At 71.7% G+C, this 115343-nt stretch carries 103 protein-coding genes and 1 riboswitch (1 of these 104 running past the window's edge); of the genes, 58 read left to right on the top strand and 45 right to left on the bottom strand.

Annotated elements, in window-relative coordinates:
- Nucleotides 1-83 precede the first annotated feature (83 nt).
- Nucleotides 84-1304 carry an acetyl-CoA C-acetyltransferase gene (locus I4Q55_RS21295; protein WP_206790000.1) on the bottom strand — a complete coding sequence of 407 codons (1221 nt, stop codon included), beginning with the start codon at nt 1302-1304 and terminating at the stop codon, nt 84-86.
- Nucleotides 1305-1426: 122 nt separating this feature from the next.
- Nucleotides 1427-1711, bottom strand: a complete 285-nt coding sequence (locus tag I4Q55_RS21300) for a hypothetical protein (protein ID WP_206790001.1) — start codon at nt 1709-1711, stop codon at nt 1427-1429.
- Nucleotides 1712-1839: 128 nt separating this feature from the next.
- Between I4Q55_RS21300 and I4Q55_RS21305 the strand changes: the two genes are divergently transcribed.
- From I4Q55_RS21305 to I4Q55_RS21335, 7 genes are all read left to right on the top strand, one after another.
- A complete protein-coding gene (locus I4Q55_RS21305) occupies nt 1840-2787 on the top strand; it encodes a pentapeptide repeat-containing protein (RefSeq protein WP_206790002.1) in 948 nt (315 codons plus the stop codon).
- 53 nt (nt 2788-2840) lie between these two features.
- A complete protein-coding gene (locus I4Q55_RS21310; protein WP_206790003.1) occupies nt 2841-2999 on the top strand; it encodes a hypothetical protein in 159 nt (52 codons plus the stop codon).
- Between the two features lie 228 nt (nt 3000-3227).
- Nucleotides 3228-4598, top strand: coding sequence for a cystathionine beta-synthase (locus tag I4Q55_RS21315; RefSeq protein ID WP_206790005.1), 1371 nt, complete (start codon nt 3228-3230; stop codon nt 4596-4598).
- 127 nt (nt 4599-4725) lie between these two features.
- Nucleotides 4726-6345 (top strand): hypothetical protein, encoded by a 1620-nt coding sequence (locus tag I4Q55_RS21320; RefSeq protein WP_206790007.1) that lies wholly within the window; start codon nt 4726-4728, stop codon nt 6343-6345.
- 285 nt (nt 6346-6630) lie between these two features.
- The gene (locus tag I4Q55_RS21325; RefSeq protein ID WP_307793274.1) at nt 6631-7152 is read left to right on the top strand and encodes a hypothetical protein; all 522 of its coding nucleotides are present in this window, start codon (nt 6631-6633) and stop codon (nt 7150-7152) included.
- Entirely contained in the window at nt 7152-7583 is a 432-nt protein-coding gene (locus I4Q55_RS21330; RefSeq protein WP_206790009.1) for a hypothetical protein, read from the top strand. Before I4Q55_RS21325 ends, I4Q55_RS21330 begins: the two co-directional genes overlap by 1 nt.
- A gap of 50 nt (nt 7584-7633) precedes the next feature.
- Entirely contained in the window at nt 7634-8791 is a 1158-nt protein-coding gene (locus I4Q55_RS21335; protein WP_206790010.1) for a cystathionine gamma-synthase, read from the top strand.
- Nucleotides 8792-8888: 97 nt separating this feature from the next.
- Here I4Q55_RS21335 and I4Q55_RS21340 read toward each other — a convergent pair whose 3' ends face one another.
- The gene (locus tag I4Q55_RS21340; protein ID WP_206790011.1) at nt 8889-9362 is read right to left on the bottom strand and encodes a TIGR03618 family F420-dependent PPOX class oxidoreductase; all 474 of its coding nucleotides are present in this window, start codon (nt 9360-9362) and stop codon (nt 8889-8891) included.
- Nucleotides 9363-9443: 81 nt separating this feature from the next.
- Nucleotides 9444-9716, bottom strand: coding sequence for a hypothetical protein (locus tag I4Q55_RS21345; RefSeq protein WP_206790012.1), 273 nt, complete (start codon nt 9714-9716; stop codon nt 9444-9446).
- A gap of 96 nt (nt 9717-9812) precedes the next feature.
- Here I4Q55_RS21345 and ilvA point away from each other — a divergent pair, with 96 nt between their 5' ends.
- Nucleotides 9813-11015: a threonine ammonia-lyase gene (gene ilvA, locus I4Q55_RS21350; protein ID WP_206790013.1), complete on the top strand. Its 1203-nt coding sequence runs from the start codon at nt 9813-9815 to the stop codon at nt 11013-11015.
- Nucleotides 11016-11069: 54 nt separating this feature from the next.
- Here ilvA and I4Q55_RS21355 read toward each other — a convergent pair whose 3' ends face one another.
- The 6 genes from I4Q55_RS21355 to hppD form a co-directional block, all read right to left on the bottom strand.
- Nucleotides 11070-11888, bottom strand: coding sequence for a ferredoxin (locus tag I4Q55_RS21355; RefSeq protein ID WP_206790014.1), 819 nt, complete (start codon nt 11886-11888; stop codon nt 11070-11072).
- Entirely contained in the window at nt 11885-13453 is a 1569-nt protein-coding gene (locus tag I4Q55_RS21360) for a TNT domain-containing protein (protein ID WP_206790015.1), read from the bottom strand. The genes I4Q55_RS21355 and I4Q55_RS21360 overlap by 4 nt, the downstream gene beginning before the upstream one ends.
- A gap of 36 nt (nt 13454-13489) precedes the next feature.
- Entirely contained in the window at nt 13490-17977 is a 4488-nt protein-coding gene (locus I4Q55_RS50195) for a DNA/RNA non-specific endonuclease (RefSeq protein ID WP_206790016.1), read from the bottom strand.
- Nucleotides 17977-18285 carry a type VII secretion target gene (locus tag I4Q55_RS21370; protein ID WP_206790018.1) on the bottom strand — a complete coding sequence of 103 codons (309 nt, stop codon included), beginning with the start codon at nt 18283-18285 and terminating at the stop codon, nt 17977-17979. The genes I4Q55_RS50195 and I4Q55_RS21370 overlap by 1 nt, the downstream gene beginning before the upstream one ends.
- Before the next feature lie 10 nt (nt 18286-18295).
- Entirely contained in the window at nt 18296-18838 is a 543-nt protein-coding gene (locus I4Q55_RS21375) for a YbaB/EbfC family nucleoid-associated protein (protein WP_206790019.1), read from the bottom strand.
- 162 nt (nt 18839-19000) lie between these two features.
- Complete coding sequence (hppD, locus tag I4Q55_RS21380; protein ID WP_206790020.1) at nt 19001-20200, bottom strand: 4-hydroxyphenylpyruvate dioxygenase; 1200 nt, start codon at nt 20198-20200, stop codon at nt 19001-19003.
- A 121-nt stretch (nt 20201-20321) separates the two neighbouring features.
- On the opposite strand from hppD, the gene I4Q55_RS21385 reads away from it, so the two are divergent.
- Nucleotides 20322-20795, top strand: a complete 474-nt coding sequence (locus I4Q55_RS21385; RefSeq protein WP_206790021.1) for an Lrp/AsnC family transcriptional regulator — start codon at nt 20322-20324, stop codon at nt 20793-20795.
- A 4-nt stretch (nt 20796-20799) separates the two neighbouring features.
- Here the strand turns inward: I4Q55_RS21385 and I4Q55_RS21390 are convergent, their stop codons facing one another.
- The 3 genes from I4Q55_RS21390 to I4Q55_RS21400 form a co-directional block, all read right to left on the bottom strand.
- Nucleotides 20800-21612, bottom strand: a complete 813-nt coding sequence (locus I4Q55_RS21390; RefSeq protein WP_206790022.1) for an MBL fold metallo-hydrolase — start codon at nt 21610-21612, stop codon at nt 20800-20802.
- 48 nt (nt 21613-21660) lie between these two features.
- Entirely contained in the window at nt 21661-22164 is a 504-nt protein-coding gene (gene greA / locus I4Q55_RS21395) for a transcription elongation factor GreA (RefSeq protein WP_206790023.1), read from the bottom strand.
- 194 nt (nt 22165-22358) lie between these two features.
- Nucleotides 22359-22802 carry a DUF4307 domain-containing protein gene (locus I4Q55_RS21400; protein ID WP_206790024.1) on the bottom strand — a complete coding sequence of 148 codons (444 nt, stop codon included), beginning with the start codon at nt 22800-22802 and terminating at the stop codon, nt 22359-22361.
- Nucleotides 22803-22936: 134 nt separating this feature from the next.
- Here I4Q55_RS21400 and mca point away from each other — a divergent pair, with 134 nt between their 5' ends.
- A complete protein-coding gene (gene mca / locus I4Q55_RS21405; RefSeq protein ID WP_206790026.1) occupies nt 22937-23848 on the top strand; it encodes a mycothiol conjugate amidase Mca in 912 nt (303 codons plus the stop codon).
- On the top strand, nt 23845-24171 hold the full coding sequence (locus I4Q55_RS21410; protein ID WP_206790028.1) for a hypothetical protein: 327 nt from the start codon (nt 23845-23847) through the stop codon (nt 24169-24171). The genes mca and I4Q55_RS21410 overlap by 4 nt, the downstream gene beginning before the upstream one ends.
- A gap of 97 nt (nt 24172-24268) precedes the next feature.
- Here I4Q55_RS21410 and I4Q55_RS21415 read toward each other — a convergent pair whose 3' ends face one another.
- The 3 genes from I4Q55_RS21415 to I4Q55_RS21425 form a co-directional block, all read right to left on the bottom strand.
- Nucleotides 24269-26761 carry a polynucleotide kinase-phosphatase gene (locus tag I4Q55_RS21415; RefSeq protein ID WP_206790029.1) on the bottom strand — a complete coding sequence of 831 codons (2493 nt, stop codon included), beginning with the start codon at nt 26759-26761 and terminating at the stop codon, nt 24269-24271.
- Complete coding sequence (locus I4Q55_RS21420) at nt 26758-28125, bottom strand: 3' terminal RNA ribose 2'-O-methyltransferase Hen1 (RefSeq protein ID WP_206790030.1); 1368 nt, start codon at nt 28123-28125, stop codon at nt 26758-26760. Before I4Q55_RS21420 ends, I4Q55_RS21415 begins: the two co-directional genes overlap by 4 nt.
- 67 nt (nt 28126-28192) lie before the next feature.
- Entirely contained in the window at nt 28193-29998 is a 1806-nt protein-coding gene (locus tag I4Q55_RS21425) for an RICIN domain-containing protein (protein WP_242546439.1), read from the bottom strand.
- Between the two features lie 149 nt (nt 29999-30147).
- Between I4Q55_RS21425 and I4Q55_RS21430 the strand changes: the two genes are divergently transcribed.
- Together I4Q55_RS21430 and I4Q55_RS21435 are read left to right on the top strand one after the other, a co-directional pair.
- Complete coding sequence (locus I4Q55_RS21430) at nt 30148-32115, top strand: thioredoxin domain-containing protein (RefSeq protein ID WP_206790031.1); 1968 nt, start codon at nt 30148-30150, stop codon at nt 32113-32115.
- An 85-nt stretch (nt 32116-32200) separates the two neighbouring features.
- Nucleotides 32201-32758, top strand: a complete 558-nt coding sequence (locus tag I4Q55_RS21435; protein WP_206790032.1) for a hypothetical protein — start codon at nt 32201-32203, stop codon at nt 32756-32758.
- Nucleotides 32759-32893: 135 nt separating this feature from the next.
- Here I4Q55_RS21435 and I4Q55_RS21440 read toward each other — a convergent pair whose 3' ends face one another.
- From I4Q55_RS21440 to I4Q55_RS21450, 3 genes are all read right to left on the bottom strand, one after another.
- The gene (locus I4Q55_RS21440) at nt 32894-34486 is read right to left on the bottom strand and encodes a trypsin-like serine protease (RefSeq protein ID WP_206790033.1); all 1593 of its coding nucleotides are present in this window, start codon (nt 34484-34486) and stop codon (nt 32894-32896) included.
- A gap of 163 nt (nt 34487-34649) precedes the next feature.
- Nucleotides 34650-35072: a hypothetical protein gene (locus I4Q55_RS21445; RefSeq protein WP_206790034.1), complete on the bottom strand. Its 423-nt coding sequence runs from the start codon at nt 35070-35072 to the stop codon at nt 34650-34652.
- A 10-nt stretch (nt 35073-35082) separates the two neighbouring features.
- Complete coding sequence (locus tag I4Q55_RS21450) at nt 35083-36045, bottom strand: DUF6745 domain-containing protein (RefSeq protein ID WP_206790035.1); 963 nt, start codon at nt 36043-36045, stop codon at nt 35083-35085.
- Between the two features lie 202 nt (nt 36046-36247).
- Here I4Q55_RS21450 and I4Q55_RS21455 point away from each other — a divergent pair, with 202 nt between their 5' ends.
- Nucleotides 36248-37507, top strand: coding sequence for a glycoside hydrolase family 28 protein (locus I4Q55_RS21455; protein ID WP_242546440.1), 1260 nt, complete (start codon nt 36248-36250; stop codon nt 37505-37507).
- A gap of 80 nt (nt 37508-37587) precedes the next feature.
- The gene (locus I4Q55_RS21460) at nt 37588-39477 is read left to right on the top strand and encodes an acyl-CoA dehydrogenase (RefSeq protein ID WP_206790036.1); all 1890 of its coding nucleotides are present in this window, start codon (nt 37588-37590) and stop codon (nt 39475-39477) included.
- Between the two features lie 57 nt (nt 39478-39534).
- Here the strand turns inward: I4Q55_RS21460 and I4Q55_RS21465 are convergent, their stop codons facing one another.
- Nucleotides 39535-40266 (bottom strand): DUF2382 domain-containing protein, encoded by a 732-nt coding sequence (locus I4Q55_RS21465; RefSeq protein ID WP_206790037.1) that lies wholly within the window; start codon nt 40264-40266, stop codon nt 39535-39537.
- A gap of 299 nt (nt 40267-40565) precedes the next feature.
- Here I4Q55_RS21465 and I4Q55_RS21470 point away from each other — a divergent pair, with 299 nt between their 5' ends.
- Together I4Q55_RS21470 and I4Q55_RS21475 are read left to right on the top strand one after the other, a co-directional pair.
- The gene (locus I4Q55_RS21470; RefSeq protein WP_206790039.1) at nt 40566-41039 is read left to right on the top strand and encodes a carboxymuconolactone decarboxylase family protein; all 474 of its coding nucleotides are present in this window, start codon (nt 40566-40568) and stop codon (nt 41037-41039) included.
- A gap of 142 nt (nt 41040-41181) precedes the next feature.
- The gene (locus I4Q55_RS21475; protein WP_242546441.1) at nt 41182-41523 is read left to right on the top strand and encodes a hypothetical protein; all 342 of its coding nucleotides are present in this window, start codon (nt 41182-41184) and stop codon (nt 41521-41523) included.
- 124 nt (nt 41524-41647) lie between these two features.
- On the opposite strand, the gene I4Q55_RS21480 is transcribed toward I4Q55_RS21475, so the two are convergent.
- A complete protein-coding gene (locus tag I4Q55_RS21480; protein ID WP_206790230.1) occupies nt 41648-42289 on the bottom strand; it encodes a hemolysin III family protein in 642 nt (213 codons plus the stop codon).
- A gap of 115 nt (nt 42290-42404) precedes the next feature.
- Between I4Q55_RS21480 and I4Q55_RS21485 the strand changes: the two genes are divergently transcribed.
- From I4Q55_RS21485 to I4Q55_RS21495, 3 genes are all read left to right on the top strand, one after another.
- Nucleotides 42405-43181, top strand: a complete 777-nt coding sequence (locus I4Q55_RS21485) for an isoprenyl transferase (protein ID WP_206790042.1) — start codon at nt 42405-42407, stop codon at nt 43179-43181.
- Nucleotides 43182-43636: 455 nt separating this feature from the next.
- Nucleotides 43637-44929, top strand: coding sequence for a PhoH family protein (locus I4Q55_RS21490; protein WP_176174942.1), 1293 nt, complete (start codon nt 43637-43639; stop codon nt 44927-44929).
- A 120-nt stretch (nt 44930-45049) separates the two neighbouring features.
- Nucleotides 45050-48133: an amidohydrolase family protein gene (locus I4Q55_RS21495; RefSeq protein ID WP_242546442.1), complete on the top strand. Its 3084-nt coding sequence runs from the start codon at nt 45050-45052 to the stop codon at nt 48131-48133.
- An 18-nt stretch (nt 48134-48151) separates the two neighbouring features.
- On the opposite strand, the gene I4Q55_RS21500 is transcribed toward I4Q55_RS21495, so the two are convergent.
- On the bottom strand, nt 48152-49591 hold the full coding sequence (locus tag I4Q55_RS21500) for a GuaB1 family IMP dehydrogenase-related protein (RefSeq protein WP_206790043.1): 1440 nt from the start codon (nt 49589-49591) through the stop codon (nt 48152-48154).
- Between the two features lie 44 nt (nt 49592-49635).
- Between I4Q55_RS21500 and I4Q55_RS21505 the strand changes: the two genes are divergently transcribed.
- Nucleotides 49636-50103 carry a DUF309 domain-containing protein gene (locus I4Q55_RS21505; RefSeq protein ID WP_206790044.1) on the top strand — a complete coding sequence of 156 codons (468 nt, stop codon included), beginning with the start codon at nt 49636-49638 and terminating at the stop codon, nt 50101-50103.
- Complete coding sequence (locus tag I4Q55_RS21510; protein ID WP_206790045.1) at nt 50097-50591, top strand: hypothetical protein; 495 nt, start codon at nt 50097-50099, stop codon at nt 50589-50591. Before I4Q55_RS21505 ends, I4Q55_RS21510 begins: the two co-directional genes overlap by 7 nt.
- Here the strand turns inward: I4Q55_RS21510 and I4Q55_RS21515 are convergent.
- The 4 genes from I4Q55_RS21515 to I4Q55_RS21530 form a co-directional block, all read right to left on the bottom strand.
- On the bottom strand, nt 50588-51211 hold the full coding sequence (locus I4Q55_RS21515; RefSeq protein ID WP_206790046.1) for an MBL fold metallo-hydrolase: 624 nt from the start codon (nt 51209-51211) through the stop codon (nt 50588-50590). The two genes, I4Q55_RS21510 and I4Q55_RS21515, sit on opposite strands and share 4 nt — an antisense overlap.
- The gene (locus I4Q55_RS21520) at nt 51208-51825 is read right to left on the bottom strand and encodes a Pr6Pr family membrane protein (RefSeq protein ID WP_206790047.1); all 618 of its coding nucleotides are present in this window, start codon (nt 51823-51825) and stop codon (nt 51208-51210) included. The genes I4Q55_RS21515 and I4Q55_RS21520 overlap by 4 nt, the downstream gene beginning before the upstream one ends.
- 336 nt (nt 51826-52161) lie before the next feature.
- The gene (locus I4Q55_RS21525; protein WP_206790048.1) at nt 52162-53694 is read right to left on the bottom strand and encodes an ATP-dependent DNA ligase; all 1533 of its coding nucleotides are present in this window, start codon (nt 53692-53694) and stop codon (nt 52162-52164) included.
- A 57-nt stretch (nt 53695-53751) separates the two neighbouring features.
- Nucleotides 53752-55149, bottom strand: a complete 1398-nt coding sequence (locus tag I4Q55_RS21530; RefSeq protein ID WP_206790050.1) for a class II fumarate hydratase — start codon at nt 55147-55149, stop codon at nt 53752-53754.
- 122 nt (nt 55150-55271) lie between these two features.
- Between I4Q55_RS21530 and I4Q55_RS21535 the strand changes: the two genes are divergently transcribed.
- Complete coding sequence (locus I4Q55_RS21535) at nt 55272-56261, top strand: NAD(P)/FAD-dependent oxidoreductase (RefSeq protein ID WP_206790052.1); 990 nt, start codon at nt 55272-55274, stop codon at nt 56259-56261.
- A gap of 1 nt (nt 56262) precedes the next feature.
- Here I4Q55_RS21535 and I4Q55_RS21540 read toward each other — a convergent pair whose 3' ends face one another.
- The 6 genes from I4Q55_RS21540 to I4Q55_RS21565 all read right to left on the bottom strand — a co-directional run bounded on the left by I4Q55_RS21540 (nt 56263) and on the right by I4Q55_RS21565 (nt 60754).
- Nucleotides 56263-57012, bottom strand: a complete 750-nt coding sequence (locus I4Q55_RS21540) for a serine protease (protein ID WP_307793275.1) — start codon at nt 57010-57012, stop codon at nt 56263-56265.
- 9 nt (nt 57013-57021) lie between these two features.
- Nucleotides 57022-58074 (bottom strand): class II fructose-bisphosphatase, encoded by a 1053-nt coding sequence (gene glpX / locus I4Q55_RS21545; protein WP_206790053.1) that lies wholly within the window; start codon nt 58072-58074, stop codon nt 57022-57024.
- Between the two features lie 82 nt (nt 58075-58156).
- Entirely contained in the window at nt 58157-58384 is a 228-nt protein-coding gene (locus I4Q55_RS21550) for an exodeoxyribonuclease VII small subunit (protein WP_003080207.1), read from the bottom strand.
- Nucleotides 58381-58785: a hypothetical protein gene (locus tag I4Q55_RS21555; RefSeq protein WP_206790054.1), complete on the bottom strand. Its 405-nt coding sequence runs from the start codon at nt 58783-58785 to the stop codon at nt 58381-58383. Before I4Q55_RS21555 ends, I4Q55_RS21550 begins: the two co-directional genes overlap by 4 nt.
- A complete protein-coding gene (gene xseA / locus I4Q55_RS21560) occupies nt 58782-60020 on the bottom strand; it encodes an exodeoxyribonuclease VII large subunit (RefSeq protein ID WP_206790055.1) in 1239 nt (412 codons plus the stop codon). Before xseA ends, I4Q55_RS21555 begins: the two co-directional genes overlap by 4 nt.
- Nucleotides 60017-60754, bottom strand: coding sequence for a lipid droplet-associated protein (locus tag I4Q55_RS21565; RefSeq protein WP_206790056.1), 738 nt, complete (start codon nt 60752-60754; stop codon nt 60017-60019). Before I4Q55_RS21565 ends, xseA begins: the two co-directional genes overlap by 4 nt.
- A 141-nt stretch (nt 60755-60895) precedes the next feature.
- Here I4Q55_RS21565 and I4Q55_RS21570 point away from each other — a divergent pair, with 141 nt between their 5' ends.
- Nucleotides 60896-61891 carry a 4-hydroxy-3-methylbut-2-enyl diphosphate reductase gene (locus I4Q55_RS21570; RefSeq protein WP_206790057.1) on the top strand — a complete coding sequence of 332 codons (996 nt, stop codon included), beginning with the start codon at nt 60896-60898 and terminating at the stop codon, nt 61889-61891.
- Between the two features lie 106 nt (nt 61892-61997).
- Here I4Q55_RS21570 and I4Q55_RS21575 read toward each other — a convergent pair whose 3' ends face one another.
- Together I4Q55_RS21575 and I4Q55_RS21580 are read right to left on the bottom strand one after the other, a co-directional pair.
- Nucleotides 61998-62858: a DUF6542 domain-containing protein gene (locus tag I4Q55_RS21575; protein ID WP_206790058.1), complete on the bottom strand. Its 861-nt coding sequence runs from the start codon at nt 62856-62858 to the stop codon at nt 61998-62000.
- Nucleotides 62859-63395: 537 nt separating this feature from the next.
- Entirely contained in the window at nt 63396-64310 is a 915-nt protein-coding gene (locus tag I4Q55_RS21580; protein ID WP_206790059.1) for a DNA recombination protein RmuC, read from the bottom strand.
- A gap of 221 nt (nt 64311-64531) precedes the next feature.
- On the opposite strand from I4Q55_RS21580, the gene I4Q55_RS21585 reads away from it, so the two are divergent.
- Genes I4Q55_RS21585 through I4Q55_RS21595 form a run of 3 tightly spaced genes read left to right on the top strand, consistent with a single transcriptional unit; the run spans nt 64532 to nt 68859 of the window.
- Nucleotides 64532-65683 (top strand): exonuclease SbcCD subunit D, encoded by a 1152-nt coding sequence (locus I4Q55_RS21585; protein ID WP_206790060.1) that lies wholly within the window; start codon nt 64532-64534, stop codon nt 65681-65683.
- On the top strand, nt 65680-68631 hold the full coding sequence (locus tag I4Q55_RS21590) for an AAA family ATPase (RefSeq protein ID WP_206790061.1): 2952 nt from the start codon (nt 65680-65682) through the stop codon (nt 68629-68631). Before I4Q55_RS21585 ends, I4Q55_RS21590 begins: the two co-directional genes overlap by 4 nt.
- A gap of 21 nt (nt 68632-68652) precedes the next feature.
- On the top strand, nt 68653-68859 hold the full coding sequence (locus I4Q55_RS21595) for a DUF1737 domain-containing protein (protein WP_206790062.1): 207 nt from the start codon (nt 68653-68655) through the stop codon (nt 68857-68859).
- On the opposite strand, the gene I4Q55_RS21600 is transcribed toward I4Q55_RS21595, so the two are convergent.
- A complete protein-coding gene (locus I4Q55_RS21600; protein WP_374194480.1) occupies nt 68856-70256 on the bottom strand; it encodes a DNA-3-methyladenine glycosylase 2 family protein in 1401 nt (466 codons plus the stop codon). The two genes, I4Q55_RS21595 and I4Q55_RS21600, sit on opposite strands and share 4 nt — an antisense overlap.
- A gap of 90 nt (nt 70257-70346) precedes the next feature.
- On the opposite strand from I4Q55_RS21600, the gene ychF reads away from it, so the two are divergent.
- From ychF to I4Q55_RS21620, 4 genes are read left to right on the top strand one after another with little or no spacing between them, the layout of a single operon-like run.
- On the top strand, nt 70347-71429 hold the full coding sequence (gene ychF, locus I4Q55_RS21605) for a redox-regulated ATPase YchF (RefSeq protein WP_206790064.1): 1083 nt from the start codon (nt 70347-70349) through the stop codon (nt 71427-71429).
- Nucleotides 71430-71480: 51 nt separating this feature from the next.
- Nucleotides 71481-72071: an ArsR family transcriptional regulator gene (locus I4Q55_RS21610; RefSeq protein ID WP_206790065.1), complete on the top strand. Its 591-nt coding sequence runs from the start codon at nt 71481-71483 to the stop codon at nt 72069-72071.
- Nucleotides 72068-72535, top strand: coding sequence for a hypothetical protein (locus I4Q55_RS21615; RefSeq protein ID WP_206790066.1), 468 nt, complete (start codon nt 72068-72070; stop codon nt 72533-72535). The genes I4Q55_RS21610 and I4Q55_RS21615 overlap by 4 nt, the downstream gene beginning before the upstream one ends.
- 2 nt (nt 72536-72537) lie before the next feature.
- The gene (locus I4Q55_RS21620) at nt 72538-72870 is read left to right on the top strand and encodes a hypothetical protein (protein WP_307793276.1); all 333 of its coding nucleotides are present in this window, start codon (nt 72538-72540) and stop codon (nt 72868-72870) included.
- Between the two features lie 373 nt (nt 72871-73243).
- Here I4Q55_RS21620 and I4Q55_RS21625 read toward each other — a convergent pair whose 3' ends face one another.
- Nucleotides 73244-73528 (bottom strand): 4a-hydroxytetrahydrobiopterin dehydratase, encoded by a 285-nt coding sequence (locus I4Q55_RS21625; RefSeq protein ID WP_206790067.1) that lies wholly within the window; start codon nt 73526-73528, stop codon nt 73244-73246.
- Between the two features lie 32 nt (nt 73529-73560).
- Nucleotides 73561-73667: riboswitch (TPP riboswitch) on the top strand.
- A 20-nt stretch (nt 73668-73687) separates the two neighbouring features.
- Here I4Q55_RS21625 and I4Q55_RS21630 point away from each other — a divergent pair.
- The 3 genes from I4Q55_RS21630 (at nt 73688) to I4Q55_RS21640 (ending at nt 77402) form a co-directional block, all read left to right on the top strand.
- Nucleotides 73688-74731, top strand: a complete 1044-nt coding sequence (locus I4Q55_RS21630) for a thiamine ABC transporter substrate binding subunit (protein WP_206790069.1) — start codon at nt 73688-73690, stop codon at nt 74729-74731.
- Nucleotides 74732-74838: 107 nt separating this feature from the next.
- A complete protein-coding gene (locus I4Q55_RS21635) occupies nt 74839-76395 on the top strand; it encodes an iron ABC transporter permease (RefSeq protein WP_206790237.1) in 1557 nt (518 codons plus the stop codon).
- Nucleotides 76395-77402 carry an ABC transporter ATP-binding protein gene (locus I4Q55_RS21640; protein ID WP_206790071.1) on the top strand — a complete coding sequence of 336 codons (1008 nt, stop codon included), beginning with the start codon at nt 76395-76397 and terminating at the stop codon, nt 77400-77402. Before I4Q55_RS21635 ends, I4Q55_RS21640 begins: the two co-directional genes overlap by 1 nt.
- Before the next feature lie 18 nt (nt 77403-77420).
- On the opposite strand, the gene I4Q55_RS21645 is transcribed toward I4Q55_RS21640, so the two are convergent.
- From I4Q55_RS21645 to I4Q55_RS21655, 3 genes are read right to left on the bottom strand one after another with little or no spacing between them, the layout of a single operon-like run.
- Nucleotides 77421-78299: an ABC transporter permease gene (locus I4Q55_RS21645; RefSeq protein ID WP_206790073.1), complete on the bottom strand. Its 879-nt coding sequence runs from the start codon at nt 78297-78299 to the stop codon at nt 77421-77423.
- Entirely contained in the window at nt 78296-79270 is a 975-nt protein-coding gene (locus I4Q55_RS21650) for an ABC transporter ATP-binding protein (protein WP_206790075.1), read from the bottom strand. The genes I4Q55_RS21645 and I4Q55_RS21650 overlap by 4 nt, the downstream gene beginning before the upstream one ends.
- The gene (locus tag I4Q55_RS21655; protein ID WP_206790076.1) at nt 79267-80364 is read right to left on the bottom strand and encodes an outer membrane lipoprotein carrier protein LolA; all 1098 of its coding nucleotides are present in this window, start codon (nt 80362-80364) and stop codon (nt 79267-79269) included. Before I4Q55_RS21655 ends, I4Q55_RS21650 begins: the two co-directional genes overlap by 4 nt.
- A 148-nt stretch (nt 80365-80512) precedes the next feature.
- Here I4Q55_RS21655 and I4Q55_RS21660 point away from each other — a divergent pair, with 148 nt between their 5' ends.
- The 3 genes from I4Q55_RS21660 to I4Q55_RS21670 all read left to right on the top strand — a co-directional run bounded on the left by I4Q55_RS21660 (nt 80513) and on the right by I4Q55_RS21670 (nt 83091).
- Nucleotides 80513-81229: a response regulator transcription factor gene (locus tag I4Q55_RS21660; RefSeq protein WP_206790077.1), complete on the top strand. Its 717-nt coding sequence runs from the start codon at nt 80513-80515 to the stop codon at nt 81227-81229.
- Nucleotides 81226-82539 (top strand): HAMP domain-containing sensor histidine kinase, encoded by a 1314-nt coding sequence (locus I4Q55_RS21665; RefSeq protein ID WP_206790078.1) that lies wholly within the window; start codon nt 81226-81228, stop codon nt 82537-82539. Before I4Q55_RS21660 ends, I4Q55_RS21665 begins: the two co-directional genes overlap by 4 nt.
- A gap of 162 nt (nt 82540-82701) precedes the next feature.
- The gene (locus I4Q55_RS21670; RefSeq protein ID WP_206790079.1) at nt 82702-83091 is read left to right on the top strand and encodes a (deoxy)nucleoside triphosphate pyrophosphohydrolase; all 390 of its coding nucleotides are present in this window, start codon (nt 82702-82704) and stop codon (nt 83089-83091) included.
- Here I4Q55_RS21670 and trpS read toward each other — a convergent pair.
- On the bottom strand, nt 83084-84049 hold the full coding sequence (gene trpS / locus I4Q55_RS21675) for a tryptophan--tRNA ligase (protein ID WP_206790080.1): 966 nt from the start codon (nt 84047-84049) through the stop codon (nt 83084-83086). The genes I4Q55_RS21670 and trpS overlap by 8 nt on opposite strands.
- Before the next feature lie 218 nt (nt 84050-84267).
- On the opposite strand from trpS, the gene I4Q55_RS21680 reads away from it, so the two are divergent.
- Nucleotides 84268-84567, top strand: a complete 300-nt coding sequence (locus I4Q55_RS21680) for a YciI family protein (protein WP_206790081.1) — start codon at nt 84268-84270, stop codon at nt 84565-84567.
- Here I4Q55_RS21680 and I4Q55_RS21685 read toward each other — a convergent pair.
- A complete protein-coding gene (locus I4Q55_RS21685) occupies nt 84564-84713 on the bottom strand; it encodes a hypothetical protein (RefSeq protein ID WP_167455137.1) in 150 nt (49 codons plus the stop codon). The two genes, I4Q55_RS21680 and I4Q55_RS21685, sit on opposite strands and share 4 nt — an antisense overlap.
- A gap of 193 nt (nt 84714-84906) precedes the next feature.
- Here I4Q55_RS21685 and typA point away from each other — a divergent pair, with 193 nt between their 5' ends.
- From typA to I4Q55_RS21715, 6 genes are all read left to right on the top strand, one after another.
- Nucleotides 84907-86832, top strand: a complete 1926-nt coding sequence (gene typA / locus I4Q55_RS21690; RefSeq protein WP_206790082.1) for a translational GTPase TypA — start codon at nt 84907-84909, stop codon at nt 86830-86832.
- 378 nt (nt 86833-87210) lie between these two features.
- Entirely contained in the window at nt 87211-88947 is a 1737-nt protein-coding gene (locus tag I4Q55_RS21695) for an ABC transporter family substrate-binding protein (protein WP_206790238.1), read from the top strand.
- Nucleotides 88948-89237: 290 nt separating this feature from the next.
- On the top strand, nt 89238-91049 hold the full coding sequence (locus I4Q55_RS21700) for an ABC transporter family substrate-binding protein (protein ID WP_206790084.1): 1812 nt from the start codon (nt 89238-89240) through the stop codon (nt 91047-91049).
- Between the two features lie 186 nt (nt 91050-91235).
- Nucleotides 91236-92252 (top strand): ABC transporter permease, encoded by a 1017-nt coding sequence (locus I4Q55_RS21705; RefSeq protein WP_206790086.1) that lies wholly within the window; start codon nt 91236-91238, stop codon nt 92250-92252.
- Nucleotides 92245-93174, top strand: coding sequence for an ABC transporter permease (locus I4Q55_RS21710; RefSeq protein WP_206790088.1), 930 nt, complete (start codon nt 92245-92247; stop codon nt 93172-93174). Before I4Q55_RS21705 ends, I4Q55_RS21710 begins: the two co-directional genes overlap by 8 nt.
- 83 nt (nt 93175-93257) lie before the next feature.
- Nucleotides 93258-94274 (top strand): ABC transporter permease, encoded by a 1017-nt coding sequence (locus I4Q55_RS21715; protein ID WP_206790090.1) that lies wholly within the window; start codon nt 93258-93260, stop codon nt 94272-94274.
- 109 nt (nt 94275-94383) lie between these two features.
- On the opposite strand, the gene I4Q55_RS21720 is transcribed toward I4Q55_RS21715, so the two are convergent.
- Nucleotides 94384-96165: an ABC transporter ATP-binding protein gene (locus I4Q55_RS21720; RefSeq protein ID WP_206790092.1), complete on the bottom strand. Its 1782-nt coding sequence runs from the start codon at nt 96163-96165 to the stop codon at nt 94384-94386.
- A 112-nt stretch (nt 96166-96277) separates the two neighbouring features.
- Between I4Q55_RS21720 and mshB the strand changes: the two genes are divergently transcribed.
- The 3 genes from mshB to I4Q55_RS21735 are packed head-to-tail and all read left to right on the top strand — an operon-like array spanning nt 96278 to nt 98278.
- On the top strand, nt 96278-97120 hold the full coding sequence (mshB, locus tag I4Q55_RS21725) for an N-acetyl-1-D-myo-inositol-2-amino-2-deoxy-alpha-D-glucopyranoside deacetylase (RefSeq protein ID WP_206790094.1): 843 nt from the start codon (nt 96278-96280) through the stop codon (nt 97118-97120).
- The gene (locus I4Q55_RS21730) at nt 97117-97509 is read left to right on the top strand and encodes a hypothetical protein (protein ID WP_206790096.1); all 393 of its coding nucleotides are present in this window, start codon (nt 97117-97119) and stop codon (nt 97507-97509) included. The genes mshB and I4Q55_RS21730 overlap by 4 nt, the downstream gene beginning before the upstream one ends.
- Entirely contained in the window at nt 97502-98278 is a 777-nt protein-coding gene (locus I4Q55_RS21735) for a hypothetical protein (RefSeq protein ID WP_206790098.1), read from the top strand. The genes I4Q55_RS21730 and I4Q55_RS21735 overlap by 8 nt, the downstream gene beginning before the upstream one ends.
- A 28-nt stretch (nt 98279-98306) precedes the next feature.
- On the opposite strand, the gene I4Q55_RS21740 is transcribed toward I4Q55_RS21735, so the two are convergent.
- Nucleotides 98307-99068, bottom strand: coding sequence for a site-2 protease family protein (locus tag I4Q55_RS21740; protein WP_206790240.1), 762 nt, complete (start codon nt 99066-99068; stop codon nt 98307-98309).
- A gap of 264 nt (nt 99069-99332) precedes the next feature.
- Between I4Q55_RS21740 and I4Q55_RS21745 the strand changes: the two genes are divergently transcribed.
- Nucleotides 99333-99620 carry a WhiB family transcriptional regulator gene (locus I4Q55_RS21745; protein WP_167385067.1) on the top strand — a complete coding sequence of 96 codons (288 nt, stop codon included), beginning with the start codon at nt 99333-99335 and terminating at the stop codon, nt 99618-99620.
- Between the two features lie 129 nt (nt 99621-99749).
- Nucleotides 99750-103013 (top strand): glycosyltransferase family 2 protein, encoded by a 3264-nt coding sequence (locus tag I4Q55_RS21750; protein WP_206790099.1) that lies wholly within the window; start codon nt 99750-99752, stop codon nt 103011-103013.
- Between the two features lie 551 nt (nt 103014-103564).
- On the opposite strand, the gene I4Q55_RS21755 is transcribed toward I4Q55_RS21750, so the two are convergent.
- Complete coding sequence (locus tag I4Q55_RS21755) at nt 103565-104029, bottom strand: metallopeptidase family protein (RefSeq protein ID WP_167384899.1); 465 nt, start codon at nt 104027-104029, stop codon at nt 103565-103567.
- Between the two features lie 79 nt (nt 104030-104108).
- Between I4Q55_RS21755 and I4Q55_RS21760 the strand changes: the two genes are divergently transcribed.
- From I4Q55_RS21760 to manA, 5 genes are all read left to right on the top strand, one after another.
- Nucleotides 104109-104462, top strand: a complete 354-nt coding sequence (locus I4Q55_RS21760) for a DUF3499 domain-containing protein (protein WP_033261311.1) — start codon at nt 104109-104111, stop codon at nt 104460-104462.
- A gap of 81 nt (nt 104463-104543) precedes the next feature.
- Complete coding sequence (locus tag I4Q55_RS21765) at nt 104544-105899, top strand: phosphomannomutase/phosphoglucomutase (RefSeq protein ID WP_206790101.1); 1356 nt, start codon at nt 104544-104546, stop codon at nt 105897-105899.
- Nucleotides 105900-105982: 83 nt separating this feature from the next.
- Nucleotides 105983-106204 (top strand): Trm112 family protein, encoded by a 222-nt coding sequence (locus tag I4Q55_RS21770; protein ID WP_091317709.1) that lies wholly within the window; start codon nt 105983-105985, stop codon nt 106202-106204.
- Nucleotides 106188-107282, top strand: a complete 1095-nt coding sequence (locus I4Q55_RS21775; RefSeq protein ID WP_206790103.1) for a hypothetical protein — start codon at nt 106188-106190, stop codon at nt 107280-107282. Before I4Q55_RS21770 ends, I4Q55_RS21775 begins: the two co-directional genes overlap by 17 nt.
- Before the next feature lie 53 nt (nt 107283-107335).
- The gene (manA, locus tag I4Q55_RS21780) at nt 107336-108565 is read left to right on the top strand and encodes a mannose-6-phosphate isomerase, class I (protein WP_206790241.1); all 1230 of its coding nucleotides are present in this window, start codon (nt 107336-107338) and stop codon (nt 108563-108565) included.
- 677 nt (nt 108566-109242) lie between these two features.
- Here the strand turns inward: manA and I4Q55_RS21785 are convergent.
- Nucleotides 109243-112170, bottom strand: coding sequence for an AfsR/SARP family transcriptional regulator (locus I4Q55_RS21785; RefSeq protein WP_206790105.1), 2928 nt, complete (start codon nt 112168-112170; stop codon nt 109243-109245).
- A 143-nt stretch (nt 112171-112313) separates the two neighbouring features.
- On the opposite strand from I4Q55_RS21785, the gene I4Q55_RS21790 reads away from it, so the two are divergent.
- The 4 genes from I4Q55_RS21790 to I4Q55_RS21805 all read left to right on the top strand — a co-directional run.
- Entirely contained in the window at nt 112314-112676 is a 363-nt protein-coding gene (locus tag I4Q55_RS21790) for a type II toxin-antitoxin system RelE/ParE family toxin (protein WP_206790108.1), read from the top strand.
- On the top strand, nt 112673-112990 hold the full coding sequence (locus I4Q55_RS21795; RefSeq protein ID WP_206790110.1) for a helix-turn-helix domain-containing protein: 318 nt from the start codon (nt 112673-112675) through the stop codon (nt 112988-112990). Before I4Q55_RS21790 ends, I4Q55_RS21795 begins: the two co-directional genes overlap by 4 nt.
- Nucleotides 112991-113075: 85 nt before the next feature.
- Nucleotides 113076-113993, top strand: a complete 918-nt coding sequence (locus I4Q55_RS21800) for a cation diffusion facilitator family transporter (protein WP_206790112.1) — start codon at nt 113076-113078, stop codon at nt 113991-113993.
- A gap of 98 nt (nt 113994-114091) precedes the next feature.
- Nucleotides 114092-115343, top strand: partial view of an amino acid permease gene (locus I4Q55_RS21805; protein ID WP_206790113.1) — the 5' portion only. Its footprint extends 266 nt past the window's final position; 1252 of the gene's 1518 nt are visible here — the first part of the coding sequence; it begins with the start codon at nt 114092-114094; its stop codon lies beyond the right edge, outside the window.

Genomic DNA, 115343 nt, shown 5'->3' on the forward strand with positions numbered 1-115343 from the left:
GGGTGGTCGTGGGGTTTTTGTTGTTTTTTATATAGTCTACACAACCCCACAACCCCCCCCCACGACCGGGGCCGCTGGCAGCCTCAGGAAAGGCGCTCGATGATCAGCGCCATGCCCTGGCCGCCGCCGACGCACATCGTCTCGAGGCCGAACTGCTTGTCGTGGTGCTGCAGGGAATTGATCAGCGTCGACGTGATCCGGGCGCCCGTCATGCCGAACGGGTGGCCCACCGCGATCGCGCCGCCGTTGACGTTCAGCCGGTCCAGCTCGATGCCCAGGTCCTGGTAGGACGGAATGACCTGCGCCGCGAACGCCTCGTTGATCTCGACCAGGTCGATGTCGCCGATCGACAGCCCCGCGCGCGACAGCGCCTGCTTCGACGCCTCGACCGGGCCGTAGCCCATGATCTCCGGCGAAAGCCCGGTGACGCCGGTGGACACGATCCGCGCCAGCGGCGTCAGGCCCAGCTCGCGCGCCTTCGTGTCGGACATGATCACCAGTGCCGCCGCGCCGTCGTTGAGCGCGCAGCAGTTGCCCGCCGTGACGCGGCCGTCGGGGCGGAACACCGGCTTCAGGCCGGAGACGCCTTCCAGGGTGACACCGGCGCGGGGGCCGTCGTCCTTCGAGACGACCGTGCCGTCCGGCAGCGTCACCGGGGTGATGTCCTTGGCCCAGAAGCCGTCCGCGAGGGCCTTTTCGGCCAGGTTCTGCGAGCGCACGCCGAACTCGTCCATCTCCTCGCGCGTGACGCCCTTCAGCCGCGCCAGGTTCTCCGCGGTCTGGCCCATCGCGATGTAGACGTCCGGGACGTCACCGGTGGTGCGCGGGTCGGTCCACGAGTCGGCGCCGGACTCGGCGGTCGCCTTCGTGCGCGCCTCGGCGTCGGCGAACAGCGGGTTGTGCGTGTCGGGCCAGGAGTCCGAGCTGCCCTTGCCGAACCGCGAGACCGTCTCGACGCCGGCCGAGATGAAGACGTCGCCCTCGCCTGCCTTGATCGCGTGGAACGCCATCCGGGTGGTCTGCAGGCTGGAGGAGCAGTACCGGGTGATCGTGCAGCCGGGCAGGTGGTCGTAGCCCAGTTCGACGGCGACCGCGCGGCCCATGTTGAACCCGGACTCGCCGCCCGGCAGGCCGCAGCCGAGCATCAGGTCGTCGATGTCGGCCGGGTCGAGCTGCGGCACCTTGGCCAGCGCCGCCGCGACCATCTGCGCGGTCAGGTCGTCGGGCCGCATGCCGACCAGGGAACCCTTGTTGGCGCGCCCGATCGGGGAGCGCGCGGTGGAGACGATGACGGCTTCAGGCATGACGGGACACATCCTCGTATCGCGAGCTAAGCAGTTGCTCACCATACTGCCGGGTACGGCGGCCGGGAGAAAGCCGGAGCGGCTGTGAGGTTGTCCGGCACCCCGGACTCCGGATCTGCCGCCTAGTTGCTGTCGCACCGCCAGGTGACCTGCCAGTGGCCGGGGCCGCCTCCCCAGCCCACGGCCGTGACCCCCCGGGCCCGGAACCCGTACTTGTTCACGCACTTCGCGTCGGCGGCCGGCCGGGTGTCCGCCTCCAGTGCGGCGTGCGACGGCTGAGTGCTGCTGGTGATGCTGGACGGGATGTCGAAATTGGTGCTCTCGGCACTGGCCGGCGTCGTCCCGAGAGCGAGCAGGGCCAGCACGGCCCCGGTCATCCCGGTGATCCAGCGGGTTGCGGTGCGCATGGTCTACCTCCGGTGGGAGCGGCGGAATCGCAGGGACGACGCTCCCAGCGAGGCGCCTGCGCGGGCACCCGCACGAAGCCAGGATTTGTTGCGTGGATTCCGGGTTCCCCGACTGGCAGGATCACCCTGTGGGGAACCGGCTCGAGCGGGTGCTGCGGACCAGGACCATCGTGCTGTGGGGCGCCGGGCTGCTGGTGGTGGCCGGGGTCGCCGCGGCGGCGCTGCTGACGCTGCTGGGCGGCGGCCGCCCGGAGGACTCGGCCCGGCTCGACGCGCTGAGGACCGCGGCCAACATCGTCGTCGGCACCGGGGGTGCCGCCGCCCTGCTGCTCGCCGCGCGGCGGCAGCGGTCGGCCGAGCTGGACCTGGTGCAGAAGGACCACGACGCCACCGAACGCCGGGTCACCGAGATCTACGGCAAGGCCGCCGACCAGCTGGGCAGCGACAAGGCCCCGGTCCGCCTCGCCGGTCTCTACGCGCTGGAACGGCTGGCCGCCGGGTACGCCGAGCACCGGCAGACCATCGTCAACGTCCTCTGTGCCTACCTGCGGATGCCGTACAAGCACAGCGAGAAGAACGCCGAAGAGCTGCAGGTGCGCAAGACCGCGCAGCGGATCCTGCTGCTGCACCTGCGGCCTAGCTCCGCGGCGCAGCCGAACGAAGCCTTCTGGCCGGACATCGACCTCGACTTCTCGGGGGCGAGGCTGGTCGGGCTGACCCTGACGCACTGCTCGATCCGGTCGATCACCTGCTACGACGCGGAGTTTCTCGAACTGACGTCGTTTCGGGGCACCGAATTCCGCACCAAGGCCGACTTCAACAAGGCGGAATTCAAGGGCCGTGCCGATTTCCGCGGAACCGTTTTCGGCGGCGAACGCGAGAGCTTCAACGGCGCCGTTTTCGCTGGTCCCGCCGATTTTGGCACCAAGTCGGCGGCCCGGCTCGCCGGCGCGCGGGCCAAGCAGGGGTTTCCGCGGACCTGGCCGCCGGGCTGGGAAGAACGGCCGGGCCCCGACGAGGACGGCCTGCGGGAATTGACACGAAAGGATGAACCCGGGCAACCGGCGGGCCGATAGGATCGTCCCACCCGAGAAAGAAGTCGCCATTCCACGCAGGAGGTGAACTGGCGATGATGAAGGTCCAGAACGCTTACTGGACGTCCCTGTCCCTACGGACCGGCTGCACGGCCATCGACGCCGGGCGGAACCTCCGGGACGGGATGACGGCTCAGCGTGCAGCGGCCCTCGGGCCGGTACCGGTGCGGACGAGCGGCTTGGTGGCCGCCTGAGGTCCCCGCCGGGCGGCCCGGCCCCGCGCTCGCTGCCCGGCATCGCCGACGCGCACCCGGAGCTCGCCCGGTGTCAGGCCCTGCTGAGTAGACAACGCCACGGGGCCACCCGTTGCTGATCCGGCCAAAAGCAGGCCGCCCCCCAGGGCGGCACGTAACCGGTGCTCCACGGCCATTCGGCCGTGACTGTGGTCGGACCAGCGACGATCGGCACAGTAGGCTGGTGTCGTGGAGTACGCAGAGCACATCGCAGACCTCGTGGGCAACACCCCGCTGGTCAAGCTGAACTCGTTGGCCAAGGGGCTCAAGCCGCTCGTGCTGGCCAAGGTCGAGTACCTGAACCCGGGTGGCTCGGTCAAGGACCGGATCGCGCTGCGCATGATCGAGGCCGCCGAAGCTTCCGGCGAGCTGCGCCCGGGCGGCACGATCGTCGAGCCGACGTCCGGCAACACCGGCGTCGGGCTGGCCATGGTCGCCCAGCGCAAGGGCTACCAGTGCGTGTTCGTCTGCCCGGACAAGGTCAGCGAAGACAAGCGCAACGTGCTCAAGGCGTACGGCGCCCGCGTCGTGGTGTGCCCGACGGCGGTGCCGCCCGAGCACCCGGACTCCTACTACAACGTCTCCGACCGCCTGGTCCGCGAGATCGAGGGCGCCTGGAAGCCCAACCAGTACGCCAACCCGCAGAACCCGGAGAGCCACTACCACTCGACCGGCCCCGAGCTGTGGAAGCAGACGGACGGGAAGATCACGCACTTCGTCGCGGGCGTCGGCACCGGCGGCACGATCTCCGGCACCGGCAGGTACCTCAAGGAGGTCAGCGACGGCGCCGTGCAGGTCGTCGGCGCCGACCCGGAGGGCTCGGTCTACTCCGGCGGCAGCGGCCGCCCGTACCTGGTCGAAGGTGTCGGCGAGGACTTCTGGCCGGACACCTACGACCGCGGCATCGCCGACGAGATCATCCCGGTCTCCGACGCCGACTCCTTCCAGGTCACCCGCCGCCTCGCGCTGGAGGAGGGCCTGCTGGTCGGCGGCTCCTGCGGGATGGCCGTCGCCGCCGCGCTGAAGCTCGCCGAGCGGCTCACCGAGGACGACGTCGTGGTCGTGCTGCTGCCCGACGGCGGCCGCGGCTACCTCACGAAGGTGTTCAACGACACGTGGATGTCGTCCTACGGCTTCCTGCCGCCCGACTCCTCGGGCGCGACGGTCGCCGACGTGCTCACGAAGAAGAGCGGCTCGCTGCCCGATCTGGTGCACTCTCACCCGAACGAGACCGTCGCCGAGGCCATCGCGATCCTCTCCGAATTCGGCGTGAGCCAGATGCCCGTCGTCAGCGCGGAGCCACCGGTGATGGCGGCCGAGGTCGTCGGCGCCGTCAACGAGCGTGACCTGCTCGACGCCCTGTTCACCGGCAAGGCGCAGCTGGCCGACCGGCTCGAGCAGCACATGTCCCCGCCGCTGCCGACGATCGGCGGCAGCGAGCAGGTGGGCGCGGCGATGACCGCCCTCGAAGGGGCCGACGGCGCGCTCGTGCTGGTCGACGGCAAGCCGGCCGGCGTCGTCACCCGGCACGACCTCCTGGGCTTCCTGGCCGGTCGCTGACCGAGCCTCAAGAAGGACTTAATCGGCGGACCCGGCAGGGGCGTTACGAGCGCCCTGCCGGGCGATCCGATAGCGTGGGCGCGAGTAGAACACTTTCGCGTCCTCGTCAAGGGGGTTCAAGACCCACATGAGTGCACCGCAGCCACCGAACCAGCCGTGGGGTGGCGGCCAGCCACCTCAGGGCCCGCCGAGTGGCCCCCAGCCGCAGCAGGACCCGTTCGGCAGCCCGGAACCGACCCAGGTCGTCCAGCCCGCCCAGTCCCAGGGCGGTTCCCCGTTCGGGGAGACGCCGGAGCCGACCCAGGTCGTCCAGCCGGTCCAGCCGGGTGACGGCGGGGCGGGCGCGACCCAGGCCATGCCGCCGGTCGACGCGAACGCGACCCAGATGGTGAGCCCGGTCGGCGGCGGCGACGCCCCGGTCGCGGACTCGACGCAGCTGGTGCCCCCGGGCTCCCAGCCGCCGGCGATCCCGTACACCCCGCCGCCGAGCGCGGCCGACAACCCGGCCGCGGCCTTCGGCCAGCAGCCCGGTGGTTACGGCCAGCAGCCGGGCGGGTTCGGGCAGCAGCCGGGTGGTTATGGGCAGCAGCAGGGCTTCGGCCAGCCGGGGCAGCCGGGTCAGCCGCCGCAGGGCTTCGGCGCTCCCGGCTTCGGGCAGCAGCCCGGCTTCGGCGGCCAGCCGCCGCAGTTCGGCGGCTCGGCCGGGGGTGGCAACGCCCTGTTCGGCTACATCGCCGGTGGCGTGGTCGCCGTGCTGGGCCTGGTCGCGCTGATCTACTCGTTCAGCTACATGGGCGACGCGAGCGACTACTCGGCGATCTTCGACCGCGCTCCGGACCAGGCGGCGATCCAGCGGGTGCTCGACGCGGCCGGGCTCATCGGCCCGGGCCTGGTCTGGTTCTACGTGATCATGATCCTGCTGGGCTCGCTGATCGCGCTGGCCGGCGGTGTCGGGCTGGCGCTCGCCGGCAAGCTGGGTGGGCTCAAGAAGTTCGTCCCGATCGCGATCGTCGCGGGTGGCGCGCTGCTCACGATCTTCGCTCTGCTGCTGAAGATCGGCATGACGCCGAACGCCGAGACGCTCGCGCAGGCGTCCGCGTCCGAAAAGGACACTTTCGGCCTCGGGCTGCCGCCGCTGATCCTCGGCGTCCTCATCCTCATCGCCGGCGTCCTCGGACTGGTCCCGGCGACGCAGCAGTTCGTCGGCCTCGGCGACGGCGGTGCCGCGCCGGGCGGGCCGCAGGGCTTCGGCGGACCGCCGCAGGGCTTCGGTGGCCCTCCGGGCGGGTACGGCCAGCCGGGTGGGTTCGGCCAGCCGGGCCAGCCCGGTGGCTACGGCCAGCCGGGTCAGGGTTACGGCCAGCCGGGTCAGCCGGGCGGCTTCGGTCAGCCGGGCGGGCCCAACCCGTCCAGCGGCGGGTTCCCGCAGCCGGGCCAGCCGGGCGGGTACGGCCAGCCGGGTCAGCCCGGTGGGGCCAACCCGTCGAGCGGGGGTTTCCCGCAGCCGGGGCAGCCGGGTGGGTACGGCCAGCCGGGCGGCTTCGGTCAGCCGGGCCAGCCGGGCGAGTACGGCCAGCCGGGACAGCCGGGCGGGTACGGCCAGCCTGGTCAGCCGGGTCAGGGTTACGGCCAGCCGGGCCAGCCAGGCCAGCCGCCGCAGGGCTGGGGCCAGCCGCCGGGCCAGCAGGGCCCGCCGAGCGGTGGCTTCGGCCAGCCGGGGCAGCCCCCGCAGCAGCAGCAATGGTGAACTAGCGCACCTCTTCGTGCCCCGGAGCCGATTCGGCTCCGGGGCACGCTGCATTCATGGCGGGATTCGCAATTGTCCGAAGAGGACAATGGGGTGGATATCAGCACGGCCCGTGACCGCGTGACAGGATTTCTGCCGCTACCGTACAAAAATGATCTTGGGTTCCGCCGTCCGGCCGAATTCCGTTCTTTTTCGGGACCGCTTCCGGGAATTCCCACTAGGGTGAGCGCCGTCGTCCCGCGCTCGGCTGATGGGGGAGTTGTGACCGGTCCGCACGGATATCCGGTGTCGCGTTCGCATTCGTATTCATCGACTCGGCCATCCGGAGTAACGGCGGTCCTCGCCGCGCTGCTCGGATTTCCGGCCGCGGTCGCCGCCGGGTACGTGCCGGTCAAGATCTTCCTCGACATGCCCGCCGAATTCAGCCTCGGCGCGTTGCCCACCTGGGTGCTGGTGGACCTGGCCGGGTACGTCGTCGCGGGCCTCGTGCTGCTCCTCGGTTCCCTGGCGACGCTGTTCCGCGCGACGGCGGGCGCGGTCCTGCTCGGCCTCGGCGCGCTCCTGGCCATCGGCGCCCTGCTGACCGAGCCGATGTCGGTGGGTGTGCCCCCGGCCCGCTTCGTCGACGCGATGTTCACCCACGGCGGGTTCGCCATGGTCGACCGCGTCGGCCTCGCCGCGCTGGCGGTGCTGGTGCTGGTGCTGGCGTTCCTGCCGCCGACGTTCCGGTACCTGCGCTACCGCACGTCGGTGCTGCCGGTGCTGTCCGGCCAGGGTGCCTACTCGTCCTCGTCGCGGAGCTGGTGATGGACGTCGCAGCACCGCCGAAGCCCGGCGCGGCGACCGCGATCACGGCCGGGGTGCTCGCCGTGCTCGGCGGCCTGTGGTTCCTGACGGGCATCTTCTGGTGGAGCCTCGTCTACGGCTTCGGGCAGCAGGACCTGCTGGTCCCCGGCCAGATCACCGACGCGGTCATCGGCCTGCTCCTCCTGCTCGGCGGAACCTCGCTGCTCGCGCGCGTGGAGGCGGGCCGCGTGCTGTGCCTGGTGGCCGCGGTCCTCGGGCTGGTCGCGCCGATCGTCGGCCTCGCGCTCCGCCACCAGCGCATCCTCTTCATCGTGGGCGGGCCCACGGGCATCGATCCCGATGCGCCGCGCGCGATCGTCATCGCGGTGCCGTTTGTGGCCCTGCTGGTGCTGGCGGCCCTGCCGGCCACCCGCCGCTGGACCCGGCTCTGAGATCCATCCCACCTGACGGGAATGTCGGAGGCGGCCCGTACGCTGAACCAATGGTGGACGACTACTCCGTATTGGGCTTCGAGACGCGCGCGATCCACGCCGGTCAGCAGCCCGACCCCCGCACCGGCGCGGTGATCGTGCCGATCTACCAGACCTCGACCTACGCGCAGGACGGCGTGGGCGGGACCCGCGAGGGCGACTACGAGTACTCGCGCACCGCGAACCCGACCCGGTCGGCGCTGGAGGAGGCGCTGGCCTCGCTGGAAGGCGCCCGGCACGCGCTGGCCTTCGCCTCCGGCATGGCCGCCTCCGACGTGGTGCTGCGCAGTACCCTCCGCCCCGGTGACCACCTCGTGCTCGGCAACGACGCGTACGGCGGCACGTTCCGCCTGATCGACAAGGTGCTCAGCCTGTGGGGCGTCGAGCACACCGTCGCCGACCTGGCGAACCTCGACGAGGTGCGGGCCGCGATCCGGCCCGAGACCAAGCTGATCTGGTGCGAGTCGCCGACCAACCCGATGCTCGGCATCGCCGACATCGCCGCGCTGGCCGGGGTCGCGCACGACGCCGGCGCCCGCCTGGTGGTCGACAACACCTTCGCGACGCCGTACCTGCAGAACCCGCTGGCGCTGGGCGCCGACATCGTCCTGCACTCGACGACGAAGTACCTCGGCGGCCACTCCGACGTCGTCGGCGGCGCGATCATCACGAACGAAGACGAGCTGCGCGAGCAGTTCTTCTACCTGCGCAACGCCGCGGGCGCGGTGCCGGGGCCGTTCGACGCGTGGCTGACCCTGCGCGGCATCAAGACCCTCGCCCTGCGCATGGAGCGGCACAGCGACAACGCCGAGAAGATCGTCCAGGCGCTGGTCAACCACCCCAAGGTGGCCAAGGTCTACTACCCGGGCCTGCCGGAGCACCCGGGCCACGAGACGGCGGCGAAGCAGATGCGCCGCTTCGGCGGCATGGTGTCCTTCAGCCACGTCGACGGCGAAGCGGCGGCCCTGGAAGTGGCTTCGCGCACGAAGCTGTTCATCCTCGCCGAGTCGCTCGGCGGCATCGAGTCGCTGATCGAGCACCCGGGCAAGATGACCCACGCGAGCACGGCGGGGTCGACCCTCCAGGTCCCGGCCGACCTGCTGCGCCTCTCGGTCGGCATCGAGGACGGCCGCGACCTGGTGGCCGACCTGCTGGCCGCCCTGGGCTGAGCCCCAAGCGCCCCAATGTGGCCTTGGTTGCGCTCAACGCACCGAAGGCCACATTGGGTGCGTTGGACGCACCGAAGGCCACATTGGGGCGCTCTGGTCAGCGCACGTCGAGACCGCCGCCGTAGAGCCGTTCCACCCGGAGCGTGATCACCACGCGGCGGTCTTCGACCATGTTCCGCAGGAACGCGGCCTCGGCCCCGGGGTCGTCGAACGGCGCCTGCATCGCGAGCAGCGCCCGGCCGGTCTCGTCCCCGGGCACCGAGCTGACCGGCGACACCTCGGCCACGCCCTCCGCGACGGCGAAGGCCAGGTGGTCGTCGCTGCTGACGTACAGCGACGCGTGCGGGTCACGCGCCAGCTGGCGCACCTTCGCGCGTCCCGCCGTCGACCCGATCCGCACGACGCGCTCCGCCGGATCCCACGCGTAGGCGACAGTGGACAGGTGCGGGAAGCCACCTCGGTTGACCGTGGCCAGCGCGCCCAGGCTGTGGGCGCCCAGCAGCCGGCTCGACGCTTCTTCGGTGGGCTTGGCGGGGCCGGGACCGCGGCCCGGCTCGTAAACGGTGGTCACCCGGTGATCATCGACGACCCGCACGACCTGCGGAAGAAGGCACTTTCGTGTTCCCCGGGCACACGGGGGTAACCCACCAGGTCAGGGGTTGTAGTTGCCGTGCGCCGCACCGCCGGTCGCCGGCGTGCCGGTGGCCGGCAGCTTCGCGCCGTCGACGCAGCCGCCGACCAGCTCGACGTGGCTGTCGTGGCGGATGTACTGGGCGGGGGCGCCGCACGAGGCGCTGTCCACCGTGAAGTACGCGGCGCCGGTGAGCGCGGCGGCCGAGGCCAGCCCGACCACGAGCGGGAGCAGGCCGGCGGAGCGGGTGGCGCGAGCCCGTCGGGCGGCGTTCGCGTCGTTCCCGGATGCCATAGGTTGCTCCTTGTTTACCGCCTGTTGACGCGTCCCAGGGTACCCGGCCGATGGTCCGGTCAACCTGTGGAGTTCCTGAGTGGCATAGTCCGCCGCATGGAACTCGTCACCCTCGAGCGGATCCAGGCCGCCCGGGAGCTCCTCAAAGGAGTGACCCGGGTGACGCCGATGGAGCACGCGCGCGACCTGCGCCGGCTCCACGGCGGCCCAGTGCACCTGAAGTGCGAAAACCTGCAGCGGACGGGGTCGTTCAAGATCCGCGGCGCCTACACCCGCATCCACGGCCTGACCGAGGCCGAACGCGAACGCGGCGTCGTCGCGGCCAGCGCCGGCAACCACGCGCAGGGCGTCGCGCTGGCGTCGTCGCTGCTGGGCGCCAAGTCGACCGTCTTCATGCCGCTGCGGGCCCCGCTGCCGAAGCTCGCCGCCACCCGCGGCTACGGCGCCGACGTCCACCTCCACGGCGCCCTCCTGGAGGAGACGCTCCGGGCCGCCATCGAGTTCGGCGAGCGGACCGGCGCCGTGTTCATCCACCCCTTCGACCACCCGGACGTCATCGCCGGCCAGGGCACGGTCGGCCTCGAGATCCTCGAGCAGGTGCCGGGCGTCAAGACGATCCTGGTCGCGACCGGCGGCGGCGGGCTGGTCGGCGGCGTCGCGTCGGCGGTGAAGGCGCTGCGCCCGGACGTCCGCGTCGTCGGCGTCCAGGCCGAGGAGGCCGCCGCGTACCCGCCGTCGCTGGCGGCGGGCGCCCCGGTGCGGCTGAGCACGACCTCGACCATGGCCGACGGGATCGCGGTGGGCGAGCCCGGCTTGGTCAGCTTCGCCCACGTCGAGTCGCTGGTCGACGACGTCGTGACGGTGTCCGAGCAGTTCCTGTCCCGCGCGGTGCTGCTCTGCCTGGAGCGGCGCAAGCTGGTGGTCGAGCCGGCCGGCGCGGCGACGGTCGCGGCGCTGCTGCAGCACCCCGGCGTGTTCGAGCCCCCGGTGGTGGCCATCCTCTCGGGCGGCAACGTCGACCCGGTGCTCCTGCTGCAGATCATCCAGCACGGCATGACGGCGGGCGGCCGCTACCTGCGGCTGCGGCTGCGGGTCCCGGACCGCCCGGGGTCACTGGTCGGCGTGCTGTCGTGCGTCAGCGAGCTGGGCGCGAACGTGCTCGACGTCGAGCATTCGCGCATCTCGGGCAGCCTCGACCTCGGCGAGGCCGACGTCGTGCTCGCGCTGGAGACCCGCGGGCCCGAGCACTGCAAGGAGGTCGAGATCGCCCTGGCGGACGCCGGCTACAGCGTGGTCTGAGTTGTTCGGGGGTTCGGGTGGCGGAGCCCCCGACTCGGGGCGAAGCCCCGGATGTCACTGAGTGATGGCGGCCAGTGCCAGGTCCGTGGCGGCCTCGGACACCTCGTCCGGCGCGGTGTAGCGCCGGGCCCGGATGTGGGCGACCAGCTCCGGGTCCGGCGGCACGCCGTGCTCGCGCAGGTAGTACGCGACCGCGCCGGGCCAGGCCCAGACGCCGTCCGTGCGGAAGTTCAGCGGCACGGCGTCCGTGCGGTCCGGCGCGAACGCGTCGGGCCCGTTGCTGCGGGACGCCAGGATCACCGGTGCCGCGTCCAGGTAGGCGAGCAGCTGCCCGGCCTCGGCGGGGGCCACCGGCGGCCGCCGGACGAGCGGGCGGCCGGAGGCGTCCAGGCCGTCGTAGATCCGCGGCGTCCGGACGCCCTCCTCGCCGGACGGGCCGGCCGCGCGCCGCCGCAGCCAGTCCGGGACCTGCTGGTCGGCGCGCGGGAACAGCCGCAGCTCGTCCTGGAAGCCGATCGGCGGCGGGGTGCGCCGCCACCGCGGCTCCCGGTCGAAGCCGAAGTCGGCGCCGACGCCCTGCCCGGGGTCGACGGTCAGCACCGCGCCCAGCCAGGTGCCCGCCCCCGGCCGGTACATGCCCGCGCGCAGCGTGCCCAGGAGCTGGAGCAGTTCCGGCGGCGGCTGGACCGCGCGCGGCACGCCGTCCTGGCCGGTGACGACGACGTCGGCTTCGATGTGCCGTCCGGCCGCGCGGTACTCGGCCCGGACCTGCCGCCAGGTGCCCGGCGGGGCCAGCGACGCCAGCCCGTGCCCGATCCGGTTGACGAGCTGCTGTTGCTGCTCGGGGCCCAGCGGCACCGGCGGGGTGGTCATCGGTCCTCCGCCGCCGGCGGCCGGGTCGTCGCCTGCGGGACCTCCTCGACGGCCCCGTCGGCCAGGAGGTCGGCGACCGGCCGCGCCAGCACGTAGGCCGTGCCGCCGCCGGGCTGGTCGTACCAGGGGACGGCGGTGCCGGTGACGGCCCGCACGGGCCGGCGCAGGCGGTACACGTGGTAGGCCCAGCTTTGGACCTCCGCCGGCTCCGACCGGTGGGGCCACTCGGTCCGCGCGGCGTACAGCGTGTTGCCGTCCGGGTCGCCGTAGCGGTCCAGCTCGGTGCCCGGCGGCAGCGTGACCAGGCGTTTCCCGCCGTACATCTGCAACCCGGCGTCACCGCCGACGGGCTGGATGGGCCACTGGTCCGTGGGGCGCTTGGCGTCCGGCGGCAGTTCGTCGCGGAGCGCACTCCGGTCCAGGTAGAGGTGACCGGTGAAGTAGCGGGCCGCGCCCACGGCGGTGGGGAAGGTGGCGAGGTCCAGCCGCTGGTCGCCCCGGGCCCGGAAGACCGCCCACCCGTCGTCTTCGCGGACCAGGCACCAGGCGCCGTCGGCGACCTCGCCGATCCGGTAGCGGGCCGCGGGGATCTCGAGCTCGGCCGCGGCGTCTTCGGCCGCGCGCAGGGCTTCCTTGGCCGCCGCCTCCGGGTCGTCCGGGCTCGACGGCGTCATCGCGGCGCCTGTCGCCTCGGCCAGCCAGCCGGGCAGCGCGTTGCCGGTCCGCGGGAACCGCGCGAGCTCACGGGCGAACTCGGCCACCGGCCGCGGCCCGTCCCACGCCGGCTCGTCGTCCCACGTGTACGTGTACTCGATGGCGGAGTTGAGCGAGACGTGCGCGACGGCCTGGAACCAGGTGCCCCGGCCTTCGGCGTACATGGCGGCCCGCAGCTCGGCGAACAGCTCGGCGACCTCCCGCGGCGGCTCCCACGGGGCCAGGCCGCCGTCGGTGGCCCGGCGCACCAGCACCGGCAGTTCGGTGTACCCGCCGATCGCCCGGTAGGTGAGCATCACCTGCGTCCAGTCCGGCGGCACGGACAGCGCGACGATGTTCGCGATCTGGTCCCAGTACCAGTTCTGCTCCCGCGGGTTCAGCGGCGGCCGCGGCCGCGCGACCGGGACGTCTCCGGGTACCGGACGGCCCGCCTCGGCGAGCCGCGCGCGCAGCCACGGCTGGATGTTCTCCGGGTCGCGCGGGTAGGCGTCGAGGTCGCGCACCCACCCCGCCGGGTCGATCGAGGGCGCCCAGTGCGGGTCCCAGTCCAGGTTGAACAGCGTCTGGATGCGCCCGGGCGGGTTGATCATGTAGCGCATCGAGAACCACGTGCCCTCGCCCGGCACGTAGTACGCGTCGCGCATGCGGCGCACGGCGGGCACGACCCGGTCCGGCACCGGGACCGGAACCTGGCTCCCGTCGGCCAGCAGGACGGTGAGGACGAAGTCCTGGACGTCGACGTTGACCCGGCTCACCAGGTCGATCCGCCGCCATCCGGGGGGCGCGACGTCGACGAGGGCGTTGCCCACTTCGTGCGACTGCTCCCGCCACTGCGAGGCGTCACGAGGCATGAGTGCCGGTCCTTTCTGGTGCCGCGGCCGGTCGCATCAGGACGCTCCGGCCGGGGTGTTCGGGAAGCTGCGCATGTGGACGCTCCGGTTGCCGGCCGCGTCCACCTCGACCCACCGTACTTGGATGGTGTGCGGGACCAGATCGCCGTCGTGCCGCATCGGGAACACGTCGATGCCGTCGATCTTGCCGCCCTTCCGCAGGTGCTCGGCGAGGTCGGATTCGAAGGCGTACCAGTGGTCGGGCCCGGCCTGCTTCGGCCAGCCCTGGTTCTGCGGCCGCCACTGGGACATCATGTTGACCAGCTCGCCGGGCCCGCGGAACTGGTTGCCGGCGATGTGCCCGCCGTCGTAGAGCCCCATGCCCGCGCCCAGGCGGCCCGACTCGCCCTGCGACGTGCCGTCCCGCCGCAGGAGCTCTTCGCTCGGAGCGAGCTCGGGCTGGTGCGAGTGCCCGTGCACGGTCTGGGCCGGGCCGCCGTCGACCTCGGGCCCGGTCTGGTAGGTGAACCGGCCGCCGTCCACGTCGTAGACCATGTTCGGAGCGGGGTTGTTGAGGTCGGGGTGGTGCGGCCGGAAGGTCTCGACCACCGCGACGTTCCCGTGCTCGTCGGTCCAGTACACCGACCGCACCTGGTCGATCCTGCGGTTGCCTTCGCGGTAGTCGCTGTGCACGACGTACCTGGAGTTCGGCTCGAGGTCCGGGTGGGAGTCCAAAAAGGACTTGCCGCTGGGCAGCTTGACGTCGTGCTGCTGCGCGCCCCGGAACCGCTCCGGGTCCGCGACGCCGTGCGGCACCTCGGCGTCGGGGTCGATCCGCTGCCGCAGGTGGACTTCGGGGTTGCCCGGGAGGTTTTCGATGGCTCGCCAGTCCGGGTTCGTCCGCGCGATCCGGCCCGACTCGACCTCCGCCCAGCGGACGTGGCCGTCCGCGTCGGTGTGGAAGGTGCCGCGGTGGACGCCGTTGGAGTCGGTGACGTCGTACCGGCGGTGCGGCTCGTACGGGCCGCCCTCGGCGAAGGACTGCCGCGGGCCCGGCGCGTCCGGGTGGTCGCGGCCGATTTCGACGGTGGGACCTTCGAAGTCCGGCCGGTGGTACTGCACCGAGGGGTGCGGCACGCCGTCGGCGTCGGTGTGGAAGGTCTGGTGGTGCCCGTCGACCTCGACGCGGTAGGTGGTGTCCGGGTGCGGGTGGGTGACGTCCGGGTTCGGGCGGTAGTCCGGGTTCGGCTTGAACGCCGGATCCGCCTGCCCGGTGGGAATCCGCGGCGGCACGTTCGGGTGCGAAGCGTCGATGTGCGTGACGCGGCCGGTGCCATCGGTGTGGTAGGTGCCGCGCGGCGTCCCGTCGGCGTCGACGACCTGGTAGGACCGGTTCGGCTGAAGCGGCTGGTCGCCGGGAAAGCGTTCACCGGCCCGCGGCGGCCGCGGCGCGTCCGGGTGCGTGCTGCCCGGCCCGACGGGAACGGAGTCCCCGCCGGTCGGGGTGAAGTCCGTGCCGTGCTGCGGGTTCCGCCGCACCTCGGCCTGGTGCTGCGGATCGGTGAGTTCCCGTTCCTGTTGCCGCGAAAGGGGATTCCGGTCTTCGGGAACGGCATCGGGGTCCTGGCCGGCGCCGGGCTGCTGCCGCTGCCGGGTGTCGTCGTCACCGCGGTGCCGCGAGCTGCCGGCATCGACATCGCGCGGATCGTGGTGCCGGGTGTCCGGGGCGAAGCCGCCGTCACCGGCCGCGTGCGTGGAGCCGTCGGGACGGTGGACGCTCCACTCGCCATCGGGCGGAATGCGCGGCCGCAGCTTCCCGTCCGGGCCGATTTCGTAGCCGGAGGAGAAGACACGCCCGTGCGAGTCGGTCCAGGCGGGCTTGCTGGGCGCGAGCACCTCGGTGTCGAGTTCCCGCGAGAGCCGGTGCGCGAAGTCGTTCGAGCCGGCATCGCACCCGATGAGCCGGACGGGCCGGCCGTCGTAGTCCCCGTTCCGCCGCAGGACATCGGCGAATTCTTCGGGGGTGTAGAGCCGGTTCCCGATGCGGGCGTGGCCGTCCGGAGTGACGTGGACATCGACGGTGTAGCGGCCGTCGGGGTCGGGTTGGACGCGGTGGGGGAGGTCGCCCATGTCGGGATCGCCGGCGTGGTAGGAGCTGCCGGCGGGGGTGGATTCGGCGTGCCGGGCGTTGACCTCGTCGGGGGCGAGGGGGTCGGTGTGGTGGGGGAGGTCGGGGTCGTGCGGGCCGGGGCCGTTGTTGTGGGGGTTGTTGTCGTGGGGGCCGGGGGTGCCGTTGTCCGGGCTGTGCGGGCCGCCGGGCCGGGTGTCGGTGCCGTGCGGACCGGGGTGGCTGGGGGCGCCGTTGTCGGGGCCGCCCGGCCGGGTGTCGGTGCGGACAGGAGTGCTGTTGTCCGGGCCGTGGGGGCCGCCGGGCCGGGCGTCCGGGCCGTGCGGGCTGGGGCGGGCGGGTGTGGGGCCGCCGGGGCGAGTGTCGGGGCCGTGGGTGCCGGGGCCGAAGCCGCGGGCCGCGGGGGCGGGCTCGGGTGCGTCGGGCGTCCGGGGGCGTCCGGCGGGGAGGTCGCCGCCGGTGCGGGGCCGTCCGGGCGCGTCGACGTGCGCGCCGGGCGTGCCCGGGGTACCGGTCCAGCCGGCCCCGCCACCGGTGCGCGGCGAAGCGTTCCCGCCGAGACCACCCCCACCGAGCGCCCCACCACCGGGCGGCATGCCACCCATCGCCGGCTGGCCACCACCCTGCGGCGGAATCCCATCGCCCCCACCCCGAGGCGACGGCACGGCATCACCGGCCCCGGCACTGGTCCGCGGAGCGGCGGGCGCGGTCCCACTGGCCGAGGTCCCCTCGGCCCGCGGCGGCGCGGCACTGCTGGGCGTATCGGACCCATCCGTGCGCGCGGCAGGCGACGAGCCGGAGTGCGCGGGAGCCGGAGCCCCATCGCCCCCACGCGACGGCGAGCTGTCCCCGCCCCGAGCGGGCGAGGGAGTGGTGTCGCCGCCGTGCGGCGGCGTGCTGTCGGCACCCCGGGTGGGCGAAGGGCTGCCATCGCCGGCGTGCGACGGTGTGCTGTCCGCACCCCGGGTGGGTGAGGGCGTGCTGTCCGCACCCCGGGTGGGCGAAGGGCTGCCATCGCCGGCGTGCGACGGCGTGCTGTCCGCACCTCGGGCAGGTGAGGGGCTGGTGTCGCCGCCGTGCGGGGTGCTGTCCGCGCCCCGAACAGGTGAGCTGTCCCCACTTCGGCCAGGTGAGGGACCGGTGTGCGGCGTGCTGTCGGCACCCCGCGCGGGCGAGGGGCTGCCATCGCCGGCATGCGACGCGGTGCCGTCCCCACCACGAGCAGGCGAGGGAGTGCCGTCACCCCCACGCGACGGCGAACCATCCCCACCTCGGCCCGGCGAGCCATCCCCACCGCGGGAAGGCGAGCCGTCCCCCGAGCGCGCCGTCGACGGGCTCCCGTCCGGCGACCCGTCCCGCCCCGCCGACGAACTGTCACCCGCGTGCGACGGCGCACCGTCCTCACCGTGCGCCGACTCTCGGCCCGAGCTCCGGCGCGAGCCGGGGTCGGAACTCGGCGAATCCCCGTCCGCGCGGCCGGGATCGCCCGAGTCGCCGGAAGAGCCATCCGGCGATTCCCCGTCCCCGTGGGCGCGCGCACGAACCCCGCCGCCCTCCTTCGGGATCTTCCGGACGAACCCGCCCTCCTTGACCTTCAGCCCGTCGAGCCCGCTGACCTTGCCCAGCACCTTCCCGAAGACCTTCGCGATCTTCTCGAACAGATCCACCAGCTTCGACAGCAGCGGCGACACTTGCCGGATCGTGTCGGTCAGCTTCTTGAGCAGCTCGCCGATCTTCTTGCCCCACTTGGCGATCGCCGCCGACGCCTGGGCCACCACCACCGGTGTGCCGAAGCCGAGGCTGAACACCGTCTCCATCACCCAGGCGATCAGCTTGCCGACCAGGTCCGCGATCAGCTGCCGCACCGTCTCGCGGACGAACGACACGACCTGGCCCATGATCATCGTGACCGTGCTGATCGCACCCGCCACCGTCGCCGCGCCCGACAGCGCGTCCGAGTGTTCCGCCGCGAACTTGCGGTACGCGTCCGCGCCCGCGCCGGTCCAGCCCGTCGTGCCGTTCTTGACCGCGTTGTCGAAGTCCGTCTTGCGCTCGCCCAGCGCCTTCGAGACGTTGCCCCAGGTGTCCGCATAGGACTGGATCACCGGCGGGTTGCCCGCCAGCGAATCCAGCATGTCCTTCAACGGCTGGATGTGCTCCATCAGGAACGACGCCACCGACGACATCAGGTACCCGAACGGGTCGATCGCCGCGCCGGCGACCTCGCCCGCCAGCGACAGCATCCCGAGGCCGCCGGAAACCCAGTCGCCGTCCTTGATGCCGTTGAACGCGTCCATCGACGACTCGGCGATGCCGATGCCGCCGGCCCAGCCGTAGTCGCCGTTGCCCGCCGTGAACGCGCCCGGCCCGTCCGGATCCTGCTTCGCCTGCGCGACGAGCGGGTTCCCCTCCGGCATCACGCGCCGCCCGCGGACTTGTTCAGGTCGTCGGCGACGCCCGTCTCGTACCGGCGGTAGGCCGCCGCGGCCTCGCGCACCTTGCCCGACACCGCCGTCATCGCCTGCACGGCGTCCTTGAGCGCGTCGATCCCGTACTGCTCCACCGGGTCCAGCAGCATCCGGAACGGCTGGCAGAGGATGCCGTACGCGTCGGTCGGCATGCTCACCTGGTTCGCCGCGTCGACGGCCTGCTGCAGCCCGTCACCGATGGCGTCGAGCCGCTTCGCGTGCGCCGTGAGGTCGGTGCTGAGTTCCACGTCTGCCACGGTTTCCCCCTCAGGACAGGATCGATCCGCCGAAGTCGTCGTCATCGTCGTCGGCCGGGCGGCGGCGACGCGGCTGTTGCTGAGCAGGCGGCGGGGTGCGCGGCGCAGCAGGCGGCTCCTCGGCGTCCTCCGGCAGGAACCGGCGGACGCGGTCGGGCTCCGGGAACGCCGGCTCGGCCTCGGGCGGCGGCGCCGGGAAGGTGCTCTGCGCCTCGCGGACGATCTCCGCCGCGGCCTGGTCGCCCGTGCCGGTGGTCTCGGCCATGGCCTGCTGCAGCAACTCCGGGATCCGCGCCTGCGCCCGCTGCACCAGGTGCATCACCTGCGCCGACACCTCGGCCATCCGCTTCCCGGCCGCGGTTTCGGCGATGACGAGGTCCTTCAGCAGCCCGCGCGAATCGATCGTCACCTGGACCGTGCCGTCCTTGGACCGCTCGGTGACCGTCTGGCCCTGCATGCGATCGGCCAGCGCCTGGTACCGGGCGGCGTTCTCCTCGAGCCGCTTGGTCCAGTTGTCGATCATCGCGTCGCTGGCGTCGATGCTGTCCGGCATCACGGCCCTCCTCTTGAGCTTCTCCACACTGACGGATCCGGGCCGCCCGCGGTTCCCGAAACACGCAGAAAGCCACCATAGGGGACCCGGAGGTCTCCTACGGTGGCTCTCCCGCGCTATCTGTCAGAGGTTGCCGCGGCTGTGTCTGATGGCGCCTCGGCGTTAAAGATTGCCTCGGCGCTCCTGTTCCCGCTCGATCGCCTCGAACAGCGCCTTGAAGTTGCCCTTCCCGAAGCCCAGCGAGCCGTGCCGCTCGATCAGCTCGTAGAACACGGTCGGCCGGTCGCCGATCGGCTTGGTGAAGATCTGCAGCAGGTAGCCGTCCTCGTCGCGGTCGACCAGGATGCTGTGCTCCTTGAGCACCTCGATCGGCACGCGGACGTTGCCGATCCGGGCACGCAGCTCCGGGTCGTCGTAGTAGGAGTCCGGCGTGTCGAGGAACTCGACGCCGGCGGCGCGCATCGCCGTCACCGTGGCGATGATGTCGTTGGTGGCCAGCGCGATGTGCTGGCAGCCGGCGCCGTCGTAGAACTCGAGGTACTCGTCGATCTGCGACTTCTTCTTCGCGACGGCGGGCTCGTTGAGCGGGAACTTGACGCGGTGGTTGCCGTTCGAGACGACCTTGCTCATCAGCGCCGAGTACTCGGTCGCGATGTCGTCGCCGACGAACTCCGCCATGTTCACGAAGCCCATGACGCGGTGGTACCAGTCGACCCAGTAGTCCATCTTGCCGAGCTCGACGTTGCCGACGCAGTGGTCGACGGCCTGGAACAGCCGCTTCGGCGCGCCTTCGGGCCGCTTGATCGCGCTCTCGCGCGGCTCGTAGCCGGGCAGGTACACGCCGGTGTAGCGCGACCGGTCGACCAGCGAGTGGCGGGTCTCGCCGTAGGTCGCGATGGCGGCGACGCGCACGGTGCCGTGCTCGTCGGAGACGTCGTGCGGCTCTTCGAGGATCGTCGCGCCCTGCGCGCGGGCGTGCTCGACGCACTTGTCGACGTCGGTGGTCTCGAGCGCCAGGTCGATGACGCCGTCGCCGTGCTTGCGGTGGTGGTCGAGCAGCGGCGAGTCCGGCTTGACGCCGCCGGTGATGACGAACCGGGCCGAGCCGGACTTCAGCACGTAGGACTTGCGGTCGTAGTTCCCGGTTTCGGGACCGGAGTACGCGACGAGCTGCATCCCGAACGCGATCTGGTAGTACCAGGCGGTCTGGGTGGCGTTGCCGGCGATGAACACCACCGCGTCCATGGCCTTGACCGGGAACGGGTCGGTCGAGGCGTCGTGGTCGACGAGCCCGACCAGCTGACGCAGCTGGTCATAGCTGACGTCGTCGAGGGCACCCTGGGGTTCGGCAGTCTGGGTCATACCCGAAGGATCTGCCCTGTCTGGCAAGATGTGCAATGGAGACAGTTTTTGCTGGACAATCTGCCTAGTGATCATCGGACAACGGCGGTCATCATGGACAACTTGCGCAGGGAAGAGAGCAATGCCGGAGAACCTCGACGCACTGGACGCGCGGCTGCTGCTGTTGCTCACCGACTCACCGCGCCTCGGGGTGCTGGAGTGCGCCCGCCGGCTCGGGGTGGCGCGCGGGACGGTCCAGGCCCGCCTGGACCGCCTGACCGAGCGCGGCATCCTCGGCGGCTTCCCGCCGGAGCTGGACCTGGCGGCGATGGGCTACGGCCTGACGGCGTTCGCGGTGCTGGAGATCGCGCAGGGCCGCCGCGCGGAGGTGGCGGAGGCCCTGGCGGCGATCGACGAGGTGTGCGAGGTCCACGCGACGACGGGCCAGGGCGACCTGTTCGTCCGCATGGTGGCCCGGGGCAACGACGACCTGCAGCGGGTGATCGACGAGGTCGTCGGCGTCCCGGACGTGCTGCGGACGTCGACGTCGATCGCGTTGTCGACGCCGGTGCCGCCGCGGGTCCGCCCCCTGCTGGAGCGGACCGCGCGGGGCTGAGGCCTCAGTCTTCGTCGACCACCTGGGCCAGGTACCGCTTGGCCGACCGCTGGACGACCTCGGACCCGTCGGAACGCACGATCGCGTCCCACCAAGCGCCGTAGACCGCCTCGAACCGGTAGCCGGCCAGCAGCTCCGCCGCGCGGCGGACGACGTGCGGGCGTTCCGGGATCAGGTTCGGGTAGCTGTACATGAAGCCCACGTGCGTCCGGTCCGGGATCACCTGCACGATGTCGCCCGACAGCAGGGCTCCGCGGCCCTCCTCGCCGTCCGGCCAGTGCAGCACCGTGCCGCCCGCGAAGTGCACTCCCAGGTTGATCAGCCGCAGGTCGTCGGCGACGTCCAGCGTCGTGCCGGACCACAGCTTCACCGCCGGGTCGGGACGGCCGATCCACTGCTGATCCGCTTCGTGGATGTACACCGGCACGTCGAACGCGCGCGCCCACTCCACCATCGTCGTGTAGTAGTGCGGGTGGCTGATCGCGATGCCGGTGATGCCGCCCAGGTCGCGGACCTGCGCCACCAGCGCGTCGTCCAGGTACGCCGCGCAGTCCCACAGGAAGTTCCCCGAGCGCGCCCGCACCAGCAGCGCGCGCTGGCCGATCGCGAACCCCGGGTTCGAGCCGATCCCGGTGATGCCGGGGCCCTGCTCCTCGATCCGCGGTGTGTAGGTCCCGCTCGAGCGGAGCGCGGAAAGGTTCGTCCACTGCTGCCCCGACCGCGGGACGTACTGGCGTTCGTCCTCGCAGATCGGGCAGTTCTCACGGGCCGCGGCGTACTGCATGCCGCAGGCCTGGCACATCGGTTCGGTGCTCACGGCGGTGTCCTCCCAGAATGTGGATCCTGGGAGGACACGCTAACCGGACTATTTGGCGTCGGTGTACGGAACCGCCTTGACGAGCGTCACCTTCTGGACCTTGCCGTTGGGCAGCTCGTACTCGCGGGACTCGCCCTCCTTGGCGCCGAGCAGGGCCTTGCCCAGCGGCGACTCCGGGGAGTACACGTCGAGTTCGCCCTCGGCGCCTTCTTCGCGGGTGGCGAGCAGGAACTTCTCGTCCTCGTCGTCACCCTCGTAGCGCACGGTGAGCACCTTGCCGGGGCCGGCGGTGCCGTCGTTCGCGGGCGCCTCGCCGACCTTGGCCGAGCGCAGCAGCTCCTGCAGGTGCCGGATGCGCGCTTCGGCCTGGCCCTGCTCCTCGCGAGCCGCGTGGTAACCCCCGTTTTCCTTGAGGTCACCCTCCTCGCGGCTGTCGTTGATGCGCGCGGCGATGACCGGCCGATTCTCGATCATTTCGTCGAGCTCGTGCTTGAGCCGGTCGTAGGCATCCTGGGTGAGCCAGGTCACCTTGGTGTCGCTCACGGTCACCATCTCCTCGTCGGGCCTGCCAGGCTTGCGTGTTCAAGCCGGCCCACGCGGGCGTCGGTCCCGCGTGGCTGAGATAAAGGAAAAACACGGCCCGTCGCGGGCCGTGCTGAGGGGTCAGAGTATCACGGCGCGAGAGGTCGACGCCCGTTATTTCCCCGCGCCCCGGGCGTTGGGCGCGCGGTTCACCCCGTTGGCCGCTATGGGGTTGACAGGTAGCGTGGTATGTCGTACGAGCAGCCGAAGACGTCGGCGGTCACCGGTTCGCCGATGCTCTTGATCGTCGTGGTCATCCTGCTGTACTTCACGCCGGCGGGGATCAGGAGCTCTTTGCGGCCGCTCTCGGCGCCGGTCCTGTCGCGGACGCGGACGACGCACACGCCCGGCCGATTGTCGTCGTCCCGCGTCACGTTGATGGTGATTTCCATCGCGTTGCCCGGCTTTTCGCTGAACGCGATCCGCTCGGCGTCGATCGGCGCCGAGCCGAGGTTGACGTAGGCGACCCACGCGATCAGGCCGCTGACCAGCAGGGCGACGGCCAGGAAGAGCCAGCGCCGCCAGCGCCGGGACGTCTTCGCGCGCCCAGTGCCGTACCGGCCTTCGGGCAGCACGGGGGCTGCCGTTTCCGCCGGTCCGCCTGCCAACCCGGGCCTCCTGCTCGTTCTTGTCGTACCCGTCTGGACAATGGTGACGCGGGTACGTCACGAGTATCCGCCCGCTGGGTGGGCGGCCCGCAGGTGGGTCGCGGAATAAGGGCAGAAGGGGAGTCGTTCGGAGCATGGTGGACGCCGACGAGCTGAGGAACACCGCCAACCCGCGCCTGCGCCTGATGGCGGTGCACGCGCACCCGGACGACGAGTCGAGCAAGGGTGCCGCCACGATGGCGCGCTACGCCGCCGAGGGGCACGAGGTGCTGGTCGTCACGTGCACCGGGGGCGAAGCCGGCAGCATCCTGAACCCGGCCATGGACCGGCCCGAGGTGCTGGCCAACATGACCGAGATCCGCCGCGAGGAGATGGCCCGGGCGGCCAAGATCCTCGGCGTGAGCCAGCGCTGGCTGGGCTTCGTCGACTCCGGCCTGCCGGAGGGCGACCCGCTGCCGCCGGTGCCCGAGGGGTCGTTCGCCGTCGTGCCGCTGGAGGAGTCCACCGAGGCGCTGGTGCGCGTGATCCGGGAGTTCCGCCCGCACGTGATCACCACCTACGACGAGAACGGCGGCTACCCGCACCCCGACCACATCCGCACCCACGAGGTGTCGATGGCGGCGTGGGACGCGGCGCCCGACCCGGAGCGCTTCCCCGACGCCGGCGAGCCGTGGCAGCCGCTGAAGCTGTACTACGTGCACGGCTTCTCGCGGGCCCGGATGCTCCTGTTCGACGAGGCGATGAAGTCGGCCGGCCTCGAGTCGCCGTACACCGAGTGGCTGGCCAGCTGGGACCCCGAGCGGGGCGATGTGATGGAGCGGGTGACGACCCGCGTCGAGTGCGGTGAATACTTCGAGGTGCGGGACGAGGCGCTGAAGGCGCACGCCACGCAGATCGACCCGACCAGCCGCTGGTTCGCCGTGCCGCGCGAGATGCAGCGCGAGGTCTGGCCGACCGAGGAGTACGAGCTGGTCAAGTCGCTGGTGGACAGCACGTTGCCGGAGGACGACCTGTTCGCGGGCATCGAGGAGAAGGTGAACACATGAGTTTGACGCTGCCGGCCGGCGTGGCGCTTCCGGTGACCGCGTCGGCCCTGGTGCTGACGCAGCAGCCGGGCAACGGCGACAACGGCGGGCAGGGGGAGGACTTCGGCAAGTCCTCCCCGGTCGGCTTCCTGGTGCTGATCCTGTTCCTCATCGCGGTGGCCTTCCTGGTCCGCTCGATGACCAAGCACCTGAAGCGCGTCCCGGCCAGCTTCGACGACCCGCCGGCCGAGGAGCCGAAGCCCGAGCCCCCGGCCGAAGCCGAGGCGCCGGCGGAGCCGGAGAAGAAGCAGCCGAACGGCGCCTCCTCGGCCAAGTCCGACTAGCCGGCCCCAAGCGCCCCAATGTGGCCTTCGGTGCGTTGAGCGCACCCAATGTGGCCTTCGGTGCGTTGAGCGCAACCAAGGCCACATTGGGGCGCTTTCACAGCCGCGGGTCCACCGGGTCCGACTCCAGCGCGAGCACCGCGAACACGCACTCGTGCACGCGCCACAGCGGCTCGCCCCGCGCCACCCGCTCCAACGCCTCCAGGCCCAGCGCGTATTCGCGCAGCGCGAGCATCCGCTTCCGGTTCAGCCCGCGCTTGCGCAGCCGCTCCAGGTTCTCCGGCAGCGTGTAGTCCGGGCCGTAGATGATCCGCAGGTACTCGCGGCCGCGCACCTTCACCCCGGGCTGGACCAGCCCGCGCGTTCCCCGGGTCAGGTTCGCCGCCGGCTTGACGACCATGCCCTCGCCGCCGGCCGCCGTCAGCTCCTCCCACCACGCGACGCCCCGGGCGATCGACGCGTCGTCCAGCAGGTCGACCTCGAGCGTCCGGGTGCGCTGGAAGCGCGGCCCGGCGAGACCGTCCAGCAAGGACAGGTGCCAGGCGTGCGGCCGGTCGTGGTACGCCCTGCCCTCGGACGCCAGCAGCTGGAACGGCGCCAGCCGCACGCCGTCCAGGCCCGACGTCGGCCAGCAGTAGCGCCGGTACGCCGTCCGGTAGGAGTCCACTGTGGACGCCCGCGACGCCGTCCGCGCCAGCAGCTCCGAGACGTCGATGCCCCGCGCGGCCGCCGTCGCCAACGCCGAGACCGCCGAAGGCAGCACCGCCTGGGCGGCCGCACCCACCGACGCGTACTGGTCGGCGATCAGCGAACCCGCCTTCGCGCTCCACGGCAGCAGCTCGGCGTCGAGCAGCAGCCACCCCGAGTCCAGCGAATCGAACAGCCCGGCCGCCGCCGTGCGCACGTCGGCCAGGAGCGCGTCGTTCTGCTCGGCCGAGAAGAACGGGCGCCCGGTCCGCGTGTACACCGCTCCGCCACCGTGGATCCCGAAGCGCCGGTACGCGACGTCGGAGTCCCGGCAGACCAGCACGACGGCCCGCGAGCCCATGTGCTTCTCCTCGCACAGCACCGACTGCACACCGGCCGCCCGGTACTCGGCGAACGCCTCCTCCGGGTGCTCCAGGTAGTCCGCACGGGCCGACGTCGAACACGGCGCCATCGTCGGCGGCAGGTACGCCAGCCACCGCGGGTCGACCGCGAACCGGCTCATCACCTCCAGTGCCGCCGCCGACTGCTCCGCCGAGACGCCGACGCGGCCGTGGTGCGCGGTCTGCACGATCCGCTTCCCGGTGACGTCGCCCAGCTCCAGCACCGCCGGCTCACGCCCGGCGAGCGGCCGTGCGGCGTCGAGCGGACGCACCGGCTCGTACCAGACCCGGTGGGCCTTCACCGAGACGACTTCGCGCTCCGGGTAGCGCAGCGCGGTCAGCTTCCCGCCGAACACGGCGCCGGTGTCGAGGCACATGGTGTTGTTGACCCACTCCGCCTCCAGCGTCGGCGTGTGCCCGTAGAGCACCATCGCCGACCCGCGGTAGTCACGTGCCCACGGCAGCCGCACCGGCAGGCCGTACTCGTCGGTCTCGCCGGTGGTGTCGCCGTAGAGCGCCATGCTGCGCACCCGCCCGGACGCGCGCCCGTGGTACCGCTCGGGCAGCCCGGCGTGCGCGACGACGAGCTTGCCGCCGTCGAGGACGTAGTGCGCGATCAGCCCGTCGCAGAACTCGTGGACCTCACGGCGGAACTCCTCGCTCTCCGCCCCGAGCTGCGCCAGCGACTCGGCGAGCCCGTGCGCGACGTTGACCTTCCGCCCGTGCAGGGCGCGCACCAGCTTCTGCTCGTGGTTCCCGCACACGACGAGCGCGTTGCCGGACGACGCCATCGCCATCACGCGCCGCAGCACACCGGGAGTGTCCGGGCCGCGGTCGACGAGGTCGCCGACGAACACCGCGGTCCGCCCGGCCGGGTGCACGCCGTCGACGTACCCCAGCTCGGCCAGCAGCTCCTCGAGCTCGGCCGCGCAGCCGTGGACGTCGCCGATCACGTCGAACGGCCCGGTCAGGTCGCGCTTGTCGTTGCGCAGCGGCTCGACGACGATCTCCGCCTCGGCCACCTCGGCTTCCGACCGCAGCACGTGCACGCGCCGGAAGCCCTCGCGCTCCAGCGACTTCAGCGACCGCTGCAGCTCGCCGCGCTGCCGCCGGATCACGTGGTCGCCGAAGTCGCGGTCCGGCCGCCCGGCGTTGCGCGCGGCACAGACGCCGAGCGGCAGGTCGAGCACGATCGCCGTCGGTAGCACGTCGTGCTCCTTCGCGAGCTTCACCAGGCTCGCCCGCGAAGCGCGCTGGACGTTCGTCGCGTCGATGACGGTCGTCCGCCCGGCCGCGAGCCGCTTGGCCGCGACGTAGTGGAGCGCGTCGAAGGCGTCGGCCGAGGCCGACTGGTCGTTCTCGTCGTCGGCGACGAGCCCGCGGAAGAAATCGCTGGAGAGCACCTGCGTCGGCGCGAAGTGCGTGCGCGCGAACGTCGACTTGCCGGAGCCGGAAGCGCCGACGAGCACGACGAGCGCCATGTCGGGGACGGTCAGCTTCACGCGGCCACCTCCTTTTGGGTGGTGAAGACCGCCATCTGGGTCGGCGGTCCCGATTCCTGGTCCTCCGGTCCGATCGGCACGTATCGGACGTCGTAGCCGCGCCGGGTCGCGACGCCGTCCGCCCAGGCGCGGAACTCGGCTCGCGTCCATTCGAACCGGTGGTCGGCGTGCCGGAAATGCCCCATCGGCAGGAACTCGAACAGCCGGTTGTACTCCGCGTTGGGGGTCGTGACGAGCACGGTGCGCGGCGCCGCGACGCCGAACACCGCGTGTTCCAGCGCCGGCAGCCGCTCGGCGTCGACGTGCTCGACGACCTCCATGAGCACGGCGGCGTCGAACCCGGCCAGCGCCGGGTCGGCGTAGGTGAGCGCGGACTGCCGCAGCGTGACGCGCGAATTGTCCTTCAGCCGCTTCTCCGCGATGGTCAAGGCACTGCTCGACACGTCGACGCCGACGATCTCGGTGAACGACCGTTCCTTCTCGAGGACACGCAGCAGCGCGCCGGAGCCGCAGCCGAGGTCGAGCACGCGCCGGGCGCCCGCGGCCCGCAGCGCGGCGAGCACGCTGCCGTGGCGCTGCGACGCGAGGCTCTCCGGCTTGTCGGGGACCTCGGTGACCAGCGCTTCGGCTTCCGCCGGGACGTCGTCGGCCTCGGCCAGCCGCGAAAGCGCGTACGCGACGACCGGGCGGCGCCGCTCCAGGTAGCGGTTCGTGATGAGCGTCCGCTCGGGGTGCGCGGCGAGCCAGCCGTCGCCGGCGCGCAGCAGCTTGTCGGCCTCGTCCTGGCCGACCCAGTAGTGCTTGTCGCCGTCGAGGGCGGGCAGCAGCACGTACAGGTGACGCAGCGCGTCGGCGACCCGCTGGACACCGGTGAGCCGCAGGTCGACATAGCGGCTGTCGCCCCACTGCGGGAACTGCGGGTCGAGCGCGATCGGCGTCGCCGAAACGCGCCAGCCGAGCGGCTCGAACAGCTTGTGCACGACCTCGGGCCCGCCGCGAGCGGACAGCGACGGCACGTGGATCTCCAGGTCGAAAGGCGCGTCGACCAGCTCGGGCCGCGCGGCGCACCGCCCGGCGAGCGCGGTGGTGAACGCGGCCCGCAGCGCGACGGCGAGGTACGAGCCCCCGGCGTACGGCCGGTCGTTGACGTACTGGGTCAGCGACGTCCCGCCCCTGCGGACGAGCTCGACGGGATCGATCTCGACGAACAAGGCGGCGGTGCAGCGATCCGCCGACGCCTCCGGGTAGAAGACGTGCGCGGTCCCGGCGGACAGCGCGACCGACTGCGCCTTCTCCGGATGCTTGTGCAGGAGAAAGCCCAGGTCGGTGGCGGGAGTCCGGGTCGTGGTGATGGTCAGCAGCACCGGCACAGTGTGGCGGAGCGGCCGGTGACCGCGCGCCCGGTTTTCCGGGTGCGCGGTCACCGGTCGGCTACTTGAGCGGTGTCCCGCCCGAGTTGCGGTAGGCGATCGTCTTCTTGATCAGGTTGCCGCCGTCGGTCTCGACCGTGGTCTGTTCCTGGTGTCCCGGGCCGAACAGGATGGCGGCGACGTGCGCGTCCACCACCTGGTCCAAGTGCGAGAAGAACCAGTCGACCTTGTCGTCCTGGTAGTGGTTCAGGGTGTTGTTCTGCGCCATGTTGCCCACCGGGACCTGCCACAGGACCACGGGCTTGCCCGCCGATTCGGCCATGGTCTTGTAGAACTTCAGCGTGGCAGTGGCCTGCTGGTCGGTCCAGAAGGTGTTGCGGCCGCCGTTCGCCGGCTTGGCGTACCAGCCGGCGTCGCGGTCCGACACGTCGGTGACCAGGAAGTCGGCGTTCTTCGCGCCGAGTTCCGCGTAGTCCTTCACGCACTTCTGGACGTTGGTCTCCCAGTCCCAGCAGGTGAGGTGGAGCCCCGCGCCCGCGTTCGGCGCGTACTTGTGCGTCATCGCCACCAGGCAGGCCGCCAGGCCGGCGGCGCTGTTCTCCTGCGAGCCGCAGTCCGTCGGGTTCGCGGCCTTGACCTGCGCGGGAACCTGGCGTGGGCTGCCGAGGGAACGGACGTAGCCCCAGAAGTCGGGCTCGATGTCGATCATGTCCTGCGACTTGCCGATCTTCTGGAGGAAGAAGCGGTAGTCGTTCAGGTAGCGGGTGAGCAGGTCGGTCCGGTTGATGGCGACGACCTCGCCGGGGCCGTCGCCCTGGCCCGCCGCGTCCCCGAGGTCGCGCAGCGAGTACCAGGTCCAGAGGTACTTCTGCGGGCGCGGCTTGCCCTGGTAGGTGGCCTGGGCCACCTGCTGGTCGCCCCGGGTCACGTAGAAGCCGGGCGCGGTGGTTTCGCCGGTCCAGCAGCCCCACCAGCTCGACCACTCGGGCTTGCAGCGTGCCGCCGTGTAGTACTCCGGCGAAGGCGCGGGCTGGCTGTGGACGTAGTTGTACCGGACGTCGAACGGCGCGGCCGTCGCCGAGGCTTCGTCCATCGAGCCGCCGATGAGCAGCGTGTTGCTGCCCATGAACCGGGTCGCCGAAGCGCGGCTGTCGGTGGTCGGTGCCGCCGACGTCGTCGACGGGCGGGTGCTGCTCGGGGTCTGGCTCGCCGGCGTCACGCTGGTGCGCGGGGTGGCGGCCGTGGTGGGCGTGGCGGTGCTGCCGACGCTCCCGGCCGGGACCAGCTGCCACTGCTGGTTGGCGCCGCCCCAGTCCCAGTACTGGGCGACCTTGGCCCCCGCGGTCCTGGAGCCGGCCTGGACCTCGACGGCCATGCCGCTGAAGCGGTTGATCAGGCGCACGTGGCCGTCCGGCGACTTCTCGAGGCGGAACTGCTGGTTGGCCCCGTTCAGGTCGTGCCACTGCACCATGGCGGAGCCGGCGGTCTTCGACCAGCGGTAGTCGTCCAGCACGTTGCCGGAGTTGCGGTTCTGCAGCCGGTAGTAGCCGTCACCGGCGTCGATGAACCGCCACTGCTGGTTGGCCCCGTCGTGCCGGTTCCACTGGACCACCGCCGCACCGTCGTCCTTGGCGTGGACGAAGTCGTCCAGCGCCTGGCCGCTGTTGCGGTTGACCAGGACGTACCAGGACTTCGGGTCCACGGTTCCCGCCGAGGCCGTGCTGACCACGACCACGGAGCCGGTCACGACGGACAGGACGACGGCCGCCCAGAAACCCCGGCGCTGGAACAGCCGGCGGCCGCGATGCCGTCCCTGGCGGCCACGGCCGGGGGACGCCGGCGACGGCGTGGGTGGGCGAGGGGACATGTCGGTGCTCTCTTTCGGTCGCTGCCTCTGACGCCGGCCGCGTGGCCGGACGACCCTGGGTTGCCACCGGCCGGGGAAAGGTTGCCGCGGCCCGCGAGATTTCTCACGGCCGCCGCGCGCCCGGTTTTCCCGGGTGCGACCCTGGACGCATGAACCGCCTCGGCAGCGCGACCAGCCCGTACCTGCTCCAGCACGCGGACAACCCGGTCGACTGGTGGCCGTGGGGGCCCGAGGCGCTCGCCGAGGCGAGTCGGCGGAACGTGCCCATCCTGCTTTCCGTCGGCTACGCCGCCTGCCACTGGTGCCACGTCATGGCGCACGAATCGTTCGAGGACCCCGGGACCGCGGCGCTGATGAACGCGAACTTCGTCAACATCAAGGTCGACCGCGAGGAACGCCCCGACATCGACGCGGTGTACATGGCCGCCACCCAGGCGATGACCGGGCAGGGCGGCTGGCCGATGACCTGCTTCCTGACGCCGGGCGGCGAGCCGTTCCACTGCGGCACCTACTACCCGCCGTCGCCGCGGCCGGGCATGCCGTCGTTCCGGCAGCTGCTGGCCGCCGTCACCGAGGCGTGGCAGGAGCGGCCGGACGAGCTGCTGGACGGCGCCAAGCAGATCGTCGCCCACCTCGCCGGGCAGACCGGGCCGCTCCAGGAGTCCGTTGTGGACGAAGCCGTGCTGGCCGGCGCGGTCGGGAAGCTTCAGCAGGAGGCCGACAGCGTCAACGGCGGGTTCGGCCGCGCGCCGAAGTTCCCGCCGTCGATGGTCCTGGAGTTCCTGCTGCGCCACCACGAACGCACGGGTTCCGCGGTCGCGCTGTCCCTTGTGGACAAGACGGCCGAGGCGATGGCCCGCGGCGGCCTGTACGACCAGCTGGCCGGCGGTTTCGCGCGCTACTCCGTCGACGCCGAGTGGATCGTGCCCCACTTCGAGAAGATGTTGTACGACAACGCGTTGCTCCTGCGCTTCTACGGGCACCTCTGGCGGCGCACCGGCTCGGCGACGGCGTTGCGCGTCGCCACCGGAACGGCGGAATTCCTCTTCGAGAGCCTTCGAACGCCCGAAGGTGGCTTCGCCTCTTCGCTGGACGCGGATACCGAGGGCGTCGAAGGCCTGACGTACGTCTGGACGCCGGCGCAGCTGCGCGAGGTGGTCGGTGACGACTCCGCCGCCGAGCTGTTCGGCGTCACGCCCGAAGGCACGTTCGAGGCGGGCGCGTCGACGTTGCGCCTGTTCGGCGACCTGCCGGAGCCGCTGCGCGGCAAGCTCCTGGAGGCGCGCGCGAAGCGGCCGCAGCCGGGCCGGGACGACAAGGTGATCGCGTCGTGGAACGGCCTGGCGATCACGGCGCTCGCCGAGGCGGGCGTGGCCCTGGATCGTCCACAGTGGATCGAGTGGGCGGTCGGCGCGGCCGAGTTGCTGCTGCGGGTGCACGTCGTCGACGGACGGCTGCGGCGCAGTTCGCGAGACGGCGTCGTCGGCGAATCCGCCGGGGTGCTGGAGGACTACGCCTGTGTCGCCGACGGCTTCCTGGCTCTGCACCAGGCGACCGGCGACGCGAAGTGGCTCACCGAAGCAACCCGGCTGCTCGACCTGGCCCTGGCGCACTTCGCGTCCCCGGACGTCCCCGGCGCGTACTTCGACACGGCCGACGACGCCGAGACGCTGGTGCAGCGCCCGGCCGACCCGGGCGACAACGCGAGCCCGTCGGGCGCGTCGGCGCTGGCCGGGGCGCTGCTGACGGCGTCCGCGCTGGCGGGGCACGCTTCGTCGGCCCGCTACCGGGACGCGGCGGAGCAGGCGTTGCGGCGAGCCGGGGTGCTGGCCGGGCGGGTGCCGCGGTTCGCCGGCCACTGGCTGTCGGTGGCCGAGGCACTGCAGGCCGGCCCGGTGCAGGTCGCGGTGGTGGGCGACGACCCGGAGTTGCTTCGCGCGGCCGCGCGGGGAGTGCACGGCGGCGGCATCGTGCTGGCCGGCGAGCCGGACGCGCCGGGCGTGCCGTTGCTGGCCGACCGCCCGCTGGTGGGCGGCGCCCCGGCGGCGTACGTGTGCCGTGGGTACGTCTGCGACCGGCCGGTCACGTCCGTCGAGGAGCTGGCCGCCCGCCTCTGATCGCCCTGGGTGAACGCAGTGTCGGAAGTGCTGTCTTCGGCGTAGCTTCGGTAGCGATGTAATCATGTAATCCCGGAGGTATGACATGGGACGCGGATGGCGCGGAGGCCGAGGCTGGCAGCAGGCCGAGGTCCCACCGGCGGACGACGCGGCGGCCTGGTTCGGCGGCCGCCTCCCCGACGGCTGGTTCACGGGCGCACCGGAGGTCACGGTCGACCGCGAAGAGATCATCGTGGTCGGCGAGCTCCCGGCGCTGACGGAGGAGTACCCGGACGACGCAGCCCGAGCGGCGGCCGAGGAGGGCCGGATCAGCCGGTACCGCGAAGAGACGCGCGACGAGCGCATCGAGATCGCGCGGCAGGCGGAGCACCGCTACCAGCGCAAGGTGGCCTGGGGAGCCCGCTTGGGCGGCACGAAGGCGCTGTTCACGACGCATTCGGCCCCGGTGATGACGCGCCTGCGCCAGCCGGAGCGCCTGGTGCTGGACACGCTGGTGGACGCGGGCGTGGCCCGATCGCGGTCGGACGCGCTGGCGTGGGCGGTGCGCTTGGTGGGCCAGCACGCGGACAGCTGGCTGGGAGAGCTGCGGGAAGCGATGAGCAAGGTCGACGACCTGCGCTCGAAGGGCCCGGACCTGGCTTGAGCCACGGGGTTGCCGCCCCTCGGCGGCAACCCCGTGCCCGAGCCCGCAGCCGACGGGATCATCGCCGGACGTCACGGCGCGGCGCGCGTCGGCGGCGGGATCGGCAGTGAGCCGCGCGCGGCGGCCCACCTCACCTCAGCCGAACACGGTGTGGCAGAGCGCGTTCGACCTGCCCGCGGCGAAGACGTCGACGCGATTGGGACCCCACGAGACCGCCGCGGGCGCCGAGGTCAGCCGCCCGGCGTTGTCCTGGAACTTGAACCACTGGCCTTCCCAGCCGTAATGCAGCAGCCGGGAATCCCGGTCCGCCGCGAAGACGTCGAGCCGGTTGGGTCCCCACGACGTCACGGTCGGCGCGCTGGTGAGGTAGCCGCCGTGGTATTCCCAGTCGAACCAGCGGTTGTCCCAGCCCATGTGATACAGCGCGTTGTCCGTGCCGCGGCCGAAGACATCGATCCGGTTCGGCCCCCACGACGCCGCGGCCGGGCTCGCGGTCAGCTTGCCGCCGTGGTACTCCCAATCGTGCCAAGTGCCGTCGAAAGCCTTGTGGTACAACGCACCGTCCTGATCGCCCACGGCGAAGACGTCCAACCGGCCGGGACCCCACGACGCGACCGTCGGCGCGTACTGGATACCGCCGCCGAGCGACTCCCACGGGTGCCAGCTGCCGTCGAACCACTTGTGCTGCAACGAATTGTCGTAGCCACGAGCGAACACGTCGAACCGGCCGGGCGCCCACGAGACCACCGACGGCTCCGACGCCATGCCATCACCGAGCGATTCGGCCGCGGACCAGGCGTTGTCCTGGTAAGTCCGGTGATGGAGGACGTTGTCCGCGCCCTTGGTGAACAGGTCGATCCGGCCGCTGCCCCAGGACGTCACCGCCGGTGCTCCGGACACCGGAATGTCCGGGGAATCCCAGCCATACCACCGAGGGACGCCCCCGGCGGGCGGGATCGGCATGCCATCGGACGGCCCGTCGGCCAGACACCCGAGCATCGGCCGCAGCCACGGTCCGAGGTCGTCCACCCGGGTCCCGGTGGTGCCCTGGCGGGTCTCCGTCACGTCGACGCAGCCGTGTTGCCACGACCTGCTGTTGATCGCCACCAGTTCCCGCGTCCCGTTGGCAGCACGGAGCTGCGGACCGCCGCCGTCACCCTTGCACGCGTCGACGCCGTCGGCACCGAGCAAGGAGATCTCGTTCGAGTTGGTCGCGGTCACCGAGAACGGGTGACTACGAGCGGGTGGGCCCATGACCGGCGACTGCCAGACCGGCGTACCCCACTCCGTGGCGCTACGGCCGAGCCCGGCGACACGCAGGACCTCACCCACCGCCGGAGCAGTGGTCGCCAGCTTGACCGGCTGAACCAGGGTGGCACTGCCGTTGAGCTGGGCCAGCATCAGGTTCCGGTCCGGCCGCCGCACCAGGTTCGTCACCTGGGCCGGCCCGGTTCCGGCGGGCCGGCCCGAGCCGGCGGAAACCGTCAGGCTTGCGCTGATCGGCTTGGCCGGCACACCACCCAGCGAGTTGTCCGGGAAGCAGTCGGCCGCGGTCACGACCCAGCGCGGGTCGATCAGCGTGCCGGAACAGCCGCGGCCGTCCATGCTCAACCAGACCGCGAACGGGTAGTCGCCCGACACCGTTCCGCCGGAAAGAGCCAGTGCCGGCGTCGCGGACGCGACCATGACCGCGGCCGCGAACACGGCCGATCTACGCGCGCGCCTCATCAGGAGCCCCCCAGTCAGCTGCAGCAAGCATGTGCGTAAGTGACCTTATCCGGTCACTGGGAGCCTCGACCAGACCGCGCATTCCGTGAAGAATCCGAAATTTCCGGCCCCGGCCGAGCCGCGCGGTGCCGCCCCCTCGGTGGCACCCCGCGGCCCGCCGCCGCTAGTCCGCGATCAGCACCGGCTTCCGGAACCCGGCGCCCAGCTCCCGCTGCCGCCGCACGAACCACGCTCCGGGCGCGATCCCGGTTGCCCCGTGCTCCGGATGGATCAGCCACACCGGCGCCGTGTTCTCGAACGCCGCGATCGCCAGGCGCTCGGGATCCTCCAGCCACGTCGTCATCCGGCACGTGCCGGCGTCCGCGACCAGCGTGTGCGGGTTGTTGCCCGCCTCGCCGCGCACCAGCTCCCGCCCCTCGGCGGGCAGCTCCCACCAGTCGCGGGGGTGGCGCACGAGCCACGCCAGCGGCAGCACGATCAGGTCACCCTGGGCCTGCGGCCCGTCGATCACCGGCACGGTCACCTGGCGATCCAGGTGTGCGAGGACCTCGAGTCCGGTCCGGTTCAGCAATTCCTCGAGAAACATCCTGGTCACCTCAGGTCCGGCGCCGCAGGCGCGCGTACTGGGCTCCGGTGAGCCCGTACGACCAGCCGGCCGCGTCAAGGGGATGGTCGAATTCCGCGGGCACGCGCAGCCCGTAGCGACGGCGGGTGCCGTCGCGCTCCACCGAGCCGTTCACCGCCAGCAGCAGCCGCGAAGGCGCGTGCCCCCGCTGCGGTGGCAGGTCGTAGAGCCGCAGTTCGCAGCCGGGGTTTCCGGGATCCGGCGCCCGGCCCAGTACCCGCAGCCCGGCCTGCTCGAGGTACGCCGCCCAGCCCAGGTGCTCGATCGCGCACCGCCGCACCTCGACGTTGAACGACCGGTTGATCCGGTCCGCCGTGGGGTTTTCGATCACCCACGACGGCACCCGCGTGCCGTGCCAGACGTGCACGCCCCAGCCGTCGGGGTAGACCACCGCGGGGCCGGACTCGCTGTGCAGCCGGGAGTCGTCCGTGCGGATCGCCAGCGGCCGCTCGGCGACGACGCAGACGCCGTCGCGTGGCCACCACCAGCCGCACGACCGCACCAGCACCGCCCACAGCTCCAGCTCCGGGTCGCCCGAATCCGGCTCCACCCAGTAGGCGTCCTGCTGGCCGTACCAGTGCAGGCCGAGCGGCTGCGGGATCGCGGCCCGGATCAACCCGGCGACGCCGTCGCGGATCCGCTGCCGCTCTTCGGGTGGGATCCCGCGCCGGCGCGCCCGCAGCTCGGCTGCCCGGGTCGCGATGCGGGCTTCCAGTGGCAGCGTGGAAAGCACTGGTGACGGCGGCAAGTGCGCCACGGCGGCGTGCGGGGAAGGCACCCACACGAACCGCGGCGGCGGCTCGCCGAGCAGCGCGTAGAGCCGGGCGATGGCGGCTTCGGCCGCGGGCCGATCAGCGGGGTCCGTGCGGAAGGCGTGGCTCAGCCACCGGGAAATATCAAAGGATCGGCGGTCCGGCCGCCGTGAGGCGCTCAACGCGCGAGGGCGCACACGCCCTTTCGAATCGACATGCGGCGATCATGACAGCCTTTCCGCCGATCGCGCAAGTGGCTTCTCCGGGATTCCGGATGGCACGGCCTGGACCTGAAGGCACTTCCACGCCTACAGTTCGTCATGCCCGCGGTCCGTGCCGCGGTTCCGCCGTCGCACCAGGACTTTCCGCGTGAAGGACGTGTCCATGGACGGCAGGTTCACCCGGCGGCAGCTGATCAAGGGCGGGCTCGCGGCGGCGGCGGTGCCGCTGCTTCCGGCCGTCGCCTCGGCGGCGCCCCGCATCGACATACCCGCGCTCCCGTGGCCGGCGGCGAACGACATCGTCGCGAACACGACGATTCCGGTGTTCCCCGACCGCGGTTTCCCGATCACCGGTTACGGCGCGAAGAGCGACGGCAAGACCGACAACACCGCGGCCATCGCGAAGGCGATCGACGCCTGCGCCGCGGCCGGCGGCGGCCACGTGATCGTGCCCGGCGGCGGCAGCTTCCTGACCGGTGCCATCCGGCTCAAGAGCAACGTCGATCTGCATCTGGAAAAGAGCGCGGTCCTGAAATTCAGCGGTGACGCGGCGAAGTTCCCGAACGTCCTGACGCGTTACGAAGGCATCGAGTGCGTCAACCGGTCCCCGATGGTCTACGCCTACGGGGAAAGGAACATCGGCCTCACCGGCGGCGGCACGCTCGACGCGGCGGCGACGTCGTCGTGGAACAAGGGCAGCGACCGCGCTTACCTGGAATCGCTGGTGGCCAAGGGAATCGCGCCGGAGAAGCGGGTGGTGCCGGGCTCGGGGCACACCATGCGCTCGACGTTCGTCGAGCCGTACCGCTGTGAAAACGTGCTGATCCAAGGCGTCACGCTGAAGAACCCCATGTTCTGGCAGCTGCACCCGACGCTGTGCCGCAACGTCACGGTCGACGGCGTCAGCACCGACCCGAGCACCGCGCGCAGCAACACCGACGGCTGCGACCCGGAATCGTGCGACCACGTCGTCGTCGCGAACTGCACGCTCGGCGCGCACGACGACAACATCGCCATCAAGGCCGGGCGCGACGCGGACGGGCGCCGCGTGAACATCCCGTGCCAGAACCTCGTCGTGGTGAACTGCGTGATGAACGGCAACTGGGGCGCGATCACGTGCGGCAGCGAGCAGACCGGCGGAATCCGCAACGTCTACGCGTACAAGCTCACCGTGCGGGGTGACACGAAGTTCGCGCTGTACGTGAAGTCCAACACGCTGCGTGGCGGGTTCTCCGAAAACATCAACCTCGACAGTGTTTCCGGCACCTTCGCGCGGAACTTCGCGTACGTGACGTCCACTTACAACAGCCAGACCGGCAGCTACGTCCCCTCGTTCGGGCCGTTCACGATCGCCGGCTGTTCGAGCACGAAGATCGCCGGCAAGCGTTTCACGAACGTGACGGTCAACGGCAGGCCGATCTGACCCTGCGGGATCGCGCACGCTGCGGCAGGCTTACTACCAACGAGTAGGAAGCCTGCCGTTCGTCCTTTCCGGAGGTTGCCGTGGACGTCCCCGAAGTGCCCTCGAAGGTGGATCCGGACGCGCTCACCGCCGTCCTCGACGGTCGGTGGGCCGAGCTGCGCCGCGCGGTCCGGGCGCAGCTGGCCGAGGCGGAATTCCGGGACCCGGTGGCCCTCGGTGTCGAGGCGCACCGCGCCCAGGTGCTCGACCAGCTGCGCGCGCTCGCCGCCACCGACCGGCCCGGCCTGGGCTTCGATCCGGCCTACGGCGGTGGTGGTGACGTCGGTGGCTCGGTGACGTCGTTCGAGCTGCTCGGCTACGGTGACCTGTCGCTGATGGTCAAGGCCGGCGTGCAGTGGGGCCTGTTCGGCGGTGCCGTGCAGCTGCTCGGCACCGAGCGCCACCACGAGCGGTACCTGCGCGCGATCAGGGACCTCGACGTCCTGGGCTGCTTCGCGATGACCGAGCACGGCCACGGCTCCGACGTCCAGCACCTGCGCACCACGGCGACCTTCGCCGACGGCGGGTTCGTCGTCAACACCCCGGATGCCATGGCCCGGAAGGAATACATCGGCAACGCGGCCCGCGACGGTCGGATGGCGGCGGTCTTCGCGCAGCTGATCACCGGCGGCGAGTCGCGGGGCGTGCACGCGTTCCTCGTCCCGATCCGCGACGACGACGGCAAGCCGATGCCCGGGGTGTCCATTGAGGACTGCGGGCCGAAGGCCGGTCTCAACGGTGTCGACAATGGACGGCTGGAGTTCGACAACGTCCGCGTGCCGCGTGAAGCCCTGCTGAACCGATTCGGTGACGTCGCCGAGGACGGGACGTACTCGAGCCCGATCGAAAGCGACAGCCGCCGGTTCTTCACGATGCTGGGCACGCTGATCCGCGGCCGGGTGAGCGTCGGCGGCAGCGCGGGGAGCGCGACCCAGCGCGCGCTCGCCCTGGCCGTCCGCTACGGCGAGCACCGGCGCCAGTTCACGAAGCCGGATGGCGACGAGGTCGTCATCCTCGACTACCTGGGGCACCAGCGGAAACTGCTGCCGGCGCTGGCGAAGACATACGCGCTGCACTTCGCCCAGGAAGAGCTGGTCTCGAAGCTGCACGACATCGACCCGGCGGCGCCGGAAGAAGAGCAGCGCGAGCTGGAGTCCCGCGCGGCCGGGCTAAAGGCCCTCAACACGTGGCACGCGACGGCGACGATCCAGGCCGCGCGCGAGGCGTGCGGCGGGGCGGGCTACCTGGCGGAGAACATCCTCCCGGGCCTGAAGGCCGACACCGACGTCTTCACGACGTTCGAGGGCGACAACACGGTGCTGCTGCAGCTGGTCGCGAAGGGCCTGCTGACCAGCTACAAGCAGGACTTCGAGGACCTCTCGCCGCTGGCGACGGCCCGGTTCTTCACCGACCAGGTCGTCAGCACGATCCTGGAGCGGACGTCGGTGCGCAAGGCGCTCGAATCGCTCACGGAAGGGTCCGACTCGGACGTCTTCTTCCGCCGCGAGTGGCAGCTGAAGTTGTTCGAGGATCGCGAGGAGCACGTCGTAGAAGGCGTGGCGAAGCGCCTGCGCAAGGCGGCGTCCGACCCGTTCGGCGTGTTCAATTCGGCGCAGGACCACGTGCTGCGCGCCGGCCGCGTCCACGTCGAGCGCCTGGTGCTGGAAGCCTTCGCGAGGGCTGTGGAGCGCTGCGCCGATCCGGACGCCCGCGCGCTGCTGGAACGCGTCTGCGACCTGTACGCGCTGTCGGCGATCGAAGAAGACCTGGCGTGGTTCCTGGGCCACGGCCGCCTGACGGCCTCGCGCGGGAAGGCCGTCACGTCGGCGGTGAACCGCTTGTGCTCGGAGCTGCGCCCGCACGCGCGGACGCTGGTGGACGCGTTCGCGATCCCGGAGCAGTTCCTCGCGGCGCCGATGCTGTCGTCCTGACGCGGGGGTGACCCGGGCGGGTGGCCGGTATCGGGGACCGGCCACCCGCCCGGGAGCCTACGGCCGGCGGTGCTCGCGGTCGTCGCCGGTGACCTCGAACTGCTCCTTGCGGACCTTGCCGGACACGGTCTGCTCGTCGCTGACCGTCTCCTTCCGCAGGCGCGCGCGTTCGACCGGCACGGTCTCCTTGCGCACCACGGGTTTCTCGGCGTGCAGCACCATGTCCTGCTCGGCCTCGCCGATCTCCGCCTGGCCGCCGCGACCGCCGGTGACCGGCTCGCGTTCGACGCGCACCTCTTCGTGCCGCACCGGCACGGTGACCTGCTGCTCTTCGGTGACGACGTACTTGCGCAGCCGCACGTGCCCGGTCTCGACCTGCTCGGTCCCGACGTCCAGCCGTTCCTCGGAGCGCGTCATGGCGCGGTCGTCGCGGGCCGCTTTGCCGCGGCCCATCCGCCCGTCGGGGGACGTGCGCGGCACCGGCAGGCCGTAGTGCTGGTAGAGCTGCGAGCTCTCTTCGGGCGAGAGGTGCCCGTCGGCGTCGATGCGGGGCGCGTCGGAGACGCGGTCCTTGCCGACCTGGACGTGGACGCCGTCGGAGTCCGTGTGCGCGCCGGAGAGCGGGACGAAGCTTTCCTTGGTGCCGAAGAGGCCGGTCTTGACGGTGATCCACTCGGGCTGGTGCGTCGCGTCGGCGAGGTAGACGTTGCCGACCTTCCCGAGCTTGTTGCCGTCCGGATCGACCACGGCGCTGTCGATGAGTTCCTCGGGCTGCATGGTCCTGGCCATCGCGGTCGTGCTCCTTCCACGCGTTGGGTCCTGGTGTGAGGCCCACCGTCGGCCGCGCCGCCGAGCACGGCAACCGTCGTGGTGTCCCGGTGAGGGACCCCCGAACGTGATCGTTTGAAGCGTCTTCCGCGGGCCAGGCCGGGCGAGCCGCACAGGTGGAGCGGGGTGCCCTCGGCGTGACCGGCGGCCGTCGCGGGGACGCGAAGGTGTGGACGTGATCGGCGTCACGTTCGGGGCTGTCACAACGCCGTCGCGCCCGTCGTCAAGGGGGTGAAGCAGACGAGAGAAGGGGAACGACGATGGAAACGCGGCTCAACATGTTCGAGAACGAGGTCACCGGCAAGTTCGTCAAGCGCCTGATCGCGGCGTCGCGCCCGGTCGAGGAGTCCTCGCTGCCGAAGGCGACCCAGGAGCTGGTGAAGATCCGCGCGAGCCAGATCAACGGCTGCGGCATGTGCCTGGACATGCACACGAAGGACGCGGCGGCGGCCGGCGAGACGGCGGTCCGCCTGGCGATGGTGGCGGCCTGGCGCGAAGCGGTGGTGTTCACCGAGGCGGAGCGCGCGGCCCTGGCGCTGACGGAGGAGGGCACCCGCCTGGCGGACGCGCACACCGGCGTCAGCGACGAGACTTGGGCGGCGGTGCGGAAGCACTTCGACGAGGAGCAGATCGGGGCGCTGGTGGCGTTGGTGGCCACGATCAACGCGTGGAACCGGCTGAACGTGATCGTCCAGAACCCGGCGGGCGAGTACCAGCCGGGGATGTTCGGCTGAACCCTGAAACCCCCGACCGTGGCACACCACTGTGGACACTGCGCGGCGTAAGGTGTTTGAGTGCCGAGACGGGTGATGTTGTCCAAACCATCGAGTGATGTCGATAAAGGATGACGGTGAAACGCCCGACAAAGTCAGCATGATGAAAAAGACGCTCTTCGCAGCCGCAGTCATCGGTGGCGCCATGCTCGCTGTTGCCGCGCCGGCTTCCGCCGGTGAGGGTCACCACCCGGGCGGCGGCATCAGCATCGGCGACAACCTCTGCGCGGCTCCGTGGCAGTGGAACGGTCCCTTCGAGGTGCTGCACGCGGGCCACGCGCCGGCGTACGCAGCCTGCAACAACAACTCGACCGGCGGCGGTGGCGGCATCAGCATCCTCAACAACGCGTGCCTGCTGCCCTGGCAGTGGAACGGTCCGGTCGAGCTGCTGACGGTCAACCACAACCCGTCGTACGTCGCCTGCAACGGCAACTCCGCGGGCTGACAAAAGTTCCAGCCGCCGGTGGTTGATTGAGTGTGCGTCAGCCAACTGCGGTCCGGACAAGCCGAAGCGCGGTCACCCACTCGAAGCCGAGTGGGTGACCGCGCTTTTGGCGTGGCAGGGCAAATCAGGCGTACATGGCCAGCCAGATCGCGATGTAGTGCGACACCGCGGCCAGCACCGTGCAGGCGTGGAAGTACTCGTGGTACCCGAAGGTGTCCGGCCAGTGGTTCGGCCACTTCACGGCGTAGAACACCGCCCCCAGCGTGTAGAACAGCCCGCCGACGCACAGCAGCACCAGCGCGGCGACTCCGGCGTGCGTGGCCAGCTCCGGGAACACGAAGACGGCGACCCACCCCAAGGCGATGTAGATCGGCACCCCGAGCCACCGCGGCGCATTCGGCCACAGCATCTTCAACGCCACACCGGCGATCGCGCCGCCCCAGACGATCGACAGGATCACGTACCCGGTCGGCTTCGACATGGCCAGCAAGGTGAACGGCGTATAGGTGCCGGCGATGAACAGGAAGATCATCGAGTGGTCGGCGCGCTTCATCCACTTGTACGCCCGCGGGCTCCAGAACCGCCGGTGGTACAGCGCGCTCACCCCGAACAGCCCCAGCACCGTCAGCCCGTAGACCGACGTGGCCAGCGCGGCGACCGGGGACACTGTGGACGCCGCCAGGCTGATCAGCGCCGCCGCCGCGGCCAGGGCGCCGAAGAACGTCCAGAAGTGGATGTGCCCGCGCAGCCGGGGGCGGAGGTCCACTACGGGCTCGGGTGGTTCCGTCGTCAGGCTCACGCACTCCAGGTTACGGGAGCGTAGGTTCTCCAGTAGTGCTCAAGTCACACGCCTCACACCGGGGTGCGTAGGCTGACTCGACGTGAGTGTTCGCTCGTTCTTGTCCGACGTCGTGTACAGCGCCTACGGCAGGCGCCTCATCCAGCAGGCCGCCGGCCGGCATCCGCGGCACATCGCCATCATGCTCGACGGCAACCGCCGCTGGGCCCGGGAAGCGGGCTTTACGGACGTTTCGGACGGGCACCGCGCCGGGGCGAAGAAGATCGCGGACTTCCTGAGCTGGTGCCAGGAGGCCGACGTCGAGGTCGTCACCATGTGGCTGCTGTCCACCGACAACCTCAACCGCGACCCGGACGAGCTCACGCCGCTGCTGAAGATCATCACCGACGTCACCGACGAGCTGGCCGCGCCCGGAACGCCGTGGCGGCTGCGGATCGTCGGCGCCCTCGACCTGCTCCCCGCCGATGTCGCAAAGCGACTCAGCGAGGCCGCCACCCGCACCGAAGGGCGGACCGGGATGGAGGTCAACATCGCGGTCGGCTACGGCGGCCGCCAGGAAATCGCCGACGCCGTGCGGAAGCTGCTGCGCCAGCACGCCGACGAGGGAACGTCCATTCACGAGCTGGCGAAGATCCTCGACGTCGACCACATCTCCGAGCACCTCTACACCTCGGGCCAGCCGGACCCGGACCTCATCATCCGCACGTCGGGCGAGCAGCGGCTCTCCGGCTTCCTGCTGTGGCAGTCCGCGCACTCGGAGTTCTGGTTCACCGAGGCGTACTGGCCCGCGTTCCGCCGGGTCGACTTCCTGCGTGCCATGCGTGACTACGCCTGGCGGCACCGCCGGTTCGGCTCCTAGGCGCCGCAAATCCGCTGGTCGCTCGCCCTGGAGCGCACTCAGAGTTGATTTCGGACGACCGACGGTGAGATGACGATCTGGCGAATCACCGTGTTGGCTCCCTGCGCGATCCCGCATTCGTGGGTACCTTCCGAAGTGAGGGCGCGCGTTCCGTGCGGGTCCTCGCGGGAGGCCCTGGTCGTGGCGGTGATCGAGGGGGCGGCTCAGCCGCCCACGAGACGCTCGAGGGGGCCGGCACCCGGCCCTCGTGGCCGCACCACCTGACACGGTCAGGAGGAGTGGTCCAGCCAGGGAGGTGCCCGGCCCAGCGAGTGCGGGCGTGAGGTGCACACGCCCTCGAGGGAGATGCCGTCGTGACTGCGCAGCGTTTGCCCCGTAAGGCCTCTGGCCACTCTTCGACCGGTGCCGTTTCCGGCCCGGGGAAAGCCTCGACCTCGCCCGAATCCCAGCAGCACATGTACGTGCTCGACACGTCGGTCCTCCTTTCGGACCCGTGGGCGGTCACTCGGTTCGCCGAGCACGCCGTCGTGCTTCCGCTGGTCGTCATCAGTGAACTGGAGGCGAAGCGCCACCACCCGGAGCTCGGCTGGTTCGCCCGGGAATCCCTGCGCATGCTCGACGACCTGCGCCGGCAGTACGGCAGGCTCGACGCGCCGCTCCCCATCGGGGACCACGGCGGCACGCTGCAGGTGGAGCTGAACCACTCGGACCCGTCGGTGCTCCCGTCCGGGTTCCGGACCGACTCCAACGACCACCGGATCCTCGCCTGCGCGCTCAACCTGGCGGCGGAGAACCAGGCGGTCACGCTGGTGACGAAGGACATCCCGCTGCGGGTCAAGGCCGGGGCCGTCGGTCTCGAGGCGGACGAGTACCGCGCGCAGGAAGTGACGCCGTCCGGCTGGACGGGCATGGCGGACGTCGACGTCCAGCAGGAAGTGCTGGACACGTTGTTCGGCGGCAGCACCGTCGATCCCGTCGAATGGGGCATGGACGAGCTCGCCGAGCTGCCCTGCCACACCGGGCTGCGGCTGCTCGCGGGCAGCTCCAGCGCGCTCGGGCGGATCACGGCGGACAAGCGCATCCGGCTGGTCCGGGGCGACCGCGAGGCGTTCGGCCTGCACGGCCGCAGCGCCGAGCAGCGCGTCGCGCTCGACCTGCTGCTCGACTCCGACGTCGGGATCGTGTCGCTGGGCGGCCGGGCCGGCACCGGCAAGTCGGCGCTCGCGCTGTGCGCCGGCCTCGAGGCGGTGATGGAACGCCGCCAGCACCGCAAGGTCGTGGTGTTCCGGCCGGTCTACGCGGTCGGCGGCCAGGACCTCGGCTACCTGCCCGGGTCCGAGAGCGAGAAGATGCAGCCGTGGGCGCAGGCGGTGTTCGACACCCTCGGCGCGCTGGTCAGCCAGGACGTCCTCGACGAGGTCTTCGACCGCGGCATGCTCGAGGTGCTCCCGCTGACGCACATCCGCGGCCGCTCGCTGCACGACACGTTCGTGATCGTCGACGAGGCGCAGTCGCTGGAGCGCAACGTCCTGCTCACGGTGCTTTCGCGGCTCGGCACGGCGTCGCGGGTGGTGCTCACGCACGACGTCGCCCAGCGTGACAACCTGCGTGTCGGACGCCACGACGGCGTCTCGGCGGTGATCGAGAAGCTCAAGGGCCACCCGCTGTTCGCGCACGTCACGCTGACGCGCTCGGAGCGGTCGCCGATCGCCGCCCTGGTCACGGAGATGCTGGAGGACCACGGCTGACGGACCCCGGGGGCGGCGTCCGCGCCGCCCCCGGCAGTCCTTTCCGCCGTTGCCGGACATCCGGTGAAAAACCCGCTCGGCCGCTATCCGGTCGATCCGGGGCTGGGCATAGTGGGCCGGATGGGGCCGGAAAACCTTTCTCGTCGTGAGCTTCTCGTCCGAAGTGGCGCAGCCGCCGCCGCACTGACCGTGGCCGGGGCGGGGGTCGCCGAGGCCGAGCCGGATGTCCAGCCGGACGCCGGGCCGGACGGCGTGGTGCTGCGGCAGGGTACGAACATGTCCGCCGCGCTGTCGCCGGACGGCCGGTGGATCGCGGTCGACCTGGTCACCGGGATCTGGGTGCTGCCCGCCGCCGGCGGCCGCGCCCGGCGGCTCACCGGCGACCTGCAGGACGCGACGCTCCCCAGCTGGTCGCCGGACGGCCGCCGGCTCGCGTTCCAGTCGTACCGCGACGGCAACTTCCACCTGTACGTCATCGATGTCGCGGGCGGCACGCCCCGCCAGCTGACCAGCGGCCGGTTCGACCACCGGGAGCCCGCGTTCTCGCCGGACGGCACCAAGATCGCCTTCAGCAGCGACCGGGACGGCAGCTACGGCATCCACCTGCTGGACATCGCCTCCGGAGCGATCGGCACGGTGGTGTCCACCAGCGACGAAGAGGCGTCGCCGCGGTGGTCGCCCGACGGCACGAAGATCGTCTTCACCGTGAACGACACCGCCATCGACGTCGTCACCCTGGCCACCGGCGCCCGCGTGCGCCTGGTCACCGCGACCGGCACCGACAGGTTCTACGGCCCCGCGTTCGGCCCCGGCGGGCAGCCCAGCTACCTGCGGCTGCGCGGCGCCGAAGCGGACCTCATGCTCGGCGAGGAGCAGCTGACCAAGGGGGAGGACGTCTTCGGCTTCGCCGCGAACTGGTCCGGGTCCGCCGTGCTCTACACCGCCGACGGGCACATCCGGCGGCGCGCGGAGTCCGGCGCCGTCGAGGACGTCCCGTTCGAAGCACGCGTGTCCACGGCGACCCGCGACTACCGGCGGCGGGTCCGTGACCTGGACTCGGCCGCGCCGCAGCCGGTCCGGGGCATCGCCGGCCCGGTGGTGTCCAAGGACGGCAAGCGGATCGCGTTCCGGGCCCTGAACGCGATCTACGTCGTCGCGGCGGGCGGGGGCAGGCCACAGCGGCTGATCGGTGACGGCTACTTCAACTCCGACCCGGACTTCCACCCGGACGGGACGAAGCTGCTCTACACGAGCGACCGGCTCGGCACCGCCGACCTGTGGGTACGTGACCTCGGCACCGGCGAGGACACCGTCCTCACCGAGCTGCCGGGCGCCCAGGTCGCGCCGCGGTGGTCGCCGGACGGCGGCCGGGTGGCGTACGCCGACCAGGACGGTGCCACGTGGATCCACGACGTGGCCGCGGGCACGGCCCAGCAGGTGACGCCGCCGCTGTTCATGCCGGGGCGGCCGACCTGGTCGCCCGACGGGTCGGTCCTCGCGCTGGCCGCGGTGAAGCCGTACTCGCGGCGGTACCGCGAAGGCACGAGCCAGATCCTCACGGTCGACCTGAAGACCCAGGAACTCCGCTACGCCGAGCCGATGCCCTTCCGCTCGCTCGCCACCCGCGGCGACGACGGTCCACTGTGGTCACCCGACGGCCGGTACCTCGCGTTCACCGTCGAAAGCGTCGCCTGGATCGCCCCGGTCGACGGCACCGGACGGCTGATCGGCGCGCCGCGGCAGGTCACCCACGAGGTCACCGACTCACTGGCCTGGCAGGGCAGCGACACGCTCGTGTACCTGTCGAAGGGGCAGCTCAGGGCCCAGAAGATCACCGGCGGCGCGCCGCGCACGATCCGGCTCGACTTCACGTGGGCCCGGCCGCGCCCGCCGCGGCCGACCGTCATCCACGTCGGCGCGGCGTGGGACGGCGTCGCCAAGTCACTGCGGAAGGACGTCGACATCGTCGTCGACGGCGGCCGGATCGCCGACGTCCGGCCGCACCGGGACGCGCCGGGGACCGTCGACGCGCGCGACCTGACCGCCATGCCCGGGCTCATCGATCTCCACAACCACTGGCACCTGCGCGGCAGGCAGTGGGGTGACCGGCAGGGCAGGCTGTGGCTGTCCTACGGCATCACCACGACCCGCTCGCCCGGCGACCCGGTGTACCAGATGCTGGAGACGCGCGAGGCCCTGGAATCCGGGAACACCGCCGGGCCGAGGTTCTTCGGCACCGGGGAGGCCATCGACGGCTCCCGGATCTACTACAACTTCATGCGGCCGACCCTGTCGCCCGGGCAGCTGGACCTGGAGCTGTCCCGTGCGGTCGAGCTGGAATACGACATGATCAAGACGTACGTCCGGCTTCCGGTGGCCTCCCAGCAGGCCGTGGTCCGGGCCGCGCACCGGGCGGGCATCCCGCTGTCGTCGCACTACCTGTACCCGGCGGCGAACATCGGCATGGACGCGATGGAGCACACCGGTGCCACCAACCGGCTCGGGTATTCGCACACCATCAGCCGGACCGGCCGGTCGTACCAGGACGCCGTCGCGTTGTTCGCCCGCTCCGGGATGTCGATCACGCCGACGTTGTTCACCTCCCGGGCGTTGTACGCCGACGACAAGTCGCTCGTGACCGACGAGCGCACCGAGGTCCTGTTCCCGCCGTGGGAGTACGCGCAGCTCAAGACCACGGCGGACACCGTGGGCAACCCGGAGAACGCCTACCTCCGCCAGGTCCTCGCCGGGAACGTCGACATGGTGCTGCGGATCCACCGGGCGGGCGGGTTCGTGGTCACCGGCACGGACTCCCCGCTGGACAACGTGGCCGTGTCCACCCACCAGAACCTGCGGGCCATGGTCGCCTTCGGGTTCACGCCGTACGAGGCGCTCACCACCGCCACCCGCAACCCGGCGCGGTGGCTGGGGCTGGCGGACCGGATCGGGGTGCTCAAGCGAGGTGCCTACGCCGATCTGTCACTCGTGCGTGGCAATCCGCTGCAGGACATCAAGGCGGCCGCGAACGTCCGCACGGTGATGGTCGGCGGGGTGCTGCGGACGGTCGGCGAGCTGCTGGCGCCCTACCGGGACCGGCCGGGGCAACGGGCGGCCACCGAGGTGGCGCCCGCGGCCCGATCGGCGGAGAAGCAGCACTGGTGGCACGTTCCGGAGTGGTCCGAGCACGTGTGCTGCGCGGGCTGAGCTGCTACCAGCCCGCCGTCACCAGCCCGACGGAAGCGGGCGGCCCTCGGCGAACCCGGCCGCCGACTGGACGCCCAGCAGCGCGCGCTCGTGGAACTCCTCGAGGGTCCGCGCCCCCGCGTACGTGCACGAAGAGCGCACGCCGGAGCCGATCGAGTCCAGCAGGTCCTCGACCCCCGGGCGCTGCGGGTCGAGCGACATCCGCGACGACGAGATGCCCTCCTCGAACAGCGCCTTCCGCGCCCGGTCGAACGAGTTGTCCGTGCGCGTCCGCGCGCCCACCGCGCGCTTCGACGCCATGCCGAACGACTCCTTGTACGGCCGGCCCTGCTCGTCGAACCGCAGGTCACCGGGGGATTCGTAGGTGCCGGCGAACCACGAGCCGACCATCGCCGCGGACGCGCCCGCGGCCAGCGCCAGCGCGACGTCACGCGGGTGGCGGACCCCGCCGTCGGCCCAGACGTGCTTGCCCAGCTCGCGCGCGGCGGCCGCGCAGTCGGCGACCGCGGAGAACTGCGGGCGGCCCACACCGGTCATCATCCGGGTGGTGCACATCGCGCCCGGCCCGACGCCGACCTTGACGACGTCCGCGCCGGCCTGGATCAGGTCGCGCGTGCCCTCGGCCGTGACCACGTTCCCGGCGACCACCGGGACCTGCGGCGACACCGACCGGACGGCCTTCAGCGCGGCGATCATCTTCTCCTGGTGCCCGTGCGCGGTGTCGACGACCAGCACGTCGACGCCCGCGTTCAGGACCGCCTCGGCCTTCGCCGCGACGTCGCCGTTGACGCCGACCGCGGCGGCGACGCGCAGCTTGCCCGCGTCGTCGACGGCCGGGGTGTAGATCTCCGCGCGCAGCGCGCCGACGGCGGTCAGCACGCCCGCGAGCCGGCCGTCGGCGTCGAGGCCGAGCGCCAGGTGGGCGCCGTGGCTGTTCAGCTGCTCGAAGACCGCACGCGCCGGTGTGTCCAGCGGAACGGCGACGGTCGCCGGCTGGGCGACGTCGGCGAGCCGCGCGAAGCGGTCGACGCCGGCGCAGGCCGCTTCGTCGACGATGCCGACCGGGCGGCCTTCGCCGTCCACGACGACGACAGCGCCGTGGGCACGCTTGTGGACCAGGTTGAGGGCGTCGGCGACCGCGTCACCGCCGGTGAGCACCAGCGGCGTGTCCCAGACCGGGTGGCGGCTCTTCACCCAGCCGACGATCTCGGTGACGGCTTCCGCATCGACGTCCTGCGGAAGGACGACCAGCCCACCGCGGCGGGCGACGGTCTCGGCCATCCGGCGGCCGGCGACGGCGGTCATGTTCGCGACGACGATCGGGATGGTCGCGCCGGTGCCGTCCGCGGTGGAGAGGTCGACGTCGAAGCGGGACTCCACGTCCGAGCGGTTCGGCAGGAGGAACACGTCGTCGTAGGTCAGGTCGTGGGCGGGCCGGTGGCCGTCGAGGAAACGCACGAGTCACCAGACTACCTGCCGGGCCCGTGGCAGGATCTCAGGGTATGAGCCGCCGCGACCGGGACAACGAGGGACGGGCACGCAACGCACGGCCGCGCGACGGCCTCGGCCGCCCGCTGCCGTACGGCGCGGACGGCGTCGAGCGCCAGCCCGAAGGCATTGAGCGCACACCGGCGCAAACGCTTGCGGAGGCCCAGCAGCTGCTCGACGACGGCAAGCCGTTCCACGCGCACGAGGTGTTCGAGGACGCGTGGAAGACCACGGACGGACCGGACCGCGAGCTGTGGCGCGGCCTGGCGCAGCTGGCGGTCGGCCTGACGCACGCGGCCCGCGGCAACAACGTGGGAGCGGTGTCACTGCTGGAACGCGGCGCGGCGAACATCGAGCCGTTCCGCGGCGAGCCGCCGCACGGAATCGACGTCGCCGGGCTGCAGGAGTGGGCACGCGCGCTGGCGGAAGAGGCGAAGGAGCGGGTGCGGGTGTCGCCGGCCGTGCCGCGGCTGACGTGCTGACGGCGCTCGGTGCCGCGGTCATCGCGGCGGTCGCGTCGCTGGTCGGCGTGACGCTCGGTGCGCTGGTCGAGCCGCTGAAGCTCAACGCGGCGCGGCGGGCGAAGCTGCGGCAGGACCGGGCCGACCGCTGCGGCAAGTACATCGAAGCCGGGGCACGGGCGCGGCAGCACCTGGTCAGCATCAACGTCAGCCACCGCCAAGGCGCCGCCGCCGAGCGGATCGCGGCCTACGAAGACGAGTACTACACGGTGCGGGCGGAGATGCGATCCCTGCTCGGGCTCCTGGTGATGAGCGGGCCGGACGAGCTCGTGGAGGCGGCCCGGGAAGTGCGGCGGAAGGACATGGACCTGCACCACGTGCGGCACGCGCCGGACGACGGGGGCGAGTTCACCCGGGTCGTGCTGCCGACGGCTGTCCGGGATGCCGTGGTCGCACTGGACCGGGCGATCGAGGAGTTCGCCGTCGTGGCCCGGAAGCACACGTCCTAGGGCTTCTCCCAGCCGTCCGCGGCGGCCTTCTCGGCGGCGATCGTCGTGCCTTCGCCGTGGCCGGTGTGGACCTTCGTCGCCTCGGGGAGCGTGAACAGCTTCTCGCGGATGGACTGCACGATCGTCGGGTAGTCCGAATAGGACCGGCCGGTGGCTCCCGGGCCGCCGTGGAACAGGGTGTCGCCGGTGAACAGGACGCCCAGTTCCGCCGCGTACAGGCACACCGCGCCCGGGGCGTGGCCCGGCGTGTGGATCACGCGGAGCTCGGTGCCCGCGATGGTGATCGACTGGCCGTCGGCCAGGTCGCCGTCCGGGGCGCGGTCGGGGTGGGTGAGGTCCCAGACGACCCGGTCGTCCGGGTGCAGCAGGATCGGCGCGCCGGTCGCCGCGGCCAGCTCCGGGGCGGCGTTGACGTGGTCGTTGTGCGCGTGGGTGCAGACGATCGCGGCCAGCTTCCGCTCGCCCACGACGTTTTCGATCGCCTTCGCGTCGTGGGCCGCGTCGATCACGATCACTTCCGCGCCGTCGCCCACGAGCCAGACGTTGTTGTCGACGTCCCAGCTGCCGCCGTCGAGCCGGAAGACGCCGGAAGTCACCAGGTTCTGCACGATCGCCGTCATGCGCCCGACCCTAGTGGCACGAACCGGCGGTCGTACAGGATCGCGCCCGCCGCGAGCGCGGTGAAGAAGAGCCCGATGAAGACGCAGTTGAGCGCCACCGGGCCGTAGCCGAGGGCGCCCGCGTCGACGAACGGGTACGGGTAGAAGCCGGTGAGCGCGCCGCGCGGGAGCGTGAACGCCAGCCACGTCAGCGGGTAGAGCAGCGACCACCAGACCGTGCGCCACGTGAGGGCGCCGCGCGGGCCGACCAGGAGCCAGCCGAGCACGAACAGGATCGGCGTCGCCTTGTGCAGCACCGCGTCGGCGAAGAACGCGAGGCCGTGCAGGTCGTGCAGGCCGGCGAGGGCGACCTGGTAGACGATGCCCGTCACGATGATGCCCGCCAGCGCGTCGAGCCACAGCACGCGGAACACCGTGCCGCGCGCCGCGCCGGCCGCCACCAGCGCCGAGGTCGCGACGACCAGCAGGTTCGAGTCGATCGTGAAGTAGCAGAGCAGGTTCGCGACCCGCCCGCCCGGGGTGCTCGCGGTGGCGACGACCTGGGTGACGAGGCCGGTCAGCGCGACCGCCGCGGTGACCGCGAACCAGGCACGGGTGAGCTTCTCACTGCGCATCGCCGGAGCGTACCTGCCGGTAACTCCACAGTGGACCCCTCGAAGGTGCCGAGTCCGGGCGTGCGGCTACGCCGCGAGCAGCGAGTCCGGGAGCGCGACGAACGCCTCGTACTCCGCCTTCTGCTCGACCGGCAGCTGGTACGCGACGGCCGGCAGCTTCGCCACCGACGGATGACGCTCAGCCGGAAGGTCCGGCCGTCGGCCGTGGCGAGAAATTCTCGCCGACGTTCCCCGGGGCAGCGGGAGCCGGCGAGTCGAACGCGCTTCCCGGGTTCGGACCAGTCCACTTTGGCCGGGAAGGCTCGCGGGCACCGGCGACTTTCGTTTGTCCTTGTTTCAGCTCCCTTCCGGCCGGTCGCCGTGGAGCAGGCCGCGGACCGTGTCGATCGTGTCCGCTTCGGCCGGGTCCTTGTCCGGGCGGTAGCGGACCACCCGGGCGAACCGCAGCGCCAGGCCGCCCGGGTAGCGCGTGCTCACCTGCGCGCTGTCCAGCTCGATCTCCACCACGATCTCCGGCCGGACGTACACCGTCCAGTCGTCGCGGTGGGTCTCGATTTCCTGGAACGTCCTCGTCTGCCACGCCAGCAGCTCGTCGGTCATGCCCTTGAACGTCTTGCCCACCATGATCGGCGGGCCGCCGTCCGGGTCGCGGGCACCCAGGTGCAGGTTCGACAGCGTGCCCGTGCGCCGGCCGTGGCCCCACTCCGCCGCGAGCACCACCAGGTCGATCGTGTGCACCGGCTTGACCTTCAGCCACGCCCGCCCGCGCCGCCCGGCCGCGTACGGCGACGCCAGGTCCTTGACCATGACGCCTTCGTGGCCCGCTTCCATCGCCGCCTCCAGCACCGAAGCAGCCCGCGAAGTGCCCACCTCGCCGGGGATCACGTGCGCCCCGGCGACCTTGCGCAGCGCCGCGTTGCGCTCCGACAACGGCGCGTCCAGCAGGTCGACGCCGTCGAGGTGCAGGCAGTCGAAGAAGTACGGCCGCAGCAGCAGTGCCTTGACCTGTTCTTCGCGGGTGCTGCCGAACCGGCTCATGGTGTCCTGGAACGGCCGCGGCCGCCCGGCGTCGGTCAGGGCCAGCGTCTCGCCGTCGAGTACCACCGACTCGCACGGCAGCGCCCGCACCAGTTCCACCAGTTCCCGCACACTGCCGGTGATCTCGCGCAGCGTCCGCGTCCAGACGTGCACCTCGTCGCCCTGGCGGTGCACCTGGATCCGCGCACCGTCCATCTTGTACTCGACGATCGCCTCGGCGTGCTCGGCGACGGCTTCGTCCAGCGACTCCGCCGGGGACGCCAGCATCGGCTTGATCGGCGTGCCGAGGGTGAGCCGGAACTCCGCCAGCGCCGCCTGCCCGCCGGTCAGCGCCGCGACGGCCGTGACGCCGAGCTTCCCGGACAGCATGAACGCCCGCCGCACGTCCTCGCCCGCCACCTCGGCCGCGGCGGCGATGGCGTCGACCATCACACCTTCCAGCGCGCCCTGCCGCAGCTCACCGGTGACCAGCCGGAACAGGAACTGCTGCTCGTCGTTCGTCAGCCGGGTGAACAACGCGCGCAGCACCTCCTGCCGCCGCGTGTTCGACCCGGTGCCCGCCGCCACGCCCGCGGCCGCCGTCAGTGCCGCGTCCACCTCGAGCACCGAGACCGCCGGCTCCGGAGCGGGGCCGGCGCCGAGTGCGGCCAGGGTGCGCCAGCCCGCACCCAGCCTGTCCTGCGCCGTCTGCCCGGTGAGGTACGCGACCACCGCGGGCAGCTCGGCGACCTCCGCCGCGCGCAGCACGGCGGCCAGGACGGCGATCTTCGCCTTCCTGGACCTGGTCGCCGCCAGCTCGGCGGACGCGCGGACCAACTCGCTCAGCAACACCCGGACATCATGACCCGAACCACCGACAATTTCCGGATGGCCGGACGTTTTGCCTGGTCAGCGGCCGCCGCGGGCCATGCGGAGCACGTCGAGCGCCTCGTCCAGCTGCTCCTCGGTGAGCTTCCCCTCGCGCACGTACCCGCGCTCGATGACGACCTCGCGGATCGTCTTGAGCTCCTTCAACGCCTGCTTCGCCACCGCGGCCGCCGCTTCGTAGCCGATGTAGGAGTTCAACGGCGTCACGATCGACGGCGACCCCTCGGCGTAGGTCCGCGTGCGTTCGGTGTTCACCGTGACGCCCGCGAACACCTTGTCCGCCAGCAGCCGCGAAACCGCCGCGAGCAGCCGCGCCGATTCGAGGACGTTCCGGGCGATCACCGGCAGGTTGACGTTCAGCTGGAAATTGCCCGCCGCGCCGGCGAAGGCGACCGCCGCGTCGTTGCCGATCACCTGCGCGACCACCTGGAGCGTCGCCTCCGGGATCACCGGGTTCACCTTGCCCGGCATGATCGACGAGCCCGGCTGCAGGTCCGGCAGCGCCAGCTCGGCCAGGCCGGTGCGCGGGCCGGACCCCAGCCAGCGCAGGTCGTTGGCGATCTTGTTGAGCGACACGGCGACCGTGCGCAGGTGCCCGGACGTCTCGACGACGCTGTCCTGCGTCGCCTGCGCCTCGAAGTGGTCGCGGGCCTCGGTCAGCGGCAGCCCGGTGACCGTCGCGAGCTCCGCGGCGACCGACGCGCCGAAGCCGTCCGGCGCGTTCAGGCCCGAACCCACGGCGGTGCCGCCGATCGGCAGCTCGCCCAGCCGCGGCAGGCCCGACTTCAGCCGCTCGACGCCGAAGCGGATCTGGGACGCCCACGCGCCGGCCTCCTGGCCGAGCGTGATCGGCACCGCGTCCATCAGGTGCGTGCGGCCGGACTTCACGACGTCCGCCCACTCCGCGGCGCGGACCTCGATCGCGCCGGCGAGGTACTCCAGCGCCGGGATGACGTCCTTGGTGACGGCTTCGGTCGCGGCGACGTGGATGGTCGTCGGGAAGGTGTCGTTCGACGACTGCGACGCGTTGACGTGGTCGTTCGGGTGCACGTCACGGCCGAGAGCGCGCGAAGCGAGCGTCGCGATGACCTCGTTGGCGTTCATGTTCGACGACGTCCCGGACCCGGTCTGGAAGACGTCGATGGGGAAGTGCGCGTCGTGGGCCCCGGCGGCGACCTCGTCGGCGGCGGCCGCGATGGCGTCGGCGACGTCGGCGTCGAGCACGCCCAGCTTGTGGTTCACGCGCGCGGCGGCGGCCTTGAGCAGGCCGAGCGCGCGGATCTGGGCGCGCTCCAGGCCCCGACCGGAGATGGGGAAGTTCTCCACGGCCCGCTGGGTCTGCGCGCGGTAGAGCGCGTCGGCAGGCACGCGGACCTCGCCCATCGTGTCGTGTTCGATCCGGTATTCCTGATCAGCCATGACACCGATTCTGGCCCTGTTCGCGCCCGGCCGCGTGGTGGCGTCGCCCACCTTCGGCGCCCCGCGACGCTAGGATCGGATGTGTTCTCGATCACCGCCATCCACCACTGGCTGGAGCGAGCATGACTGATGTTGCCGGCGACACGTACGACCTCGTGATCATCGGCGCGGGCCCCACGGGCCTGTTCGCCGCCTACTACGCCGGGTTCCGCGGCCTCTCGATGGCGGTGGTCGACTCGCTGCCCGAGCCCGGCGGCCAGGTCACCGCGATGTACCCCGAGAAGATGATCTACGACGTCGGCGGGTTCGCCGAGGTCCGCGGTCGCGACCTCGTCGACGGCCTGGTGCAGCAGGCCGCGCCGTTCAAACCGAAGTACCTGCTGGGGCGCAAGGCCGAAAAGCTGGAGCCGGCCGGCGACGGCTTCGAGCTGACCCTCGACGGCGGCGAGCCGCTGCGCGCCCGCGCGGTGCTGATCACCGCGGGCATCGGCGAGTTCACCCCGCGCCCGCTGCCGGCCGGCGACGGCTGGCTCGGCCGCGGCATGGTCCACTTCGTCCCCTCGCTGGAGGCGCACGCGGGCCAGCACGTCGTGGTCGTCGGCGGCGGCGACTCGGCGTTCGACTGGATCCTCGCGCTGCACCCGGTGGCGGCGAGCGTGACGCTGGTGCACCGGCGCGCGAAGTTCCGCGCCGCCGAGTCGATCGTCCGGCAGGCGCGCGAGCTCGGCACCCGGATCATCACCGACGCCGAGGTCACGCGGTTCGTCGAAGCACCGGACGGCTCGCTCGAAGCCGTCGACGTCTCGATCAAGGGCGCCGGCGACGAGCGGCTGCCGGCCAACGCCGTCGTCGCGGCGCTCGGGTTCACCGCCGACCTCGGCCCGATCGAGAGCTGGGGCCTGGAGATCGACCACCGCGCCATCGCCGTCGACTCGACGATGGCGACCGCGCGCGAACGCGTCTACGCCGCCGGCGACGTCGCCGCGTACCCGGGCAAGGTGAAGCTGATCGCGACCGGCTTCGGCGAGGCCGCGACGGCCGTCAACAACATCGCCGTCGCGCTCGACCCGGACGCGCACCTGTTCCCGGGCCACTCGAGCAACGCGGAGTAGGTCAGGCTTTCGTCTTCTCCGCGATCCACGGCGCGTAGGCGACGACGGACGTGTAGATCGACGGCGCGGTCGCGCATTCCGGGTCGTTGTTGCCCGGACGGCTGGTGACGCCGACGAGCAGCCAGTGGTCGCCTTCGCGGACGACCTGCGGGCCGCCGGAGTCGCCGAAGCAGGCTCCGGACTTGCCGCCGGGGTTGTCGGTGCACAGCTCGGCCGTGCCGTCGAACACCGACGTGCACTTCGAGCCCTCGACGATCTGCGTGTCGAGCTGCTGCAACGTCGTCGGGATCTCGCCGCAGTTCAGTTTCGGGCACGTCTGGCCCCAGCCGAGGATCCGCGTCGCGGTGCCCGGCGCCGCGGCCGTCGCGAGCCCGATCGGCGCGGCCGCGGCCGGTGCCGTCAGCCGCAGCAGCGCGATGTCGCCCGCCGGGCTCTGGGTGTTGAACGCCGGGTTCACCACGATCCCGGCGACCTGGCCGACCTCGCCGCCCTGACCCGCTTCGTTCGTGCCCGACCGCACGGAGATCGTCGGCGCGGTCTTGTCGAACGCGCAGTGCGCGGCCGTGACCACCCACGTGGGCGCGATCAGCGCGCCGGCGCAGAACAGCTTGCCGGACGCCGAATGCAGCGACACCGCGAACGGGTACGGCTGGTCCGCGTTCGTACCCCCGACGATGGCGGGGGCGGCCGCGGCGGTGCCCGGGACCAGGAGAGACAGCAGGGCCAGCAGAACCAGCAGTCGCCTGGTCACGGATCTCCTTTACGGCAGCGGGGGCACCACGTCGTCGGCGGGCGCGTCCAGGTGGCCGTCGAAGTTGACCGAGGAGTACGCCCGCAGCTTGTTCAGCCGGTGGTAGCCGTCGATCATTCTGACGGTCCCGGACTTGGACCGCATCACGATGGACTGCGTCGTCGCCCCGCCCTCGCGGTAGTGGACGCCGCGCAGCAGGTCGCCGTCGGTGACGCCGGTGGCGCAGAAGAAGACGTTGTCGCCGCGCACGAGGTCGTCGTTGAGCAGGATCCGGTCGAGGTCGTGCCCGGCGGCGAGGGCCTTCTCGCGCTCGGCGTCGTCCTTCGGCCACAGCCGGCCCTGCAGCTCGCCGCCGAGGCACTTCATCGCGCAGGCCGCGATGATGCCCTCGGGGGTGCCGCCGATGCCCAGCAGCATGTCGACGCCGGTGGTCGGGCGGGCCGCGGCGATCGCGCCCGCGACGTCGCCGTCGGAGATGAAGCGGATCCGCGCGCCGGCCTCGCGGACCTCCTTGATGATCTGCTCGTGGCGCGGGCGGTCGAGGATGCACACCGTGACGTCGCCGACGCTGCTGTTCTTCGCCTTGGCGACCCGGCGGATGTTCTCCGCGATCGGCGCGCCCAGCTCGACCTTGCCCGCCGCCTCCGGGCCGACGGCCAGCTTTTCCATGTAGAACACCGCGGACGGGTCGAACATCGCGCCGCGCTCGGCGACCGCCAGCACCGCGAGCGCGTTCGGCATGCCCTTGGCCATCAGCGTGGTGCCGTCGACCGGGTCGACCGCGACGTCGCAGTCCGGTCCGTCGCCGTTGCCCACCTCTTCGCCGTTGAACAGCATCGGGGCTTCGTCCTTCTCGCCCTCGCCGATCACCACGACCCCGCGCATCGACACCGTCGAGACGAGCTGGCGCATCGCGTCGACGGCCGCGCCGTCCCCGCCGATCTTGTCGCCGCGGCCGACCCAGCGACCGGCCGCCATCGCCGCGGCTTCGGTGACCCGGACCAGCTCCATCGCGAGGTTGCGGTCGGGCGCTTCACGACGACTCTCTGCGGCGGACATCATTGCCTCCCGGATCGTGGAACTGGCGGGTCAACAGTCTGTCAGATTGCTGTCCGGTTTCCCGATGCCGTGAGCATGGCAAACGTCACTGACCGTCGGCGGTCTCGTCCTCCACGGACGCCAGAGCAGCCTCGATGCGCTCGCGCGCGCCTTCGAGATGGCGCTCACACACCTTCGCGAGCTTCTCGCCCTTCTCCCACAAAGCGAGCGACTGCTCGAGGGAGAGCCCACCGGCTTCGAGCTCCCGGACGACCTCGACGAGGCGGTCGCGAGCCTGCTCGTAGCCGAGTTCCTCGCCGGTTGTTTCACTCACGCTCGGTGTTCTCCGACCTTCCGGGCTGACGGGTTGGCGCTGTTCGCGCACACTACCGCGCTGGCCATCGCGTGGTCGTACCCGACGAACGCCAGCGCGAACTCCTGCCCGTCACCCTCCGCGATCGCCTCTTCGAGGTTCTCCTGCGCCCCGGCCACCCGCCGCCGGTGCCCGGCGCCCTCGGCGAACCACCAGCGCGAGCCGACCTGCATCGACGTCGCCTCGGACAGCCGCCGCAGCTGCGGCGCCAGCTCACGGCGGGCGGCGGTGCCGCAGCCGGCGAGCAGGGCCGTCCAGCACTCCGCGGCGGCCCGGTCGGTGCGCACCGCCTGGTCGAGCAGCGGACGCGCACCGAGCCTCCGGGCCGCGTCCACGGTGAGCGGGAGGAACCTCGCCGTCACCCCTGATCCCCTTCCGCCACCGCGCCGATCGCGCCGTCACCCACGCGCACGCGCAGCTGGGCACCGGCCTCGACTTCGGAGACGGAGCGGAGTACCTGGAGGTTGCCTTCGGAATCGACGAACTGCACGACCGCGTAGCCGCGGGCCAGCGTCGCCGCCGGCCCGAGCGCGGTGAGCCGGGCCCGCGCGTTCGCGATCTCGGCCTGGTCCTTGGCGAGCAGGCTCAGCATGGCGCGGCGGGCGCGTTCGCGGTGGACGTCGACGTCGTCCTGCCGCCGCTGGACCGGGCCCAGCGGGTCGGCCAGCGACGGGCGGCTGCGGATCTGGGTGAGCAGCCGCGTCTGGGTGTCGACCCAGCCGTGCAGGGCGCGGCGCCCGCGGTCGCGCATCTGCCGGACCCGCTCGGTCTCCTCGCGCACGTCCGGGACGATGCGCTTGCCGGCGTCGGTCGGCGTCGAGCAGCGCAGGTCCGCGACGTGGTCGAGCAGCGGGGTGTCCGGCTCGTGGCCGATCGCGCTGACGACGGGCGTGCCGGCCGCCGACACCGCGCGGCAGAGCGCTTCGTCGGAGAACGGCAGCAGGTCCTCGACGCTGCCGCCGCCGCGGGCGATGACGATGACGTCGATCTCGGGGTCGGCGTCGAAGATCCGCAGCGCGCGCATGACCTGCGGGACGGCCTGCGAGCCTTGGACGGCGGTGTTCAGCACCTTGATCCGCACGTGCGGCCACCGGCGCTGGGCGTTGGCCAGGACGTCCCGCTCCGCCGCCGACGCGCGGCCGGTGATCAGCCCGACGCCCTTCGGCAGGAACGGAACCGGCCGCTTGCGCTGCGGCGAGAACAGGCCTTCGGCGGCCAGGAGCTTCCGCAGCCGTTCGATCCGGGCCAGCAGCTCACCGATGCCGACGGCGCGGATCTGGTCGGCGCGCAGGCTGATCGTGCCGCGGCCGAAGAAGTACGACGGCTTCGCGTGCACGACCACGCTCGCGCCCTCCCGCAGCGGCGGCTCCATCTCGCGGATCAGCCAGTTCGGGCAGGTGACGGACATCGAGACGTCCGCCGAAGGGTCGCGCAGCGTCAGGAACGCGGTCTGCGTGTTGGGCCGGGAGCTGACCTGCGTGACCTGGCCCTCGACCCAGACGGCGCCGAGCCGGTGGATCCAGTCGCCGATCTTGCGCGCGACGGTCCGGACCGGCCACGGCTTTTCGGCGGTGCTCGCTTCGGTGTCGGTGGTCACTGGCCTTCCGCGCCGTCGCCGTTCTCGCGATCCCGTTCGGCCTTGCGGGCGTTGGCGATCCGGCGGGACAGCATGCCGGTGAACGACGAGCGGTCGGCGTGCGCGCGCTCGTACTCGAGGATGGTCTCGAGCTGCTCGATCGAGAGCTGCCGCAGCCGGGCCCGCAGCTGCGGCAGGGTGAGCTGGTCGTAGCCGGTCAGCCCGGCGGGACCCTCGTAGCCCGCGGCGCTGGTCCGGGGCGTCTCGCTCTTGGTCTTCTTGTCGATCGCGGGCGTGCCGGGCTGGGGCTTGCGCGGAGCTTCGTCCTCGCTGTCGTTCTCGCCGTCGGCGTGCTCCTCGGCGAGCGCGCGTTCCTCGGCGGCCCACGGGTCGCCGAGTTCCGCTTCGAGCTCGGCGGCCGACGGGACGTGCCCGTTGATCTCCGAGCGCGGCTCGGGCACGTCGGCGACCGTGGCGTGGTTCCGCCGCGCGGGCGGGACGTCACCCAGCTCGGCGTCCTCGTCGAACGTCGCCCAGCTCGGCGTGTCTTCGATCGGACGCAGGCTCGAGAGGGCGTTGTCGCCCTTGATCGCCAGCTCGGTGACGTGCTGCTGCACCCGCATGGAGGCCTGCAGCACCTGGCTGACCACGGTCACCGGGAGCCCGGCGAGCTGCCGGGGAAGTTCGCGAACCCGCTCGGCGGTGGAGACGGCGAGGCCCGCGGCGACCCGGAGGGGGAGCGGGAATGGCTTCATGGGTCCAGCCTGCCGCATGACCGGCCCTCCTGCCCAACCGGAAGGGCGCGGTGCGTGACGTCCGGCACAGCGCGGAAGGGGGACGAAGGTCACCCGAAAGGGACTTCGAGACCGTCTCGGGGCTGCCCGTACCCTGGGGGCATGAGTTCAGCGAGTCCCGGAATCGAGCCCGCGGGTACCCCCACGATCACCGGAACCGCTTCCGGCAAGCGGGTGCTGCTCGCCAAGCCCCGTGGTTACTGCGCCGGTGTCGACCGCGCGGTGATCGCCGTCGAGAAGGCCCTCGAGGTCTACGGCGCGCCGGTGTACGTCCGCAAGGAGATCGTCCACAACAAGCACGTGGTCGAGACGCTGCGCGAGCGCGGCGCGATCTTCGTCGACGAGACGTCCGAGGTGCCCGAGGGCGCGCTCGTGGTGTTCTCCGCCCACGGCGTTTCGCCGATGGTGCACGCGGAGGCGGCCGAGCGGAACCTGCGCACGATCGACGCGACCTGCCCCCTGGTGACGAAGGTGCACAAGGAGGTCAACCGGTTCGCGAACGACGACTACGACATCCTGCTGATCGGTCACGAGGGCCACGAAGAGGTCGAGGGCACGGCCGGTGAGGCGCCGGACAAGGTGCAGCTGGTCGACAAGGCCGAGGACGTCGACAAGGTCGAGGTGCGCGACCCGTCGAAGGTGATCTGGCTGTCCCAGACGACGTTGTCGGTCGACGAGACGATGGAGCGCGTCGACCAGCTCCGCGAGCGCTTCCCGAACCTGCTGGACCCGCCGAGCGACGACATCTGTTACGCGACGACGAACCGCCAGGTCGCGGTCAAGGCGATGGCCGCGGAGTGCGACCTGGTGCTGGTGGTCGGGTCGACGAACTCGTCCAACTCGAAGCGCCTGGTCGAGGTGGCCCTGAAGGCGGGGGCGCGCGCGTCGTACCTGGTCGACTTCGCGCACGAGGTCGACGAGGCGTGGCTCGACGGCGTCACGACGGTCGGTGTCACGTCGGGCGCGTCGGTGCCGGACGAGCTGGTGATGGACCTCCTGGCCTGGCTCGCCGAGCGCGGCTACGGCGACGTCAACGAGGTCACCACGGCCAACGAGAAGATCACCTTCGCGCCGCCGAAGGAACTGCGGAAGGTCTGAGTGCGCCGGCGGCGGGTCGCTTCACGCGGCTCGCCGCCGTGTCGCCCCTGCAATCACGCGTGATGCCTCTCTGATCACGCGTGATGCCCCTTGGCGCACGGGCGGGTCAGCGTTCTTCGTCGTCCCAGGGCCGGTTCCGGCGCGGCGGGGCACCTCGTCCGCCGGGCGGACGTCGAGGAGGCGGGTTGTCCCGGCCGTCCTCGGGCGGCCGCGGCCGCCGCCGCGGAGCAGCGTCACCACGCGGCGGGCGCGGATCGCCGTTTTCCGGACGGGGGGTGCGCCGCGCGGCCGGCGGCGGAGGCTTGCGCGTGCCGCGGGAGCCCGGGTCGCGTTCGGCGGGAGCGGCGGCCCGGGGCGGGCGGCGTTCGCCGTCGGCGGGTGGACGCGGACGTCGCGGCGGCTCGCCGTCCCGGCCGCGTTTGGCGCCGGCCGGGAGCGGGGTCTGCCCGGTCCGGTTCGAACCGGCCGGCCGCGGCCGCGCGTCGTCCTTTTTGCCCTTCTTGGGGGCGTCGGGGTCGCGCTCGCGGAAGATCCGGACGAAGCCGATCAGCAGCGTGATGCCGGTGGTGATCGCCATGGTGGGGAAGCCGTTGATCAGCGGGGTGCCGATGCTCAGCGCCTTCGACAGCATGTCGTCGCCCGCGGACCCGGAGGTCAGCAGGATCACACCGGGCACGGTCACGGCCAGCACCAGCGGCGGCATCACCATGGGGCCGAACAGGCCGCGGCGCTTCACCGCGCAGACCGCGATCACGGCCCCGGCGATGTAGCAGACGGTGAAGACCAGCGGAATGTTGTTCTGGTTGGGCTTGCCCAGGAAGGCGCCAACGATCGCCAGGCCGAGGCCGACCAGGACCGCCGCCCACCAGGGCAGTCCCCGCCTCGAACCGACGACAGGACGCTCATCCCACGGAACGGGGACGTCGTCGGCATCTGGATCGCTCTGGCGATCGCGAATCGCGGTCACAGGGCAACACCGTATCTCGTGGTTGTGAAGATCTTGCCAGCACCGCCGCCGACATGGGCCGACAGCCACCCGCGGAAACGAACCGGTGGCACCGGGTAGCAACCCGCGGGCCGCTGTGGTGAGGGTCCCTCGTGCAGGTGGCCGAGGACAACCGGCGCCCGGAGGAATACCCGGACGGGCGGTCGGAGGGGCGCTCGCCGCAGGGGATCGGCGGTGGGCGGGCGCGCGGCTTCGGCGGGCATAACCGCTGGTCAGGCGCGCTCCGCTCGCACGACTCGGCAGCGGGCGCCGCTGACCGCCGCCCGCCGCCCGCAGCGCGCGGCTCGCAGGCGCGGCCGGCACGCCCGGTGCCGGCGACACGCCCGGTGGTGGCCGGGCTCGGCACGGCCCAGCCGGCTCGTCGGCCGAGCGTCCGTGTACGTGGCTGGTCGGCTGCGTGCCCGGAGGGTCGGTTCGGGCACGCAGCCTGACCTGCCGGCCGAACCTGCCCCGCCGACGGAACCGGCGCCCGGAACCCGGCCTCCGCGACCTGCCGTGTCAGCTTGCCGCCAGCTCGTCTCCCTTCCGCACCGTCGGCACCGCCGCCGGGCTGCCCGAGGCCTCCGTCAGCGGGGCCACCGTCGACCGGAACGTCTCCAGCGCCTCCAGCTCCCGCCGGCGGGCCGACAGGAACCGCTGCAAGTGCGTGCTCGACAGGTTCAACGCCTCCACCGCGCCACCCGCCGCCCGGTGGGCCGCCGCCGCTCCTGCCCGGACCTGCTCCACGTCCGCCTCCAGCGTCCGGTCGCTCGCCGCGAACAACGCCGCCGAGGCCAGGACGCCGAACCCCGTCGGGCCACACAGGAACACCCGGCGGTCGATCAGCCAGCGCAGGAGCTCCGGGTCGGTGTCCAGGGCCGCGACCACCGCCGCGTCCGAGGGGACGAACATGATCGTGCCGTAGATCGCGTCCGCCCAGCGCTGGTAGCCCTTGCCCGCCAGCTCCGCCGCCCGGGACCGGATCTGCCGCACGTGCGCGCGCAACGCGTCCAGGCGCTCGTCCGGGTCGTCCGTCTCCACCGCCTCGGACCACGTCGCCATGCTCGCCTTTGCGTCGACCGGCACCGTGCGGTCGCCGCCCACGCGCAGCACCATGTCCGGCTTCGCCGCGCCGCCGCCGGCCAGGTCCGTCTGCAGGGTGAAGTGCAGGTCCTCGCGCAGCCCCAGCGCCCGTGCCGTCTCGACCAGCACCTGCTCGCCCAGCTCACCCCTTCCGCTGATCGAGGCGAACGCGACCTCGTAGCGCCGCAGCGCCAGCTGCTGCTGGTCCGCCTTGGCCCGCTCGGCCGCCACCAGCCGGGCCGCCGCGTCCGCCCGGCGCATCCCGTCCTGGTACAGCCGCCACAGCAGCGCGACGGCGAACAGCAGCAGGACCGCCAGCACGATCGCCGCCGTGGTCAGCACTGTCGCCACTTCGCCTCCTTCGTCCGAACTCCGAGCGCTCGCGGAACATCATGGCGGACCCCACCGACAAAAAACGCACCCGAACCGTCGCTGTGGGTAGCTGACCTGCGAACACATCGATTCCGCGCAGGGCGTGTCCGATCCTGCACACTCGTGTTAGTACACACGTTCGAGTGAGAAGGCGGCGTGCCTGCGCGATTTCGTCGGACCCGGGTCGTACCTTGGCCCTCGTGAGAATCCTGCACACCTCCGACTGGCACGTCGGGCGCACGTTCCACGGCGCCGACCTGCTCGCGGAACAGGAAGCGGTGCTCGGGCACCTCGCCGACCTCGTGGCCGGCGAGGCGATCGACGCCGTCCTGGTGGCAGGCGACATCTACGACCGCGCGGTCCCCTCGGCGGAGGCCGTCCGGGTCGCCACGAAAGCCGTCGCCCGGATCCGCGCGGCCGGCGCGCAACTCGTTGTCACGCCCGGAAACCACGACTCGGCGCCCCGCCTCGGCGCGTTCGCGGAGTTCGCCGCGGCCGGTGGCCTCCACCTGCGCACCACCGTCGGCGGGCTGGCCGAACCGGTGCTGCTCGAAGACGCCCACGGCCCGGTCGCCGTCTACGGCATCCCTTACCTGGAACCGGAACCGGCGCGCCACGCGCTGGGCGTGCCCGATGCCCGCGGCCACACCGGCGTGCTCACCGAGGCCATGCGCCGGATCCGCGCGGACCTCGAAACCCGGCCCGGCGTCCGGTCGGTCGTGCTCGCGCACGCGTTCGTCACCGGCGGCGAACCCACCGACTCCGAGCGCACGATCGCGGTCGGCGGGGTCGAGCAGGTGCCCGGCTCGGTCTTCGACGGCGTCGACTACGTGGCACTGGGCCACCTCCACGGCCCGCAGACGCTCGCCGAGCACCTGCGGTACTCCGGCAGCCCGCTGGCGTACTCGTTTTCCGAAGCACGCCAACGCAAATCGGTCTGGCTGGTCGACTTGGACCAAAGCGGCCTCGCCGAGGTCCGGCGCCACGAACTGCCGGTCCCGAGAAAGCTCGCCACGCTCACCGGCGAAATCGAAGACCTCCTGCGGGACCCGGCGCACGACGCCTACCTCGGCCACTTCCTGTCGGTCACGGTCACCGACCGGGTGCGCCCGGTCGACGCGATGCGGCGGCTGCGCGAGCGGTTCCCGTACGCCGTGCACCTGGAGTGGGAGCCCGCGGGCGGCCACGCCGGCGCCCCGCTGCGTTACGCCGACGCCGTCCGCGGCCGGTCCGACATCGAGGTCTCGCGCAGCTTCCTCGACGACTGCCGCGGCGCCCCGCCGACCGAGCGCGAAGAGCGGCTCCTGTTCCACGCCCTGGAAGCGGCCGACCGGGGGGCCCTCGCGAAATGAGGCTGCACAGGCTGGAGGTCGAAGCCTTCGGGCCGTACTGCGCACGCGAAGTGGTCGACTTCGACGTGCTCGGCGCCGACGGTCTCTTCCTCCTGCACGGCGAAACCGGCGCCGGCAAGACAACGCTGCTCGACGCGATCGCGTTCGCGCTGTTCGGCGTGGTCCCCGGCGCCCGCAACGAGGCCAAGCGGCTGCGCTGCGACCTCGCCGAGCCCGACCAGGTCACGGAGGTCGCGCTGGAGCTCACCGTGCAGGGGCACCGGCTGAAGATCGTGCGCAACCCGGAGTACCAGCGGCCGAAGCGGCGCGGCGAGGGCACGACCACCCAGCAGGCCAAGGTGTCGCTGAGCTGGATCGGCACCGCGCCGGCCGGGCTGCCACCGGAAGGCCTGATCCGGATCGAGGAGGTCGCGCGCACCGTCGAGCGGCTGCTCGGGATGACGGCGGCCCAGTTCTTCCAGGTGGTGCTCCTGCCCCAGGGCGAATTCGCCCGCTTCCTGCGTTCGGACACCGCCGAGCGCGAGAAGCTCCTGGAGCGGCTGTTCGGCACCGAGCGCTTCGCCGACGTCGAACGCTGGTTCGCCGAGCTGCGCGCCGAGCGCGGCCGGGAGCTCGAAGCGCGGCAGCGGGACGTGCGGGAGCTGCTGGCCCGGTACGCGCAGGAGGCCCACCAGGAGCCACCGGAGGCGGACGTCGCCGAGTGGGTCGACGCTGTGCTCGCGGCCTCGGAAGAACGCGTCCAGCGAGTGACGGCCGAGGAGGAGCGGGCCCGGTCGGCCGCCGAGCGCGCGGACGTCTACCTGCAGGAAGAACGCGCGGGCGCGGAAAAGATCCGCCGCGTCCGCACCGCGCACCTGCGGCTCCTGGAAATCACCGAGCAGGCGCCGCAGCGCGCGGAGTGGGCGCAGGAGGTGGCGGCCGCGCGGCGGGCGGCCGGCGTCGCCGCAGCGGCCGACCTGCTGGACCGGCGGGTCGCCGAACTCGCCGAAGCCGAGCAGGCGGAGAAGGAACGCGGCGTTCGCCTGCGAGAGTTAGGCACCCGGGCGACCGGCGACCTGAAGGCGCGGGCGGCCACCGCGCGCGAAGAGGCAGGGGCGGTCGCGGAGCTGCTTGCCGAAGCCGAGCAGCAGGAGCTCGACGTCATGCGGCGAGACGACCGGAAGCTGGCCGCCGTCACGGCCCGGCAGCAGGTCGAGGAACTGACCGGCGAGCTGGCCGCGATCCCCGGCCAGCTGGCCAAGCTGCGGGCGGACGCCTTGGCAGCGGCGGAAGCCGAGGCGAAGCTCGACGGCGCCAAGGCAAAGGTGGACGAGTTGCGTGCCTTCGCCCGCGACGCCGCCGAGCTGCCCGAAGCCCAGGCGAAAGTCCAGCGCGGTGAGGCCAAGCTGCGCGAAGTCGTCGACGCGCACCAGGCCGCCCGGCAACGCCGGCTCGACCTGCGCGAGCGCCGGCTCGACGGGATGGCGGCCGAGCTGGCCGCCGCGCTGGCCGACGGCGCACCGTGCCCGGTGTGCGGGTCGGCCGAGCACCCGGCGAAGGCCAGCCGGGACGTCGAGCTGGTCGATCCGGCCGAAGAGCGTCAGGCCGAAGAAGCCGAGCAGGCGGCGGACGCGGTGCGGCAGCGGGTCGTCGTCGCGCTGGAAGAGGCGAAGGCGCGGCTGGCCGGGCTGATCGAGCGGCTGGCCGGGCGCACGGCCGAGTCGATCACCGCCGAGCTGGCCGAAGCCCGCGCCACAGTCGCCGCGCTGACCGCGCAGGCCGCCGGGAAGGCGAAGCTGAGCCAGCAGGTCGTCCTCCTGGAACGCGACGCCGAGCAGCGGGCCGAACGCCTGCGCCGGGCCGAACAGGCGGCGACCGAAGCCACGACCGACGTCCGCGCCCTGGACGAACGGCTGGCCGAACGCGAACGCCGGCTGGTCGCCGGGCGCGGCGAGTTCGCGGACGTCGGCGCGCGGCGGCAGCACCTCCTCGGCCTGGCGGAGGCCCTGGAAGCGGTCGCGGACGCCCGCACGGCGGTCGCCGGCGCGCGGGATCGGGTGGCCGAACAAAAAACGCTGGTCGAGGCGGCGGTCACGGCGAAGGGGTTCACGTCGCTGAAGAAGGCGCGGGCCGCGATGCTGCCGGACGAGCAGATCGAGAAGCTGGAGCAAGGCATCGCCGAGGCCGAAGCGGCCGCGGCGGGCGCGCGGGCGCTGCTGGCCGAGCCGGACCTGTTCGGGATCTCGCCGGACGACGTCGCGGACGTCGGCCGCGCCGCCGACGCGGCCCAGCTGGCCCGGGCACGGGCCGACTCGGCGTATGCGGCATTGCGGGTGGCCACCGCGCAGCACGAGGAGCTGACCCGGCTCGCCGGACTGCTGCGCAAGGCGCTGGCCGGGCTCGCGCCTGCCGAAGCGGAGTACGCCGAGCTGCGCGCGCTCGCGGACGTCGTCAACGGGCGCGGGCAGAACAGCCGGAAGATGTCGCTGCGGTCGTATGTGCTGGCCGCGCGGCTCGAAGAAGTCGCCGTCGCCGCCACGCACCGGCTGCGCACGATGAGCCAGGGCCGGTACGCGTTCGTGCACTCGGACGCGGCCGGCGCGCGCGGCACCCGCGGCGGGCTCGGCATCGACGTGCTCGACGACTACTCCGGCACCATCCGCCCGGCGAAGACCCTGTCCGGCGGTGAGTCCTTCCTCGCGTCGCTGGCCCTCGCGCTGGGGCTGGCCGACGTCGTCGCGGGGGAGACCGGCGGCGCGTTGCTGGACACGCTGTTCGTCGACGAGGGTTTCGGCACGCTGGACGCCGAAACCCTCGACGTCGTGATGAACATCCTCGACGAGCTGCGCGCCGGCGGGCGGGTGGTCGGGCTCGTGTCCCACGTCGAAGAGCTGCGGCAGCGGATCCCGACCCGGCTGCGGGTCCGCAAGTCCCGCACGGGCTCGACATTGGAGGTGCGCGCGGGCTGATCACTCGGCCAAGATGAAGCCATGACCGACCAGCCGCCGAACGGCCTGCCCCGCTACCGCATGCTCACCGGCCCGGACGACGCCAAGTTCTGCCACCGGGTCAGCGAGATGCTGGAGCTCGGCTACCGCCTGTACGGCTCGCCGGCGGCGACCTACGACGGTGAGCAGGTCATCGTCGCGCAAGCCGTGCTGTGGCAGGGCGAACAGGGCCAGGCGAACAGAAGCTAGGCGGACAAGGGCGAAGCGGCCGCGCGCCGGAGGTACATCCCGGCGTAGGAGCACCACGGCGTCCACGCGCGGGCTCGCTCGCCGAGCGAATCCGGCGAGATCCCCAGCGTCTCGGCGCCGCGGCGGACTTTCGCGTCGTCGGCGAGCAGCACGTCCGGGGCGCCGAGGACCCGCATCACCACGTGGTCCGCGGTCGGCAGGTCGACATACGTCAGCAGCTCCGCCCGCAGTTCCGCGGCGTCCCGGCCCACGTGCACGTCCAGCCGTCCCTCGGCCAGCGCGGCGGCGACGGGGTGGCCGGTCGTCGCGACCTGGGCCGCCGTCGGGAACAGCCGCGTCACGCCCCACTCGCCCGGCATCTCCTCGCCGGGCGGCACCTCGCTCAGGAGGGCGCGGAGCAGCAGTTCCTCACCGTCGACGGCGCCCGGCACCCGGATCCCGGGCACGGCCGCGACCAGCAGGGCCAACGCCGGGTCCGCGCCCAGCACGCGGGTGACCGCCGCGGGATCGGCGTCGAGATCGAGCAGCCGGCGCACCCGGCTGACCGCGCTGCCGAGGTCGCGCAGGTCGGTGAGCATCAGTTCACAGCGGACGTGGTCGGGTGAAGGCGTCAGCCGGACGACGCCGGAGCCGTGGGCGAGCCGCAGGGTGCGCGCGTAGGACTCCGACGTCACTTCCTCGACGCCCGGTACCGCGTGCTCCGCGAAGAAGCGAAGCAACCCCGAAGCGTCGAACGGCGGGCGGAACGGCAACCGCAGGCTGAGCCGCGTTCCGGTGACATCGCTCTGCCGTCCCCGTCGTGAAGCCGCGGAGACGCGAAGCTGCGAAGGCGTCGTCGCGAACACTTCGCGGATCGTCTCGTTGAACTGCCGGACGCTGGAGAAGCCCGCCGCGAAGGCGACGTCCGTCAGCGGCAGCTCGGACATCTCGATGAGCAGCCGCGCCGAATGCGCGCGGTGGGCGCGGGCCAGGGCCAGCGGGCCCGCGCCCAGCTCGGCGGTGAGCACGCGGCCGAGCTGGCGGTCCGAGTAGCCGAGCCGCCGGGCGAGGCCCGGGACGCCTTCGCGCTCCACGGTTCCGTCGGAGATCAGGCGCATCGCCCGCGCGGCGAGGTCGGCGCGCACGTTCCAGTCCGGCGAGCCGGGCACGGCGTCGGGCAGGCAGCGGCGGCAGGCGCGGAAGCCGTTGGCCTGCGCGGCCGCCGACGTCGGGAAGAAGCGGACGTTCTGCACCTTCGGCGTCGACGCCGGGCAGGACGGGCGGCAGTAGATGCCGGTGGTGCGGACCGCCATGATGAACTGGCCGTCGAAGCGCGAGTCGCGGGCGGTGACCACGCGGTAGCAGCGTTCGGCGTCGCGCCAGAGTGCGCGCGTTTCGGTGACCATGAATTCGAGCATGCCAGCAGGTCAGCGCCGTCGCTGGCGGAAATCCGCCACGGCGTTGGGTGCGTGGGGCCGGGCCGGGGCGGGCACGTAGACTGCGGGGTCGTGAGCCTCACCCTCGGTATCGTCGGCCTGCCCAACGTCGGCAAGTCCACCCTGTTCAACGCGCTGACCCGCAACGACGTGCTCGCCGCGAACTACCCGTTCGCGACGATCGAGCCGAACGTAGGCGTCGTGCCGCTGCCGGACCCCCGGCTGGACAAGCTGGCCGAGCTGTACAAGTCGGAGAAGACCGTCCCGGCCGTGGTGTCCTTTGTGGACATCGCGGGCATCGTGAAGGGCGCGTCCGAGGGTGCCGGGCTGGGCAACAAGTTCCTGGCGAACATCCGTGAGGCCAACGCGATCTGCCAGGTCATCCGCGTGTTCGACGACCCCGACGTGGTGCACGTCGACGGCCGCATCGACCCGTCGAGCGACATCGAGACGATCAACACCGAGCTGATCCTCGCCGACCTGCAGACCCTCGACAAGGCGCTGCCGCGGCTGGAGAAGGAAGCGCGGACGAAGAAGGAGAACAAGCCCGCGCTGGACAACGCCCAGAAGGCGAAGGAGATCCTCGACGCCGGGCGCACGTTGTTCCAGGCGCAGAAGGAAGTCGACTTCGAGGCGCTGCGCGAGCTGAGCCTGCTCACGACGAAGCCGTTCCTGTACGTCTTCAACGCGGACGAATCGGTGCTCACCGACGAGGCCCGCCGCGAGGAGCTGACGAAGCTGGTCGCGCCGGCGGACGCGGTGTTCCTCGACGCGAAGGTCGAGGCGGAACTGCTGGAGCTGGACGACGAGGAGTCGGTGCGCGAGCTGCTCGAGTCGGTCGGCCAGCCGGAGCCGGGCCTGTACGCCCTGGCCCGCGCGGGTTTCCACACGCTCGGCCTGCAGACGTACCTGACGGCGGGCCCCAAGGAGGCCCGCGCCTGGACGATCCCCCAGGGCGCCACGGCCCCCCAGGCGGCAGGCGTCATCCACACGGACTTCGAGCGCGGCTTCATCAAGGCGGAGATCGTCTCGTACGACGACCTGATGGAGGCCGGCTCGATGGCGGCCGCGAAGTCGGCGGGCAAGGTCCGCATGGAGGGCAAGGACTACGTCATGGCGGATGGCGACGTGGTCGAGTTCCGCTTCAACGTGTGAGCGTCAACTACTGACTGTTGTTTTCATTGGACGCAGGATATGCTGCGTCCAATGAAAGCTTCGCCGAGCCTGCTGCCCCTGCTGCGCTCCCGCATGCAGGGCGAGCTGCTCGCGCTGGTCCTGCTGCACCCGGAGCGCGAGTACAGCATCACCGAGCTCGGCAAGGCGTTCGGCGTCTCGGCGACGACCGTGCTGCGCGAGGTCGAACGGCTCGTCGGCGGCGGCATCCTCGAAGACCGGCGGGTCGGCCGCAGCCGGCTCGTCAGAGCCCGCACCGACACCCCGCTCTACCGGCCCCTGGCCGAGCTCATCTCCGTCACCTTCGGGCCGCTGCCCCTGCTCACCGAGGCGCTGTCCGGGCTGGCGGGCGTGCGCGAGGCCTACATCTACGGGTCCTGGGCCGCGCGCTACAGCGGGGAACCGGGGCCGCCGCCGGGTGACGTCGATGTCCTCGTCGTCGGCTCGCCCGATGCGGACGAGCTCTTCGACCTGGCCGAGGGCGTGTCGCGGCGGCTGGGGCGCGAAGTCAACGTCCACCGGATCTCGCCGGCGGCGTGGGCGGCGAGCAGCACCGACCCGTTCCTCACCAGCGTGCGTGAACGCCCGCTGGCCCCGCTGCCGCTCGAGCAGGAGACAGCATGACCCGGTGGAACCAGGGCCGCGCCACGATCGACGCGCTCATCGCGCGCGGCTCCCTCGAGCACGTCCCGGCTTCGCGGGAGGCCGCGGAGGCCGAGCTCGCCAGGGCCCGCACGCACGTGGCTTCGGCGCGGCAGCTGCTGGAGCCGGACCCGGAAGGCGCCTACACGCTGGCCTACGACGGCGCGCGGCGTGCGCTGGCCGCCGTCCTGCAGAACCAGGGCCTGCGGGCGACGAGCCGTGGTGGCCACATCGCCCTCTACGAAGCGGTGCTCGCCCAGCTCGATCCGCCGCTGGGCCCGCTTCTGCGTCCCTTCAACCGGATGCGGATGCGGCGCAACGAGGTCGCCTACCGCTCCTCGGAGGCGCCTCCGGTGACGGCCGAAGACGTGACGGCCGACGTAGCGAAGGTCGAGGACCTCATCGGGGTCGCCGAGAAGGCGATCCCGAACATGCCCCGGTACTGACCGTGGAACGCGCGCTGACGCCGAACGAACGGACGGCACTGGACACACTGCTCGCGGCGGACTTCCCCGGGGCGGCGGAGCTGCGGGCCCAGGCGCCCACGGCTCGCGTGACCGGGCGGTGCGGCTGCGGCTGCCCCACGATCGACCTGGCGGTGGCCGAAGCGACCCCGCGAGCGCAGGTGGAGAGCCGGGTGGCGGTCGAAGCCGAGGTGCCGGACGGCGGGCTCATCGTCTTCGTCGAAGACGGCCGCCTGTCGGGGCTCGAGTACTGGTCCACGGCCGACGAGACCCCGGCCGAGTTCCCGCCGCCGGAGGAGATCCGGGCGGCGGGGTAGCGGCGATCAGCCGAGGAGGCCCAGCAGCGCGATCGTGATCAGCACCACCGCGGGGGCGAGGGCGTTGATCCAGGCGCGCTGGGCGGCGGTGAGAGTGCTGTTCATGGGGCTTCCCTACGGGCGATACCAATGCTTCCGCAGGATCAGCGCGCCGATCATGCCCCGTGTTAACAGCTGTGATCGAACTCTCAGCTGTCCAGGTGACGGCGGTTGCGGGCGGTGAACCAGAGCACCCCGCCGGCCGCCGCCACCATCGTTGCGAACGCTGCCGTACCGACCACGATTGCCTGAGTCATCTCTTGTCTCCCTCCCGAAGGTTCCGGTAACCGAGAGACGTCGGGACCAGGCAAAAGTGCACCCAGAGTAACCAGGATCACAGGTCCGCGAGTACCGAGTCGATCTGCGCGGCGAGGTCGAAGTCCTTCGCCGTCAGGCCGCCCGCCGAATGCGTCGTCAGCCGGAACGTCAGCGTGCGCCAGCGGATGTCGATGTCCGGGTGGTGGTCGGCCGCTTCGGCCAGCTCCGCCACCCGGTTCACCACCTCGATCGCCTGGGGGAAGCTCGCCAGCTCCACCTCGCGGCCGATGACCGCGCCGGAGCGGGTCCAACCGGAGCCCAGGCGCTGATCGGCTTCGGAGTCGCTCAAGATTTCCGTCATGTCTCCATGGTCGTCCGTCCTGGACTACGCTGCACGCTTGCCACGGGAGTCCGGTCAGCCGGGCTGAGAGGCGGGTCACCCGCGACCGTTCGCACCTGACCGGATCATGCCGGCGACGGGAGGGCTTCCCTCCGCGTCCGGCGAAGTGCAGGAGGGTAGATGAAACGCAGGGCTGCGACGGCCATTGCCGTCGTCGGCGTGGTCGCCGCGGGGTGCTCGCTGTCGGACGGCGACGGTGGCACGCAGCAGACGCCCACCGTCACCCTCGTGACGCACGACTCCTTCCTCGCGCCGCAGGAGGTGCTCGACGCCTTCCAGAAGCAGTCGGGCATCAAGGTCTCCGTGCTCAAGCAGGGCGACGCCGGTTCGCTGACCAACAAGCTCGTGCTGACGAAGGCCAACCCGATCGGCGACGTCGCGTTCGGCGTCGACTCCACCTTCGCCTCCCGGGCGCTGGCCGAGGGTGTCTTCGAGCCCTACACCAGCCCCGAAGCCGACCGCGGGCCGCAGCGCTACGCCGTCGACCCCGAGCACCGGCTGTCCGCGGTCGACGTCGGCGACGTCTGCGTCAACGTCGACACGAACTACTTCACCACCAAGGGCATCCCCGCGCCGGAGACCTACGACGACCTGGCCGACCCGAAGTACAAGGATCTCCTGGTCGCCGAGGACCCGGCGACGGCGTCACCCGGGCTGGCGTTCCTCCTCGGCACGATCGCCAAGTACGGCGAGGCCGGCTGGAAGGACTACTGGACCAAGCTGAAGGCCAACGGCGTCAAGGTGGTCAGCGGCTGGGAAGAGGCCTACACCAAGGAGTTCTCGGGCTCGTCCGGCAAGGGGCCGCGGCCGATCGTCGTCTCGTACGCGTCGTCGCCCGCCGCCGAGGTCGGCGACGACGGGAAGCCGCGCACCAAGGCGCTGCTCGACACCTGCTACCGGCAGGTCGAGTACGCCGGCGTGCTGGCCGGCGGCAAGCAGGTCGAGAACGCGCGCAAGGTCGTCGACTTCCTGCTCTCCCAGCAGTTCCAGGCGACGGTCGCGGCCAACATGTACGTCTACCCGGCCCGCCAGGGTGTCGACCTGCCCGCGGGCTGGGCGCAGGTCGCGCCGCTGCCGCAGAAGCCGCAGACGCTGCCCGCGGACCAGGTGCAGGCCGGGCGCGAGAAGTGGATCGGCGAATGGCGCACGCTCGTGCAGCAGTGACATCCGAGGCTCCGCCTCGGGCCGGGGGCTCCGCCACCCGGAGCCCCCGAAAGAAAGTCCTAGCCCCGCCCAGGACCGCTCGCGGGCTCGGCCTGGCGCTGCTGGGCCTGGCCCCGATCGGCTTCCTGGTGGTGTTCTTCGCCTGGCCGGTCGTCGCGATCATCGGCCGCGGGTTCGCCGCGGGCGGGCTCGAAGTGGTCCTGAACGACGCGCGGACCTGGCAGCTCGCCGGGTTCACCGTCGCGAGCGCGGCCGCGTCCACGCTGGTCGCGGTGGTCGCCGGGCTGCCGGTCGCCTTCCTGCTGGCTCGGGTGCGGCTGCCCGGCGTCGGCCTCGCGCGGACGCTGGTGCTCGTCCCGTTCGTGCTGCCGACCGTCGTCGTCGGGCTGGCGTTCCGCGCCCTCTGGCCGGACGGCGGCGTGCTGCCGATCGTGCTGGCCAACGCCTTCTTCAACGTCGCCGTCGTCGCGCGGACCGTTGCCGGGCTGTGGGCGCGGCTGGACCCCCGCACGACCGACGCCGCCCGGGCGCTCGGCGCGTCGCCGTGGCGGGCGTTCCGGTCGGTGACGCTGCCCGCGCTCGCCCCGGCGGTCGCCTCCGCCGCGGCCGTCGTGTTCCTCTTCTGCGCCACCAGCTTCGGCGTCGTCCTGATCCTCGGTGGCGCCCGCTACCGGACCCTGGAAACCGAGATCTACCTGCGGACGGTCGACCTCCTCGACCTCTCGGGTGCCGCCGCGCTCTCGCTGATCCAGTTCACGGCCGTGGTCGCCGCGCTGGTCATCGGCGGGCTGGCCCGGCGGCGCAAGGAGGGCGCCCGGATCGGCTCGGTCCCGGCCCGGCGCCCCCGCGGCGGCGAGTGGTGGGTCGTCGGCGCCGCGGGCGTCGTGCTCGCGCTGCTGGTGACGCCGATCGTCGCGCTCCTCGCCGAGTCGGTGTCCACTGAGGACGGCTGGAGCCTCGCCGGCTACCGGGCACTGACGAGCACCGGCGAGAAGGGCGCGCTCCAGGTGTCCGGCTGGGACGCCGCGGTGAACTCGCTGAAGGTGGCCATCGACGCGACGCTGCTCGCGGTGGTCGTCGGCGTGCTCGCGTCCGTCGTGCTCGTCGCGCTGCGGCGCTCGCCCGCCAAAGCCGCGCGCGGCCTGGGCGAGACGATGGACGCCGTCCTCATGCTGCCGCTCGGGGTGTCCGCGGTGACCGTCGGGTTCGGCTACCTGGTGACGCTCGACGCGCTGCCGGGCGACCTGCGGACGTCGCCGTACCTGGTGCCGCTGGCCCAGGCGCTGGTGATCATCCCGCTGGTCGTGCGGATGGTGCTGCCGGTGCTGCGCTCGGTCGACGTCCGGCTGCGGCAGGCCGCGTCGACGCTCGGGGCGAGCCCGCTGCGGGTGTGGCGCGAGATCGACCTGCCGCTGACACTGCGGCCGCTGGTCGCGGCGGCCGGCTTCGGCTTCGTCGTGGCGCTCGGCGAGTTCGGCGCGACGAGCTTCCTCGCCCGGCCGACGGCGTCGACGCTGCCGGTCGCGGTCGCGACGCTGATGGCGCGGCCGGGGGAGCTGAACAACCAGATGGCATACGCCGCGTGCGCGTTGCTGATGCTCGTGACGGTGCTGGCGGTCGCCCTGATCGACCGGCTCGGGCGCGGCCGGGTGGGAGAGTTCTGATGGCGCTGTCGGTACGGGACCTGACCGTCCACTACGGAACGTTCGCGGCGGTCCGCGACGCCCGGCTGGACATCGCCGACGGCGAGGTGCTGGCGCTGCTCGGGCCGTCGGGCTCGGGCAAGTCGACGCTGCTGCGCGCGATCACCGGGCTCGAGCCGTCGGCGCGCGGCTCGGTGAGCTGGGACGGCGAAGACCTCGGCGCGGTGCCGGTCCACCGGCGCGGCTTCGGCCTGGTGTTCCAGGACGGCCAGCTGTTCACCCACCGCGACGTCGCCGCGAACATCGCGTTCGGCCTGCGGATGCACGGGGTGCCCCGCGCGCAGTGGGCGCCGCGCGTCGCCGAGCTGCTGGAGCTGGTCGGGCTCGCCGGCTTCGAGCGACGGCGGGTGACGGAGCTGTCCGGCGGGCAGGCGCAGCGGGTGGCGCTGGCCCGCGCGCTGGCACCGAAGCCGCGGCTGCTGCTGCTCGACGAGCCACTGTCCGGTTTGGACGCCGGCCTGCGCGAACAGCTGGCGATCGACCTGGCGGACCTGCTGCGGCGCAGCAAGATCACGGCCCTGCTGGTGACGCACGACCAGGAGGAGGCGTTCACGCTGGCCGACCGGGTCGCGGTGCTGGACGCGGGGGAGGTGCGGCAGGAGGGCGCGGTCCGCCGGGTGTGGCGGAACCCGGCGGACGACACCGTGGCCCGGTTCCTCGGGGTGACGACGTTCGTGGACGGCACCGCGGCGGCCGGGCGCGTGCACACGTCCCTCGGCGACGTGGCCCTGCCGGACGTCGGCGACGGTCCGGTGCGGCTGGGGTTGCGGCCGCACGCGCTGCGCGTCGCAACCGAAGGCGTACCGGGCGAGGTCGTGGCCGCGGTCCACCGCCGGGAACACGTGCGGCTGGTGGTGCGGCTCGAAGAGTCCACAGTGGACGCGGTCGCGCCGGCGGCGTCGGACCTGCGGGCCGGGGACGCCGTGCGGCTGGAGCTCGACCCGGACGGCGTCGCGCTGGTCGGTTGACGCCGTCCGGAAGGAACCTCAGCCGTCGCGGGTGGACAACCGCGCGTAGGCCAGCGACAGCCCGATCACGATGTAGCAGGCCGCGCGCAACGCGCCTTCGCCCAGCATCTGGGTGCCCATCGGGTCCTGCAGGACCTCGGCCGGCGCCATCGACCAGTTCTGCGTCAGCAGGAACGGGTGCAGCCAGTCCAGCGACGTCAGGAACCCCAGGATCGTGAACACGATGTCGCCCGCCAGGACCGAGGCCACCACCAGCATCGGGTGCTCGGTCCAGCTGGAGATCGCCAGCGCCACCGCGCCGACCGCCCACAGCTGCAGCACCACCCAGGCCGCCACCAGCAGCAGCCGCGCCATCGCGCCGCCGAGGGACAACGTCGTGCCCGACAGCGTGAACAGCGAGTCCGTGCCGTTGATGATCAGGCCCGTCACCACGCCCGTCACGACCATCGCCAGCACCGAAACCACCGACACCGTCGCGACGCCGAACGCCTTGACCGCCAGCAGGCGACCCCGGCCGACCGGCGCGATCAGCCAGCCGCGCAGCGTGCCGTGGGACGTCTCGCCCGCGATCGCGTCCGCGCCCGCCATCGCCGAGGCCAAGGGCAGCAGCAACGCCAACGACATCACGATCGCCGCGATCGGCAGCACGAACGCGTTGTTGACCGCCGAGGCCAGCAGGGCCCCGCCGCCGTCGTCCGGGCCGCCGCCGCTCGACGGGTTCTCGTCGACCAGCGTCAGGCCGATGCCGATCACCACCGGGATCAGCGCCAGGAGCCCGAGCACGGCCAGCGTGCGCGGCCGGCGGAAGATCCAGCGCAGCTCCGCGGCCAGCAGCCGCGGCAACGGCACCGTGTCGTGGCCCGTGCGGGCCGCCGGTGCCTCCAGGACCGCTGTCATTCCGCCCCCTCGGTCAGCCGCGCGAACAGGTCTTCCAGGCCGGTGCGGGCCCGCGTCGCCTCGTGGACCGCGACCCCCGCGCCCACCAGGACCTGCAGTACCCGCGGCGCCTCGGCCGCGGTGAGGTCGGCGCGGACGCCGTCCGGCGTCAACCGGGCGCCGATCCGGTTCTCCCGCAGCACTTCCACCGCCAGGTCCGCGTCCGGCGTGCGGACCAGCAGGGCCGCGTTCCCGGACTCCAGCAGCTCCGCCAGCTCCCCTTGGGCGACGACGTTGCCGGACTGCAGGACGGCGACGTGCGTGCAGGTCGCCTCGACCTCGGCCAGCAGGTGCGACGACACCAGCACGGTGACGCCCTCGGCGTGCAGCTCGGCGATGATCCTGCGGATCTCCCTGGTACCAGCAGGATCGAGGCCGTTGGTCGGCTCGTCGAGCACGACCATCTTCCGCGGCACCAGCAACGCCGAAGCGAGCCCGAGCCGCTGCTTCATGCCGAGCGAGTACCCCTTGTACCGCCGTCGCGCCGCCCCGGTCAGCCCGACGCGCTCCAGCGCCGCGTCGACCGCCGGCGCGATCCCGGCCGACGACAGCCGCGGTTCCGCCGCGGCGAAGCGCAGCAGGTTGTCGCGCCCGGACAGGAACGGGTGGAAGCCCGGTCCCTCGACCAGCGCGCCGACGTCCGGCAGCGCGTGCGCGGCGGCGTCCGGCATCGGGCGGCCGAGCAGCTCGACCTCGCCCTCGGTCGGCCTGACCAGGCCGAGCAGCATCCGGATGGTGGTCGTCTTGCCCGAGCCGTTCGGCCCGAGCATGCCCACGACGGCGCTCTGCGGGATGTCGAGGTCGACGTGGTCCACCGCGACGGTGCTGCCGTAGACCTTGCGAAGCCCCCGCGTGCGTGCGGCCAGGGGAACCGCCGGGGCGGACGTCTCCGAAGAAACGTCCGCCCCGGACTCCACAGTCGTGCTGGTCACTTCTGACCCAGTGCTTCGAACAGGACCTGCTCCGGCACCGCACCGGCGGCGAAGCGGCCGTCGTCGGTCAGCACCGCGCTGCCGACCTTCGTGGTGAAGACGTAGCCGCTGCCCCACGCGCCGCTGACCTTCTTGCCGAACCGCTCCAGCAGCGCCTTCGGGTCGGCGTTGGCACCCCGGCCTTCACGACCGGACTGCTGCTTCGGCGCCGCGTTCAGCGCCTCCGCCGGCACCTTGCCGGTGACGACGGTGTCCCAGCCGTCGCCGACGACCTTGACGTCCTGCTTGGCCTGCTCGGCGAGGTCCTTGGTCTGCTGGTCGACCTTCGCGGTCTTCTCCTCCACCTTGGCGCCCTTCGGCGGGGTGAAGGTGAACAGGTCGGCCGGCTGCTGCGTGAACTCGATCTCGGTGAACGCGACCTCGAGGGCCGGCGTCGCCGTGCCGTTGCTCAGGACCGACACCCGCAGCGGCATCCGCGTCTGCGAGTCGACCGCGACGCGGATCTCGCGCAGCAGCGTCCGCTCGGTCGGCTTCGGCGTCAGGACCAGTTCGTAGGCCGGGCGGTCGGCGACGGTCGCGGTGCCGTCGACCGACACCGTGCTGCTCTCGCGGACCTTCGCGAGCAGTTCCGTCGACGCCGCCAGCGGGTCGGTGGTCCGGTCGCTGCCCGCGCCCTTCCGCTGGGCCACGTCGGCCGGGATGGTCACCTTGGTCGCGGTGTTCGTCCGGGAGCTGTAGTCCCAGACGGTCGTGCCGTCGTGGACCACGGTCTCCTGGCTCGCGCCCTGCGTGACGGCCAGCCTGCTCTTGCCGGCGCCGTCGGTGAAGATGTGCGCCGAGTCCATGTTGAGCGCCGACGCGCCCGGCACGGCGTTGCCGATCGCGGGCAGGCCCAGGTCGTTGCTCACCTTCAGCGTGCCGTCGAACGCGCCCGGCTTCGCCTTGACCACCGACTGGACCAGGTCCTCGGCGCTCACCGGCGGCAGCGCCGGCTTGTCGTCGGCGCTGGCCGGCATCGCGACGAACGCGAGCCCGCCGGCACCGAGCGCGGTGCCGAGGACCGCGGCGGTGATGCCCTTCGTCTTCGGTTTCATGCGTCTCTCCCTGTGGTGTTCCCGGGCCCGAGTGTGCCCGGCTCCCTGGCACCGACGCTTCCCTCTCGAGGCTGAGATACCCCTGAAGGTTCTCCCTCCCCGGCTGAGATCGCGCTGAGAACCGACGCGGGACCTGCGCGAACCGGCCATGATGAGACTCGTGAAACCTCGGGTGCTGGTGGTCGACGACGAACCGGGCGTGCGGAAGGCCCTGCAGCGCGGGCTGCGCGCGGAGGGCATGGACGTGGTCACCGCCGCGGACGGGCCCACCGGCCTGCAGCTGGCGGGCACGGGCACGTTCGACGTCGTCCTGCTCGACATCATGCTGCCGGGCCTGTCCGGCTACCGCGTGCTGGAGCGGCTGCGCAAGGACGGCGTCACCACGCCGGTGCTGCTCGTCTCGGCGAAGGACGGCGAGATCGACCAGGCCGACGGCCTCGACCTCGGCGCCGACGGCTACCTCGTCAAGCCGTTCTCGTTCGTGGTGCTGGTCGCGCAGGTCCGCGCGGTGCTGCGCCGGGCCGGGCCGGAGTCCGGCCGCGGCACGCTGCGGCTCGGCGCGCTGGCCGTCGACCGCGGGCTGCGGCAGGTGCACTGGCACGACGAAGAAGTCCCGCTGAGCCCGCGGGAGTTCGCGCTGCTGGAGGTCCTCGTCGGCCGGGCGGGCACGGTCGTCACGAAGGACGAGCTGCTGCGCGCGGTCTGGGGCGAGGAGCAGGCGGTGACCCGCAACCTGGTCGAGGTCTACGTCGGGTACGTCCGCCGCAAGCTCGACGCGGTCGGGGCCGGCGCGCTGCTGCGAACCGTGCGCGGGCACGGCTACCTCGCCTCCGACGCGCAGCTCGACGAGGTCATCACCCCGTGATCTCGTGGTGGCGGGGCCGGTCCCTGCAGGCCCGGATCACCGTGCTGGCCGCGACGATCACCCTGTGCTGCCTGCTCGGGCTGGCGGCACTGGCGGCGGCGAACCTCTCGCCGCTGCTCATCGGCTCGGTCGACCGCGAGCTTTCCTCGGCGCTGGGCCCGGCGGGCGCCGAGGTGAGCGCGGGCCGTCCGCTGTCCGGCTCGGCCCCGGTGACGCTGCGGGTGCTGGACATCGCGGGCACGCCGGTGGACGGCGGCACCCCGGCGGGTCTTTCCGCTGCGGACGTCTCGGCCCTCAAGGCGGGCCAGCCGGTCCAGCGCGACGGCGCGCGGTACCTCGGCACGGTCGTGAGCGCGCCGGACGGGGCGCAGCGGCTCGTCGTCGCGGGGGCCGGGCTGGTCGGGTTCGCGGCCGCGGTGCACTACGGCGGGGTGTGGCTGGTGGTCGTCGCGGCGATCGGCGCGCTGGTGGCGGGCTTCGCGACGTGGCTGGTGGTGCGCCTGTCGCTGCGGCCGGTCGCGCGCATGCGGGGCTCGGTGCGGTCCCTGCCGCCGGGGGCGCGGCTGGCGCTGCCGGACTCCCACGACGAGCTGCGCGCGCTGGCGGAGGAGTTCAACGCGCTGCTGGAGCGGCAGGAGCAGGCCAGCGAGCGGCTGCGGAGGTTCACCGGCGACGCGGCGCACGAGCTGCGGTCGCCGGTCGCGTCGATCCGGGTCCAGGCCGAGGTGGCGGTGACGAACCCCGATCCCGAGCTGTCGCAGGAGACGCTGTCGGACATCCTGACGGAGGCCGAGCGGCTGTCGTCGTTGCTGGACGGGCTGCTGTCGCTGGCCCGCTCGGACGCGGGGGAGGTGCCGCCGGCGTCGCCGGTCGAGCTGGTGAGCGAAGTGCGTTCGGCGGTGGCCCGGCTGCCGGCGGGGGCGCCGGAGACGCGGGTGAGCACGGCGGTCGCGCAGGCGTGGGCGTCCTCGGCGCACGCGGAGGTGGAGCTGGTGCTGGACAACCTGCTGCGCAACGCGTGCCGCTACGCGCGCGGGCAGATCGTGGTATCGGTGCTGGCGTCGCGGTCGTCGGTGCGGGTCGTGGTCGACGACGACGGCCCGGGGATCGCGCCGGAGCACCGGGAGAAGGTGTTCGACCGGTTTTACCGGATCGCGGACGACCGGGCCCGGTCGTCCGGTGGGACGGGGTTGGGGCTGGCGATGGTGGCGGAGACGGTCCGGCGCCGGGGCGGCCGGGTCCAGGTGGGCGAGTCGCCGGACGGCGGCGCCCGTTTCGTGGTCGTCTGGCGGTCGGTCCCGGCCGCCTGACGAGCCCCGGACACATGCGCCCCAATGTGGCCTTCGGTGCGTTCAACGCACCGAAGGCCACATTGGGTGCGTTGAACGCAACCAAGGCCACATTGGGGCGCTTGGGGCGGAGCCGGTGCGGGGCGCGGCCGGGGGTGGGGCTTCCGGGTAAGTTCCGGGACTGTGAACGCTGTGATCGTGGGAGCCGCCCTCGTGCGGGACGGCAAGCTGCTGGCCCAGCAGCGGGCCTGGCCGCCGAAGCACGCCGGGCAGTGGGAACTGCCCGGCGGCCGGGTCGAAGACGGGGAGTCCGAGGCCTTCGCGCTGGCCCGCGAGTGCAGTGAGGAGCTCGACGTCGTCGTCGAGGTCGGGGCGCGGGTCGGTGAGGACGTCGCCCTGCCCGGCGGGAAGGTCCTGCGGATCTACGCCGCCACGCTCGTTTCGCCGGGGGAAGAGCCGCGGGCCGTCGAGCACCGAGCCGTGCGCTGGCTCGGGCCCGACGACCTCGACGACGTCGACTGGCTGCCCGCCGACCGGATCCTGCTGCCGGCCTTCCGGGCGCTGCTCAATTAGCCCCGATCATCCGCAGGGCCGCGTCGAGCCGGTGCGAGCCGCGCTCGCGGGCCCGCTCGGCACCCGCCTTCCGCACCCGGTCCAGCTCGGCGACGTCCTCGAGCAGCGCCAACGCCCGTGAGCGCACCGGCCGCAGCTCTTCGACCACCGCCTCGGCGACGGCGTCCTTCACCGCCCCGTACGACGTGAACTCCGCCGCCAGGTCCGCCGGCGACCCGCCCCGGCAGGCGGCCAGGATCTCCAGCAGGTTCGCCATCCCCGGCCGGGTCTCCGGGGCGTGGACCGGCACCGAACCGCCGTCGGTGACCGCGCGGCGGATCTTGCGGCGGATCTGGTCGGGCTCGTCGAGCACGAACACCACACCCGCTTCGTCCCGCGTCGACTTCGACATCTTGCGCGTCGGGTCGGCCAGGTCCTTCACCCGCGCGCCGGCCGGCGGCAGCACCGCGCGCGGGATGGTGAACACGTCGCCGTACGTGCCGTTGAACCGCTTGGCCAGCGTCCGCGTCAGCTCCACGTGCTGCCGCTGGTCCTCGCCGACCGGCACCTCGTCCGCGCCCTGCAGCAGGATGTCCGCGGCCATCAGCGCCGGGTACGTCAGCAGCGACAGCCGTACGCCGGCCTGGCCCTTGGACTTCTCCTTGAACTGGATCATCCGCGCCGCCTCGCCGTAGTTGCAGGTGCACTCCAGGACCCAGGTCAGCGCCCCCAGCTCGCGGGCCAGGTCGGACTGGACGAACACCCGCTCGGGATCGATGCCGGCGGCGATCAGCACCGCCAGCTGCTCATGGGCCAGTGATCGGAGTTTTGCCGGGTTGTGCGGGGTCGTCATGCCGTGCAGGTCGGCGACGAAGTACAGGTCGTCCGCGCCGCCCTCGAGGGCCCAGCGGCGGACCGCGCCGAGGTGGTTGCCGAGGTGGACGTGACCGGAGGGCGTGATGCCGGACAGCTTGCTCATCGTGGACTTCCTTCTCGAGGTGGGGCCACCCCGGAGAAGGCACGAAAAAGGCCGCCCGTCCGGGGCGGCCGCTGCTGGGTTCAGCGCAGGACTAGACGGCCGCCGTGGGCGGCCACCAGCTGGACGTCTGCGCGTGCATGGCGCCGACTATAACCCGATCCGTCACCACTTCGCATCGTCCGGACGCGGATGCGCGCGAGCGGAGTTACGGTCTATCCATGTATGTCGTCCTGCTGAACTACACGGCCCCGATCGAGGAAATCGACTACGCGCTCCCGGACCACGCCGAGTGGCTGAACAGGCAGTACGAGCACGGCCACTTCCTGGCTTCCGGGCGGCGGAACCCGCGCACCGGCGGCGTGATCATCACGCGGCCGATGGCCCGCGGGAAGCTCGACGCCATCCTGGCGTCCGACCCGTTCTGCGTGAAGCACCTCGCGAAGTACGAGGTCATCGAGTTCTCGCCGACGAAGACCGCGCCGGAGCTCCGGCTGGTCAACGAGGCCGTCCCCCACTAGGCGGCCAGATCCAGCTTCGCCTTCTTCAGAGCCAATACCGGGCACTTCTTGCAGCGCGGCTTCGACCGGCAGCACTTCTTCTTGACCTTGCCGGCCTTCATCAGCTTGCGCACGACCTTCCGCGGGTCCTTCGGCTTCTTGCCCACGCGCACGCACCTTCCGGATCGGTGACCTTCACCGGGTTTCCACGTTAGGTCAGCCTAACCGCCAGGGGGGCGTGGGGCCGCTCACAGAGGGGTGGCAGGTATCCTGGGTGAGGTCCGCGTGTGACCAGAGCCGGTCACGGGATGCCGAACGGCTTGCGCGGCCATCCAACCCTTGAAGTTCAGGAGTTCTCGCGTGCCCGCAGCCAGCGCTACCGTCGAAACCGGCCGGCCGACCGGTAAGACCCGGCCCGACCTGCGCAACGTCGCGATCGTCGCCCACGTCGACCACGGCAAGACCACGCTGGTGGACGCGATGCTCCGCCAGTCCGGCGCCTTCGCCGAGCGCGCCGAGGTCGTCGACCGCGTGATGGACTCGGGGGAGCTGGAGCGCGAAAAGGGCATCACGATCCTCGCGAAGAACACCTCGATCCACCGCCAGACGCCCGAGGGCCAGGTGACGATCAACGTCATCGACACCCCCGGCCACGCCGACTTCGGCGGCGAGGTCGAGCGCGGCCTGGCCATGGTCGACGGCGTCGTCCTGCTGGTCGACGCGTCCGAGGGCCCGCTCCCGCAGACCCGGTTCGTGCTGCGCAAGACCCTCGAAGCCGGCCTGCCGGTGATCCTGCTGGTCAACAAGACCGACCGGCCGGACGCCCGGATCGCCGAGGTCGTCGAGGAGACCCACGACCTGCTGCTCGAGCTGGCCAGCGACATCGAGGACGCCGACCACGACGCGATCCTCGACCTCCCGGTCGTCTACGCTTCCGCGCGCGCCGGCAAGGCCAGCCTGGAGCAGCCCGCCGACGGCGAGATCCCCGAGAGCGAGAACCTCGACCCGCTGTTCGACACGCTGCTCCGGCACGTGCCGCCGCCCGCCGCCGACCTCGACGCGCCGCTGCAGGCGCTGGTCACCAACCTCGACGCGTCCAACTTCCTCGGCCGCATCGCGCTGATCCGCATCCACGCCGGCAAGCTGCGCAAGGGCCAGACCGTGGCCTGGATGCGCGAAGACGGCACCACGCAGAACGTCCGCATCTCCGAGCTGCTGGTCACCGAGGCGCTCACCCGCGTCCCGGCGACCGAGGCCAGCGCGGGCGAGCTCGTCGCCATCGCCGGCATCCCGGACATCACGATCGGCGACACCCTCGCCGACGTCGACAACCCGGTCGCGCTGCCCCGGATCACCGTCGACGAGCCCGCGATCTCGATGACCATCGGCGTCAACACCTCGCCGCTGGCCGGGCGCAACGGCGGCGACAAGGTCACCGCGCGGCTGGTCAAGGCCCGCCTCGACCAGGAGCTGATCGGCAACGTCTCGATCCGCGTCCTGCCGACCGAGCGCCCCGACACCTGGGAGGTCCAGGGCCGCGGCGAGCTGGCGCTGGCCATCCTCGTCGAGCAGATGCGCCGCGAGGGCTTCGAGCTGACCGTCGGCAAGCCGCAGGTGGTCCTGCGCACGATCGACGGCAAGCTGCACGAGCCGTTCGAGCGCCTCTACATCGACTCGCCGGAGGAGCACCTCGGCGCGATCACCCAGCTCCTGGCCGCCCGCAAGGGCCGCATGGAGGACATGAGCGGCAACGGCACCGGCCGGATCAAGCTGGAGTACGTGCTCCCGTCGCGCGGCCTGATCAGCTTCCGCACCGACTTCCTCACCGAGACCCGCGGCACCGGCATCGCGAACCACGTGTTCGAGGGCTACTTCCCGTGGGCGGGCGAGATCCGCACCCGGCACAGCGGCTCCCTGGTCGCCGACCGGTCGGGCCCGGTCACCGCGTACGCGATGATCCAGCTGGCCGACCGCGGCACGTTCTTCGTCGAGCCGGGCGCCGAGGTGTACGAGGGCATGGTCGTGGGCGAGAACCCGCGCTTCGAGGACCTCGACATCAACATCACCAAGGAGAAGAAGCTGACCAACATGCGTCAGTCCTCCGCCGACGTGATGGAGACGCTGGCCCGCCCGCGCAAGATGGGCCTGGAAGAGGCGCTGGAGTTCTGCTCGGCCGACGAGTGCGTCGAGGTCGCGCCCGAGGTCGTCCGGGTCCGCAAGGTCACCCTGGACGTGAACACCCGCGCGAAGGAGCGTTCGCGCGCCAAGAGCCGCGACAACGGCTGATCCTCCGCTTCGCGAAAACCTCCCGGTGCGTGTCGCCGGGAGGTTTTTGCGTGCCCGTTCGCTTACGCTGGGTTTGCCGGACGAAACCCGTCGTCACGAATTCCGCCGTTCTTCTCCTTATATCTTTATAGGGGCCGTGACGGCTTCATCGCCTGGCGCCGACCACCGGCGTGAACCTTTTTCGTGTCCGGGCCGTGTTCGTTCCGCCGTTCCGGAACGGTCCGGGAACCCGGACGGTGTTCCGCGCGTCCTTCCCCAGAGGGCCCACCTTGGGGCGGCGGAGCCGCCCGATCCGGGTGTGGGAATCTCGGTTCCGGCGGCGAAGGCGGTCGTGGGAGCATGGCTGACCCGATCGGGGACAACTGGGAGGAACGGGGCGTGCGGGTGAATCGCAAGGCGGTGCCGGTGCTGGCACTCTCGGCCGTGCTGCTCACCGCGTGTTCCAACACCCCGCCACCGCCGGTCGTGTCCTCCTCGGTCGCGCCGGTGTCCAGCACCGGCAAGACGCCGTCGCAGATCGTCGTCGGCGTCGACGACGTGCTCGGCGGGTACAACCCGCACAACCTCGCGGACTCGTCCCAGGTGACCTCCGCGCTCTCGCAGCTGCTGCTGCCGTCGGTGTTCCGCCAGAAGGACGACGGCACCACCCAGCTCGACAAGAACCTGATGAAGTCCGCCGAGGTGATCTCGCAGCAGCCGTTCGTGGTGGCCTACGACATCCGGGCCGACGCGTCCTGGTCCGACGGGGCGCCCATCGCCGCCGAGGACTTCGACTACCTGCGCACCCAGATGCGCGACCAGCCCGGCGTGATCGAGCCCGCCGGCTACCGGCAGATCACCGACCTGCAGTCCCGCGAAGGCGGCAAGCGCGTCGAGGTCACCTTCGCCAAGCCGTACCCGGGCTGGCAGACGCTGTTCTCCGACCTGCTGCCCGCCCACCTGCTCAAGGACGCGCCCGACGGCTGGCGCGGCGCGCTCGCCTCGAACTTCCCGGCCGTCGCCGGCCCGTTCTCGATCAAGAGCCTGGACACCGCCCGCGGCGAAGTGATCCTCGAGCGCAACGAGCGCTACTGGGAGAAGCCCGCCGCCATCGACCGGATCGTGCTCCGCCGGTCGGACCAGAACACGCTGCTCGCCGCGCTGCGCAGCGGCAACGACCAGTTCGCGCTGGCGCGGACGAACGGCGACGAGCTCAAGCTGCTCGGCGAGCTCGGGTCCGCCGTCAAGCTGCACACGGTGGCCCGCCCGCTGGTGGCCGGCGTGCTGCTGCGCCCGGTCAGCGCGACGCTGCAGGACGCCCGGGTCCGGGCCGGCATCGCCGCCTTCGTCGACCGCGCCAAGCTGATCACCGAAGGCGTCGACGGCGGCCCGTCGGCGGCCCTGCACGCCGACGCCCAGGTGACGGCGCCGTCGGTGAAGGGCTACGCGGCGACCATCCCGCCCGGCCCGCCCACCGCGCCCGACGTCGCCAAGGGCGAGGAGTCGCTGAAGGCGGCCGGCTACACCAAGACCGCGGGCACCTGGCGCAAGAACGGCAAGGCGCTCTCGCTGGTGATCGCCTCGCCGGGCACCCAGGAGCCGTACGCCACGATCGCCAAGGAGCTCACCAACGAGCTCGCCGCGCAGGGAATCGAGGTCAACGCGATCACGCCGCAGCCGCGCGACCTGTTCAGCGGCCTGCTCGCCATGCCGGTCGTCAGCGGGGTCCAGCAGCCGACCGGCGACTCGGCGGGCAACGTCGGGGTCGACATCGCCGTCGTGCCGCAGGCGGTCGGCGGCGACACCGCGTCGGTGCTCGCCTCGACCTTCGGCTGCCGGCCGGAGCAGACGGCCGCCGGCGCCGACAAGACCAAGCCCGTCGTGCCGGGCAACGCGGCCGGGTTCTGCGACCCGGCGCTGCAGCCGTCGATCGACGCGGCGCTGTCCGGATCGACGCAGATCACCGAGGCGCTCACCACCCTTGAGCCTGAACTTTGGCGGCAGAACGTGGTGATTCCGCTGTTCCAATTGGCTGACACCCTGGCGATCGGATCGGGCATCTCGGGCGTCACGCCCGGTCCTCCGATGGTGGGCCCGTTCGGGTCCGCGGTGAACTGGACTCGCGGCCCGAAGTAATCGGTTGGCTACGCATTCAGTACTACCGGGTGATCTTTACCAACGCCTTCGAGTGGGACGCTGTGAATCCATGAGGTAACCGTCGTATTTCTGGATGTCGACTGGAAGTCACCCTTTGGTCACGATCGACCCTGAACTGGTGACTGTCGGTGCTTTTCCTTTCTAGCGTGCACCCGCAGTGCGCCAGTTGAGTGTCGCTTGGCGTGTCGTAGGCTCCGGCCCATCCAAACCGGAGCGGTGTGGGCCCTTGTCCCGATATTCAAGGGCTCAGTGCTAGGAGGGCACACTTCATGAGGAGATCCAAAGCAGTCTCCGCGTTGTCGCTCGTCGCCGGCGCTTCGCTGTTGTTGAGCGCCTGCAGCGGTGGTGATTCGGGCTCGGGGAACACCGACCAGAACGGATCGTCGACCGACGTCAAGGCGATGGCTGTCGGCAAGGCCGAGACCGGTGACCTGTTCAAGCTCGCGGCCACGCAGCCGTACGACGGTACCGTCACGATCGGTATCGACGACGGGTACTCGGGGTACAACAACCAGACCCCGGACACCAACAGCTCGTACAACAACTACGTGTTGACCGCGGTGCTCTCCGGCACGTTGAAGCTCGACGGCAACAACAAGGTGCTGCTGAACAACGACGTCTTCGAGTCGTGGGACGTCACGCAGAAGGACCCGCAGCAGGTCACCTACAAGATCAAGCCGAACATCAAGTGGTCGGACGGCCAGGCCTACGACTGCAAGGACATGTACCTGGCGTGGCTGTCGCAGAGCGGCCTGGCCAAGGGCCCGGACGGCAAGAACCCGTTCAACTCGGCGTCGACCACCGGTTACTCGCTGATCAAGACGGCGACCTGCAAGGACCCGCTGACCTTCGTCACCGACTACAGCGAGCCCTACCTCGACTACAAGGGCCTGTTCAACGCGCCGGCGATCATGCCCGCGCACGTCCTCGAGGCCAAGACCGGCATCGCGGACATCACCAAGCTGGCCCCGACCGGCGACCCGGCCCAGATCAAGGCCGCCGGTGACTTCTGGTCGAACGAGTGGAAGGGCTTCAAGCCGGACATCATGCCGGCCTCGGGCCCGTACAAGATCACCGCGTTCGACGCCAACCAGAAGGCCGTCACCCTCGAGAAGAACCCGCAGTGGGCGGGCGGCAAGGGTGGCCCGGCGAAGATCATCGTCCGCGCCATGGAAGACACCAAGGCGATGGCGACCGCGCTGCAGAACGGTGAGATCGACGTCGCCGCGTCGACCCAGCCGGACGCCACCGCGGCCCAGACGATGAAGGGCCTCGCGGCGCAGGGCGTGATCTACGGTTCGGCCCCGCAGCTGACCTACGAGCACCTCGACCTGAACTTCAAGCGCATGTTCGCCGACAAGGACCTGCGCAAGGCGTTCTTCGAGGCGGTCAACCGCAAGGAGATCACCGACAAGCTGCTCAAGGAGGTCCAGGCGGACGCGGAGCCGCTGAACAGCGTCGTCTTCTTCCAGGGTGAAGAGGGTTACACCGACCTGTACAGCAGCAAGGCGGGCCTGGGTGCCGACGCGGCGGCCAAGACGCTGACCGACGCCGGCTGGGTCAAGGGTGCCGACGGCATCTTCGCGAAGAACGGTGTGCGTGCCTCGTTCAAGATCACGCACAACCAGAACGCGCGCCGCAGCCAGACCGTCGAGATCATCATCTCGCAGGCCAAGGCGGCCGGCATCGAGGTCAAGGACGAGACCGACGCCAACTTCCTCAAGGGTGGCCGCGTCTCGACCGGTGACTACGACGTGGCGCTGTTCGGCTGGTCGGCCCAGCCGTTCAAGGCGGAGTCGAAGTCGATCTACGTCTGCCCGGACAACGGTGGTGAGCAGAACTACCAGGCGCTGTGCGACCCGAAGATCGACGAGGCCTACACCGCCGCGGTGAAGGCGACCGACGAGCAGGTCAAGCTCCAGAAGTACCAGGAGGCCGACAAGGCCATCGCCGACGACTACGCGACCCTGCCGCTGTTCCAGACGCCGAGCATGTGGGCGTTCAAGGGCATCGACCGCGTCTACATGCAGTCGTACGACGGTGTCCTGTGGAACGCCGGCGAGTGGGAGCCGAAGAAGTAGGGCTCGCCCCGCCTCTTCCTTCCCCTCGCTCCAGATGACCTGGGAGGCACCGGGGTCCGGCCACAAGCCGGGCCCCGGTGCCCACCGGAAGTAGCTGTTGACCGTAGGGTTACCGCCACTACGGTAGACAACCGGGTAGCGGTCCAGCGCACTTCTGACGACCAGGCCCGGATGAGGAGCAGTTCGTTGAACCTGGTGATCTACATCCTTCGCCGTCTGGCGATATCGATTCCCGTCCTGCTGGTCGGGACTTTCTTGTGTTTCGTCATGGTCGCCGGCACCGGTGACCCGCTGGGCGAGCTGCGGCAGAACCCGACCATCAGCAAGGAAGCGCTGGCCGCCACGGCCGCCAAGCTCGGTCTCGACCAGGGCATCGTGCCCCGCTACTTCACGTGGCTGGGTGACTTCCTGACCGGGAACTGGGGCATCTCCATCGCGCAGGGCAACGCCCTCGCGCCGGTCGCCCCCAAGGTGATGGCCGCGTTCGGCGTCACCCTCAAGCTGGTCGTCGGCGCCGAGATCCTCGCGCTGATCATCGGCATCATCGTCGGCGTGCTGGCCGCGGTGAAGCAGTACTCGATCATCGACTACCTCGCGACCACCCTGGCGTTCCTGCTCTTCTCGATGCCGATCTTCTGCGTCGCGATCGTGCTGAAGCGCTACGCGATCGAGATCAACGGCTGGGTGCGCGACCTCGGCCTGTCCGACGTCCTCGGCAACCCGTGGCTGCGCACGACCAGCCCGGAGCAGCTGAAGACCGACGGCGTCGGCGACTTCATCACCAGCACGATCGGCGCGTACCTGCTGCCGACCCTGTCGATCATGGCGATCAGCTTCGCCGCGTACAGCCGCTTCCAGCGCGCCTCGATGCTCGAGGTGATGGGCTCGGACTACGTGCGCACCGCGCGCGCCAAGGGCCTCGGAAACGGCCGGGTCATCTTCCGGCACGCGTTCCGCAACGCCCTGATCCCGGTGTCGACGCTGTTCTCGGTCAACTTCGGCTCGGTGCTGGCCGGCGCGATCATCACCGAGACGGTGTTCAACTGGCACGGTATGGGCACATTGCTGGTCGAAGCCGTCACGAAGAACGACACTCAGGTGATGATGGGCTGGCTCGTGGTGATCGCCAGCAGTGTCATCGTCGCCAACCTGATCGCCGACCTGATGTACGGCATCCTGGACCCGAGGATTCGCGTTGGCTGACTTGAACTCCCTTCTCGCGAGCGAAACCGCTTCCGCCGAAGGCACGCTCCCCCCGGAGGCACTGCCCGAGCCGCGGAGCCAGGGCAAGCTGGTACTGCGGAAGTTCCTGCACCACAAGCTGGCGATGGCGTCGTCGGGCGTGCTCCTCCTGATCGTGCTGATCAGCATCGTGATGCCGATCTTCTGGAAGCACAACTACGAGGACAGCTCGTTCCCGTCGTTCGCCAAGCCCAGCGGCGACTTCCCGCTCGGCACGACGCAGGTCGGCAAGGACATGGTGTCGCAGGTGCTGCGCGGCACGCAGTACTCGCTGCTCATCGCGCTGACGGTGTCGATCCTGGCCACCGTGATCGGCGTCGTGTTCGGCGCGGTCGCCGGCTACCTGCGCGGGTTCTCCGACTCGGCGATCTCCCGGGTGACGGACCTGTTCCTGATCATCCCGCAGATCGCCGCGGCGGCCATCCTCGCCAAGGTGTTCGGCGGCGGTTCCTGGTACATCGTCGCGCTGGTGCTGGCGGCGTTCGGCTGGATGCAGATCGCCCGGATCACCAGAGCCGAGGCGATGTCGCTGTCCCAACGCGAGTTCGTCGACGCGGCTCGCGCGTCCGGCGCCGGAACGTTCCGGATCATCTTCAAGCACCTGGTGCCGAACATGGTCGGCAGCATCACGGTCAACGCGACCCTCGCGGTCGCGCAGGCCGTGCTGGCGGAAGCCGCGCTGTCGTTCATCGGCCTCGGTGTCCAGCTGCCCGACACTTCGCTGGGCCGCGTCATCCTGGAGAACTACGCCCAGCTGCAGACGCGGCCGGCGCTGTTCTTCGGGCCGTTCATCGTGCTCGTGCTGATTTCACTGACGATCAACTTCATCGGTGACGGTCTTCGCGACGCCTTCGACCCGCGCCAGCGGAGAATGAAGGCCTGAACGCAAGACGCGGGGGTGACCGGGTTCCGGTCACCCCCGCGCTCGTTTTCGCGCAGGGTGATCGCCGAACCTGGGGGTTTCGGATGAATCTCGTGCTCTACGTGCTCCGCCGGCTGGCCATCTCCATCCCGGTCCTGCTGGTCGGCACGTTCCTGTGCTTCGTCATGGTGGCCAACACCGGCGACCCGCTGGGCGAGCTCCGCAGCAAGCCCGGGATCAGCGCCTCGGCCATCGCCGAGACCGAGCACAAGCTGGGTCTCGACCAGAGCGTCGTCGCCCGCTACTTCAGCTGGCTGGGGCACTTCCTGACCGGCGACTGGGGGATCTCGATCGCGCAGGGCAACGCGTTCACCCCGGTCCAGCCGAAGGTGATGGCCGCGTTCACGGTGACGCTGGAGCTGGTGCTGACGGCGTCGGTGCTGGCCCTGGTCTTCGGCGTGCTGGTGGGTGTCCTCGCCGCCGTCCGGCAGTACTCGATCTGGGACTACCTCGCGACGACGCTGGCGTTCCTGATGTTCTCGATGCCCATCTTCTGCGTGGCGATCGTCCTGAAGGGGTACGCGATCCGCGCCAACGTCTGGGTCCGCGACCTGGGCCTGTCCGACGTCCTCGGCGACCCGTGGCTGCGGACGACGAGCCCGGAGAGCCTCTCGGCGACCGGACTGGGTGACGCGCTCGCGAAGTACGTCGGCGCGTTCCTGCTGCCGACGCTGTCCATCATGGCGATCACGTTCGCCGCGTACAGCCGGTTCCAGCGGGCGTCGATGCTGGAGGTCCTGGGCGCCGACTACGTGCGCACGGCGCGCGCCAAGGGCGTGTCGAACAGCCGTGTGATCTGGCGCCACGCGTTCCGCAACGCGCTGATCCCGGTGATGACGCTGTTTTCGGTCAACTTCGGCGCCACGGTGACGGGCGCGATCATCACCGAGACGGTGTTCAACTGGCACGGCATGGGCACGCTGCTGGTGGAGGCGGTCAACAAGAACGACCCGCAGGTGCTGATGGGCTGGCTGGTGGTGATCGCGGCGAGCGTGGTGATCGCGAACCTGGTCGCGGACCTGCTCTACGGCATCCTGGACCCCCGCATCCGCGTCGGCTGATGCCCGCCTGATCACGCGTGATGCCCCTCCAGACACGCGTAAGACCCCTCCGAACACGCCGAAGGGCCCGCACCCAGGTGTGAGTGCGGGCCCTTCAGCGGGTCAAACGTCAGTCGGCCACTGGGGCCAGCTTGCCGGCCTCCCAGGCCGCGCGGCGCTCGGCCTGCAGCACCGGGTCCGCGACCGGGGCCGCCGAGAGCAGGCGCTTCGTGTACTCCTGCTGCGGCGAGTGCAGCACCTGGTCGCGGGTGCCGACCTCGACCAGCTTGCCGTGCTGCATCACCGCGACGCGGTCGGCCAGCAGGTCGACCACCGCCAGGTCGTGGCTGATGAACAGGCAGGCGAACTGCAGCGACTGCTGCAGGTCGAGGAACAGGTCCAGCACGCGGGCCTGCACCGACACGTCCAGCGCCGACGTCGGCTCGTCCGCGATGAGCAGCGCCGGGTCGAGCGACAGCGCGCGGGCGATCGCCACGCGCTGGCGCTGGCCGCCCGACAGCTCGTGCGGGTAGCGGTTCATGTAGTGCCCGCCCAGCTCGACCTTGTCGAGCAGCGAGCGCACCCGCGCCGACAGCTCCTTGCCGGAGAGCACCTTGTGGAGCACCATCGGCTCGGCGATCGACTCGCCGATCGTCATCTTCGGGTCCAGAGTGGACGCCGGGTCCTGGAACACGATCGAGAAGTACCGGCGAAGCGGGCGAAGCTCCTTCGCCGACATCTTCGTGATGTCCTTGCCCGCGATGGACACCGTGCCCGCCGTCGGGTCGAGCAGGCGGATGGCGCAGCGGCCGACCGTCGACTTGCCCGAACCCGACTCGCCCACCAGGCCGACGATCTCGCCCTTGGCGATGGTCAGCGAGACGTCGTCGACCGCGCGGTTCTTGCCCTGACCGCGGCGGCCCGGGTACTCGAGGACCAGGTTCTTGATCTCGAGGGCCGGCGCGGCCTCCTCGATCACGGCTTCGAGCTCTTCGTCGGCCAGCCGGATCTCCTCGGCGATCTTGGCCGCCTCGGTGCTGTCGGCGTCGATGCCCGCGTCGTCGAGCAGGCGACGGCCCTCGGGGCGCTGGCCGAGCACCGGCACCGCGGCGAGCAGCCGCCGGGTGTAGTCCTCCTTCGGCGACGCGAACAGCTCGCGCACCGGCGCCTCTTCGACGATCTCGCCCTGGTACATGACGATGACGCGGTCGGCCATGTCGGCGACGACGCCCATGTCGTGGGTGATCAGCACGATCGCCGTGTCGAGGGTGTCCCGCAGCTTGCGCAGCAGGCCCAGGATCTCCGCCTGCACCGTGACGTCGAGCGCCGTGGTCGGCTCGTCGGCGATGATGACCTTCGGGTCGCAGGCGATCGCCATGGCGATGACGACGCGCTGGCGCAGGCCGCCCGAGAGCTGGTGCGGGTACTGCTTGAACCGCAGCTCGGGGTTCGGGATGCCGACCATGTCGAGCAGCTCGACCGCGCGCTTGTCGGCGGCGTCCTTGGCGATGTCGAGGTGCGAACGCAGGGCCTCGCGCAGCTGCCAGCCGACCGTGTAGACCGGGTTCAGCGCCGTCATCGGCTCCTGGAAGATCATCGCGACCTGATTGCCGCGGATCTTCTGCATGTCCTTCTCTTTGAGATCCGCCAGGTTGCGCTCGCCCAGGCGCAGCTCACCGGCGATCCGGCTGGTCTTGGGCAGCAGGCCCAGCACCGACATCGACGTGACGGACTTGCCGGACCCGGACTCCCCGACCACGGCCACGATCTCGCCGGGCTGCACGTCGAACCCGATGCCCTTAACGGCGTTCACGACGCCGTCCTCGGTCTGGAACGACACGCTGAGGTCGGAAATGGACAGGACCGATCCTGACACGCCGGCGACGTCCGCCGAAGTTGCTTCAGTGCTCACCAGATGCCCTTCGTGGGGGTACAGACTGTCACGACGCGGCGGTCGCGACTCGCGCGAGGATAACCGAGGGTGTCCCCGACGAACGTCGGAGCACGGGAATTACGCTCAACCCGTGATCTCCCCGGTATCCCGACGGCTGCTGTTCGTCCACGCCCATCCCGACGACGAAAGCATCACCACCGGCGCCTCGATCGCACGATACGCCGCCGAAGGCGCCGAGGTCACCGTGGTGACCTGCACGCTGGGTGAGGAGGGCGAGGTGATGGCCGGCCTGGGGGAGCTGGAGGGGCTGCGTGCCCACGCCGCCGACCAGCTGGGCGGCTACCGCGTCACCGAGCTGGCCGCCGCGTGCGCCGCACTGGGGGTGTCCCGCCACCGTTACCTGGGCGGGCTCGGCCGGTGGCGCGATTCGGGCATGGCGGGCACGCCGTCGGCGGCGCACCCGCGGGCGTTCACCGGCGGGTCCGCCGACGAGCAGGCCGCGCAGCTGGCGGAGGTCCTGGACGAGGTCCAGCCCCAGGTCGTCGTCACCTACGACGCCTTCGGCGGCTACGGCCACCCCGACCACATCCGGGCCCACGACATCACGATGGCGGCGGCGCCGCGGGCCCGCTCGGTGCGGCGGGTCTTCCACACGGTCGCGCCGCGGGACGCCGTGCGTGCCGGGTTGAGCGCGCTGCGTGCCGGCGACCCGGTGTTCCGGGTGCCGCCGGACGACGAGCTGCCCACGACGCCGGACGAAGAGATCACGACGGTGCTCGACGTCGCCGCGTACCTGCCCGCGAAGGTGGCCGCACTGCGCGCGCACGCGACACAGCTCACCGTGGTCGACGGCGACGTCCCGTACTTCGCGCTGACCAACGAGATCGCCCAGCCGATCCTCGCGCGGGATTGTTATGTGCTCGCCCACGGCCCGGCCGAAGGTGCCGGGGACGACCTGTTCGGCGGGCTGTGACGGTGCCGGAGCGGCTGACGCTCGACCAGGGGCTGCTGCTCGCGCTGCTCGTCGTCGACACGGTGCTGCTCGCGCTGCTGGAGATGTTCTTCCTGCCGCTGCGGATCGGGGTCGTCCCGGTGCCGGTGACGGTCCTCGTCGGCGCCGTCACCACGCCCTGGCTGGTGTGGACCACCGCGAAGCTGGTGCGGCCCGGGCTTTCGTGGGTACCCCTGGCGGTGTGGGTGCTCGTGGTGTTCGGGGTCGGCCTGCAGGGCCCGGGCGGTGACCGGCTGCTGATCCAGGACTGGCGGGCGTTGCTGCTGCTGGGCGCGAGCGCGCTGCCGGCCGCGATGGTGCTCGGCGGCGGGCCGCGCCGCACGGTGGGAAGGAGACCGGGACATGGGTGAGGCGATCTCCGACCGGCAGGTCGTGGCGGTGCTGCGGCCGTTCGTGCGGGCGTGCGGGCCGATGCTCGACGCCCTGCGCGAGTCCGACCCGTTCGGCCTGCAGGCCCGGGCGGCGGACGACCTGGCCGAGGTCGAGTCCGGCCTGAAGGCGAAGCTGATCCACGGCGTCACGTCGGTGAAGGTGCCCGGCACGGCGGCGTGGGCCCGGATGACGGGCTACGACCGGTCGAGCTGGTGGATGAACCGCGTGGGCCGCTTCACGGCGCTGCTGACGTCGATCCCGGGGCTGGGCGGCGCGCTGGCGGACCGCCTGCCGGTCCAGGACGCCCTCGGCGCGGCGTCCCAGGGCCTGCTGTTGTGCGCGATCGCGGGCGAGTACGGCGTGACGGACGTCGGCACGCGGGTGCGGCTGATCGCGTGGGTGCTGTTCGAACGCGACATCGACCCGGACCTGGCGGCGGGCAAGCACGCGGAGCACGACGAAGCCGCGGAGGCGGACGAAGCGGCGAAGCTGACCGAGGAACTGACGGCGTCGGAGAAGAAGCACGGAAAGGCGACCGTGAAGGCCGCGGGCCGCACGCTGTGGCGGCTCGGGCGGGCGTTGCTGGGCATCACGGAGGAACTGGAGAAGCGGCCGCGGGGGAACCTGTTCCACCGGGCGGTCGGCCTGCTGCCGGTGGTCGGTGCGGCGGGGGACTACTTCGGGGAGCGGTCGGGGTTGCGGAAGGTGTGGAAGCGGGCGCACGTCTGGCTGACCGAGCACCGCTGATCTTCCCGCGCGGTGCCCGGTCCAAACCTCAGTTCCAGAACTGGAAGACGCTGAAGCCGATCCGCGCGCCGTCGACGTACCCGCCGAACGCGTTGAAGATGGCGTAGGAACCGTCCCACAGCGCGGCGTTCGCCGGGCGGAAGAAGAAGAGGAGGGCGAACAGGGCGATCGGCGCCCACGGGCGGACCTGCGCGCCGATCTCACGCGCCCGCGGCGGCAGGTACGGCTCGATCGCGCCCCAGCCGTCGAGGCCCGGGATCGGGAGGATGTTGAGCAGGAAAGTCACCACCTGCAGCAACGCCAGGTACGACATCGCGATCACGAGCCCGCCCGCCATCGGCACCAGCGCCACCACCAGGCACAGCGCCGCGCCGACCGCGAGGTTGCTCAGCGGCCCGGCCAGCGACACCCACGACGACGTCCCGCGCGAACGCAGCGCGCCGCGGTTGATCCAGACCGCGCCACCCGGCAGCGGGATGCCGCCGATGATGAGGAAGATCAGCGGCAGGACGATCGACAGGACGGGGTCGGTGTACTTCCGGACGTCCAGCGTCAGGTAACCCTTGTGGGCGACGCTGTAGTCACCGCCACGGTAGGCGACCATCGCGTGCCCGAACTCGTGCAGCGACAACGACGCCACCCAGCCGGCGGCGACGAAGATCACCACGCCGGCGATGAGCAGCGGGTCGCGGTCGCGGACGAAAACGGTGTTGATGTCACCGAACGCGGCCATGGCGCCACCGGCGACGGTGAGCGCGAGGATGCCGAGGAAGACCGGGCTGGGGCGCACTGCTGACTTCTGCACGTGCTCCAGTCTTCCGTATGCCCGGTGTGAAGTTACCGGCGTGTCCCCTTGCGCGATCGGGCCGGAACGTCCCCCGAACTCGCTACTCCGCTTGACCTGACCGCACTACACGGGTGTAATCACAGTGATGTCATTCGCCGCCGAGAGGGGACGGCGAGTGTCGTTTCACCACCGCCAGCCTGGGGAGTGCTAGGGAGCGAGGAGGCGGACGTGCGGTTGGAAGCCGATGGGAAGGAATGGGGGCACGTCATGGGTTGGGGCGAGATCCCGGAGCAGGCTCTGGGAGATCTCACCGAGCTCATCGATGCCACCGAAGAAGAGCAGGATTGGCAGGAACGCGCCCTGTGCGCGCAGACGGACCCGGAGGCGTTCTTCCCCGAGAAGGGCGGTTCCACCCGCGAAGCCAAGCGCATCTGCCTGGGTTGCGAGGTCAAGGACGAGTGCCTTGAGTACGCGCTGGCCCACGACGAGCGCTTCGGCATCTGGGGCGGTCTGTCCGAGCGGGAGCGCCGCAAGCTGAAGAAGCGAGCTGTCTAGTGCGAATCACCGGTGATGCTTTGCGTCACCGGTGATTCCACGTGGTGAACACGGCGTGGGTTCACCATCGGGTGATGCACCGGGGCCGTAGGGTGGCCGCACCGACTGCCGCCTGATCTGGAGCGTTCGTTGCCCCGCACCGCTGCGCCGCCCGTCCCGCGCACCGCGCCCGTTCTGGCCATTGTGGTCTGTCACGACGGCGAAAACTGGCTGCCGCTGGCGCTTTCCGCGTTGCGCCGCAGCACCGTCCGGCCCCGGCACGTGCTCGCCGTGGACACCGGCTCCACCGACGCGACCCCGCGGCTGCTCGCCGAAGCCGCCGAAGATCCCGGGCCGGATTCTTCTCCCGTGCTCTCCGGGGTCATCACACTGTCGAGTGAAACCGGCTTCGCGGCGGCGGTCGCCGAAGCCGTCGCGCACGCCACCGAACGCTGGGGCGACCCCGGTTCCTGGCTGTGGCTGCTGCACGACGACTGCGCACCCGAACCCGACTGCCTCGAGCAGCTGCTCCAAACCGCCACGAAGGAACCGTCGGCCACCGTGCTCGGCGCCCTCGGCCTCGACTGGACCGATCCGCGGCTGATCGTCGAAGCCGGCCTCTCCACCGACGCCTCCGGCCACCGCCAGCAGGTCGCCACGACCGGCGAGGACCCGGTCGAGGTGCTCGCCGTGCCTAGCGCCGGCTCGCTCGTCCGCCGCGACGCCTGGGACGACCTCGGCGGCTTCGACCCGGATTTCCCGTTGCTGCGCGAGGATCTCGACTTCGGCTGGCGCGCGAACGCGGCCGGCGGCGTGGTCCTGACCGTGCCGCTCGCGCGGGTGCGGCACGCCCGCGCCGTCACCACCGGGCGCCGGGCCGCGGACGCGCTCCCCGGCGCGCCGTCCGCGGCCAACCGCGCCCACGGGCTGCGCGTGTTCCTGGTGAACTGCTCGCCGTTTTCCTTCTGGCTCGGCCTGATCCGGCTCCCGCTGCTAACGGTGCTGCGCGCGCTGGCCTTCCTCCTGCTGCGCCGCACCGGGGAAGCGCGGACCGAGCTCGCCGCCGCCGCGTACCTCCTCAGTGGACGCGGCGGATTGCGCGCCGCCCGCGCCCACCGACGGCGGAATCCGCGGCCGGGCACGGTTCGCGGGCTCTTCACCGGACGCGGAACCCGGTTGCGCAACGCCGTCCGCGCCGGCGTCGTCGGCCTGGTGCGCCGCGGCGTCGAGAACGACGTCGCCCTCGGCCGGGTGCCCGAGACCGTCGAAACCGAGTCGGCGTGGGTGACGCCGGAAGCGCTCGACGCCCGCGAGAACCGTCCGGTCGGCCCCGACGCGCTGCCCGCCGGCGCGCTGCGCGGAGTCAGCTCGCGCGGGTCCGGGCTGCGCCGGCCGGGCACGCTCGTCGCCGTCACGCTCCCGGAAACGCCGGTGGCCGAAGACACGCCCGAAACCGAAGAGCCGGAACCCGAACTCGTCTTCGTGGAGGTGAACCGGCGCCGCGTCCTGGCGGCCACGATCTTCGCGCCGCCGGTCGTCCTGCTGGTCGTGCTGACCGCGCTCGGCCTGTACGTCAACCGCGCCCGGCTCGGCCTCGACCTCTTCGGCGGCAAGCTGCTCCCGGTCGGCGGGCTGGGGGAGCTGTGGACGTCGTACCTGACGCCGTGGCACGCGATCGCGGGCGGCACCGGCGCGCCCGCGTCGGCCACCCTGCCGGTGCTCGGCACGCTCGGCGCGGTGTTCGCGCCGATCGGCGGCCCGGCCGCGCTGGTGGCGATCCTCCTCATCGGCGACATCCCCCTGGCCGCCCTGAGCGCGTACACGGCGACGAGGCGGCTTCGCGTGCGCCGCTGGGTCCGCGCAGTCATCGCCGCGACGTACGCGCTGCTGCCCGCCGCGACCGCCGGCGTGGCACAGGGCCGGCTCGACGTCGTCGTGGTGCACCTGGTGTTGCCGCTGGTGGCCGCGGGCATCGCCGGGCTGCTCGTCAACGCGGACACGCGCTGGCTGCACGTCTCCGCGCTGTCGGCGTTCGGGGTCGCGCTGCTCGGCGCGTTTTCGCCGCTGGCGCACGGGCTCGCACTCGCCGGGCTGCTGATCGGGTTCGTCGTGCTGCCCGCGCCGACCGGGCTGGCGCGGCGGATCGCGTCGGTCGGCATCGTGGTGCTGCTGCCGCTGGCGCTGCTGCTGCCGTGGCCGACGGTGCTGTTGAAGCACCCGGAACTGCTCGTGCAGGGACTCGGCGGCGCGGCTTCGGGGGTTTCCGGCACCGACCTGGCCGGCCTCGACCCGGGCGGGCCCGGCGCCTGGCCCCTCGGCGTCGCGGTGATCGCCGCGGCACTGGTGGCCGTGGTCGTCCGGCCGACGAAGCTCGCCGCCGGCGGGCTCGCGCTCGCGGCACTGGGCGCGGGCGGGCTGGTGCTGGTGCGGCTGGTCACCCTGCCGCCCCTGCAGGGCGGCGCCCCGGCGCACGGCTACGCGGGCGTGCCGCTGCTGATCATCGGCGCCGGGCTGCTGTGGGTCGTGCTCGGATCGTGGCAGCGAGGTGGCCCGGCCGGCGTCCCGGCGACGTGGCTGCCGAAGGTGATGGCCGCGGCCGGGGTGGCGGTGTTCCTGGCACTGGCGGCCGGCGCGGTGGTCGTCGGCGGACAGGGCCCACTGCGGGCCGGCGATCGGCCGGCACTGGCCCCGGAGGTCGCGGCTGAGCTGGCGGAGTCCGGCCGGTCGCTGCTCGACCTGGCCCCGGAGGCAACCCGCCAGATCGGCGGCCGCCTCCCGCACCACGGCGACGACGAGCTGGCCCCCACACCCGGCACAGCGACCCGCCTGGCAACGTGGCGCACAGAGCTCGGCCAGGGCGACGCGGCGGCGGTCCAGCGCACGCTAGCGGCGGCCGCGGCCGCTGGCGTCCAGTTCGTGGTGCTCCCACCCGGCGTGGACCCCCAGGCGTACCTGCCACTGGCGAAGGACATGCTCTCGGTGGCGGCCCCGACATCCGACGGCCGAGGGGTGCTCCGCGTGTTGCCACCGGCGGGCCAGGTGATCTTGATCTCGCCGGAGCAGGCAAAGGCAGCGGTAACGGGCGGCGCAGCACCGGGCAATGCGCCGGGCGTGGCACCGGTCCGCGCGAACCTGCCGGACGTGCGCGTCCGGGTGTCCGACGGTCCAACCGGGCGCCTGCTGGTGCTGGCGGCAGAGCAGGAGCCGGGCTGGAAGGCCACGGTGGGCGGCAAGCCGGTCCCGATCGTGCCGGCATGGGGCCACCAGGTGGCGGTGTCGGTGCCGCAGGCGTCATCGGAGGTGACGGTGGAGTACCCGGGAACGGAGCGAAACCTCCTCCTGCTGGCCCAGCTGGCGGCGGTGCTGTTCACGCTCCTGACGGCGGTCCCGGCCCGGCGGCGCTTGACCCAGTAAAGGAGCGGGATGACCACCCAGCGGCCCACCTCACAAACGTGAGGGGACAGCGCTCCCCGTGGTCATCCCGGAGCCTGCCCGTCCGGCGAGGACAATCTTTTTTGCCACGGCAGGCTTCTGCCGCGGCTGGGCGGCGGGTCCGACCTCCCCCGCCCCTCCGTTCGGATTGTCAGTCGCCGTCCGGGTTTGTCAAGGCGGGAAAGCGTGCCTTGACAAACCCGGTCGTCGACTGAAGAGAAGGCTGGGATGAGGGGCGGGGGAGGTCTGGTGACGTCGTTGGTCATCTCGCGTTGCCGGCCGCCGGTCCGCGTCGCCGCCTTGTGGCCGCCGGCCGCCAGCCGCCAGCCGCCGGCCGCCAGCCGCCGGTTCGCGGGTGACCTGTGGCCGGGTTGCGCTGCCGGCCGCCGGTTCGCAGCGATCCCAGCCCGGCGCCGCCCCTGGCCCCGGCTCTCAAGCGCCCCAATGTGGCCTTCGGTGCGTTGAACGCACCGAAGGCCGCCTTGGGTGCGTTGAACGCACCCAAGGCCACATTGGGGCGCTCGGGACGGGCGCTACTCGCCTTCGATGACGTCCGGCTCCACGCCGAGATACCCCGCCACCTGCTCCACCAGCACGTCGTGCACCAGCTCGGCCAGCTCCGACGGGTCCTTCGCCCGCGCCTCCAGTGGCCGCCGGTACAGCACGATTCGTGCTCTTGTCGGCAGCCCCGTGCGGTCCACGCCCGCCGGGACCAGGCGTGACAGCGGCACCGCGCCGTCGTGCAGTACGCCGTCCGCCGGCGCGTGGCCGTTCTCGCGGACCTCCGGTACGTCGTCGACCGCCACGTCGAGCTTCGTCAGCTCGTGGCGCCAGCGGGCTTCGATCGGCTCCAGCGCGTCCAGCACCAGTGCGTCGAACCTCTCCGCGCGGCTCGCGGCGGCGGGCAGGGTCGCCGGGTACAGCGTCCCGCGCAGGCCCCGGCCGTGCCGGTCCCGCCGCGAGCGCCGCCGCTGTCGGTAATCACGTGCCGTCGCCACGCCCGAAGTCTATGCGGTCGGCACGTCCCAGCGCGTGTCGCTCCTCCAGGCTTGCGGCGACGCGCTATCGTTTCGTTTCGTGCGGAGCGTACGGAAGTGTTCGCGTACTGGCTGTCTCGAGCCAGCTGTGGCCACGCTGACGTATGCGTACAGCGACTCCACAGCCGTCGTCGGCCCGCTGGCCACCGCCTCCGAACCCCACTCGTACGACCTCTGCGAAGCCCACGCGCTGCGGCTGACCGTGCCCAAGGGCTGGGAAGTCGTCCGGCACGAAGGTGCCTTCGCCGCGCCCGACCCGTCGGCCGACGAGCTGACCGCGCTGGCCGAGGCCGTGCGCGAGGCCGGCCGCTCCGACAAACCGGCGCCCGCTCCCGAGCCGGAGGGCCCGTCCGGGCGCCGCGGCCACCTGCGGGTCCTGCCCGGTCGCGCCTGAACGCGTAACCCACTCACCTCGCCGGTAGGCTTTCCGCGCGGCGCAGCGGGCGCCAGTGACGACTATTCGCGGGGAGACGGCGTGCCAGACCTTTCGGGCATCGTGAAGGCCTACGACATTCGCGGCGTGGTCGGCGAGCAGCTCGACGCGGACCTCGTCCGCGACTTCGGCGCCGCGTTCGCCCTGCTCATCAAGCCGGAAGCCCCCTCGGTCGTGATCGGCCACGACATGCGCGACTCCTCGCCGGCGCTGGCCGCCGCGTTCGCCGAGGGCGTCACCTCGCAGGGGCTCGACGTCGTCAGCATCGGCCTGGCCAGCACCGACCAGCTGTACTTCGCGTCGGGCTCGCTGAACATGCCGGGCGCGATGTTCACCGCCAGCCACAACCCGGCGAAGTACAACGGCATCAAGCTCTGCCGCGCCGGCGCGTCCCCCGTCGGCCAGGACACCGGGCTCGCCGAGATCCGCGACACCGTCGAGCAGGGCGTGCCCGGGTTCGAGGGCCAGCGCGGCTCGGTCACCGAGCGGGACGTCCTCGACGACTACGCCGCCTACCTGCGCAAGCTCGTCGACCTGTCGGGCAGCCGGCCGCTGAAGATCGTCGTCGACGCCGGCAACGGCATGGGCGGGCACACCGTCCCGACCGTCTTCGCCGGGCTGCCGATCGACGTCGTCCCGATGTACTTCGAGCTCGACGGCAGCTTCCCGAACCACGAGGCCAACCCGCTCGACCCGGCGAACATCGTCGACCTGCAGGCGAAGGTGCGCGAGGTCGGCGCCGACGCCGGCATCGCCTTCGACGGCGACGCCGACCGCTGCTTCATCGTCGACGAGCGCGGCGAACCGGTTTCGCCGAGCGCGATCACCGCGCTGGTCGCCGTCCGCGAGCTGGCCAAGGACCCGGGCGGCACGATCATCCACAACCTGATCACGTCCAAGGGCGTCCCGGAGATCGTCGCCGAGCACGGTGGCAAGCCGGTCCGCACCCGCGTCGGGCACTCGTTCATCAAGGCCGAGATGGCCCGCACCGGCGCCATCTTCGGCGGCGAGCACTCCGCGCACTACTACTTCCGCGACTTCTGGCGCGCCGACACCGGCATGCTGGCGGCGCTGCACGTCCTCGCCGCGCTTGGCGAGCAGAGCGGCCCGCTGAGCGAGCTGACCAGCGCGTACTCGCGCTACGCGGCCTCGGGTGAGATCAACTCCACGGTCGACGACCAGGTCGCGAAGATGATGGCCGTCAAAGACTCCTTCGGCACCCGCTCCGGCGTCGAGATCGACGAGCTGGACGGCCTGACCGTGCAGCTGCCGGGCGGCGCCTGGTTCAACCTGCGCCCGTCCAACACCGAACCGCTGCTGCGGCTGAACGTCGAGGCGGCGAACGCCGAGGCCGTGCAGGGGCTGGTCGACGAAGTGCTCGCGATCATCCGCAACTGACCGTCCCGGAGAAGGGCGCGCCGGGGCCGAACTGTGTCCTGAAGTGCTCTTCACCACAGTCCCCCGCGTGGTATGGAGGAACCATGGCCATTACGCTCGACGCCCAGCTCCTCGAGATCTTGGCGTGCCCGTCGCCCGATCACGCCCCGCTCCGGCCGGGCGCGCCGGACGACCCCGAGGCCGACGCGCTGACGTGCACCGAGTGCGGTCGCGTGTACCCGGTCCGTGACGGCATCCCGGTGCTGCTCCTGGACGAAGCGACCCTTCCCGGGGAACACGGGAATTCCGATGCCGACAGTGCTTGACGACACGCTGCTCGACGACCCCGCGCGGCTGGCCGAGGCCGACAGCGCGGGGTTGCTCCGGGCCGCCGCGATGGCGGGCGCCCAGGTGCGGGCGACCGCCGAGCTGGCCGCGGAGCTGGAGCTGTCCGACCGGCTCGACATGGGCCGTCCCCGCGCCGTCGTGCTGATCGACCGCCCCGGGGTGAGCCGCACGCTCACACGGCTGCTGGCGGCCCTGCTGACGCCGTCCTGCCCGGTGCCCGTGGTCGTCGCCGAGGTGGTGCCGAGCTGGATCGGCGCGCTGGACGTCGTGTTCGCGCACACCGACGACCCGGGTGACCGCGAGCTCGCCGCCTCGCTGGAGCGCGCCGCCCGCTACGGCGCCTCGGTGGTGCTTTCGGCGCCGTCGGAAGGTCCGGTGGCGGCCGCCGTGGCCGGCAAGGGCATCCTGCTGGCGCCGCGCATCCCGGTGCCGCCGGAGCTGGCGTTCCCGCGCGGCCTGGCCGCCGGGCTGCTCACCGCGAACGCGCTGGGCCTGCTGATCTCCGACGTCGAGGTGCTCGCCGACCAGCTGGACCTCGAAGCCGAAAAGGACTACCTGGCCCGGGAGTCGTTCGCGAACCCGGCCAAGGCGCTCGCGCTGCGCGTCGCCGACCGCGTGCCCCTGCTGTGGGGGCTGGACCCGGTCGCGGTCGCCGTCGGCGAACACGCTGCGCACGCGTTCGCGGCCCACGCGGCCACGGTGTGCGACGTCGAGGACTATCGTCAGGCCCTGGCGCGCCCCGCATTGCGGCGGGCGGCGCAATCAGGTGGCGCGGAGCGTGACATCTTCGCCGATCCGGACGATCCCTCTGGTGACATCCCCACCCGGGTGCTGCTGCTCTCGGTGCGGACCGGTCCGGCCACGGACGCGGCGCGCTACCAGGCCGAGGATCTGCTGCCCGGCGCGGACGTCATCGCGCCGGCCGAGGAGATCGAGGCCGACGAAATCGTGCGGGCCGCGGTGCTGGCACTGCGGTTCGAACTGGCGGCGGTCTATCTCGGGCTGGCGGCGGGCAGCATCGGCGGCGCGGGCCGCTTCGCGCCCGCGACGGCGTGAGACCCGCCTAGCACCGGCCTGGCCGGTGCCGAAGGAGTGGAGTTGAGGTGACAGTGGAGCTGCTGCGCAATGCGGTGCGGCCCTACGCCTGGGGATCGCGGACGGCGATCCCCGAGCTGCTGGGCCGTCCGGTACCCGCGCCGCACCCCGAGGCCGAGCTGTGGATGGGTGCCCACCCGGGTGACCCGTCGCACGTCATCGGCCCCGACGGGACCGAGCGGAGCCTGCTCGAGCTGGTGGACGCCGACCCGGTGACCCAGCTCGGCGAGCGCTGCGCGAAGCGGTGGGGCGGGCGGCTTCCGTTCCTGTTGAAGATCCTCGCGGCGGAGGAGCCGCTGTCGATGCAGGCGCACCCGTCGGCGGCCCAGGCCGCGGAGGGGCACGCCCGCGAGGAGCAGCTGGGCATCCCGCGGGACGCGCCGAACCGGAACTACCCGGATCCGACGGCGAAGCCGGAGCTGGTGTGCGCGCTGACGGAGTTCCACGCGCTGGCGGGGTTCCGCACCCCGGACCGCACGGTGAAGCTACTGAAGGCGATCGAGACGCCGGGGCTGGCGAAGTACACCGGCCTGCTGGAGGCCCAGCCGGACCCGGACGGGCTGCGCGCGCTGTTCACGACGTGGATCACGCTGCCGCAGCCGTCGCTGGATTCGCTGCTGCCGGAGGTGCTCGACGCGTGCGTCCGGCACGTCCAGGAGCACGGCGAGTTCGCGGTCGAGTGCCGGACGATCCTGGAGCTGGGCGAGGCGCACCCGCGCGACGCGGGCGTGCTGGCGGCGTTGTTGCTGAACCGGTTGACGCTGCGCGCGGGCGAGGCGATCTACCTGCCGGCGGGCAACCTGCACCTGTACCTGCACGGAACGGCCGTGGAGATCCTGGCGAACTCGGACAACATCCTCAGGTGCGGTCTGACGCCGAAGCACGTGGACGTGCCGGAGCTGCTGCGAGTGGTGGACTTCGCGTGCGGCGAGATGCCGGTCCAGTGCGGGGACGTCGGCGGCCGCATGGCGGTGTACCGGACGGACGCGCCGGAGTTCGAGCTGTCCCGCGTCGAGTGGGCTTCCGGTCAGGACGACGAGATATCGGTCGACAGCGTCGGGCCCCAGATCTTGCTGTGCACAGCGGGTGACCTGCTGGTGACGGCGGACGACGGCGAGAAGGTCGAGCTGAGGCGCGGCCAGTCGGTATGGCTGCCGGCGGCGGACCCGCCGGTCCGGGTCCGGGCAGTGGGCGGCGAGCGTGCCCAGCTGTTCCGAGCGACGGCCGGCACCTGCGAGGACTGACCCGCACCTGAACCCCGTCCCGGCCGGTCGTGTCACGCGGCCGGCCGGTGGCTCGCGCATGCCTGGAGGGGCGGCCTGCGTCTCTGGGCGGTCGGCTCCCGAACCGACGGTCGAGTCACGCGAACCGACCGTCCGGGTGCGTCGGCCGACTGTCCGGGTAAGCGGGGCGACTGTGTGGGTGCGCGGCTGGCTGTGCCGGTGCGGGCGGGGTCGCGGGATTTCTGTGTGCGTTCCGTGTGGCGGCGTCCGCCACGATCTACACCAAGGGGGGACCCTGGTGCGCTGATGCGCGCCGCCGGGTCCGCTGGGGGTGGCGCCGGTCGGATACGCCCGGCGTCCCATGGGCTGCAGGTGGTGCCGCGAGGGGGCAGCACCACCTAGGCGGCCCACCCGGCCGGCGGGGCGAGGCAGGTGGTGCGGTGAGGGGCAGCACCATCAGGCCTCGCCCGTCAGGCCGGGGCGGCGCGGGGGCGCCCGTTCAGGTCTGGCCGGGAAGGTGGCTTGGTGAGCCGAGCTGGGGAGGGCTTGGTGAGCCCGGCCCGCCAAGCTTGGCCGGCGAGCGCGCTTGGCGAGCCAGGCCGGGGAGGGGGCTCGCCAAGCCTGGCCGGTGAGGGGGTGCCTGCCAGACCAGCCGGGGAGGGGCGCGCCTGGCAGGCCCGCCCGGCCGCAGAACCTCCTCAGGCCGGCTCGGTCAGGGCGAGCAACGCCCGCCGCAGCGCAGCCGCGCTGGCGTCGCGGGGGTTGAGCAGCTCCGCCGCCTCCGCTTCCGCCTCTGTCGCCGCCTCCGCGTCGCCCACCGCGACGTGCGCCCGGTGCAACACCAGCCACGTCAGCCCCGTTGCCGCCCTGCCGCCCATCGATCGGAACTCGTCCAAGCACGCTCGCAGCACCGGGATTGCCTGGGCCGCCCGCCCCGAGCCGATCCAGGCCGCCGCCAAGGCCCGGGTGCACGACAGCTCTCGTGGTCGCTCGTCCAGCTCCCGCGCCAGCGAACGGGCTTCCTCGAACGCCGCCGTCGCGTCCGAGCGTGCGCCCGTTGCCGCCGCTATTGCTCCGAACGTGCGCAACGACTTCGCCAGCGCCGAGCGCGCCATCGTGCCGCGCAGCAGGTCGACCGACTCCGTGATCGCCGCCACCGCGCCGGCGTCGTCGCCCGTCAGCAACGATGACCACGCGAATCCGTGCAGTGCCTCGCCGATCACCCGGGCGTCTCCGCTCGACCGGGCCGCTGCCAGGGCCTTCCCGTCCACTTCCCGGGCCTCGACGATCCGGCCCAGCCGCAGCAACGCCGCCGACTCCGCGGCCCGGACCCAGCCCAGCTCCGCCGCCGATCCGTCCACAGTGAACAGTTCGTGCGCGTGGGCCGCCGTCGCCAAGGCCTCTTCCGCGCGGCCCAGGCCGATCAAGCAGTGCGCCAGGTTCGCCGACACCCACGCGTGCGTCCGCCGGTCGCCGAGGGCCTCCAGCTCCTTGGCGCACGCGCGATAGCGGACCGCCGCCTCCGCGTACTCGCCACGCGCGTGCCGCAGCAGCGTCAACGTCGCCTCGGCCACCGTCGACAGCGGTGGTTCCGCCGCCAGCACCGTTTCGTACGCCGCGCGCATGTCGGCGTACTGACCGTGCAGGTACAGGTAGACGCCGAGGCGGTCGAGCAGCAGCAGGGCGTCACGCGGGCCCAGCACGCCGATGAGCAGCAGCAGGTTCGCCCGCTCGGCGGCGAACCAGTCGTCCGGCCGCGCCAGCAGCCGCTCCACCAGGTCCCGCGGCAACGGCTGCGCGGGCGGCTCGTGGGCCGGGGACGGCATCGGCACCGTGCGCGGCAACCGCGCCGCCGCCGCGTCGGCGAGCGCCAGCGTGGCCGCCAGCACCGTCTGGACACCGGAGCTGGGCGCCGGGTCGTCGAGCTCCGCCGCGTACAGCCGGACGAGGTTGTGCATCCGGTAGCGGCCTTCGCCCGTCTCGTCCGCTCCGCGCGCCTCCAGCAAGCTCGCTTCGACGAGCTCTTCGACGGCCTCGTCCGGGTCGTCGATCAACGTCGTGACGGCCCACGACGGCAGGTCGGCGAGGCGGCACCGGCCGAGCAGCCGGAACGCGCGCCGCGCCGGCGGCCGCAGGCCTTCGTAGCTCAGCGCGATGCTGCTGCGGACGGCCAGGTCGCTGACGGTCAGCTCGTCGAGCCGGCGGACCTCGTCCTCCAGCCGGTCGGCCAGCTCGCCGAGCCGCAGGTGCGGGCGGATGGCCAGCCTGCTGCCCGCGATCCGCAGCGCCAGCGGCAGCCGCGCGCACGCCGTGATGATGCGCTCGGCGTCGGCGCGTTCCCGCGTCACCCGCGCCCCGGCGAGCCGCTGCAGCAGCTCGGCGGCGTCGACGCCGGACAGCGGACCGACGGCCAGCCGGTGGGCGCCGGCCAGCCCGCTCAGCCGGCGGCGGCTCGTCACGAGCACCGCGCAGCCCGGCGTGCCCGGCAGCAGCGTGCGGACGTGCTCCGGGTCGACGGCGTCGTCGAGCACCACCAGCACCCGCCGGTCGGTGAGCCGGCCGCGGAACACCGCCGCGCGGGCCCGCACGTCGTCCGGCACGGCCGGGCCGGGGACGCCCAGCGCGCGCAGCAGGTCGGCCAGCACCTCGCCGATTTCGCGACCCGCCAGCGGCACGTACAGCTGGCCGTCCGGGAACCGCGCGCGCAGCCGGTGTGCGGCGCGCACGGCGAGCGTGCTCTTCCCCGCGCCCGGCTCGCCGCTCAGCACCGCGACCGGGACGCCGTTGCCCGCGCCGAGCACGCCGGTCAGCTCCGCCAGCTCGGCGTCGCGGCCGGTGAAGTCGCCGATGTCCGGCGGGAGCTGGCACACCGGCCACACCGCCGGCGGCAGCCGCGGCACGGGGTCTTCGCCGCGCAGGACGGCCGCGTGCACCCGGCGGGCTTCCGCGCCGGGCTCGACGCCGAGTTCCTCGATCAGGGTTTTCCGCAGCCGCCGGTAGACCTCCAGCGCGCTGCCCTGCTGCCCGGCCCGGTGCAGCGCGATCATCAGCTGCGCGGCCAGCCGTTCGCGCAGCGGGTGCTCGGTGATCATGGCCCGCAGCTCGCCGGTGAGCTCCCCGTGGCGGCCGGCGGTGAGCTCGGCGTCGACGCAGTCCTCGAACACGGCGAGCCGCTCGGACTCCAGCCGGGCGACGTCGGCGTCGAGCCGTGGCACGTGCAGCCCGGCCAGCACCGGACCCCGCCACAGCGCGAGCGCCCGCCGGTAGTGCCCCGCGGCGACCACCGGATCCGTGGCCCGCCGCCCGTCGGCGACGGCGGCCCGGAAGACAAGCAGGTCGAGCTCCCCGGGCTCGACGTGCAGCCGGTAGCCCGGCGGGCCGTGCTCGACCCGGAGACCCTCGATGCGGTCGCGCAGCCGCGAGAGATACGTGTGCAGGTTGGACGTGTACGACTTGGGCGGCCCGTCCGGCCACAGCGCCTCGACGAGCACGTCGACGGGGACGTGCTGGCCGGCGTTGAGCAGCAGCACGGCCAGCAGCGTGCGCTGCCGCTCACCGCGCAGGACCGCCCACCGGCCCGGCGGGCTTTCGACAGCGAGCGGACCGAGCACGGCGAAGTGCGCCATGTCACCTTCCCGGTAGTGGCCGACAGGAAAAACCACGGTAGCGAAGGGGTACGACAGAACCGGCGACCGCGTTCCCGCGGTCGGGACGGCCGCGCCTGGTGTTCGTCCGTTCGTGTTGGTATAGTGATGGCTATACTCGCGCGGTGGCAGGTCAAGACTGGGAAATCTATGTCGTCGACGAAGTCCTCGAGTGGATCGAGCAGCTGGACGACCCGACGCACGCCCGGGTCGTCCAGGCGATCGACGCGTTGTCCGAAGGCGGCCCCGGGCTCGGTCGGCCGTTGGTCGACACGATCGTCGGTTCGAAGATCCAGAATCTCAAGGAACTGCGGCCGGGAACCGTTCGCATCCTCTTTGTCTTCGACCCTTGGCGGTCCAGTGTCCTGCTGGTCGCCGGAGACAAGGCCGGCCAATGGAACGCCTGGTACCGGGAAGCGATCCCGCTGGCCGAGGACAGGTACGACCGTTATCTGAAGGAACGTCAGGCAGAGGAGGGCCGAGCATGACGGAGTATGCGCGTTGGAAGGACGTCCGCGCGGCGCACGTCGAGCGTGCCGGTGGCGAGGCGGCGGTCGAGGCTGGCAAACAGGAGCTTCTTGCCGCGGTCCAGGGGCATCGCCTCGCCGAAATCCGCCGGAGCCGCGGCCTGACCCAGCAGCAGCTGGCCGAGCGGATGGGCGTCACGAAGGGCCGGGTGTCCCAGATCGAGCAGGGGCAGATCTCCGGCTTCGAGGTGCTCGCCCGCTACGCCGCCGCTTTGGGTGGCCGCCTGCACCAGGCGATCCATTTCGAGGACGGTGACATCGCCGCCATCGCCTGAGCGATTCTCCGGCCGGTGACGACCCGAGAGGACCGCTCCCACTAGGCTCCACCCGGACATTTCAGGACCTACCAGGGGAGCGGTCGTGTCAGCTGGAGGCGGAACCAAGGCGATTCTCGCGGCACTCGGGGCGAACGCCGGGATCGCGGCGGCGAAGTTCGTCGGCTTCCTCGTCACGGGGTCGTCGTCGATGCTGGCCGAGTCGGTGCACTCGCTGGCCGACACCACGAACCAGGGCCTGCTGCTGATCGGCCAGAAGACGTCGAAGCGGGCAGCGGACAAGGACCACCCCTTCGGCTACGGCCGCGACCGGTACTTCTACTCCTTCATCGTCGCGCTGATGCTCTTCACTCTCGGCGCCGCCTTCGCGATCTACGAGGGCATCCACAAGATCAGCCACCCCGAGCCGCTCGAATCGCCGATCGTCGCGGTGGTCATCCTCGTCGTCGCGATCCTGCTGGAGAGCTACAGCTTCTACACCGCGATCACCGAGTCGAAGAAGGTCAAGGGCGACGCCACCTGGTGGGGCTTCATCCGCCAGGCCAAGGAGCCCGAGCTGCCCGTCGTGCTGCTCGAGGACGCCGGCGCGCTGCTCGGCCTGGTCTTCGCGCTGCTCGGCGTCGGGCTGTCGATCGTCACCGGTGACCCGGTCTGGGACGGCGTCGGCACCCTCGCGATCGGCGCGCTGCTCGCCGTCATCGCGATCATCCTCATCATCGAGATGAAGAGCCTGCTCATCGGCGAAGGTGCCAACGAGGGCGTCCTCGCGACGATCGTCGACGAGCTCGCCGCGGGCAAGGTCGAGCGCGTCATCCACATCCGCACCCAGTACCTGGGCCCGGACGAGCTGCTGGTCGCGGCGAAGCTGGCGCTGGTGCCGGGGCTCGACACCGCCGAGGTGGCGACGGCCATCGACGACGCCGAGGCCCGCGTCCGCGCCAAGGTGCCGGTCGCCCGGCTGATCTACCTCGAGCCGGACCTCGACCGCAGCCTTGCGCAATAACCGAAGATCCACTTCGTGACCTTCGGCAAGCCGTCACCGGTCTGACCCGATAGGGTGACCTACCGCGATACATGCAGGCCAGCCGCAGGAGGTCAACGGTGCCCGGAACGGGATTGTGGCGCACTAAAACGATCGAACAGTCCATTGCGGACACCGACGAGCCGGACACCAAGCTCCGGCGGAACCTGAGCGCGTGGGATCTCACGGTTTTCGGTGTCGCGGTCGTCATCGGCGCCGGAATCTTCACGCTGACCGCGCGCACGGCGGGTGACTACGCCGGTCCGTCGGTTTCGCTCGCCTTCGTGTTCGCGGCGATCGCCTGTGCGCTGGCGGCGCTGTGCTACGCGGAGTTCGCGTCGACCGTGCCCGTCGCGGGCAGCGCGTACACGTTCTCCTACGCCACCTTCGGCGAGTTCATGGCGTGGATCATCGGCTGGGACCTGATCCTCGAGCTCGCCGTCGGCGCGGCGGCGGTGTCCAAGGGCTGGTCGGTGTACCTGGAGACGGTGCTCGGCTACCTGTTCGGCAAGGGCACCAAGACGACGTTCGACATCGGGAGCGTCACCGTCGACTGGGGCGCGCTGCTCGTCGTGGCGATCCTGACGGTCCTGCTGGCCGTCGGCACGAAGCTGTCTTCCCGGGTGTCCATGGTGATCACCGGGATCAAGGTCGCCGTGGTGCTGTTCGTGATCATCCTCGGCCTCTTCTACATCAAGGGCGCCAACTACACGCCGTACATCCCGCCGGGCGAGACGGGCGGGGCCGGCCAGACCGGCGTCGACCAGTCGCTGTTCTCCCTGATCGCGGGCGGCGCGAGCAGCTCGTTCGGCGTCTTCGGCCTGCTGGCCGGCGCCTCGCTGGTGTTCTTCGCGTTCATCGGCTTCGACATCGTCGCGACCACCGCGGAGGAGACCAGGAACCCGCAGAAGGCCGTGCCGCGCGGGATCATGGGCTCGCTGGCCATCGTGACCGTGCTGTACGTCGCCGTGTCGCTCGTGGTCGTCGGCATGACGTCGTACAAGGACCTCGCGACCAAGGCGGGCGACGGCAGCCACAAGACCCTCGCCACGGCGTTCTCGGCGAACGGCATCGACTGGGCGGCCAACATCATCTCCTTCGGCGCGCTGGCCGGCCTGACCACCGTCGTCATGGTGCTTATGCTGGGCCAGGTCCGGATCATCTTCGCGATGTCGCGTGACGGCCTGATGCCGCGCGGCCTGGCGAAGACTGGCGAACACGGCACGCCGATGCGCGCGACGCTCATCGTCGGCGGGCTGGTCGCGGTCGCGGCCGGGTTCTTCCCGGCGGACAAGCTCGAAGAAATGGTGAACGTCGGCACGCTGTTCGCGT

The organism is Amycolatopsis sp. MtRt-6 (assembly GCF_017308975.1).
GTDB lineage: Bacteria > Actinomycetota > Actinomycetes > Mycobacteriales > Pseudonocardiaceae > Amycolatopsis.

Coding starts and splice junctions, on each gene's coding strand:
- I4Q55_RS50195 (WP_206790016.1), bottom strand. CDS start 17,977: ATGCCGGAGGGGAACCCGCTCGTCGCGCAGGCGAAGCAGGATCCGGAC.
- I4Q55_RS21475 (WP_242546441.1), top strand. CDS start 41,182: ATGAAAAAGACGCTCTTCGCAGCCGCAGTCATCGGTGGCGCCATGCTC.
- I4Q55_RS21330 (WP_206790009.1), top strand. CDS start 7,152: ATGGACGTCGCAGCACCGCCGAAGCCCGGCGCGGCGACCGCGATCACG.
- I4Q55_RS21595 (WP_206790062.1), top strand. CDS start 68,653: ATGACCGACCAGCCGCCGAACGGCCTGCCCCGCTACCGCATGCTCACC.
- I4Q55_RS21775 (WP_206790103.1), top strand. CDS start 106,188: ATGCCGACAGTGCTTGACGACACGCTGCTCGACGACCCCGCGCGGCTG.
- ilvA (WP_206790013.1), top strand. CDS start 9,813: ATGGAACTCGTCACCCTCGAGCGGATCCAGGCCGCCCGGGAGCTCCTC.
- I4Q55_RS21490 (WP_176174942.1), top strand. CDS start 43,637: ATGTACGTGCTCGACACGTCGGTCCTCCTTTCGGACCCGTGGGCGGTC.
- I4Q55_RS21770 (WP_091317709.1), top strand. CDS start 105,983: ATGGCCATTACGCTCGACGCCCAGCTCCTCGAGATCTTGGCGTGCCCG.
- I4Q55_RS21515 (WP_206790046.1), bottom strand. CDS start 51,211: ATGACGGCGATCGTGCAGAACCTGGTGACTTCCGGCGTCTTCCGGCTC.
- I4Q55_RS21355 (WP_206790014.1), bottom strand. CDS start 11,888: ATGACCACCCCGCCGGTGCCGCTGGGCCCCGAGCAGCAACAGCAGCTC.
- I4Q55_RS21745 (WP_167385067.1), top strand. CDS start 99,333: ATGGGTTGGGGCGAGATCCCGGAGCAGGCTCTGGGAGATCTCACCGAG.
- I4Q55_RS21570 (WP_206790057.1), top strand. CDS start 60,896: ATGAGTTCAGCGAGTCCCGGAATCGAGCCCGCGGGTACCCCCACGATC.
- I4Q55_RS21785 (WP_206790105.1), bottom strand. CDS start 112,170: ATGGCGCACTTCGCCGTGCTCGGTCCGCTCGCTGTCGAAAGCCCGCCG.
- I4Q55_RS21565 (WP_206790056.1), bottom strand. CDS start 60,754: ATGAAGCCATTCCCGCTCCCCCTCCGGGTCGCCGCGGGCCTCGCCGTC.
- I4Q55_RS21430 (WP_206790031.1), top strand. CDS start 30,148: ATGAACCGCCTCGGCAGCGCGACCAGCCCGTACCTGCTCCAGCACGCG.
- I4Q55_RS21735 (WP_206790098.1), top strand. CDS start 97,502: ATGGGTGAGGCGATCTCCGACCGGCAGGTCGTGGCGGTGCTGCGGCCG.
- I4Q55_RS21625 (WP_206790067.1), bottom strand. CDS start 73,528: ATGACGGAAATCTTGAGCGACTCCGAAGCCGATCAGCGCCTGGGCTCC.
- I4Q55_RS21700 (WP_206790084.1), top strand. CDS start 89,238: ATGAGGAGATCCAAAGCAGTCTCCGCGTTGTCGCTCGTCGCCGGCGCT.
- I4Q55_RS21615 (WP_206790066.1), top strand. CDS start 72,068: ATGACCCGGTGGAACCAGGGCCGCGCCACGATCGACGCGCTCATCGCG.
- I4Q55_RS21680 (WP_206790081.1), top strand. CDS start 84,268: ATGTATGTCGTCCTGCTGAACTACACGGCCCCGATCGAGGAAATCGAC.
- glpX (WP_206790053.1), bottom strand. CDS start 58,074: ATGATGTCCGCCGCAGAGAGTCGTCGTGAAGCGCCCGACCGCAACCTC.
- I4Q55_RS21360 (WP_206790015.1), bottom strand. CDS start 13,453: ATGCCTCGTGACGCCTCGCAGTGGCGGGAGCAGTCGCACGAAGTGGGC.
- I4Q55_RS21310 (WP_206790003.1), top strand. CDS start 2,841: ATGATGAAGGTCCAGAACGCTTACTGGACGTCCCTGTCCCTACGGACC.
- I4Q55_RS21640 (WP_206790071.1), top strand. CDS start 76,395: ATGGCGCTGTCGGTACGGGACCTGACCGTCCACTACGGAACGTTCGCG.
- I4Q55_RS21435 (WP_206790032.1), top strand. CDS start 32,201: ATGGGACGCGGATGGCGCGGAGGCCGAGGCTGGCAGCAGGCCGAGGTC.
- I4Q55_RS21660 (WP_206790077.1), top strand. CDS start 80,513: ATGATGAGACTCGTGAAACCTCGGGTGCTGGTGGTCGACGACGAACCG.
- mca (WP_206790026.1), top strand. CDS start 22,937: ATGGTGGACGCCGACGAGCTGAGGAACACCGCCAACCCGCGCCTGCGC.
- I4Q55_RS21445 (WP_206790034.1), bottom strand. CDS start 35,072: ATGTTTCTCGAGGAATTGCTGAACCGGACCGGACTCGAGGTCCTCGCA.
- I4Q55_RS21335 (WP_206790010.1), top strand. CDS start 7,634: ATGGTGGACGACTACTCCGTATTGGGCTTCGAGACGCGCGCGATCCAC.
- I4Q55_RS21520 (WP_206790047.1), bottom strand. CDS start 51,825: ATGCGCAGTGAGAAGCTCACCCGTGCCTGGTTCGCGGTCACCGCGGCG.
- hppD (WP_206790020.1), bottom strand. CDS start 20,200: ATGACCCAGACTGCCGAACCCCAGGGTGCCCTCGACGACGTCAGCTAT.
- I4Q55_RS21645 (WP_206790073.1), bottom strand. CDS start 78,299: ATGACAGCGGTCCTGGAGGCACCGGCGGCCCGCACGGGCCACGACACG.
- I4Q55_RS21345 (WP_206790012.1), bottom strand. CDS start 9,716: ATGGCATCCGGGAACGACGCGAACGCCGCCCGACGGGCTCGCGCCACC.
- I4Q55_RS21375 (WP_206790019.1), bottom strand. CDS start 18,838: ATGCCGGACAGCATCGACGCCAGCGACGCGATGATCGACAACTGGACC.
- trpS (WP_206790080.1), bottom strand. CDS start 84,049: ATGAGCAAGCTGTCCGGCATCACGCCCTCCGGTCACGTCCACCTCGGC.
- I4Q55_RS21425 (WP_242546439.1), bottom strand. CDS start 29,998: ATGTCCCCTCGCCCACCCACGCCGTCGCCGGCGTCCCCCGGCCGTGGC.
- I4Q55_RS21795 (WP_206790110.1), top strand. CDS start 112,673: ATGACGGAGTATGCGCGTTGGAAGGACGTCCGCGCGGCGCACGTCGAG.
- I4Q55_RS21505 (WP_206790044.1), top strand. CDS start 49,636: ATGAGCCGCCGCGACCGGGACAACGAGGGACGGGCACGCAACGCACGG.
- I4Q55_RS21495 (WP_242546442.1), top strand. CDS start 45,050: ATGGGGCCGGAAAACCTTTCTCGTCGTGAGCTTCTCGTCCGAAGTGGC.
- I4Q55_RS21410 (WP_206790028.1), top strand. CDS start 23,845: ATGAGTTTGACGCTGCCGGCCGGCGTGGCGCTTCCGGTGACCGCGTCG.
- I4Q55_RS21470 (WP_206790039.1), top strand. CDS start 40,566: ATGGAAACGCGGCTCAACATGTTCGAGAACGAGGTCACCGGCAAGTTC.
- I4Q55_RS21535 (WP_206790052.1), top strand. CDS start 55,272: ATGACTGATGTTGCCGGCGACACGTACGACCTCGTGATCATCGGCGCG.
- I4Q55_RS21385 (WP_206790021.1), top strand. CDS start 20,322: ATGCCGGAGAACCTCGACGCACTGGACGCGCGGCTGCTGCTGTTGCTC.
- I4Q55_RS21320 (WP_206790007.1), top strand. CDS start 4,726: ATGAGTGCACCGCAGCCACCGAACCAGCCGTGGGGTGGCGGCCAGCCA.
- I4Q55_RS21590 (WP_206790061.1), top strand. CDS start 65,680: ATGAGGCTGCACAGGCTGGAGGTCGAAGCCTTCGGGCCGTACTGCGCA.
- I4Q55_RS21465 (WP_206790037.1), bottom strand. CDS start 40,266: ATGGCCAGGACCATGCAGCCCGAGGAACTCATCGACAGCGCCGTGGTC.
- I4Q55_RS21715 (WP_206790090.1), top strand. CDS start 93,258: ATGAATCTCGTGCTCTACGTGCTCCGCCGGCTGGCCATCTCCATCCCG.
- I4Q55_RS21630 (WP_206790069.1), top strand. CDS start 73,688: ATGAAACGCAGGGCTGCGACGGCCATTGCCGTCGTCGGCGTGGTCGCC.
- I4Q55_RS21655 (WP_206790076.1), bottom strand. CDS start 80,364: ATGAAACCGAAGACGAAGGGCATCACCGCCGCGGTCCTCGGCACCGCG.
- I4Q55_RS21440 (WP_206790033.1), bottom strand. CDS start 34,486: ATGAGGCGCGCGCGTAGATCGGCCGTGTTCGCGGCCGCGGTCATGGTC.
- I4Q55_RS21455 (WP_242546440.1), top strand. CDS start 36,248: ATGGACGGCAGGTTCACCCGGCGGCAGCTGATCAAGGGCGGGCTCGCG.
- I4Q55_RS21295 (WP_206790000.1), bottom strand. CDS start 1,304: ATGCCTGAAGCCGTCATCGTCTCCACCGCGCGCTCCCCGATCGGGCGC.
- I4Q55_RS21300 (WP_206790001.1), bottom strand. CDS start 1,711: ATGCGCACCGCAACCCGCTGGATCACCGGGATGACCGGGGCCGTGCTG.
- I4Q55_RS21610 (WP_206790065.1), top strand. CDS start 71,481: ATGAAAGCTTCGCCGAGCCTGCTGCCCCTGCTGCGCTCCCGCATGCAG.
- I4Q55_RS21530 (WP_206790050.1), bottom strand. CDS start 55,149: ATGGCTGATCAGGAATACCGGATCGAACACGACACGATGGGCGAGGTC.
- greA (WP_206790023.1), bottom strand. CDS start 22,164: ATGGTGACCGTGAGCGACACCAAGGTGACCTGGCTCACCCAGGATGCC.
- I4Q55_RS21600 (WP_374194480.1), bottom strand. CDS start 70,256: ATGCTCGAATTCATGGTCACCGAAACGCGCGCACTCTGGCGCGACGCC.